Origin of the sequence: Oceanobacillus caeni (genome assembly GCF_042678465.1) — a bacterium.
Lineage (GTDB): Bacteria > Bacillota > Bacilli > Bacillales > Amphibacillaceae > Oceanobacillus > Oceanobacillus caeni.
The window spans coordinates 57,672-173,014 of record NZ_JBHTKV010000003.1 but is presented as its reverse complement, the minus strand read 5'-3'; the positions used below and the strand labels follow the sequence as shown (position 1 = coordinate 173,014).

The 115,343-nt window shown below is 37.8% G+C and carries 100 protein-coding genes and 1 riboswitch (2 of these 101 cut by a window edge); of the genes, 22 read left to right on the top strand and 78 right to left on the bottom strand.

Annotated elements, in window-relative coordinates:
- Together mmgD and ACFQ18_RS04325 are read right to left on the bottom strand one after the other, a co-directional pair.
- A protein-coding gene (mmgD, locus tag ACFQ18_RS04330; RefSeq protein WP_145543032.1) for a citrate synthase crosses the window boundary here: on the bottom strand, window positions 1-1,053 show its 5' portion. The gene continues 51 nt to the left of window position 1, outside the view; 1,053 of the gene's 1,104 nt are visible here — the first part of the coding sequence; its start codon is at window positions 1,051-1,053; its stop codon lies beyond the left edge, outside the window.
- A complete protein-coding gene (locus ACFQ18_RS04325) occupies window positions 1,037-1,276 on the bottom strand; it encodes a hypothetical protein (RefSeq protein ID WP_146232143.1) in 240 nt (79 codons plus the stop codon). The genes mmgD and ACFQ18_RS04325 overlap by 17 nt, the downstream gene beginning before the upstream one ends.
- 168 nt (window positions 1,277-1,444) lie before the next feature.
- Window positions 1,445-1,655, bottom strand: a riboswitch (cobalamin riboswitch).
- 179 nt (window positions 1,656-1,834) lie between these two features.
- Here ACFQ18_RS04325 and nfsA point away from each other — a divergent pair.
- Together nfsA and ACFQ18_RS04315 are read left to right on the top strand one after the other, a co-directional pair.
- A complete protein-coding gene (gene nfsA, locus ACFQ18_RS04320) occupies window positions 1,835-2,587 on the top strand; it encodes an oxygen-insensitive NADPH nitroreductase (protein WP_047185981.1) in 753 nt (250 codons plus the stop codon).
- A gap of 152 nt (window positions 2,588-2,739) precedes the next feature.
- Complete coding sequence (locus ACFQ18_RS04315) at window positions 2,740-3,198, top strand: DinB family protein (RefSeq protein WP_145523602.1); 459 nt, start codon at window positions 2,740-2,742, stop codon at window positions 3,196-3,198.
- Between the two features lie 60 nt (window positions 3,199-3,258).
- On the opposite strand, the gene rbsB is transcribed toward ACFQ18_RS04315, so the two are convergent.
- The 6 genes from rbsB to ACFQ18_RS04285 form a co-directional block, all read right to left on the bottom strand.
- Window positions 3,259-4,167: a ribose ABC transporter substrate-binding protein RbsB gene (gene rbsB / locus ACFQ18_RS04310; protein ID WP_047185979.1), complete on the bottom strand. Its 909-nt coding sequence runs from the start codon at window positions 4,165-4,167 to the stop codon at window positions 3,259-3,261.
- 12 nt (window positions 4,168-4,179) lie between these two features.
- The gene (locus ACFQ18_RS04305) at window positions 4,180-5,118 is read right to left on the bottom strand and encodes an ABC transporter permease subunit (RefSeq protein ID WP_370447411.1); all 939 of its coding nucleotides are present in this window, start codon (window positions 5,116-5,118) and stop codon (window positions 4,180-4,182) included.
- Between the two features lies 1 nt (window position 5,119).
- Entirely contained in the window at window positions 5,120-6,601 is a 1,482-nt protein-coding gene (locus tag ACFQ18_RS04300; protein WP_204797710.1) for a sugar ABC transporter ATP-binding protein, read from the bottom strand.
- A 149-nt stretch (window positions 6,602-6,750) separates the two neighbouring features.
- The gene (gene rbsD / locus ACFQ18_RS04295) at window positions 6,751-7,161 is read right to left on the bottom strand and encodes a D-ribose pyranase (protein ID WP_047185977.1); all 411 of its coding nucleotides are present in this window, start codon (window positions 7,159-7,161) and stop codon (window positions 6,751-6,753) included.
- Window positions 7,162-7,164: 3 nt separating this feature from the next.
- Window positions 7,165-8,043 carry a ribokinase gene (gene rbsK / locus ACFQ18_RS04290; protein WP_047185976.1) on the bottom strand — a complete coding sequence of 293 codons (879 nt, stop codon included), beginning with the start codon at window positions 8,041-8,043 and terminating at the stop codon, window positions 7,165-7,167.
- A gap of 1 nt (window position 8,044) precedes the next feature.
- Window positions 8,045-9,028, bottom strand: coding sequence for a LacI family DNA-binding transcriptional regulator (locus tag ACFQ18_RS04285; protein ID WP_060667686.1), 984 nt, complete (start codon window positions 9,026-9,028; stop codon window positions 8,045-8,047).
- 218 nt (window positions 9,029-9,246) lie between these two features.
- Between ACFQ18_RS04285 and hpaB the strand changes: the two genes are divergently transcribed.
- The 3 genes from hpaB to ACFQ18_RS04270 all read left to right on the top strand — a co-directional run bounded on the left by hpaB (window position 9,247) and on the right by ACFQ18_RS04270 (window position 12,703).
- Window positions 9,247-10,689 (top strand): 4-hydroxyphenylacetate 3-monooxygenase, oxygenase component, encoded by a 1,443-nt coding sequence (gene hpaB / locus ACFQ18_RS04280; RefSeq protein WP_204797711.1) that lies wholly within the window; start codon window positions 9,247-9,249, stop codon window positions 10,687-10,689.
- Window positions 10,690-11,037: 348 nt separating this feature from the next.
- Window positions 11,038-11,712, top strand: a complete 675-nt coding sequence (locus ACFQ18_RS04275; RefSeq protein ID WP_204797712.1) for a phosphatase PAP2 family protein — start codon at window positions 11,038-11,040, stop codon at window positions 11,710-11,712.
- A 355-nt stretch (window positions 11,713-12,067) separates the two neighbouring features.
- Window positions 12,068-12,703, top strand: coding sequence for a pentapeptide repeat-containing protein (locus ACFQ18_RS04270; protein ID WP_047185972.1), 636 nt, complete (start codon window positions 12,068-12,070; stop codon window positions 12,701-12,703).
- A 353-nt stretch (window positions 12,704-13,056) separates the two neighbouring features.
- On the opposite strand, the gene ACFQ18_RS04265 is transcribed toward ACFQ18_RS04270, so the two are convergent.
- Genes ACFQ18_RS04265 through ACFQ18_RS04250 form a run of 4 tightly spaced genes read right to left on the bottom strand, consistent with a single transcriptional unit; the run spans window position 13,057 to window position 15,810 of the window.
- On the bottom strand, window positions 13,057-13,275 hold the full coding sequence (locus ACFQ18_RS04265) for a hypothetical protein (RefSeq protein ID WP_047185971.1): 219 nt from the start codon (window positions 13,273-13,275) through the stop codon (window positions 13,057-13,059).
- Between the two features lie 59 nt (window positions 13,276-13,334).
- Window positions 13,335-13,448, bottom strand: coding sequence for a cytochrome bd oxidase small subunit CydS (cydS, locus tag ACFQ18_RS04260; RefSeq protein ID WP_371690282.1), 114 nt, complete (start codon window positions 13,446-13,448; stop codon window positions 13,335-13,337).
- Window positions 13,449-13,462: 14 nt separating this feature from the next.
- Entirely contained in the window at window positions 13,463-14,482 is a 1,020-nt protein-coding gene (locus ACFQ18_RS04255) for a cytochrome d ubiquinol oxidase subunit II (RefSeq protein ID WP_145523598.1), read from the bottom strand.
- Window positions 14,479-15,810 (bottom strand): cytochrome ubiquinol oxidase subunit I, encoded by a 1,332-nt coding sequence (locus ACFQ18_RS04250; protein WP_204797713.1) that lies wholly within the window; start codon window positions 15,808-15,810, stop codon window positions 14,479-14,481. The genes ACFQ18_RS04255 and ACFQ18_RS04250 overlap by 4 nt, the downstream gene beginning before the upstream one ends.
- Window positions 15,811-16,066: 256 nt before the next feature.
- Between ACFQ18_RS04250 and ACFQ18_RS04245 the strand changes: the two genes are divergently transcribed.
- Complete coding sequence (locus tag ACFQ18_RS04245; protein ID WP_204797714.1) at window positions 16,067-16,579, top strand: DUF3231 family protein; 513 nt, start codon at window positions 16,067-16,069, stop codon at window positions 16,577-16,579.
- Window positions 16,580-16,805: 226 nt separating this feature from the next.
- Here ACFQ18_RS04245 and ACFQ18_RS04240 read toward each other — a convergent pair whose 3' ends face one another.
- Complete coding sequence (locus ACFQ18_RS04240; protein ID WP_047185967.1) at window positions 16,806-18,521, bottom strand: GMC family oxidoreductase; 1,716 nt, start codon at window positions 18,519-18,521, stop codon at window positions 16,806-16,808.
- A gap of 63 nt (window positions 18,522-18,584) precedes the next feature.
- Window positions 18,585-19,334: a gluconate 2-dehydrogenase subunit 3 family protein gene (locus ACFQ18_RS04235; protein ID WP_047185966.1), complete on the bottom strand. Its 750-nt coding sequence runs from the start codon at window positions 19,332-19,334 to the stop codon at window positions 18,585-18,587.
- 121 nt (window positions 19,335-19,455) lie between these two features.
- On the opposite strand from ACFQ18_RS04235, the gene ACFQ18_RS04230 reads away from it, so the two are divergent.
- Window positions 19,456-20,142: a hypothetical protein gene (locus ACFQ18_RS04230; RefSeq protein ID WP_204797715.1), complete on the top strand. Its 687-nt coding sequence runs from the start codon at window positions 19,456-19,458 to the stop codon at window positions 20,140-20,142.
- A gap of 521 nt (window positions 20,143-20,663) precedes the next feature.
- On the opposite strand, the gene ACFQ18_RS04225 is transcribed toward ACFQ18_RS04230, so the two are convergent.
- From ACFQ18_RS04225 to betB, 3 genes are all read right to left on the bottom strand, one after another.
- Entirely contained in the window at window positions 20,664-20,849 is a 186-nt protein-coding gene (locus ACFQ18_RS04225; RefSeq protein WP_145523593.1) for a type Z 30S ribosomal protein S14, read from the bottom strand.
- Window positions 20,850-21,473: 624 nt separating this feature from the next.
- On the bottom strand, window positions 21,474-22,682 hold the full coding sequence (locus ACFQ18_RS04220) for an iron-containing alcohol dehydrogenase (protein ID WP_047185964.1): 1,209 nt from the start codon (window positions 22,680-22,682) through the stop codon (window positions 21,474-21,476).
- A gap of 144 nt (window positions 22,683-22,826) precedes the next feature.
- Window positions 22,827-24,296, bottom strand: a complete 1,470-nt coding sequence (betB, locus tag ACFQ18_RS04215) for a betaine-aldehyde dehydrogenase (RefSeq protein WP_204797716.1) — start codon at window positions 24,294-24,296, stop codon at window positions 22,827-22,829.
- Window positions 24,297-24,528: 232 nt separating this feature from the next.
- On the opposite strand from betB, the gene cudC reads away from it, so the two are divergent.
- The gene (gene cudC, locus ACFQ18_RS04210) at window positions 24,529-25,074 is read left to right on the top strand and encodes a choline uptake/conversion transcriptional regulator CudC (protein WP_204797717.1); all 546 of its coding nucleotides are present in this window, start codon (window positions 24,529-24,531) and stop codon (window positions 25,072-25,074) included.
- Window positions 25,075-25,103: 29 nt separating this feature from the next.
- Window positions 25,104-26,003, top strand: a complete 900-nt coding sequence (locus tag ACFQ18_RS04205) for a glycine betaine ABC transporter substrate-binding protein (RefSeq protein WP_204797718.1) — start codon at window positions 25,104-25,106, stop codon at window positions 26,001-26,003.
- A 416-nt stretch (window positions 26,004-26,419) separates the two neighbouring features.
- Here the strand turns inward: ACFQ18_RS04205 and ACFQ18_RS04200 are convergent, their stop codons facing one another.
- From ACFQ18_RS04200 to ACFQ18_RS04180, 5 genes are all read right to left on the bottom strand, one after another.
- Window positions 26,420-27,466, bottom strand: coding sequence for an aldose epimerase family protein (locus tag ACFQ18_RS04200; RefSeq protein WP_047185960.1), 1,047 nt, complete (start codon window positions 27,464-27,466; stop codon window positions 26,420-26,422).
- A gap of 73 nt (window positions 27,467-27,539) precedes the next feature.
- Window positions 27,540-28,934 (bottom strand): sugar porter family MFS transporter, encoded by a 1,395-nt coding sequence (locus tag ACFQ18_RS04195; RefSeq protein ID WP_047185959.1) that lies wholly within the window; start codon window positions 28,932-28,934, stop codon window positions 27,540-27,542.
- A 315-nt stretch (window positions 28,935-29,249) separates the two neighbouring features.
- A complete protein-coding gene (gene araA / locus ACFQ18_RS04190; protein WP_204797719.1) occupies window positions 29,250-30,674 on the bottom strand; it encodes an L-arabinose isomerase in 1,425 nt (474 codons plus the stop codon).
- 33 nt (window positions 30,675-30,707) lie between these two features.
- Complete coding sequence (locus tag ACFQ18_RS04185; RefSeq protein ID WP_047185957.1) at window positions 30,708-31,406, bottom strand: L-ribulose-5-phosphate 4-epimerase; 699 nt, start codon at window positions 31,404-31,406, stop codon at window positions 30,708-30,710.
- Between the two features lie 21 nt (window positions 31,407-31,427).
- Window positions 31,428-33,035: a xylulokinase gene (locus ACFQ18_RS04180; protein WP_204797720.1), complete on the bottom strand. Its 1,608-nt coding sequence runs from the start codon at window positions 33,033-33,035 to the stop codon at window positions 31,428-31,430.
- A gap of 359 nt (window positions 33,036-33,394) precedes the next feature.
- On the opposite strand from ACFQ18_RS04180, the gene ACFQ18_RS04175 reads away from it, so the two are divergent.
- Window positions 33,395-34,492, top strand: a complete 1,098-nt coding sequence (locus tag ACFQ18_RS04175) for a GntR family transcriptional regulator (protein ID WP_204797721.1) — start codon at window positions 33,395-33,397, stop codon at window positions 34,490-34,492.
- A gap of 260 nt (window positions 34,493-34,752) precedes the next feature.
- Here the strand turns inward: ACFQ18_RS04175 and ACFQ18_RS04170 are convergent, their stop codons facing one another.
- Window positions 34,753-35,028, bottom strand: a complete 276-nt coding sequence (locus ACFQ18_RS04170) for a hypothetical protein (RefSeq protein WP_204797722.1) — start codon at window positions 35,026-35,028, stop codon at window positions 34,753-34,755.
- A gap of 146 nt (window positions 35,029-35,174) precedes the next feature.
- On the opposite strand from ACFQ18_RS04170, the gene ACFQ18_RS04165 reads away from it, so the two are divergent.
- Entirely contained in the window at window positions 35,175-36,173 is a 999-nt protein-coding gene (locus ACFQ18_RS04165; RefSeq protein ID WP_145523590.1) for an LLM class flavin-dependent oxidoreductase, read from the top strand.
- A gap of 90 nt (window positions 36,174-36,263) precedes the next feature.
- Here the strand turns inward: ACFQ18_RS04165 and ACFQ18_RS04160 are convergent, their stop codons facing one another.
- Complete coding sequence (locus ACFQ18_RS04160; RefSeq protein ID WP_047185952.1) at window positions 36,264-36,530, bottom strand: type II toxin-antitoxin system Phd/YefM family antitoxin; 267 nt, start codon at window positions 36,528-36,530, stop codon at window positions 36,264-36,266.
- A gap of 332 nt (window positions 36,531-36,862) precedes the next feature.
- Between ACFQ18_RS04160 and ACFQ18_RS04155 the strand changes: the two genes are divergently transcribed.
- Entirely contained in the window at window positions 36,863-38,221 is a 1,359-nt protein-coding gene (locus ACFQ18_RS04155) for an Nramp family divalent metal transporter (protein WP_204797723.1), read from the top strand.
- A gap of 117 nt (window positions 38,222-38,338) precedes the next feature.
- On the opposite strand, the gene ACFQ18_RS04150 is transcribed toward ACFQ18_RS04155, so the two are convergent.
- The 17 genes from ACFQ18_RS04150 to cysK all read right to left on the bottom strand — a co-directional run bounded on the left by ACFQ18_RS04150 (window position 38,339) and on the right by cysK (window position 59,840).
- Complete coding sequence (locus tag ACFQ18_RS04150; protein ID WP_047185950.1) at window positions 38,339-39,133, bottom strand: IclR family transcriptional regulator; 795 nt, start codon at window positions 39,131-39,133, stop codon at window positions 38,339-38,341.
- An 89-nt stretch (window positions 39,134-39,222) separates the two neighbouring features.
- A complete protein-coding gene (locus tag ACFQ18_RS04145) occupies window positions 39,223-40,197 on the bottom strand; it encodes a hydroxyacid dehydrogenase (RefSeq protein WP_204797724.1) in 975 nt (324 codons plus the stop codon).
- 172 nt (window positions 40,198-40,369) lie between these two features.
- Window positions 40,370-41,557, bottom strand: coding sequence for a thiolase family protein (locus ACFQ18_RS04140; RefSeq protein WP_204797792.1), 1,188 nt, complete (start codon window positions 41,555-41,557; stop codon window positions 40,370-40,372).
- Window positions 41,557-42,723 (bottom strand): acyl-CoA dehydrogenase family protein, encoded by a 1,167-nt coding sequence (locus ACFQ18_RS04135; protein WP_145542928.1) that lies wholly within the window; start codon window positions 42,721-42,723, stop codon window positions 41,557-41,559. The genes ACFQ18_RS04140 and ACFQ18_RS04135 overlap by 1 nt, the downstream gene beginning before the upstream one ends.
- 15 nt (window positions 42,724-42,738) lie before the next feature.
- The gene (locus ACFQ18_RS04130; protein ID WP_145542926.1) at window positions 42,739-43,518 is read right to left on the bottom strand and encodes an enoyl-CoA hydratase/isomerase family protein; all 780 of its coding nucleotides are present in this window, start codon (window positions 43,516-43,518) and stop codon (window positions 42,739-42,741) included.
- An 11-nt stretch (window positions 43,519-43,529) separates the two neighbouring features.
- The gene (locus tag ACFQ18_RS04125; RefSeq protein ID WP_047185946.1) at window positions 43,530-44,375 is read right to left on the bottom strand and encodes a 3-hydroxyacyl-CoA dehydrogenase; all 846 of its coding nucleotides are present in this window, start codon (window positions 44,373-44,375) and stop codon (window positions 43,530-43,532) included.
- On the bottom strand, window positions 44,375-46,357 hold the full coding sequence (locus ACFQ18_RS04120) for a TRAP transporter fused permease subunit (protein WP_204797725.1): 1,983 nt from the start codon (window positions 46,355-46,357) through the stop codon (window positions 44,375-44,377). The genes ACFQ18_RS04125 and ACFQ18_RS04120 overlap by 1 nt, the downstream gene beginning before the upstream one ends.
- 31 nt (window positions 46,358-46,388) lie before the next feature.
- Window positions 46,389-47,384, bottom strand: a complete 996-nt coding sequence (locus tag ACFQ18_RS04115; RefSeq protein ID WP_204797726.1) for a TAXI family TRAP transporter solute-binding subunit — start codon at window positions 47,382-47,384, stop codon at window positions 46,389-46,391.
- A 54-nt stretch (window positions 47,385-47,438) separates the two neighbouring features.
- Complete coding sequence (locus ACFQ18_RS04110; RefSeq protein ID WP_204797727.1) at window positions 47,439-48,107, bottom strand: 3-oxoacid CoA-transferase subunit B; 669 nt, start codon at window positions 48,105-48,107, stop codon at window positions 47,439-47,441.
- Window positions 48,091-48,777 (bottom strand): CoA transferase subunit A, encoded by a 687-nt coding sequence (locus tag ACFQ18_RS04105; protein WP_060667711.1) that lies wholly within the window; start codon window positions 48,775-48,777, stop codon window positions 48,091-48,093. The genes ACFQ18_RS04110 and ACFQ18_RS04105 overlap by 17 nt, the downstream gene beginning before the upstream one ends.
- Window positions 48,778-49,661: 884 nt before the next feature.
- The gene (locus tag ACFQ18_RS04100) at window positions 49,662-52,865 is read right to left on the bottom strand and encodes an AAA family ATPase (protein WP_204797728.1); all 3,204 of its coding nucleotides are present in this window, start codon (window positions 52,863-52,865) and stop codon (window positions 49,662-49,664) included.
- On the bottom strand, window positions 52,846-53,556 hold the full coding sequence (locus ACFQ18_RS04095) for a hypothetical protein (RefSeq protein ID WP_047185940.1): 711 nt from the start codon (window positions 53,554-53,556) through the stop codon (window positions 52,846-52,848). The genes ACFQ18_RS04100 and ACFQ18_RS04095 overlap by 20 nt, the downstream gene beginning before the upstream one ends.
- On the bottom strand, window positions 53,501-54,925 hold the full coding sequence (locus ACFQ18_RS04090) for a hypothetical protein (protein WP_047185939.1): 1,425 nt from the start codon (window positions 54,923-54,925) through the stop codon (window positions 53,501-53,503). Before ACFQ18_RS04090 ends, ACFQ18_RS04095 begins: the two co-directional genes overlap by 56 nt.
- Window positions 54,901-56,211: a DUF2399 domain-containing protein gene (locus ACFQ18_RS04085; protein WP_204797729.1), complete on the bottom strand. Its 1,311-nt coding sequence runs from the start codon at window positions 56,209-56,211 to the stop codon at window positions 54,901-54,903. The genes ACFQ18_RS04090 and ACFQ18_RS04085 overlap by 25 nt, the downstream gene beginning before the upstream one ends.
- Window positions 56,212-56,537: 326 nt before the next feature.
- Entirely contained in the window at window positions 56,538-56,897 is a 360-nt protein-coding gene (locus tag ACFQ18_RS04080; protein WP_060667714.1) for a DUF779 domain-containing protein, read from the bottom strand.
- 237 nt (window positions 56,898-57,134) lie between these two features.
- Window positions 57,135-58,655, bottom strand: coding sequence for an acetaldehyde dehydrogenase ExaC (gene exaC, locus ACFQ18_RS04075; RefSeq protein ID WP_047186619.1), 1,521 nt, complete (start codon window positions 58,653-58,655; stop codon window positions 57,135-57,137).
- Window positions 58,656-58,916: 261 nt separating this feature from the next.
- Complete coding sequence (gene cysK / locus ACFQ18_RS04070) at window positions 58,917-59,840, bottom strand: cysteine synthase A (RefSeq protein WP_060667715.1); 924 nt, start codon at window positions 59,838-59,840, stop codon at window positions 58,917-58,919.
- 232 nt (window positions 59,841-60,072) lie between these two features.
- Between cysK and ACFQ18_RS04065 the strand changes: the two genes are divergently transcribed.
- The 4 genes from ACFQ18_RS04065 to ACFQ18_RS04050 all read left to right on the top strand — a co-directional run bounded on the left by ACFQ18_RS04065 (window position 60,073) and on the right by ACFQ18_RS04050 (window position 63,184).
- Window positions 60,073-60,858: an ABC transporter ATP-binding protein gene (locus tag ACFQ18_RS04065; RefSeq protein ID WP_204797730.1), complete on the top strand. Its 786-nt coding sequence runs from the start codon at window positions 60,073-60,075 to the stop codon at window positions 60,856-60,858.
- Window positions 60,842-61,609: an ABC transporter permease gene (locus ACFQ18_RS04060; protein ID WP_204797731.1), complete on the top strand. Its 768-nt coding sequence runs from the start codon at window positions 60,842-60,844 to the stop codon at window positions 61,607-61,609. Before ACFQ18_RS04065 ends, ACFQ18_RS04060 begins: the two co-directional genes overlap by 17 nt.
- 19 nt (window positions 61,610-61,628) lie before the next feature.
- Complete coding sequence (locus ACFQ18_RS04055) at window positions 61,629-62,627, top strand: ABC transporter substrate-binding protein (RefSeq protein WP_047186615.1); 999 nt, start codon at window positions 61,629-61,631, stop codon at window positions 62,625-62,627.
- Window positions 62,628-62,860: 233 nt separating this feature from the next.
- Window positions 62,861-63,184, top strand: a complete 324-nt coding sequence (locus tag ACFQ18_RS04050) for a YolD-like family protein (RefSeq protein ID WP_047186614.1) — start codon at window positions 62,861-62,863, stop codon at window positions 63,182-63,184.
- A gap of 646 nt (window positions 63,185-63,830) precedes the next feature.
- On the opposite strand, the gene ACFQ18_RS04045 is transcribed toward ACFQ18_RS04050, so the two are convergent.
- From ACFQ18_RS04045 to ACFQ18_RS04010, 8 genes are all read right to left on the bottom strand, one after another.
- Window positions 63,831-65,564 (bottom strand): GMC family oxidoreductase, encoded by a 1,734-nt coding sequence (locus ACFQ18_RS04045; protein ID WP_204797732.1) that lies wholly within the window; start codon window positions 65,562-65,564, stop codon window positions 63,831-63,833.
- A 23-nt stretch (window positions 65,565-65,587) separates the two neighbouring features.
- Window positions 65,588-66,340, bottom strand: coding sequence for a gluconate 2-dehydrogenase subunit 3 family protein (locus ACFQ18_RS04040; protein WP_047186612.1), 753 nt, complete (start codon window positions 66,338-66,340; stop codon window positions 65,588-65,590).
- Between the two features lie 264 nt (window positions 66,341-66,604).
- A complete protein-coding gene (gene tatA, locus ACFQ18_RS04035) occupies window positions 66,605-66,814 on the bottom strand; it encodes a twin-arginine translocase TatA/TatE family subunit (RefSeq protein WP_047186611.1) in 210 nt (69 codons plus the stop codon).
- A 623-nt stretch (window positions 66,815-67,437) separates the two neighbouring features.
- Window positions 67,438-68,835 carry an argininosuccinate lyase gene (gene argH / locus ACFQ18_RS04030; RefSeq protein ID WP_204797733.1) on the bottom strand — a complete coding sequence of 466 codons (1,398 nt, stop codon included), beginning with the start codon at window positions 68,833-68,835 and terminating at the stop codon, window positions 67,438-67,440.
- Between the two features lie 22 nt (window positions 68,836-68,857).
- A complete protein-coding gene (locus ACFQ18_RS04025) occupies window positions 68,858-70,543 on the bottom strand; it encodes an ABC transporter permease (RefSeq protein WP_204797734.1) in 1,686 nt (561 codons plus the stop codon).
- A gap of 7 nt (window positions 70,544-70,550) precedes the next feature.
- Window positions 70,551-71,648 carry an ABC transporter ATP-binding protein gene (locus tag ACFQ18_RS04020; protein WP_204797735.1) on the bottom strand — a complete coding sequence of 366 codons (1,098 nt, stop codon included), beginning with the start codon at window positions 71,646-71,648 and terminating at the stop codon, window positions 70,551-70,553.
- 105 nt (window positions 71,649-71,753) lie between these two features.
- Window positions 71,754-72,860 carry an extracellular solute-binding protein gene (locus ACFQ18_RS04015; protein WP_244987020.1) on the bottom strand — a complete coding sequence of 369 codons (1,107 nt, stop codon included), beginning with the start codon at window positions 72,858-72,860 and terminating at the stop codon, window positions 71,754-71,756.
- A gap of 28 nt (window positions 72,861-72,888) precedes the next feature.
- Window positions 72,889-74,061 carry an ROK family transcriptional regulator gene (locus tag ACFQ18_RS04010; RefSeq protein ID WP_204797736.1) on the bottom strand — a complete coding sequence of 391 codons (1,173 nt, stop codon included), beginning with the start codon at window positions 74,059-74,061 and terminating at the stop codon, window positions 72,889-72,891.
- A 295-nt stretch (window positions 74,062-74,356) separates the two neighbouring features.
- Here ACFQ18_RS04010 and ACFQ18_RS04005 point away from each other — a divergent pair, with 295 nt between their 5' ends.
- On the top strand, window positions 74,357-76,855 hold the full coding sequence (locus tag ACFQ18_RS04005; RefSeq protein WP_204797737.1) for an NEW3 domain-containing protein: 2,499 nt from the start codon (window positions 74,357-74,359) through the stop codon (window positions 76,853-76,855).
- A gap of 180 nt (window positions 76,856-77,035) precedes the next feature.
- Here the strand turns inward: ACFQ18_RS04005 and ACFQ18_RS04000 are convergent, their stop codons facing one another.
- The 4 genes from ACFQ18_RS04000 to ACFQ18_RS03985 all read right to left on the bottom strand — a co-directional run bounded on the left by ACFQ18_RS04000 (window position 77,036) and on the right by ACFQ18_RS03985 (window position 82,310).
- Window positions 77,036-78,328 (bottom strand): four-carbon acid sugar kinase family protein, encoded by a 1,293-nt coding sequence (locus ACFQ18_RS04000; RefSeq protein WP_204797738.1) that lies wholly within the window; start codon window positions 78,326-78,328, stop codon window positions 77,036-77,038.
- Between the two features lie 29 nt (window positions 78,329-78,357).
- Entirely contained in the window at window positions 78,358-79,344 is a 987-nt protein-coding gene (locus ACFQ18_RS03995) for a 2-keto-3-deoxygluconate permease (protein ID WP_047186608.1), read from the bottom strand.
- 211 nt (window positions 79,345-79,555) lie between these two features.
- Window positions 79,556-81,286: a sigma-54-dependent Fis family transcriptional regulator gene (locus tag ACFQ18_RS03990; protein WP_204797739.1), complete on the bottom strand. Its 1,731-nt coding sequence runs from the start codon at window positions 81,284-81,286 to the stop codon at window positions 79,556-79,558.
- Window positions 81,287-81,737: 451 nt separating this feature from the next.
- A complete protein-coding gene (locus ACFQ18_RS03985) occupies window positions 81,738-82,310 on the bottom strand; it encodes a helix-turn-helix domain-containing protein (RefSeq protein WP_204797740.1) in 573 nt (190 codons plus the stop codon).
- A 262-nt stretch (window positions 82,311-82,572) separates the two neighbouring features.
- Here ACFQ18_RS03985 and ACFQ18_RS03980 point away from each other — a divergent pair, with 262 nt between their 5' ends.
- On the top strand, window positions 82,573-84,252 hold the full coding sequence (locus ACFQ18_RS03980; RefSeq protein ID WP_204797741.1) for a DUF2207 domain-containing protein: 1,680 nt from the start codon (window positions 82,573-82,575) through the stop codon (window positions 84,250-84,252).
- Between the two features lie 238 nt (window positions 84,253-84,490).
- On the opposite strand, the gene ACFQ18_RS03975 is transcribed toward ACFQ18_RS03980, so the two are convergent.
- The 3 genes from ACFQ18_RS03975 to ACFQ18_RS03965 all read right to left on the bottom strand — a co-directional run bounded on the left by ACFQ18_RS03975 (window position 84,491) and on the right by ACFQ18_RS03965 (window position 85,978).
- Complete coding sequence (locus tag ACFQ18_RS03975; protein ID WP_060668891.1) at window positions 84,491-84,673, bottom strand: hypothetical protein; 183 nt, start codon at window positions 84,671-84,673, stop codon at window positions 84,491-84,493.
- A 64-nt stretch (window positions 84,674-84,737) separates the two neighbouring features.
- Window positions 84,738-84,989 (bottom strand): hypothetical protein, encoded by a 252-nt coding sequence (locus tag ACFQ18_RS03970; RefSeq protein WP_047186602.1) that lies wholly within the window; start codon window positions 84,987-84,989, stop codon window positions 84,738-84,740.
- A 32-nt stretch (window positions 84,990-85,021) separates the two neighbouring features.
- Window positions 85,022-85,978, bottom strand: a complete 957-nt coding sequence (locus ACFQ18_RS03965) for a hypothetical protein (RefSeq protein WP_047186601.1) — start codon at window positions 85,976-85,978, stop codon at window positions 85,022-85,024.
- Between the two features lie 589 nt (window positions 85,979-86,567).
- On the opposite strand from ACFQ18_RS03965, the gene ACFQ18_RS03960 reads away from it, so the two are divergent.
- On the top strand, window positions 86,568-86,798 hold the full coding sequence (locus ACFQ18_RS03960) for a hypothetical protein (RefSeq protein ID WP_047186599.1): 231 nt from the start codon (window positions 86,568-86,570) through the stop codon (window positions 86,796-86,798).
- Window positions 86,799-86,854: 56 nt separating this feature from the next.
- Window positions 86,855-86,980: a hypothetical protein gene (locus ACFQ18_RS03955; protein WP_255449110.1), complete on the top strand. Its 126-nt coding sequence runs from the start codon at window positions 86,855-86,857 to the stop codon at window positions 86,978-86,980.
- 650 nt (window positions 86,981-87,630) lie between these two features.
- On the opposite strand, the gene hxlA is transcribed toward ACFQ18_RS03955, so the two are convergent.
- The 15 genes from hxlA to gabT form a co-directional block, all read right to left on the bottom strand.
- Complete coding sequence (gene hxlA, locus ACFQ18_RS03950; protein ID WP_204797742.1) at window positions 87,631-88,248, bottom strand: 3-hexulose-6-phosphate synthase; 618 nt, start codon at window positions 88,246-88,248, stop codon at window positions 87,631-87,633.
- Window positions 88,249-88,263: 15 nt separating this feature from the next.
- Window positions 88,264-89,214 carry a sugar kinase gene (locus tag ACFQ18_RS03945; RefSeq protein ID WP_204797743.1) on the bottom strand — a complete coding sequence of 317 codons (951 nt, stop codon included), beginning with the start codon at window positions 89,212-89,214 and terminating at the stop codon, window positions 88,264-88,266.
- A 1-nt stretch (window position 89,215) separates the two neighbouring features.
- On the bottom strand, window positions 89,216-89,917 hold the full coding sequence (gene rpiA / locus ACFQ18_RS03940) for a ribose-5-phosphate isomerase RpiA (RefSeq protein ID WP_204797744.1): 702 nt from the start codon (window positions 89,915-89,917) through the stop codon (window positions 89,216-89,218).
- A 17-nt stretch (window positions 89,918-89,934) separates the two neighbouring features.
- Window positions 89,935-91,224 (bottom strand): TRAP transporter large permease, encoded by a 1,290-nt coding sequence (locus ACFQ18_RS03935; protein WP_204797745.1) that lies wholly within the window; start codon window positions 91,222-91,224, stop codon window positions 89,935-89,937.
- Window positions 91,224-91,709 carry a TRAP transporter small permease gene (locus ACFQ18_RS03930; protein WP_379565768.1) on the bottom strand — a complete coding sequence of 162 codons (486 nt, stop codon included), beginning with the start codon at window positions 91,707-91,709 and terminating at the stop codon, window positions 91,224-91,226. Before ACFQ18_RS03930 ends, ACFQ18_RS03935 begins: the two co-directional genes overlap by 1 nt.
- Window positions 91,710-91,734: 25 nt before the next feature.
- The gene (locus ACFQ18_RS03925) at window positions 91,735-92,760 is read right to left on the bottom strand and encodes a TRAP transporter substrate-binding protein (RefSeq protein ID WP_145523781.1); all 1,026 of its coding nucleotides are present in this window, start codon (window positions 92,758-92,760) and stop codon (window positions 91,735-91,737) included.
- 26 nt (window positions 92,761-92,786) lie between these two features.
- Window positions 92,787-93,425: a bifunctional 4-hydroxy-2-oxoglutarate aldolase/2-dehydro-3-deoxy-phosphogluconate aldolase gene (locus ACFQ18_RS03920; protein ID WP_047186591.1), complete on the bottom strand. Its 639-nt coding sequence runs from the start codon at window positions 93,423-93,425 to the stop codon at window positions 92,787-92,789.
- Window positions 93,426-93,442: 17 nt separating this feature from the next.
- The gene (gene hxlB / locus ACFQ18_RS03915; RefSeq protein ID WP_047186590.1) at window positions 93,443-93,994 is read right to left on the bottom strand and encodes a 6-phospho-3-hexuloisomerase; all 552 of its coding nucleotides are present in this window, start codon (window positions 93,992-93,994) and stop codon (window positions 93,443-93,445) included.
- A 19-nt stretch (window positions 93,995-94,013) separates the two neighbouring features.
- Window positions 94,014-95,018 carry a LacI family DNA-binding transcriptional regulator gene (locus ACFQ18_RS03910; RefSeq protein ID WP_204797746.1) on the bottom strand — a complete coding sequence of 335 codons (1,005 nt, stop codon included), beginning with the start codon at window positions 95,016-95,018 and terminating at the stop codon, window positions 94,014-94,016.
- Between the two features lie 231 nt (window positions 95,019-95,249).
- The gene (locus ACFQ18_RS03905; RefSeq protein WP_047186588.1) at window positions 95,250-96,920 is read right to left on the bottom strand and encodes a glycoside hydrolase family 13 protein; all 1,671 of its coding nucleotides are present in this window, start codon (window positions 96,918-96,920) and stop codon (window positions 95,250-95,252) included.
- Between the two features lies 1 nt (window position 96,921).
- Window positions 96,922-97,995 carry a LacI family DNA-binding transcriptional regulator gene (locus tag ACFQ18_RS03900; protein ID WP_047186587.1) on the bottom strand — a complete coding sequence of 358 codons (1,074 nt, stop codon included), beginning with the start codon at window positions 97,993-97,995 and terminating at the stop codon, window positions 96,922-96,924.
- Window positions 97,996-98,097: 102 nt separating this feature from the next.
- On the bottom strand, window positions 98,098-99,459 hold the full coding sequence (locus tag ACFQ18_RS03895) for an SLC45 family MFS transporter (RefSeq protein ID WP_047186586.1): 1,362 nt from the start codon (window positions 99,457-99,459) through the stop codon (window positions 98,098-98,100).
- Between the two features lie 445 nt (window positions 99,460-99,904).
- Complete coding sequence (locus ACFQ18_RS03890) at window positions 99,905-101,299, bottom strand: APC family permease (protein WP_204797747.1); 1,395 nt, start codon at window positions 101,297-101,299, stop codon at window positions 99,905-99,907.
- A 157-nt stretch (window positions 101,300-101,456) separates the two neighbouring features.
- The gene (locus ACFQ18_RS03885; protein ID WP_047186583.1) at window positions 101,457-102,845 is read right to left on the bottom strand and encodes an NAD-dependent succinate-semialdehyde dehydrogenase; all 1,389 of its coding nucleotides are present in this window, start codon (window positions 102,843-102,845) and stop codon (window positions 101,457-101,459) included.
- Between the two features lie 13 nt (window positions 102,846-102,858).
- Window positions 102,859-104,166 carry a 4-aminobutyrate--2-oxoglutarate transaminase gene (gene gabT / locus ACFQ18_RS03880; RefSeq protein ID WP_060668885.1) on the bottom strand — a complete coding sequence of 436 codons (1,308 nt, stop codon included), beginning with the start codon at window positions 104,164-104,166 and terminating at the stop codon, window positions 102,859-102,861.
- Between the two features lie 103 nt (window positions 104,167-104,269).
- Between gabT and gabR the strand changes: the two genes are divergently transcribed.
- The gene (gene gabR, locus ACFQ18_RS03875) at window positions 104,270-105,688 is read left to right on the top strand and encodes a MocR-like transcriptional regulator GabR (protein ID WP_204797748.1); all 1,419 of its coding nucleotides are present in this window, start codon (window positions 104,270-104,272) and stop codon (window positions 105,686-105,688) included.
- Window positions 105,689-105,891: 203 nt separating this feature from the next.
- Here gabR and ACFQ18_RS03870 read toward each other — a convergent pair whose 3' ends face one another.
- The 3 genes from ACFQ18_RS03870 to ACFQ18_RS03860 all read right to left on the bottom strand — a co-directional run bounded on the left by ACFQ18_RS03870 (window position 105,892) and on the right by ACFQ18_RS03860 (window position 109,949).
- Window positions 105,892-107,301 carry a sodium:solute symporter gene (locus tag ACFQ18_RS03870; RefSeq protein ID WP_204797749.1) on the bottom strand — a complete coding sequence of 470 codons (1,410 nt, stop codon included), beginning with the start codon at window positions 107,299-107,301 and terminating at the stop codon, window positions 105,892-105,894.
- Window positions 107,302-107,458: 157 nt separating this feature from the next.
- Window positions 107,459-108,415, bottom strand: a complete 957-nt coding sequence (gene speB, locus ACFQ18_RS03865; RefSeq protein WP_047186580.1) for an agmatinase — start codon at window positions 108,413-108,415, stop codon at window positions 107,459-107,461.
- Between the two features lie 151 nt (window positions 108,416-108,566).
- Window positions 108,567-109,949, bottom strand: a complete 1,383-nt coding sequence (locus ACFQ18_RS03860) for a sigma-54 interaction domain-containing protein (protein ID WP_204797795.1) — start codon at window positions 109,947-109,949, stop codon at window positions 108,567-108,569.
- Between the two features lie 571 nt (window positions 109,950-110,520).
- Here ACFQ18_RS03860 and glpT point away from each other — a divergent pair.
- The gene (glpT, locus tag ACFQ18_RS03855; RefSeq protein ID WP_047186578.1) at window positions 110,521-111,885 is read left to right on the top strand and encodes a glycerol-3-phosphate transporter; all 1,365 of its coding nucleotides are present in this window, start codon (window positions 110,521-110,523) and stop codon (window positions 111,883-111,885) included.
- Between the two features lie 109 nt (window positions 111,886-111,994).
- Here glpT and ybaK read toward each other — a convergent pair whose 3' ends face one another.
- From ybaK to ACFQ18_RS03835, 4 genes are all read right to left on the bottom strand, one after another.
- On the bottom strand, window positions 111,995-112,480 hold the full coding sequence (gene ybaK / locus ACFQ18_RS03850) for a Cys-tRNA(Pro) deacylase (RefSeq protein WP_060669236.1): 486 nt from the start codon (window positions 112,478-112,480) through the stop codon (window positions 111,995-111,997).
- Between the two features lie 270 nt (window positions 112,481-112,750).
- A complete protein-coding gene (locus tag ACFQ18_RS03845) occupies window positions 112,751-113,530 on the bottom strand; it encodes an acetoin reductase (RefSeq protein ID WP_047186576.1) in 780 nt (259 codons plus the stop codon).
- Between the two features lie 376 nt (window positions 113,531-113,906).
- Window positions 113,907-114,134 carry a hypothetical protein gene (locus ACFQ18_RS03840; protein WP_060669237.1) on the bottom strand — a complete coding sequence of 76 codons (228 nt, stop codon included), beginning with the start codon at window positions 114,132-114,134 and terminating at the stop codon, window positions 113,907-113,909.
- A gap of 385 nt (window positions 114,135-114,519) precedes the next feature.
- Window positions 114,520-115,343 carry the 3' portion of a sodium/proline symporter gene (locus tag ACFQ18_RS03835; protein ID WP_047186574.1) on the bottom strand. 640 nt of this gene lie beyond the right edge of the window, so the window shows 824 of its 1,464 coding nt (coding positions 641-1,464); its start codon lies beyond the right edge, outside the window — the gene reads right to left on this strand; the stop codon is at window positions 114,520-114,522.

The window sequence follows — 115,343 nt, the reverse complement described above, 5'->3', positions numbered from 1 at the left end:
ATGTTGTTCGATTACATGAGCACATAATCCAACTGTCCGTGCGCTAAAGAAGATTGGGGTATACAATGCAATTGGAATTCCAAGCATCCAATATACTGGAGCAGCATAATAATCAAGATTAGGGTATAGGCCTTTTTCTTCCTCCATTATCTTTTCTCCAGCTTCACACATTTCTAACAATAAAAAATCAACTTTTTTCTCACAGAGTTGCTTTAAAGATTCCTTCATAATAGATGCCCTTGGATCCATTTTCTTCATATATACACGATGTCCAAACCCCATAATCTTTTCCTTCCGTTCCAACTTATCCATTAGCATTTTTTCAAATCCAGCGACTGTTTTAGCTTCTAGCAACATATGCATCACAGCCTCATTCGCGCCCCCGTGCAAATTCCCTTTTAGTGATGCAACTGCACCAGTTAAGGATCCGTATAAGTCGGATTGTGTGGAAGCTATGACTCTCGCTGTAAATGTTGAATTTGGCATTTCGTGCTCACTATATAAAAGTAGGGATCGGTCAAAAATTTCCATTTCTTGTTCTGATGGCACTTTTCCTGTTATCATATATAAAAAATTTGCACTATACGGTAGGTCTTTACGTGGGGAAATGGGCTCATCGTTAGTTAGAATTCTATAGCTATTTACGGTAATGGTCGGAAGCTTTGCTAATAGTTCATAGGCCCGGTTTTTATTCACTTCTATAGAACGATCATCCATGTTCTTATCAATGCCGGCTAAAATAGATAAACCAGTCCTCAATCCATCCATCGGGTGTAACCGCTTAGGCAATAAAGAAAAAACATCGTTTACAAAAGTAGGAACATGGTATTCAGCCTTCAGCTTTTCTTCCATTTCACTTTTTTCTTCTGAATTAGGTAATTTACCTTCTAAAAGCAGATGCGCAACATCCAAATAATCATATTGCTGCGACAATTCAATAAGATCATAGCCTCTTAAGATGATTTTTTCTTGTTCTGTATCAAGCAAAGAAATCGCTGTTTCTGCTGCAATAACCCCTTCAAGGCCTGGAACAAAGTCAATATTTGTTTTCATCAAACTCCTCCTCTTGTCCTAGTAAATCTTTTCGCACATTGTCGAAAGCCCTTTCAAAGTTAAGTAAATAAGCCTCCTCTTTCTCTTTATTTTCTGCGTAAGCACGAATCTCTTGTTTTATTTGTGAATAACACACTTGCAATGTAGATGCTTGATCAACAACTAAATTATTCATCATGATTTCCTTTAACCTTTTAATAAAATAACTAACGGTCCCATACATTGGGTTTTCCTCCATGTGTTCCGATTTTATTTCAGAAAACAAAAAAACAACTCCCTATAGAAGTTGTTAGCATGCATAAACACATAAAAAGCAGATTAAGATGAAGCATGATAACAATGGCTATCATGTCAACCCAGTCGCATCTAACACCTCCTATCCTCGTAGGTTGGGATGTTGCTAGAATAGGCAGGTCTCCTGGCTCATGGTCATCACTTTTCGAACCTTCCCATTTTCATACGAATGAAAACAGTGGTATGTAGTCGAATCGCTCCCATATACAGTTGCGGGACAGCATCGGAGTTTAACCGATTTCCCTTTTAAGCAATAAAAAAGGTTGTTCAAAAGAATATTTTATTGCACCTATTCCTAAACCTATTAAATTAGTCCAAGTATAACATCTCCGCTTTAATATTTCAATAATTACATAAATTTTGTATATTCCAAGGGGCCAGAATAACGGACTCCTCTTGTTATTATCTGTTTCGGGTATTTTGTAATACTAGCACCTCTATACTATAATTGCCTTAAATTAATTAATAGATAAGGAGCGATGTCGAAATGAACCCTAAAGATGCATTAACGGAAACGATGAACACAATGAATAGTCACGTCTCTGTTCGCCAATATACTTCAGCACCTATACCAAAGCAACATTTGTTAGAAATGATCCGCGCGGGACAAAGCGCTTCTTCCTCTAACTTTGTTCAAGCATATTCCATCATTCGTATTACAGACCTAGAAAAAAGGGAGAAAATTGCCGAATACTCAAGGAATCAGCATGTGAAAGAAGCTTCGGAATTTCTTTTATTTTGTGGTGATTTAAAACGATTGGAACATGCTTGTATGAAACATGGAGTAGCAATGGAGCATGATAATCTTGAAAACTTTCTTGTCACTACCATTGACACAGCTTTAATGGCACAAAATATTATCGTTGCTGCAGAATCACTTGGTTATGGTGGTTGTTATATTGGCGGCGTGCGAAATAATCCGAAGCAAATCGGGGAAATTGTCGGATTACCGGATAAAGTATTCCCTTTATTTGGATTATGTTTAGGCACACCCTCCATCATCAACGACGTAAAACCTCGACTCCCTGTAGATGCTATTCTTCATGAGAATACATACCATGAGGAAAAATATGAAGATATACTGGAGGAATACGATCAAACAATAAGCGATTATTATCAGTCTAGAGCTAGTAATAATAAAAATATAGGCTGGACTGAAACGATGGCCGATTTCATGAGAAATAAAAGAAGAACCCATATGCGAGAATATATGAAAAGCAAAGGCTTTAATTTGCCATAATTAGGGGTAAATCTCTTGTCCCAATCACCACTACTTTGACTATCATAACTTTCGGCACTTGCAACCTGTCCCCCTGACTCCATATGATTAGACTTATATCTGAAAATTCGATACATTATATATAAGCCACTTAATTATTTGGAGGTTATTATATGAGCGAACTAGTTAAAGGTCAATTTGCTAGAACAAGAAAAGCTTTATCACAAGCGTTAGAAGGTATTTCGTCCGAAGTTTTAGAAATTGTTCCAGAAGGATTCAACAACAATATTCATTGGCAAGTCGGTCATATCCTGGTCGTAACCGAGCACTTTTTCTTCAAAGGTCAGGAAAAGATTCCAGCAAATTATAACGAAATTTTTGGACCTAGTACAAAACCAGATGACTGGACAGGTGATATTCCTAAAGTAGAAACCTTAATCGAGCAATTAAACGAGCAACTGGTACGTATTAAAGAGATTCCTAGCGAAGCATTTAATCAAAAACTCCCAAAGAGATTCCTAGGTAATGAGACTTATGGAGAATTGGCTGCAACGGGGGCTTTCCATGAGGCAATGCATTTAGGTCAAATTCAATCATTGAAGCGAGTTGTTGAAGCTACTAAAGTAAAGTAAGGATGTATGAAAATAACCGCCAATGCCTTGGCGGTTATTCGTCCTATCCCCACGTCTCCCCTATTTCGTTTTCAATTCCAAAGGTACTTTTATCACTTCTTCTAATTCTTCTCCATTAAGCACTTTTTCCACTGTAGAAACTGCTTCTTGTCCCATAAGGTTAGGTTGTTGTGCAATCGTCGCGGTAAGTTCACCAGCTTGAACAGAAGCTAATGCATCTTCTACTCCATCAAAACCAATGACAACGATATCTTTACCTGCCGCTTTAATTGCTTCTATAGCTCCAAGGGCCATCTCATCATTATGTGCAAACACCGCTTGAATATCGCCTTTTCCTTGCAACGTGTTTTCCATGACGGTTAATCCTTTCGTCCGATCAAAGTCTGCTGGTTGACTTGCCACAATATCAAGCTGTTTATCCGCAATATGATGGAATCCTTCTCCACGTTCTCTTGTTGCAGATGCACCTGCAATACCTTGAATTTCTGCTACTTTTGCACCTTCACCAAGTTGTTCCAAAATAAAGTCAGCTGCCATTTCTCCACCAGCTACGTTATCTGAAGTAATGAGTGTTTCTACTTCCCCGTTATCTGCGGAGCGATCAATCGTGATAACAGGAATACCCGCATTATTTGCTGATTGTACGGCAGAAGAAACTGCTGCAGAATCGGTCGGGTTAATTAAAAGAACATCCACGTTTTGTTGAATTAAATCTTCAATCCCACTAATCTCTGTTGCAGCGTCATCTTGAGCATTAACAACGATAATCTCATATCCTTTTTCCTCCGCATCCGCAACAATGGCGTCACGAAGCGAAACAAAGAACGGGTTATTCAATGTTGAAATACTTAATCCGATTTTTACATTTTCATCTTCACCTAAACCATCCTTGACAAACGGACTTTCCATGGAACATGCTGTTAAAAAGACCATCATCAAAACCATCGCAATTGTGACTAGCTTTTTCATTCTTTTCACCTCTTATGATCTCTTTCTGTCTATTAATACTGCAATTAAGATAACGACACCTTTTACCACTTGTTGATAGAAAGATGAAATACCGAGTAAGTTCATCGCATTATTCAAAATACCGATAATTAAAACCCCGATAAACGTACCTGCAATACGTCCTTTACCACCTGCAAGACTTGTACCACCAATAACAACTGCGGCAATAGCATCCATTTCATACGCTTGGCCTGCTGTTGGCTGTGCTGAGTTCAAACGTGAAGTTAGAATCATACCAGCTAATCCTGCCATCATTCCACTAATGGAATAAATCAGAACTTTCACTCGATCTACTTTAATACCGGAAATAAGTGCAGCTTTTTCATTTCCACCAAGAGCATACGTTTTACGTCCAAATGCCATTTTATGAAGCATGAACCATAATACAATAAACGCAAGAATCATCGTTACCGCTGGAACAGGAATACCTAGAAAATATCCTTTACCGAACAATTGAAATGCATAGGAATCTCCAAGTCCAGTAATTGGTTTACCTCCTGTGTAGACAAGAGTTAATCCCCGGAAAATAGTCATCGTTGCAAGGGTTACAATAAATGGAGCCAATTTTCCTTTTGCAATTAACACACCATTAAGCGCTCCAAACACCGCCCCAAGTATTGTACCAATAATAATGGCAAGAATCGGATCTATTCCAGCTACCATCATTCCAGCTGAAAGAGCACTCGTTAAAGCGAGGATTGACCCTACGGATAAATCAATTCCACCAGTCAAAATAACAAAAGTCATACCGAACGCAATCAAACCATTGATAGATATTTGTCGTAATAGATTCATAATGTTGGCCGGATCCATAAATGATGGATTTAATATCGTAACAACGACGATCAGACCGACTAACGCCAATAGAGGAAGAAATTTATTCCAAATCGTTGATAGCTTTGCTGTTTTCACTTTAATTACCCCCTGTAGCAAACGTCATAATTTTTTCTTGTGTTGCTTCTTCTCTAGCTAATTCACCAGAGATCTTCCCCTCATGAATAACTAGAATTCTATCACTCATCCCCAACACTTCAGGAAGATCTGAAGAAACCATGATGATTGCGAGTCCTCGTTCGGTTAACTCATTCATTAAATTATAAATTTCACGTTTCGCACCAACATCGATTCCTCTGGTAGGCTCGTCCATAATTAAAACTTTAGGAGAAGTACCAACCCACTTAGCTATTACTACCTTTTGTTGATTTCCCCCTGATAGATTACCAGCCTTCGTTTCTTGGGACTCCATTTTTACTTTTAATCGTTCCACCATCATTTTTACAAACTGTTTCTCACCCTTTGCTTTCACAACGCCATTTGGGGCAAAACTTTCTAAATTCGTTAAAGCTATATTTTCACGTATGGAGAAATCTAGAACTAGCCCCTCATCTTTTCTATCCTCTGTAATAAAAGCTAAGCCTTGTTTTGCAGCACTTGATGGATTTTTAATAGAAATGGGGTTTCCATTCATGATTATTTCTCCACGATCGTAAGGGTCAATCCCGAATAATGCACGCATAATCTCGGTTCGTCCTGCACCCATCAAACCAGATATCCCGAGTATTTCTCCTTCCTTTATGGAAAAATGAATATCTTCAAAAACGCCTTCTCTTGTTAACCCGTTTACTTCCATAACCGTTTCCCCGTATTTAGGGTTTCGTTCTGGATATCTATCTTCTAACTCACGCCCAACCATTTGCTTCACAATTTCATCAAAGGAAGTATCTTTAATGAACGAGGTTGCCACAGATACACCATCACGCATGACCGTAATACGATCACATATTTCAAAGATTTCTTCCATTCGATGAGAAATATAGACAAGGGAAACACCAGTTGCAGTAAGCTCCTTCATAATTTGGAACAACAATCTAATTTCTCTATCCGTTAAAGCAGCAGTTGGTTCATCCATGATAATTACTTCTGCATCAAGCATCAGTGCTTTTGCTATTTCGATCATTTGTTGCTCACCGACAGAACATGTTCCAGCTTCTTTATTTAACGGAATAGAAATATTCAACCGTTTAAAAACGCCTTCTGCTAACGTTTTCATTTCCTTCTCTTTTAAAACACCTAGTGCATTTCGTTTCTCTTTTCCAATAAATAAATTTTCCAAAACAGTCATTTGTGGCCAAATATTTAATTCTTGTCTAATAAAAGCAAGTCCAGCTTCTTCTGCTTGTTTTGAATCACTAAACACGGTTTCCTTTCCATCAATCGTAATCTTTCCTTGATCCTGATGGAAAAGCCCCGTTAAAATATTCATTAACGTTGACTTTCCTGCTCCATTTTCACCCATTAGCGCATGAATTTCCCCAGGCTCTAATTCAAAATCTACTCCTTCGAGAACCTTATTAGCTCCAAAAGCTTTGTGAATATTTTCCATCAAAATTCGCATATCAATCACCCCTCTTTTTATAAAAAAGACTTCGTCAGCGGGGGTTTTCCTTCATCCCCCACTGATGTTAGTCGCACTTATCGGAACTTTACGGGCATTAAGACTCCCGCCTACCTCCTTTGTTTCTCCAGAAGCCTGAGGTAGAAGTCTTACTGTCCGTTTAGGTGGGAGAAAAAGACACCAGCATGTAATATACAATTAGAATATGCAGTGATTTCTCCTGTTCGAATGATAGCCTTCGCATTTGCTGTCAGTTGTTTAAACTGCTCATGTTTCACATATTCCATATCGTGACCAAAAAACATTTTCATAAATTCATGTTGATTTGGATTAGTATCTTTCATTTCTTCTGCGATTGTCACCTTTTCAATAACCATGTCATCCACGACTGCTTTTACTACCTCCTGAAAAGAAGGCGTACCAGGTGTAAGTGCTAAATCTATTTTTAATACTCCATCTGGAACGGGTAGACCCGCATCGCCAATAACGATGGTATCGGTATGACCCAGATCGACTAATACTTTTGCTATATTGCTATTTAAAATGCCATTCTTTTTCATTGTTTAAAAATTCCCTTCCACTTCTTCTCTAGTTGGCATACCACCTTGTGCTCCAAACTTCGTAATCGAAATGGATGCTGCACGATTCGCGAATCGCAGTGCCTCCTTTATTGTTTTCCCTTCCGCAACAGCAACTGCAAAAGCTGCATTAAATGTATCCCCAGCTCCCGTAGTATCCACTGCTTCTACAACAAAGGACGGAACAACTTCCTCGCATTCTCCATTAAAATAACGAACTCCATTTTTTCCTTCTGTAATTAATAGCTTATTTGGATAACGAGCGAGTACCTCGGAACGATTCTCCTCCCCAAACATAACAGTAAACTCATGTTCATTCGGTGTAAGATATGTTGCAGATTCAATAACGTTATCGCTTATCTTCCGTGCGGGAGCGGGATTCAGTAACCATTTTTTATTAAATTGATTGCAAAAATCTGCAATGTATTCAACCGTTTCCTCTGGAATTTCTTGTTGTACCATGATCATATCTGCTTCCTTTAGAATAGAATCAGCTTTTTCCAAATAGGATGGTGTGACCTCATCATTTGCACCTTTTACAAAGATAATGCTGTTATCTCCTTCAGCAAGCGTGATATGTGCTGTACCAGAAGATAAATGTGGAACGGGTTCCACATGGTTTACAGAAACACCATTTTTCTTTAAATTATCAAGTATTTCCTTACCAAATGCATCCTTTCCAACTCGGCCAATCATGGATACATTAGCACCCAGTCTTGCTGCAGCTACGGCTTGATTGGCTCCCTTCCCTCCAGGAACAGTCTGAAACGATTCTCCAATTAGTGTTTCTCCAGCTTTTGGCCTTTTATCAGCTGTAACGACTAAATCCATAGAGGAACTTCCAACAACTACAATATTTACCATCTTAATCTCCTACCTTTCTTGTGGACTCTCTTTCCACAAATTGAACGGGTAACTTACAATGTATATTCGGTAAAACTTCCTGTTTTACTTTTTTAATAATGATTTCCGCAGCTTTAGCGCCCATTTCATACGCAGGCTGACGAATCGTTGATAATCCCGGATAAACGATTTCACATATAGAAATATCATCGAATCCAATGATTTGTACATCCTCTGGAATCCTTCGACCAGTACGCTGTGCTTCATTCATGACGGCAACTGCAACGATATCATTACAGGCAAGAATTCCATTTGTGTTCGGGTATTTGTCAAACAATGTTTTCACTGAATTGCTTGCCCCTTGGAACGAAAGCTTGGAATCGAATACATTTATCTTCACACCAGCCTGCCTTAACGTTTGAAACGAAGAAACAAACCGCTCATAAACAGGCTTCACTTCTACCGGGCCTCTTATAATGGTGATTTCCTTACAGCCAAGCTCTACTATCTTCCGAGCAGCTAACTTGCCTCCTTCAAACTGGTCTGCATACACAGCAGGCAAACTCTCTATCGTTCGATCTAGCAAAACTACTGGTATATTTAGGTTTTTCAACATATCACTGTGAGCCTCATTAACAGAAGCAATAATACCCACAACATTATGTTGGATAAACGTATCAAGGTAGTCAATTTCCTGCTCTAAATGCTCATCGCTATTACCAATAATCAATCGATAGCCTTCTTCCCGAAGTTGATCTTCCACTCCCCTAGCCAACGCTGGAAAAAATGGATTCGTTATATCTGGAAGTATTAATCCTATCAATTTTGACTTTTGCTTAAATAATGACCTAGCCACTTCATTCGGTTTATAATTTAATTTATGAATCGCATCTAATACCGCTTTTCTCGTATCTTCATGCGCATAACCACTATTATTCAGTACCCGTGATACCGTAGCAGCTGAAACTCCAGCTTCTTTCGCCACATCACGAATCGTTATCGCCATATCCATCCTTCTCCTATCCGGAACCGGTTACATATTTATTTTAACATGTTTATTTTTAAATGTCGAGATGGATCCTTGGGAACCTGTTTCTATGATCTTTAAGCAATTAAAATCAATCACATGTAGCTGCTTCCAAAATTGTAACCATCTCCATAAATTCTAATAAAATATTTTAATCTTGTTGACATCTGATTATGAATTTTTAAGGAGTGTGTGTTATGCCAGCCATTATTGGAAGTGAATATATCAATCGAATCGACCGCCTTCAAACGGAAGTATGGGTAGATGATCACTCTGTCACTGGAAAAATTTCTGAGCATCCAGCATTTAAAGGGGTTATGAGAAGTCAAGCAGAGTTATATGACCTGCAACATGAAAAGGCATTACAAGATAGGATGACATACCCTTCTCCGTTAACGGAACATCGGGTAGGAATGTCTTATTTGCAACCTAAAACGAAAGAGGATCTAATGAAAAGACGCAACATGATTCAACAATGGGCCCAATCCACTAATGGCATGATGGGAAGAAGTCCGGATTATATGAATACCGTGGTGACGGCACTTGCATCTTCTGCAAACTTTTTAAAAGGAAAAGAAAACTGTTTTCCCGAACATCTAGTATCTTTTTATGAATATGCCCGCGAAAAAGATTTATCCATGACACATACATTTGTAAATCCTCAAGTCAATCGTGGACAGTTTTACTTTGAAGATTTAGACGATGGGCCAATTGCCGCAAAAGTCGTGGATGAAAACGATGAAGGCATTATCATCAAGGGAGCACGGCTATTGGCAACACAGGGTGGGATAACAGACGAAATCGTGGTGTTATCAAATGGCGGAGTACAAGATAAGGCCAATGGTTTTGCATTTGCTATCCCAAATAATACAAAGGGACTGAGATTTATCTGTAGAGAGTCATTTGTTGGTGGGGATTCTACATTTAACTATCCATTAAGTTCCCGTTATGAAGAAATGGATACCCTTGTAGTCTTTGATAACGTGCTTGTTCCGTGGGAGCGTGTGTTTTATTATAACAATATAGAAGTCTCCAATACTTTCATTACTGCTAGTTCATTTCTTCCGCTTACATTGCACCAATCCGTATCCAGACAGATTGTGAAAATCGAATTTGTCCTAGGTGTGGTTCAATCCATCATTGATACAATCCATATTGGTGAATACCAGCACGTTCAGGAAAAGGCGTCTGAAATCATTGTTGCATTGGAAACGATGAAGGCATTGGTTATCAAATCGGAAGTGGAAGCTGAACTGGATGAATGGGGATTTATAAGACCCGATCGAAAAACGTTACAAGTAGCTAGTGTTGTATTCCCACGTGTCTATGCAAGATTCAGTGAAATTATCCAGCAACTTGGGGCTAGTGGATTAATGTCCATCCCAACAGAACAAGCATTTCAATCATCACTTAGGGGAGATTTGGATCAATATTTGCAATCGAAAGCCGATGATGCTGAATCACGTGTTAAGATTTTCCGCCTAGCTTGGGATATGACAATGAGCGCTTTCGGCACACGCGAGATCCAGTATGAACGCTTTTTCTTTGGTGATCCAATTCGGTTAACCAGTATGTTGTATTTTTCATATGATAAGGAACCTTATGTGAAGCGGGTGAAGGATTTGTTGGAAATGGATTAATTTTGAATCTGGCTATCGTGCCAGATTCTTTATTTTTAGCTAGGGGAACCATGTGGATAGGTCTATTCCTCCAATCAAAGCTTTCTAAAAACAAAGAGTAGTGTTTTACAATGCGAAAAACACTGCTACATTAATTGGGACGGGGAAAGATAAGTCCTCTGATACATTTTCCAAATGCTGTTTTTACACAAATTAGTTTAATTTCGTAAAGAAGACTTCCATCAGTAGGGGTTTTCCTTCATCCCCCCATAACAGAGACAGAACCCTTAACGCCATAACCATTGACTTAACAAATCCTTAAAATATATGATAGGGTACGTTCAATTAATAAAGCGTAAGGAGTATTTCATGAAAAACAAGTCGATACTTATCATCATGTTCATTTCTATCATTGTGTTTTTTTCCATTACATTTATTTTTACAGGAGAAAAGGGAACTAACTACGATCAGAATATTGTAAATTGGGTTTATGATATCTCGACAACGACAATCGTTAAAATAATGAATGTTATTTCCCTAATAGGGGCTAGTGAAGTAATTTTATTCATTACATTGGTCATTGCCGCTCTCTTTGTATTAAAAAAAGATTGGTATCACACGATATTCTTTTTATCATTATCAGTTGGTGGAGTGGTTTTAAACTTTCTTCTAAAAATATTATTTCACAGGGAGCGTCCGGGTAACGATGTTAGTAACATCGAAGTATTCAACTTTTCACTGGAAATCCCATCCTATAGTTTCCCTAGTGGTCATACGATGAGAAGCACCATTTTACTTTTGTTTCTATTATATCTCGTATTTCGTTTAATAAAAGGTAATTTACTAAAAACGGTTTTATCCATAATCGGTGTATTTCTAATTATAGGCGTAGCGTTAAGCCGCTTGTTCCTAGAAGCACATTATTTATCTGATACAATCGGTGCCGTTAGTATTTCAGTTGCTTGGTTTTGTTTAGTATATCTAATCGTGAAAAAATACGACCATCAGGAAAAAATAAGTCCCTTTTACTATCGTTCGCGGTAAATAGAACCAGAGGGGCAGGACCCTTCCCAATCTCAATAAATGGTAAATTCAAATATAACTATCCGGATTTCAGTATGAGTCTGGGTAGTTATTTTATTGAAAAAGGTTGAGAATGAGTTGTCGTTTAAACGGAATGTAGATCCGGTGAGTACTTGTCGGGAGAATGAGTTACCTTTTAAAGTTAAAAAATTTTTCAAAAAAAATTAACCGTGCTATCAGGGAAGCACCGAAAGTAAATCTTACTAGCAATACAATGGGTTTTTGTCATTTCTCTAAAAGCAACTACAAAGTCACCTCTATTAACTAGGGTATGATATACTTCCAAAAGACATCTCCCCCGAAAGAAGGTATCGAAATGAAAATAGATGCACCTAAAATAGCTCATGATTTAATACCTAGAAATTTTGCGGATATTTATAATGAGATAGATCCAGAATTTGAAATGAGTCTTATCACGGATTCTGAGTTTTCCAATGAAACCCTTGAACGAGTACGATTATACAATTGTGTAATTAAAAACTGCAAATTCATGAATACCGACTTCAGCAGAATCGATATTACCGATGTGCGCTTTGAAAATTGCGATCTTTCCAATACAAATCTAGGCAATGCTTTTATGAATAGAGTCGAATTCCATAATTGCAAACTTCTTGGGAGCAATCTAACCGAGTCGTACATTGGCAATGTTAAGTTTAAAGATTCCATTTTAAATATGGCGATGTTTGGGAATTCAAAGTTAGAGAAATTAATATTTGAAGATGTATCATTAGAAAGTGCCGACTTTTATGATTGTAAACTAAAAAAAGTTGAATTCCTTTCTTGTAATTTGAATAGGGCAAGTTTTGAGGATACATCATTAAAAGGAATCGATATAAGCTCATCATATTTTGAGACTTTAATTGTTTCTATTGATAATTTGAGAGGGTGCCAAGTATCTTCCCTTCAAGCCATCCAGTTTGCATCGTTATTGGGATTGAAGATTAAAGATTGATGATGGGCACATGAAGTCAATCGGCGGATTATGGTAAAAGGAGCTGTGCATCAACAGCTCCTCCTTTCATCATCAATAATCCTTTTGCTTAGGAGCTGGATATCAGCAGACATGTGCTTGACATCAGTAGTCAGCACTAGTTTATCAGCAGGTCGGACGATTGATATCGGTAATCGGCACCCGGATATCAGCAGTCGGACGCTTTTTATCAGCATTCAGCTCTCGGATATCAGTAGTCATGCGCTTGATATCGGTAATTGGCACTGAGATATCAGCAGACATACGCTTGATATCAGTATTCGGCGCAAACCGCAAATCGAGTGGCGGGGTCTAGACATTCCTGTGGATCTACGTCAATATTCCTCCTGCTCCCCTTCTTTAACAGAAGCTGTCGCGGAAATATCTTCTTCTTCCACTCTTTGGAATCCTTTATCTAATTGTCCAGCGTTTTCAATATCTCCAGAAGTTTTGTATCCAGCAACTTCAGCATTGGATGTTGTTCCATAAAGCTCCATGCCGCCAAGTTTTACGTTAATCTTTTCATTTAATTTCTCTTTGTTGTTATTTGTCATTGTGAGCACCTCCTATTGGTAATGTATCCTAATGGGTAAAAATTATTGATCATGATAGATTAATTTTTTTCCTCCAATTCAGGCGAATCAGCTGAAGCAACCAAGAAGGATAGAATGATGGAAACGATGACCACAAGAAATGGTGCAATAAAAATTAAAAAATCCTCGAACATAAGGGGTGTCACTCCTATTTTTTATACTTTCCCTGTACATATTCCTTATTAAATAAAAACAATTTAAATACGAGATACAACGACGGGAGGAGCAATGCAAATCCCAGAATAAAAACGACAACTAGAGAAATAGCCATGGCACGGTTGGTAAATCCTTCATGGATGGTCAAAATCGGATAGAGTATATATGGATAATGGGATATGCCGTATGCATAAAAAGCAAACATAAATTGCCCAATCAAAAGCCAAACCGCTGTTCCATAGTTTTTTCGATTCCAAATGAACCAAACGGTTAAGATCCATAAAAGGAAGGATACCGCAAACATCCACCACAGGTTAACGATTCGCTCATAATGCTCCGGGTTATGAAAACTCAACTCATAGACAATTCCACCAGCGGTAATGATGAGTGGCAATGCCCAAATTAACGCATACTTTCGCATTAGATTGGTTGCTTCTACATCCCCCGTTTGATTGGCATACCACGTAAGAAAAACAGCCGAAATATACAATACTGCTACAATACTTAACACAACAATGGACCATGATAACGGGCTAGTAAAAAGCGCCGCGTAATCTAACACTGGACTCCCATTAGTTAGATAAACGAATCCTCCTTCTGATATCGCCAGAACAGTCGATAAGGAGGCCGGAATTAATAACCCTGTTAATCCATACATAAATGCATAACCTTTATGCCCCCTAGAGCTATATGTCTCAAACGCATAATAAGATCCCCTAATGGCCAAAAGGATTAATCCGATACTCCCCGGAACAAGAAAAATCGTTCCAATGTAATAAGCAGTCTGTGGGAAGAAGCCAACGATACCGACGAAAAAGAAAACAAAGAACACATTGGTAATTTCCCAAACTGGAGATAAATACTGTTGAATAATTCTTGATAAAATATGTTGCTTCCCTGTGATAATACTATACGCATTAAAAAATCCCGCACCATAATCAATGGATCCGATAATGACATAACCGAAGAGAAATGTCCAAAGCACTGTTATTCCTAAAATTTCTAAACTCATGGTGAATCATTCCCTTTTAGTTCTACTTCAATTGGATTATTTTTAAAGATTCGGCGTAACACTACAACGGTTCCGACCCCTAAAACGATATACAAAAGAGCAAATAAAACAATCATGACATTGACATAATCACTGGATGTTGCCGCTTCTTCTACCGTCATAATCCCCCGTAATATCCATGGCTGCCTTCCCATTTCAGCTAACCACCAGCCAAATTCCATTGCAAGAAAGGCTAATGGTCCACTTAATACAATCAGCCAGCGAAAGAATGTAGATTTTACAAAGGCCCAGTGACGTCTAATCCCCATCCAATAAATAAGGGAAAGAACCAAAAGAAACACACCAATTGTCACCATGGAATCAAAGAAGTAATGGATAATCAGAGGTGGGGTTTCTTCTGGGTCAAATTCATTCAATCCTATCACATCCGCTGTCGGGTTACTATGCGCGAGAATACTTAGCATATAGGGAACCTTAATAGCATAGTGAACTTCTTGATTTTCATCCAAGAAACCATACATGAGTAAAGGTGCTTCTCCCTCGGTTTCAAAGTGCCATTCAGCTGCAGCTAATTTTTCTGGTTGGTATTCAGCAAGAAGTTTCCCGGAAAAATCACCAATAACAGCAGATGCAATAGAAAAAATCAGTCCAATTTTCATCGTTAAGTATAGAGCTTTTTTATAATAGACATGTCTAGAACCTTTTAATAACTTAAATGCGGTAATCGATGCTAATAAAAATGCGGCAGTCATATAGGCGGTTGCCACGACATGAGATACTTTCGTTGGCATGGCCGGATTAAACATGGCCGCAACCGGATTCGCGTGAACAAGTGCGCCATTCACCATCTCAAATCCTGTCGGTGTGTTCATAAACGAATTGACAATCGTAATAAAAAAAGCAGACATTCCACCACCAATGGCAACTGGAATTAATAATAAAAAGTGTTTTCTCTGATCATCAAAGCGATCCCACGTATAGGCATAGATTCCTAAGAAAATCGCTTCAAAGAAAAAGGCAAAGGTCTCCATAAATAGCGGTAAGGCGATAATCTGTCCCGCTATTTCCATGAAATTTGGCCAAAGTAGTGAAAGTTGAAGTCCAATAATCGTACCGGTCACAACCCCAACCGCTACTGTCACCATGTAACCACGCGACCAGCGCCTCGCCATGATGATATAATGTTCATCTTTTTTTCGAATTCCAATCCAGTGTGCAATCATAATAAACAAGGGCACGCCAACCCCAATGGTTGCATAGATGATGTGAAAAGTAAGAGTCATTAATGTTAAAAATCTGCTAGCCAACACTGGATCTTCAAATAGCATGTTCGTGAATCCTCCTTTAACCTACACGCATAACTTTCGAGTATATTTCTCCATAGATGTAGTTTGTACGAGTATTCATTAATTATCCATGGGGACTTAAGTCACTTATCGGCGGACATTTGAACATATTTTTAAAAACTTGGACTGGAGCGAGGAACTTCCCTTTTGGTGTATGAAATAAGCCATTTTGTGAAACATAACAATTGGTGCATAAAAGAAAGGTGGCACTATCATGAATTTATTTAGGAGGATGAAGATGGGAATTTTAAGTGGCAATCCCCAAGATGAACCAATGCACTATGGGGAAGTATTTGGTACATGGTCCTTTTTATTAACGGCAAAAGGAGCAATTGCAGGTTATCAAACTCACCTAAATCATGCTGGTGATGAAGATTTGTTAAAGTTGCTTGAGGAAACTATTAACAATGGCCAGCAAGAAATCCAACAAATTGAAACGTTATTAAAAGAAAATGGAGTTGGATTACCTCCAAGTCCACCCGAACGACCTAAAGCCCACTTAGAAGACATTCCAGCTGGCGCACGTTTTACTGACCCAGAAATTGCCGCGATGTTATCAGAAAATATTGCAGCAGGATTGGTCGCATGCAGTACGATTATAGGGCAATCCATTAGAGAAGACATTGCCGCGATGTTTGGACAGTTTCATGTTCAAAAAGCAGCACTCGGAGTTAAAGCACTCCGATTAAATAAAGAAAAGGGATGGCTAATTCCCCCACCATTACACCATTATAAAGCTGATGATTGTTAAAAGTCGAAAGGAGTTGCCATGAACGGTAACTCCTTCGTTTGTTTTAGTGAGATTCGCGGTAAAGTAGAGGCTCGAACAAACCCCAGTAAAGTAAATGAAGAACGGACCCGTGGAAATTTTCGGACCCGTTCTATTATGTTTTAAAAATGGGAAAAAATATCCGTGGACTTTTTGCTTGAAACAGGCAGACTTGCTTATCATCAGCGGATGATTTTATTATAGTTTGTTATACTAGTTGACCGCCTTTTTTGGAATACGTCATAATTCCTTCCGCCGCTCGATAAGCTAATGCCCCAACCGTTCCCGTTGGATTGTAACCACTATTATGTGGAAAAGAGGATGCACCTACAACAAATAGATTATCCATATCCCACATTTGTGAATAGTTATTGACGGCCGACGTATCTGGATTGTCTCCCATTATTACTCCGCCTGTATTATGAGTTGATTGATAAACAGTAATATCATATGGTCCAAGTTCTTCCATAGCATCCACATGATCAGCACCCATCTCTTCAAGAATCCTTTTGGCCTTTTTAGCTGTAAACTTGGCCAGTTCCCGATCTTGATCCTCAAAATCAAATGTCATGCGAAGGAGTGGGTCTCCGAACGTATCCTTATATGTTGGATCGAGATCCAAGTAATGATGGCGAAATGGCATACTTGCTCCCATTGCACCGACAGATAGTGAGCGATTAGCATACTTTAGTGATTTATCCTTAAACTCTGCTCCCCAAGAAGGTGTTCCTTTAGGAACTGGATTGTTTTGAATCGGCCTTGCACCAGTTTGAGTTAATGCTAAATAGCCGCCATGGATAAAATTAAGGTCGGAATGATCGAAATTATCACCGTTAAAATCGTCAATTACTACTCCCAACGCTCCCGCGCCAGCAAAATTATTAAACTCCATGTCATCGTAAAAACCAGTTGCCGCACCCTTAACGACTTGATAAGCATAATTTTTACCGATTACGCCAGTACCAGTAGCTGGATCATAAGGGCGTCCAATTTTGGATGTTAATAATAGCTTAGTGTTATTGAATACATAGCTCGTTATTACAACTACATCCGCTGGTTGTTCAATTTCCTCTCCGGTCGTCAAGTCGGTATATAGTACACCTGTTGCTTTTCCATCCTTATGTAGGATTCGACGTACCCATGAATGTGTGCGCAAGTCAAATTTTCCTGTTTTATTAGCAACAGGGATAACCGTTACAACAGGATCTGCTTTTGCTCCATACTCACAGCCAAATCGTTCGCAAAAGGAGCAATATTGACAAGCTGCTCTAGATATCCCATCTGGGTTTGTATATGGTTCAGATAAATTTGCTGATGGAACGGTATATGGGTGATAGCCGAGCTTTTTTGTTGCTTCTGTAAACATCTTCATTTGTGGGGAATGCTTCATTGGCCCAGTCGGATATTTATCGGAACGTTTTCCCCCTAGTGGGTTTTCTTCTCCTGAGATACCTGCCATTTTTTCAAACTTGTCGTAATAAGGCTCTAATTCATTATACGTTATGCCCCAATCTTGGATAGTCATCCCTTTAGGAATTTTCTTTTCCCCATAACGATCCACCGTTTGGCTACGAATTTCGAAATCATAAGGAAGGAAGCGATATGTCTGTCCATTCCAGTGTACCCCTGCTCCACCGACTCCTTCCCCCATTAAAAATGAACCATAATGTCTCATTGGCAAAGCGCGCTTTTTTTCATTACTTCTAAAGGTCAGTGTGGACTTAGATAAATCCTGGAACAATTCATAACGCAGTGCATACCTTAATTCATCATGCACCATATAATAATCCTCGGTACTTCGCTCTAATCCTTTCTCTAGACCAACTACAGAAAGTCCCTGCTTCGTTAATTCGGAGGCAATAATACCTCCTCCCCACCCAACACCAACAATTACAACATCCGTTTTTGGCATTTTTTTAACCATACGTTTTAAACCACCTTATTTACAAAATTATTTTTCATATATTCTTACAACAAATAATGATCATTACATATGATCACGTAAGCTTCGAGGCTCAATTTTTTTAAAGCCCTCTTCAATAACATCGAGATAATTCATTTGATCCCCCGGATAGTCACGCATTCTCCAACCGTCCATATCAATATTTCCACCGTAAAGCGGATCACTATACAACCCTTCCAAAGTTACACCACGAAGCATATTAAAAAATCCGCTAGCAGAAATAGTTGAAAGTTTTACCTTATCGGACTCAAAATCTTTTAAGATGTCATCTTGTTCCTCTGTCGACAGTTCACTAAATTCCTTCTTATATTTTTGGTGGGAATAATTTTGCAGTTCCCGCAATCCTACGCGGAAAATTTCCCGACGTTTTAACCGGCCTTGATAACCTTGCTCTTTTTCGCCATGAAAAAAAGGAGGTTCCATATAATCTCTTGAATTAAATCCATAAGATCCCGCTAATTGATGGTCAATATAAAACGGCACACCAAGGTCCTTTGCCCCCGGACCGTTATGATCCTTTGGAAAGATACGTTCGGTAGCTGCTTCCACAGTTTTAAATTCGGCCTGACTAAAAAACATTAAGGCTTGGTTATAGTTTTTGGTTTCATTTGCAGCTTGGCGCTGTTGCTTGTTATCTTCAGTACGCCAAGGAATCAAGCCTCCAATTACACCACCAACTGCTAGTCCACCAACTGCTACACCTGAACTTTTGATAAACCTTCGTCTGGATATTCTTTCTTCCTCAGATGTTTTATTTTCATTATCCTTTGTCACAGAATATTCCTCCTAACCTACTTACTTTAAATGTAGTATGGACCAAAAATAACCATTCATACATTAATAATTTTTGGGTAACCTAATGATTAACTACATTACAATTTGGAGGTAACAAACAATGAAGAAAATGAAAATAACAATTGCAATGGTGATAATCGTTATTAGCATGCTTTTAAGCGCATGCAACAACGATAACCAAGAACATGGTGATAACGATAACAGTAACAACAATACTGAAAATGTTAGTAACACAGCAAATCCTGATCATGGAAACAGAGATATATCAAATCCTGATATCATTCCAAGTGAAACCGATGCTAAAAGCAGGACAACAAACCTTCACGGAAATACATACAATGGAATAGGACAAAACATTTACAGTTCCATTGGTAGCTCTGGAATCCATGAGGGTGGCGTTTCTTCCTATTTTGAGTCCATTTTAAAAGGAGAAGGCATTACAGGTATTAAAGTTTTCGTAATTGACGATTCAATCGTTTTAGCTAGAAATAAAGCCGAAACTACCAATCATCAATACGATAATATGCAACGAAATTTACTTAGCGGAGACGAAGGTATGTCTGGAAAAGGAGAACCAGATGGAGTCAATCCTAAAAATGATGATCATGATAATTTATCCCAGGCAAAAGCTATGGTAAATGAGCTATTCAACGGCAATGTAAAAGTTCTGACAGTCACTAACCCGGATGCAACAACGATCATCGAGAACATAAAAGATGATATTCAAGGAGAAGATTACAAATCTGCCTCTGACAATTTATTACAATTGTTAAACATGGCAAAATAGAAATACTTCATATACAAAAAGACATTACATAGTTGATCAAAATAACATGTAATGTCCTTTTCTTTTACAGGCTAGCCTCGTTTTTTATACCAGACTTCAAGTTGAATGGGACGTTTTTGGAAGAAGTTTTTCTCCATGTTGAAGGAGTTCGAACACAATCATTTATACATTTAACAAAAGCGCAAGCGCCCGTTTAACGACGTACGGACTGGACTGAGCCGTAGGAGATAAAGGAAACACGACGAACGGGAGTGAGTCGATGTTGACTTATCGTACGGAGGTGAAGGAAGTCTCGCTACGGCTTTAGCGCTGGAGCTGGACGTGGCCTTCCTTATGATAAGATTTAATAAGCTAAATTTTTATACATTCTTATCTCTTAAAAAATACTCAAGGCTTGCCTTCATCACCTAATTAAAAAGGGGTGTTCTGTCAAGCATCTAAAAAAAGCCTTGAAGACATATCAAGGCTTAACGAAATGATTTATATAAACATCCCTTATAGGGAAAAATTAATTCATTAAATTACCAGCTTGCTTTTTTTAGGCCAGGAATTTGACCCTTATTTGCATATTCACGAAGGCAGATCCGACACAATTCGAATTTTTTCAACACACTATGTGGTCTGCCGCAATGCTTACAACGACTATATTCACGAACTGCAAATTTTTGTGGCTTTTCCTGTTTTACAACTAAAGACTTTTTCGCCATGCGGCATCCTCCTTCTTTTTATGAATAAAACGTTATTATACCATGTTTTTCAATTTTATCTAGCGGCCAAATTATGGAAGCAACGTATTCATGGGAGAAGTCCTGCATCTAGCATTTAGTCACCTATCTATTTGGGAAATGAGTGACCCAATCCGGAAAAAGATCTCACTTTTGGTCACTCATCATGCGAATGAGTGACCGAACTCAGATAAAAAGTACCCTCTTGGTCACTCATCATGCAAATGAGTGACCGAACTCAGATAAAAAGTACCCTCTTGGTCACTCATCATGCAAATGAGTGACCGAACCCAGGAAAAAGGTACCCCTTTGGTCACTCATCATGCGAATGAGTGACCCAATCCAGAAAAAAAGTACCCCTTTGGTCACTCATCATGCGAATGAGTGACCGAACCCAGATAAAAAGTACCCTCTTGGTCACTCATCATGCAAATGAGTGACCGTATCTAGAAAAAGATCTCTCATTCGGTAAGTCATCAAAGAATGAATCCCATACTTCCGATCCTTATGGAAAGCATAAAAAAAGAAAGTGCATTACTCTAGTTCTCACTAAAAGTATTGCACCATCTATTTGAAATTCAGAATAAGCCAGGCACTCCATGGCTCTTATAATGTTTTCGGTGTTAAATTAAAGCAACGTTTATAAATCCATTTGTAATTTTCTACGTTTAGGTCTCTTGGGTTCCCGATCGTTTGCGGATCCTTCATTGCTTCTTCTGCTAAACGATCAATCATCTCTGGTGATACACCTTGTTCTTCTAGTGTCGGAACTTCTAAATCTTCTACTAATTGATAAACCTCATTGACAGCTGCTTTTGCTGCTTCTTCGGTTGACATTCCAAATGTATTCACGCCTAAAGCTTGTGCAATACGGGCAAATTTAGCTGGATGACCTTTCCAGTTGTATTCCATAACTGGCCCCATCATTGCGGCAACACATTGCCCGTGAGCAACTGGGATAATTCCACCTAATGTCTGGGACATCGCATGTGCTGCACCTGCAGATTCACTGCCATAAGATAATCCTGCTAGCATTGCTGCCTGTGCCATTCCATAACGTGCTTCAATATCGCCACCATCCGCATAGGCACGGCGGATGTACTTTCCGACATATTCCATCGCTAGTAATGCAACAGCATCTGTTACTGGTTGTGCATAATGCATGGTGTAGCATTCAATTGCATGTGCCAGGGCATCAATACCAGTCATTGCCGTAACATGCGGCGGCATGGAAACATGCAATTCCGGATCAATAATCGTTAAATGAGCTGCGATTAATGGACCACCCGTATTGAATTTAAATTCGCGCTCTTCATCGGTGATAACTGCCCATTGCGTAACCTCTGAACCAGTTCCAGCAGTTGTTGGTATCGTTGTTAATGGTGGAATGCGGTTTTCTAATGGTTTTTTTCCATCCGCTGCTTCGTAATCCAGTACGGAGCCTTCATGTGTTGCTTCTACACCGATTGCCTTCGCTGTGTCCATAGAGCTTCCTCCACCAACCGCAACTAATCCATCACAATTTTCCCCTTTGTACAAATCAAATCCTTGTGCGATGAGACGTACAGGAGGGTTGGGTTCTACTTTATTGAAAAGTACCACTTCCACTCCAGCCTCTTTTAAGTGCTTTTCAATTGGTTTCGTTACGCCAGCATTATAAATTCCAGGGTCAGTTACGAGTAGTGCTTTTGTAACCCCAAGATTTTTAACCTCTTCCCCAACGTGCTTAATAGAACCAATTCCGTGCTTAATTGCAGTTGGTAATTCAAATTGATGAAACTTATGCATATGTTCTACTTTCATGTTTAAACTCATGTTTATTCCTCCTAAAATTTAACTTATAAAGAAGACTTCCTTCATCAGGGCAGTTGATCTTCCCCCTGCCTTCTTTGTTTCCTCAAAAGCTTGAAGTGGGATAAAATGTGAACTTCATTCATTTTCCTTTAAACTCGAACTCTATTAAAACCAATTATTCGGCTGTGGGTCTAGATTTTGAAAAATATGCTTGGTTTCTTGGTATTCTTCTAAACCGGTTTTTCCTAATTCGCGACCGATACCAGATTGTTTATAGCCTCCCCATGGTGCATGAGGGAAGTAAACATTAAATTCATTAATCCAAACGGTTCCCATGCGCATCTTAGAAACACAACGTTCCGCTTTGGCAATATCTTTTGTCCAAACTCCACCAGATAATCCGTAAATTGAATCATTTGCTAGTTTAATAGCTTCTTCTTCTGTTGAGAATTTTTCTACGGTAATAACTGGACCAAAGCCTTCGTTCTGTACGACATCCATGTCCGTTGTGCAGTCAGTTAGAACAGTAGGTAGATAGAAAAATCCCTTTTGCAATTCTGGGTCAGTCGGACGTCCTCCACCAACTGCTACTTTCGCGCCTTCTTTGATACCTTTTTCCACATAATTTATGACTTTATTTAAATGAGTCTCTGAAATAAGTGGTCCCATTTGGGTTGATTCATCAAAGCCGCTTCCAAGCTTGATGTTTTTCACGCGTTCCACAAGTGCCTCAACAAATTTGTCATGAATCGATTCTTCGACAATGACACGAGTACCAGCTGAGCAAATTTGACCGGCATGGAAAAATACGGCATTTAATGCTTGATCAACTGCGGTTTCAAAATCGGCATCCGCAAAAATGATATTCGGATTTTTTCCACCGAGCTCAAGTGCAATTTTTTTCATGTTGCCACTAGCCGCCCGCATAATCCCTTTTCCAGTTTGGATTCCGCCGGTAAAAGAAATAAGGTCTACATTGTCATTAGCAGAAAGTTCTGCACCAACTGTATTGCCGGCACCAAGTACGAGGTTCACAACCCCTTTTGGTACACCAGCCTCTTCCATTAATTCAAAAACTTTCACTGTAGTGAGTGGAGTAATCTCACTTGGTTTCATGATTAACGTGTTTCCCGCAGCTAATGCTGGTGCTAGTTTCCATGAGGCCTGTAATAATGGATAATTCCATGGAGTTATTTGTCCACAAACCCCAACAGGCTCTTTCACTATTTTACTGATGGTATTTGGAATGGGAGAATCAATGATTTCCCCTCCATCTTTATCAGCAATTTCTGCATAATAGCGGAAGACACCAGCAATATCATCCATGTCACCACGACTTTCCTCTACTGTTTTACCAGTATCAAGGGATTCCATCTCCGCTAATTCCTCTTTATCCCTTTCAATTAACTGTGCAATCTTAGCAACGATACGCCCACGTTCTGTAGCGGACGTATTCGACCATTCGCCTTGATCAAATGCCTCCCTTGCAGCAGAGATTGCTAGTTTTGTATCTTCTTCCTTACTTTCCGAAACAACAGCAATGACTTCTTGATTATATGGGTTAATAATTTCTCTTACTTCACCAGAGAGGGCAGAAACCCATTCGCCATTTATGTAGTTTTTCTTGATATCCAATCTATCCCCTCCTCATCCATATTAAAATGATTAATTTTGTTAAGAAAAAATTTAACGTTCCGAACAAATTTAATTTAACATAAGCCATTTTCCTTTGTCAAAGGGAAAAGTTAATTTTTTTCAGATAATTCCCCAGATATAGCATTTGACATATTTTTATTTTTGTTTAACATTAAGTTTGTTAAGAAAAAATTTAATTTAATGAACAACGTTTTTATTTGGAGGATTTATATTGGATAAAGCACATAATGAGAGGGCAAAAGAAAAGTTAGAATATGCGCAAGATCAAGTGATAGAAGCAATTTCCGAAACAATGGATTTATATGGAGTTACTCCCGCAGCAGGAAGAATTTATGCCACGATGTATTTTAAAGATCAAATGAATTTGGATGAAATGCGTGAAGAATTAGGTATGAGTAAACCAAGTATGAGTACCAATGTTCGTAAACTACAACAAATTGAAATGGTAAAGAAAAGATTTCAACGTGGCACAAGAAAACATACGTATGCAGCGGAAAAGGATTTTTTCCATTCCTTTATGGCCTATTTTTGCCAAATGTGGGAACGTGAAGTGAAATTAAACATGGAAGCTATAGCAAAGGCAGAGAAACTTTTACTAGAGATTTATGAAGATGAGTCTATCTCTAATGATATTCGTAACGAGGCAAAGAAAGATTATGATTTATTGAATCAATCAAAAGTATACTACCGTTGGCTTGAAAAATTGGTAGAAAGTATTCGAACAGAGGAAATTTATACATTTATACCAAAAGAATAGAAATAATTTAAAGGGAGAGATGCTTAAACATGTATTTTAAAAAGGGGAAAATATGGCTTATCACAATCGTACTTATGATGCTACTTAGTGCTTGTGGAGGGGGAGACGGCACAACATCAGCAAAACAAAAAGATACTGCGTCAAAAAAGACCATTAATATTGGGCAAATCAGCTGGGCAGAAAATATAGCTGTTACGAATATGTGGAAAGTTATTCTTGAAGAAAAAGGTTATGAGGTCAATTTTCACCTGCTTGATATGGGGACCCAAATGGCTGCATTGGAAAATGATGCATTAGATATTAATTTGGAAGTGTGGTTACCTGTTCAAGATAAAGAATATGTGGAACAGTATAAGGATAAGGTTAACTTCTCTGAAGAAACTTGGTATGATAATGCGAAAGTAGGATTAGTTGTTCCTAGTTATTTAGAGGAGATCAATAGTATAGAAGACTTGAAGAAAAATAGCGAATTATTCCAAGGAGAGATTACCGGATTTGACCCGGGTGCAGGTACCATGCTTGTTACTGAAGAAGTCATTGAGGAATATGATCTGGATTACGAGTTACTTTCCAGTTCAGAACCTGCAATGTTAACAGAAATAGAAGCTGCCACGGAAAATAAAGAACCCATTGTTGCACCACTATGGAATCCACATCGCGTCTTCTCCGAATTAGACTTAAAATATTTGGAAGATCCTAAAGAAGTCTATGGAGGAGTCGAAAAGATTTACCATGCAACCCGCCTTGGATTTGCTGAAGACTTTCCAGAAGTGAGTGAATGGATAAAAAACTGGAAAATGGATGATCAATCGGTCGGTGAGTTAATGAGCTATGTGAATGAAGCAGAAGAAAATGGAGAGGATCCAATGGTTGGTGCTGAAAAATGGATTGAGGATAACGAGGAATTGGTGAATGAGTGGGTGAAATAGAGCTAGGGTTCTTCGTGTCCTAGTTTTATCTGTAAAACTACATCACACTCAAACAGGTCGGTAACTATGACAACAAAATAGTGGCTAATAAACTATAAAGTGAAACTCAATCAGTGGGGGGTTTCTTGCATCACCCACTGATTGTTAGTTGAACTTATCAGGGCGCTACTGGCTGCCCGACCCCACTTAGATTTCTTGGTTAACTCGAATTCTTGACGTAGGGTCTTACAGCCAGTTAAGACGTGATGAATGTAAGTACTAAAAAGAAGTAATTACCCCGCATGGTGAAGGGTGATTACTTCTTTTTTTGGTAGTTGCTTTAATTGCCTAATCAATCCAGTTCAAATGAACAAATAGAATAATGCATCAGTTGCCTGGTAATTCACCAAACAGGACAAGGGATCTTTCCCCATTGCTCACTCAACACCGAATTTGTATTTTGTTACCGAGTTATATTTTTGTTCCTTATTAATAATTATTGATGGAAATGTAGGGTGATGAATAGCATCTGGAAGACCTTGTGTTTCAAGACAAATCCCAAGATGTTTCCTCGATGGAACATCTCGGATATAGCCTTTATCACTTATTGAATTACCAGAATAGACAACAACACCAACCTCGTCTGTTTCCACAATTAGTATTCTTCCGCTTTCAGGATCCTTCAGTATTATTTCTTCGTCATGATTTCTACTTAAAAGAAATGGATGGTCATAACCTTCCCCTACTAGAATATTTTGCGGATGATTGGAGACAGCACCTGATTTAATGGTCCTCTCCTCGGTAAAATCAAACGGGGTATTGCTTACATCTAACATGGTACCAGTTGGAATAAATTCTTGGTCCAGTTCTAAGAATTTATCACTCTTTAGTTTTAGTGTATGATTTAAAATATCCTGTTTAAGGTTGCCACTTAAATTAAAATAAGAATGGTTTGTCAGCGCAAGAGGTGTTTTTTTATCTGTAATAGCGTCATAAGTAATGACTAGTTCATTATCATTATTTAATGTATAGGTAACCTTTATTGCTACATTTCCTGGATACCCTTCCTCACCATCTGGGCTTAAATACTTGAAATGAACACCAGCTTCGTTTTCCTTTTTAAACACCTCGGCATCCCAGATAACACGACTGAATCCTTTTATACCACCATGAATGTGATTATTTTGTTCATTCTTCTCAAGTGTGTAAGAATGCCCATCCAATTCAAACCGCGCGCCTTTTATCCTCCCACTAACGCGACCAACAACAGCCCCAAGGTATAATGAATCATTCAAATATTCCTCAAATGTATCGTATCCAAGGACAACGTTTTCAAAATTACCCTGTTTGTCCGGTACTATCATTTTAGTAATAATGCATCCGTAATTGATGCAGGTTAGTTCGGCACCACTGTCATTTTTGATTGTAAAAGAATATACAGCCTGATTATTAAGTTCCCCAAAGTTTTCCTGTTTTACTTGCATGGTTTTCCCTTCTTTACATCAAAAGTAATATCTAACGGGGACACAGGACCCGTCCTCATGACTCATGGCCTATTCACGCACTTTTCCCCTTTGCTTTTCTACTTTCTCCGACTTTTTCAATTTCCTCAAGGGTGCGACCTCGAGTTTCAGGAACACGTATCCGGATAAATAAGACACCAAGTAAACAAATTGCCCCAAAGATTGCAAACACAGCTTCCTGTGCCATAGAAGCGGTCATGATTGGAAATAGCAATCCAACCATGAAGGAACCAATCCAGTTAAACGATGAAGCTAATCCTGAAGCGCGCCCACGAATGACCAGTGGGAAAATTTCTCCTACGATAACCCACGTTAAAGGTGCCCATGTGAAAGAATAAAATGCTACATAGATACTTAAAAAGAAAACGATCATCATCGGACTTGCATTAGGAATTAATAAATTCAGTATCGCTGGCAAAATAAAGGATAGCCCCATAACCGTTCCACCTACTGTTAATAAAGTACGGCGATTAAATTTATCAGCTATCAGTAGGAATAGTAATGAACCTAGTACAAGAATAACTCCTTGAATAATTGGCCACATCAAAGCGGAGCTGGCTTCATTTCCTGTTGCAGTTTCCACAATCAAAGGAATGTAATAAAAGATTGCGTTTGCTCCCTGGAATTGTTGAAAAGCGGCAACACCCACACCGGCAATTACTAAGTAGCGGTATTTACCACTTAAGAGTGTAGCCCATGATGCTTTTTGATTTACATTTGTTTCCTGTTTGGAAGTTTCTTGAATTTGCATTATTTCAGAATCAATTTGTTCTTTGTTAGGGCGAATAAAGCTTAATACCTTACGTGCTTCATCAATTTTGTTATTTTTAATTAAGAAACGTGGTGATTCAGGTAACCTTAACACTCCAATAAATAGGATCAAAGCAGGTACAGCAGCCAAACTAAGCATCAACCGCCATGCCATTGTTCCCGGTAAGTCTTTCAATAAAAAAGCAACGACGTACGATAGCAACATTCCAGAAACAATCATGGTTTGATTAATTCCTGACAGACGTCCACGTAAACGTGCGGGTGCCATTTCTGACATATAAGCTGGAACCAATGCAGAAGCAGCACCAACTGCTAATCCTAATAAAATTCGAGCAAAAATCATAAAAATGATCCCATTGTGAGGAGATATTCCTGCCAAAATGGATCCGATAGCAAAAATGATAGAGGATATTAAAATCATTTTCCGCCGTCCAAGACGATCAGAAAGTTGACCGGCCAAGGCACCTCCAAAAATAGCTCCTAACATCAACGAAGAGGTAATCCAGCCAACAGCACTAGGATTGTTTTGAAGATTCCAATCATGTTGTAGAAAAGGCAAAGCGCCTGTCATTACGCCGATATCATAACCAAAGAGAATGCCTCCAAAAGCTCCAAAGAAATAAATAAAGCCACTTGATATTTTCTTTTCATGAACCATAAAAATTCCCTCCCCAAGGGTAATATTTATTTAAATCTCTCCAATAAAAATTCGACTTTAAAAAACAATCAAAATATTTTCTTACTGTAAATACATGCTAGTATTTCATACTAGATTATTTATTAAGTTAAATCCGTATCTCCTTCGTTTCCTTCTTTGATATTAAGCGCGTTCATATTCCCTTAAGTTTAGCGATTGCGCTTACAAGTAGAAAGAGACTTATTAATATCTAATGGTTTCTATTTCTATTTTTAACCCTCGGAATACCTATTTTCATCCTCCAAGGAGGTAGTACCTCCTTGGAGAAAAAGGCCATTACTTAATCACTACGTATTCCAAGTCAACAAGTTTTGCATAGCTTACAATTTGGTCTGTTGTTAAATTAAGTGATACAACTGTATGGTGACCACCACCATTTTCAATCCACGCTTTAACCCCATCATGGAAGTTTGGTTTTACCTCCCAAAGCACACGAGCAACTGGAAGATTTGGTGCTGGAGTAGTTGGCTCAAAGGCAGAAACTTCATTGATTAAAAGTTTGAAATGAGTACCAAAATCAGCCATGGAAACAACGACACCATCCCCTGCTTTTCCATCAAATACTAAACGTGCAGGATCTTCACGATCACCAATCCCTAATGGAGATACAATAATTTTTGGTTTGTTACTTGCTAAAGTTGGGTCTACTTCAAGCATATGTGATTGAAGGATAGATTCTTGGCCTTTAGCTAATTCATATGTGTAGTCTTCCATAAAACCTGTTGATTGGTTATGACTCATTACTTTGAGTAAACGATCAAGTGCTGCCGTTTTCCAATCACCTTCACCAGCAAAGCCATATCCTTGTGCCATCAAACGTTGTACTGCAAGACCAGGAAGCTGTTTCATACCGTATAAATCTTCAAAGTTCGAAGTGAAGGCATTATAACCCCCATCATCAAGGAAACGTTTAATCGCAATTTCATAGCTTGCTTGTACTTTTACGCTGGCTTTCCAGTCTTCCTTACTGTATGTGCCATAATCAAATTCATAAAGATTTTCATATTCTGCAAATAAAGCATCAATTTCTTCTTCTTTAACAGCATTGACGTATTGAACTAAGTCTCCAATACCAAAGTAGTCTACAGTCCAACCAAATTGAATTTGTGCTTCAATCTTATCTCCATCCGTAACCGCAACATTACGCATGTTATCACCGAAACGAGCGACCTTAATGTTAAAACTTTCGTTATAGGCAACCGCAACATCCATCCATTCCGCGATTTGCTGTTTCACTTCAGGTCGTTCCCAATATCCGACAACAACTTTATTTTGTTTATTTAAACGGGCATTGATAAAACCATATTCACGGTCACCATGAGCTGCTTGGTTTAGATTCATAAAATCCATATCAATCGTTTGCCATGGAATACTTTCATTAAATTGTGTTGCTAAATGAAGCAACGGTTTTTGTAATAATTTTGTTCCACGAATCCACATTTTTGCAGGTGAAAAAGTATGCATCCAAGTAATAACACCTGCAACTTCATCACGATAGTTAATTTCTTTCATCGTGTTTGTGATTTGTTCCGCACTTACAGCTAAATCTTGCAATACAAGCGGATATGGTAAAGTACCGCTTTCATTTAAGGCATCCGTTATTTTTTGTGCATTTGCTTTAACCCCAGCCAATGCTTCCTCTCCATAAAGATGTTGCGAACCTACAACAAACCAAAATTCCTTTTTTTCCATTGTTGACATAATAATCCTCTTTTCGTAGTTTAATAGTTTCGTTTATTTCTTTTGTCCATAATAGGCATCTTTTCCGTGTTTCCGTAGATAATGTTTGTCTAAAATCCTTTGTGGTAACTCTTCAGCAAAACTGTTTAATTCACGTGCAAATAAATTCATCTTTGAAACTTCCTCTAGTACAACACTATTCATTACTGCTGATTGAACATCTTTCCCCCAAGTAAATGGAGCATGGCCGTGAAGTAAAACACCCGGAACTGCAAGAACATCTAACCCACGCTCTTCAAATGTTTCAATAATGACATGACCTGTTTCCGTTTCATATCCACGGTCAATCTCCTCTTGTGTCAAGTAGCGAGCACATGGTACAGCCCCATAGAATGTGTCTGCATGAGTGGTTCCCATCGCCGGAACATCAAGACCAGCTTGAGCCCAAATCGTTGCCCAAGTGGAATGAGTGTGAACAATACCACCGATTTCGGGAAAATGTTTATAAAGTACGGCGTGGGTTGGAGTATCTGATGATGGGTTCAACTCACCTTCCACAACTTTTCCCCCTAGATCAACAACTACCATATCGCTAGCTTTCATCGTTTTATAATCCACACCACTCGGTTTGATAACAAACAATCCGCTATCTCGATCAAAAGCACTTGCATTTCCCCATGTGTATTTTACGAGTCCGTGTTTTGGCAGGTCTAAATTGGCTTGAAATACTTCTTCCTTCAATTGTTCTAACACATTAATCCCTCCCGTTTCTTCTTATATCAAATTAGCTACAGCAACCTCTTCAATCACTAAACCTTTTTTGTATCGCTTGATAAATTCTTCAAATCCTTCAACGTCAATCCCATCAGGATAAATTCCCTTCCCTTCGACACCTTTAAAAACTTTTTCATCGAGGAAGTCCTCTAGACTTTCATTTATGTCCCTATTCAACATGTAAGAAGCAAGTAGCGCCATTCCCCACGCACCACCTTCCCCAGCTGTTTCCATTACAGAAACGGGAACATTCATTGCAGCTGCAACAATCTTTTGTCCGACTACAGGTGTTTTAAATAAACCACCATGAGCTAAAACACCATCAATGGCAACGTTTTCTTTCCTCGTCAAAATATCCATCCCAATTTTCAAGGCTCCAAATGCCGTAAAAAGATGTGTTCGCATAAAATTAGCTAAGTTAAAGTTACTTTCCGGAAAGCGAACAAACAATGGCCGTCCTTTTGCCAAACCTGTTATATTTTCACCCGATAAATAACCATAGCTAAGCAAACCACCACCATCTGGTTCCGCTTCCAAAGCTTTGTTCAACATCACCTCGAATAATTGATTAGATTCCACCTTTTGCCCCATTGCCTCAGAAAATTCACGGAACAATCCAAGCCAAGCATTAAGATCACTTGAACAGTTATTTGCATGAACCATTGCAACCGGGCTTCCATTTGGCGTCATAACCAAATCAATTTCAGGATAAACTTTTGATATTTCCTTCTCTAATACAATCATGGAAAAAACGGAAGTCCCTACTGAAACATTTCCTGTACGTTTCCTCACACTATTCGTAGCAACCATACCTGTTCCCGCATCACCTTCAGGAGGGCAGAGTGGAATACCTGGTTGTAAATTTTGTGATCTGTCTAGGATTTTTGCTCCAATTTCAGTTAATTTACCTGCCTGCTCTCCCCCGTTATAAACCTTAGGAAGAATATCTTTAAGCTTCCAAGGAAAATTTTTATGAGATATTTTTTCATCGAACTGCTTAATCATGGATTCATTGTAATCTTTCGTTGATTCATCAATTGGGAACATGCCAGAAGCATCTCCAATACCGATGACTTTTTCTCCAGTAAGTAACCAGTGAATAAATCCAGCTAAAGTAGTCATAAAGTCAATACGTGACAAATGTTTCTCTTCATTTAATATTGCTTGATAGAGATGAGCTATACTCCACCTTTCGGGTATATTGAATTGAAACAAATCAGTTAGTTCTTTTGCTGCAACGCTAGTTGTTGTATTACGCCAAGTACGAAACGGAACAAGTAGTTCACCAGTTTTGTCAAAGACCATATACCCATGCATCATTGCTGAAAACCCAATAGAACCAATTGTCCGAATGGTAACTCCATAATTCCGTTCAACTTCTTGCTTCATTTCACTATAGGCTGTTTGTAAACCAGTGATAATATCCACTAAGTTGTACGTCCAAAATCCATTTTCCAAACGATTCTCCCATTCATAACTTCCAGATGCAATTGTTTCAAAACGGTTATCTATTAATACTGCCTTTATACGTGTAGATCCAAATTCGATTCCAAGTGAGGTTTCTCCCTTAGTAATCGCTTTCTTGATGTTCACTTGATTTGTATTCACGTTAATCCCCTCTCTAACACAACTTTAAAACCACGGACAAAAGAAGGCGCTTTAATTTTTACTCAATTTATATTTTCTTTTACAATTTCAGTATGAATGTTGTACGTACATTTGTCAATATAATTATTTTATATACACACAAGTTTAGAGCCGGAATTTCTCTACTCCCCTCTTTAATTGTTAAAATTTAAGGTATTTTCCCTACAAGATTGATAAGATCACAGAAAAGTAAGATTGAGTATAAACTCTTTAATAATAAGTTTAATTCTTTTCATTACTTGAAAACTATGGCAAAATATGTACAGACAAGCACCTTGAATAATTCCATCGAAATGTGAACAATAAAGGAAGTGAGCAACATGAAACCCAAATATCAAGTCATTAAGGATGATTTAAAAAGTAAAATACTTTCAGGAGAATACAACGTATTAGAAAAAATTCCTACTGAATCATCCTTACAAGAAATATACGATGTAAGTCGACATACTGTTCGAAAGGCTATTTTAGAACTATCAAATGAAGGATTTCTAAGAAGTGAAAAAGGATCTGGTACGTATGTTAGTAATGAATATCAATCCAGAACTGGCGGAAATTCCAATAATAAAACAATTGGTGTAATAACGACCTATATTTCAGATTACATTTTCCCGTCCATTATTCGTGGAATTGAAGGAAGATTAAATGAGGATAATTTCTCATTGCTATTAGCTAGTACAAATAACGATGTAGAACAAGAAAAAAAAGCTTTAGAAATGATGCTATCCTTTGGAGTGGACGGTTTGATTGTCGAACCTACGAAAAGCAATTTATACAATCCTAATATCGCCTATTACCTATCATTTATGGAACAGAATATTCCGTTCATCATGATCAATGCTTACTATGAAGAACTAGATGTTCCTTTCTTATGTCTCGATGACGTACAGTCTGGCTATCTGGCAACAAAAGAATTAATATTAAAAGGTCATTCAAAAATTGGGTTAATTTCAAAAACGGATGATTTACAAGGAAAGTTTCGAATGAAAGGCTATATAAAAGCTCTCGGGGAAGCCAAGCTACAATTTCAACCTGAGCATGTTTTTTCGTACGATACAGAGACGAAGCCATGCTTATACGCGAACTTAAAGGAGTTTCTAAATAAAAATAGGGACGTCTTAACAGCAATCGTTTGCTATAACGATGAAGTAGGGTTTATAGTGGCAAATTTGTGCAGACAACTTGGTATATCTATCCCAGAAGAACTATCCATTATTGGTCAAGATAATTCCTATATCACCAAAAATGCTAATATCAAACTAACCACATTAACACACCCGCAAGAACAAATGGGACGTGATGCAGCAAATTGGGTCATTAAGAAATTACAAGGTAAGAAGGAATTACCAAACGAACACTATTATCAACCTGTACTAATTGAAGGAGAAACGGTAAAAGAGTTGGGGGTCAAATCGTTGTAGTACGTTCATTTACCCCGGTATATCCGTATATTATACAAACCCAAAAGTTACTTTAGGTACTTAGCTAAAGTGACTTTTTATTTAAGTAAGTTCGAATAAATCGTCCGTTATAGAATTAGGACAGTGCAGAAAATGTTTTAGAATGAATTGCTCATAATCTCCTAATAAATTCATTTCATGCTCCTTGCTCAAAGAAAAACTGTTGGATATTATCCAAACATCATTCGAATTCTTCCGTAAAAAGGACTTAATACTCCCTATTATCTTCTTTTCTCATAACGCTTTTGCCTGGGCTCACTACCAGTGTATCGTTTCATACCTGGATTATCTAAATACCTGGTCAATGATTCTTTTAGCTCCGGGTATTCCTCAATTTCTTGGGATAAATCTTCTTTCCCTAAATCATCTTGTGAACTCAAATCATTATTTTCAATCTCAATAGAAATTAACTTACCATCCACAACAAAAACTCCAGATTGTTTTCCATTAAGAGCATGAAATAATTCTTGCTTTGTATGTTCGCTTAAAGGATTCATCTTAACATCACCTCAAGATTTATTATATGTTCTGACCTAGGATCCTTTACTTCTATTGGAACAAGGAACCACGGCTCTTTTTCATTGTCCGCCCTCTTTCAATGCGTTAACATAGAATAAAGCTATGTAAAAAGGAGCACACAACCATGATTTCTTTAGGCATATTAGATTATTCACCAATTGATGAAGGCAACAACGCACATGATGCATTATGGGAAACGACAGAACTTGCAAAATATGCAGAAGCACTAGGATACAAACGATTTTGGGTATCCGAGCATCACTTTGTAGATTCTGTAGCGAATAGCAGTCCGGAAATGTTGATGATGCACTTGGCATCCTCAACGAATGACATACGCATTGGATCAGGTGGTGTCATGCTTCCACATTACAGTAGTTACAAAGTCGCGGAAAACTTTCGAATGATGGAAGCTCTTCATCCCAATCGAATGGACCTTGGAATTGGTAGATCACCAAGTTTTCGCATCGTAAACCAAGCATTGAATGAAGGGAAGACTAAGAAAACATCCTATGAACAACAAGTAATGGATTTGAAAAAATATTTTACCGATAATATAGAAGACGAACACCGTTTTCAATCCTTGATTGCCACTCCAAAAGTTCCTACAAAACCTGAAATGTGGATGCTCGGAACTGGTGAAAAAGGTGCGGAAGTTGCTGCGAAACTAGGCTTAGGATATGTGTTTGCACACTTCACAAAGCCTGGAATAAAAGGAACCCAAGTTGCAAAGAGCTACCGTGATCACTTTCAAGCTTCCACTTTTCTAAAACAACCAAAGACAATTGTTGCTGTCTTTGCAGTAGTTGGGGAAACAGAGAAGGAAGCGGAGGATCTAGCAAAAGCATTTGATCTATGGTTACATTTTATTGAATCAGATAACCAACCACCTTATTACCCATCTGTTCAAACAGCAAAGAAACGTGGCTTTAGCTCTATTGAAGCACAAAAAGTAAAAGGAAACCGAAAGCGAATGATCGTTGGAACAGCCAAACACGCAAAAGAAGAAATGATAAAAATTGCTGAAGCTTATGATGCCGATGAAATTATGGTGATACCGAATGTTTCTGGAATTAAAAATAGGAAGAATGTGGTGCGGTTGTTGGCTAAGGAGTTTGAACTTTAACAAAAGGACAGAAACAGTTCCTCCTTGTCAAAATCTAATCAATACAACTGTTAAAGAGCCAAACATGTTGATCGTGCTTGGCTTTTTCTCTTATTCTCCACCATGTTTTTTCTTCAAGTTCTTAAATACTGCTTCACCATTTAGAAGATTTTCCCCGTTTTCAATTTGTGCTTCTCCCTCAGCTAACTTTTGATATAATTCTAGCTTTCCTAACGAGTCTTCATAAGTTTCCATACTCATAATCACTAAATCACCATACCCATTCTTCGTAATGAAAACTGGTTCCTTGATTTGATGACACAGTTCAGATATTTCAGTTGTATTTCTTAATTCCTTTATCGGGCGAATTTCAGGCAAAAAAAGCATCTCCTCGGTTCATTTTTGTGCCTAAATTATAGCATCTTTATGTACAGTTAACAATATATGATCTACCCATACATATTTTTACGATAAGGTTATTATCATACGTTACCGTTGTCCTTACTCTTTCAATATTCCATCCTAAATCAAACGTTTTTTTGAATGATGACCGAAAAAAAGTATTTCGTAATAAAAATGATGTTGTGACTAATGCGGGATTTAATGGGTAAATTAAAGGGTATATATAATTTATAACTTTTAATTTTATAGTACTTTTGCCTTAAACAAACCTAATTAACATACTAGAACTTTTCTTAGAAGGGATAAATATGCGCAAGGATAAACAACAGCAAGAGAAAAAAGGCGGTTGGTTAAAACAAAGTTCAAATATTAGTCTGGAGGAAGTAAATAATAGCGTAAAGATTCCAGCAAATGCTGGATTTTGGCGTAAATTTTTTGCATTCGCGGGACCAGGTTCCCTTGTTGCCGTTGGGTATGTTGACCCCGGAAACTGGGCCACATCGATTGCCGGCGGTGCACGGTTTGGATATACTCTATTGTCCGTCATTTTGATTGCAAATTTAATGGCCATTCTGCTACAAACTTTATCAGCTAAACTGGGAATCGTGACAGGTCGTGACCTCGCCCAAGCAACAAGGGACGCGACAGGGAAAAAGACAGCCTTTGTGCTATGGATCTTAACGGAACTTGCTATTATTGCAACAGATCTAGCGGAAGTAATCGGTTCAGCTATCGCATTAAATTTGCTGTTTGGCATTCCTTTGACGGTCGGGATTCTCATTACAACGCTAGATGTACTCTTACTTTTACTTCTGCAAAAAAAGGGGTTCCGGATAATCGAATCCATTGTCATCGTCCTAATGGTAACCATTTTCGGTGTCTTTGTATTTGAAGTGATTGCGTCCAAACCAGTTATTGCCGATCTCCTGGAAGGCTATATCCCTAGCAAGGAAATTGTGACAAATCCGGGAATGCTCTTTATTGCATTAGGTATACTTGGAGCAACGGTTATGCCACATAATCTATACCTTCATTCTTCCATTGTACAAACTCGCCAATACAAGCGGGACGATAATGGCAAGAAAGAGGCAATAAAATTTTCAGTTATGGATTCTACTTTTTCCTTAACTGTAGCATTTTTAATCAATTCAGCAATCCTAATTCTCGGTGCTTCTGCATTTCACGGCTTAGGTAGTCAAGTCTCCGAAATTGAAGAGGCCTACAAACTCTTAAGCCCAACAATCGGCGTAGGAATAGCAAGTACACTGTTTGCAGTTGCCCTGCTTGCTTCGGGTCAAAACTCTACCATTACTGGAACGCTATCCGGACAAATTGTAATGGAAGGCTTTATTCATCTCCGCATCTCACCGTGGCTTCGTCGGATCATCACTCGATTGATTGCTGTTATTCCAGCATTTATCATTACATGGATTGCCGGTTCTCGTGGAACAGCTGACCTTCTGTTATGGAGTCAGGTTATTCTAAGCCTACAGCTGCCATTCGCCATTGTACCCCTTGTTCTCTTTACAAACAGCAAAGAGAAAATGGGGATTTTCGCCAACAGTAACTGGGTAAAGGTTCTAGCTTGGATTATCACAGGTGTCATTATCGTATTAAACATTTTTCTTGTCGGTTATATTATCGTGACAGGACATGATTTAGGATAAAGAAGACTTCCATTAGTGGGGGATTCCCTTCATCCCCCACTGAAGGTTAGTTGCACTTATCGAGTCTTTACGACCTACCTTCTTTGTTCCCCAGAAGCATGAGGTGGGGTAAAATCATTATCTATTTCCAAAAATTAGCTTAGAAGGACAAGAATCCGGGTCCCACCCCATATCTTTCCATATATTTCGTGCTGCTTTTCTCGTCTTTTCTATAATGACTTTTCCGCGTTCCTCTGAGTAGTCGTTTGATGAAATACTTACTCCGATTGCCGCAATTGTATTCCCATTCCGATCATAAATTGGAAAAGAGAATCCCATCGTATTTTTAAAATGCTCGGAACGACTAAAAGAATAACCTTGTTCTCTAATTTTGCGAATTTCCTCTTTTAATTCAGCTACATTACGAATCGTGTTTTTTGTAATTTGTTTTATCGTTACTTTTTCAAGATATGAATCAATGACTGCATCATCCATAGCCGCTAGTAATAATTTCGGTGCCGACCCAGCATAAAGAGGAGATCTTCTACCTTTTTCAATGACTAAACGAACCGGTTTGGTGCTATCTATTTTTTCTACATAGACAGCCTCTTCTTTTTCTACTACCGTCAAGTGAACAAGTTCATTTAATGTTTCATTTAGCTCCATCATGTGCGGTAAGGCTATTTTTCGATATTCAATTTGCTCATTTACGTAATTACCATATTCCAACAGTTTAAGACCTAAGCGAAATTTAACATCGTGACTAGTATTCTTCACCTTTACCACTAACCCTGTTTCTTCTAATGATGATAGGAGGCGAAACACGGTCGTTTTGGGTAAACCAGACAATTCTACTAACTCGATAAGGGATAATTCAGCTTTTGTAGAGAAACAATCTAATATTTTTATCGCTTTTACAAGGCTCTGGCTCATACGGATTACCTCATTTCTTTCCTCTCCCATTGTATAAGGTGATAAAGGAGACTTTCATCAGAAGTTTTTTCTTCATCCCAACTGATAAATTAGAAAGCATCCATCCCCTTCATGATCAATTGTTTTTCATTCGCAATCGTAGGCACCCTATCCCCATTCAATACCTTTAAGAGATTTTCCACAATTACTGTTGATGTAGTCTTGGCTGCCTCCTCGCTAATTCCACCTATATGTGGTGTTACAATCACTTCTTCTAATTCAAAAAATGGATGGTTAGGTGAGGGAGGTTCTATCGAAAAAACATCCATCCCCGCACGGAGAAACTGCTTTTTCTTTAGCGCGTCCGCTAGATCCTTTTCGTGAATAATTCCACCGCGTGACGTATTAATCAAAACGGCACTTTGCTTCATCAGATTGAAATATTTTCTATCGATTAACTCATACGTTTCATCGGTTAACGGGATATGTAAACTAATCACATCACTTTCACGAAAAACCTTTTCCATGCTTTTAGTAAGTTCTACCCCTATTGTATCTGCGTTCTCCTGTCTTTCGGGTTTTATCGTACGAACATAAGCAGTGACGTCCATATCAAAACCAAGCTTCATGATTTTCGCTACCTTTTGAGCAATCGTCCCAAACCCAATCAACCCAAGTTTCTTCTTATGAACTTCTAGCGTATATTTTCCGTCACGATAATTATAATTTCCTTGTTTCGTTTCTTGATGAAAGGCTACGAGATTCTTCATGGTTGCTAAAATTAAACTTACTGTATGTTCTGCTGTTGCTTGACTATTAAGTTTTGGTGCATGTAATACTTTAATTCCTTTTTCTGTTGCATAGGCTACATCTATGTTATCAAGACCAACACCCGCTCCGGATATTGCCTTTACATTTTTACATGCATCGAGAATAGCTGGCGTAATTTGGGCAGGTGCTCTTAATATAATGCCTTCAACAGAATGATTCTTTAAAAAATGAATAATTTCCTTTTCATTAAAGTCAGCAAATTTAGTCACATTCGCTAAGCGATTTAATAATTTTTCCCCATCTGGATGATACATCGGGAGAATCTGAACAATATGTCTTTTCAGTTCGTTTTCCTCCTTTGATTTACGTATTCTTATTCATGAAAATTCTTCCCCTTCTCATTAGAAATCCGTAAAGGTTGTAAATTCCTCTATTTACTACCTAATTCATAGGAAGCTGGCAAAAAAATGCCAGCTTCCTCCCTTTTTATGGAAGATACTCAACTATAGTAGATATTCCTTGCCCCCCACCAATACATAGGGTAACAAGACCGTATTTCTCACCTCTACGTTCCATTTCATGAAGTAATTTTGTCATTAAGATGGCTCCTGTTGCGCCAATTGGATGCCCGAGGGCGATTGCTCCACCATTGACATTCACACGATTTATATCCATTTCCGCTTCTTTAATAACGGATAATGCTTGCGCTGCAAATGCTTCATTTAACTCGATTAAACCAATATCATTTATGGATAAACCACATTGCTTTAAAGCCTTTTGAGTGGATTCTACAGGGCCAATCCCCATAATTTCAGGAGAAACACCGCTAACTGCTTGAGCGATAATTTTCGCTTTTGGTTTCAAACCATACGCCTTCATTTTCTCTTCGTTCATCATTAATACTGCTGCTGCACCATCATTTCTGCCACTGGAGTTCGCTGCGGTAACGGAACCATTTTCTTTAAAGACAGGTTTAAGTGTGCTTATCTTTTCAACCGAAGAAAGTCGTGGATGTTCATCTTTTTCAAAAGAAATCGTCTTTTTACGTTCTTTTACCTCAAACGGAACGATTTCTTCCTTAAATTTACCTCCATTAATCGCTTGATCCGCTAATTCCTGACTACGATGGGCAAATTCATCTTGCTCTATCCGGGAAATATTATATTTTTCCGCTAAATTCTCTGCCGTTAGTCCCATTGTCAAATTCCCATATTTCTCCACTGGCTGTGAACACGGTTGACTTTCCGTATTTGGATCGAGCAGTAGCCCATTTCCTGCCCCGTAACCATAGCGTGCATTGCGAATATAGTACGGTGCAGTACTCATACTTTCTGCTCCACCTGCAACAACTACATCGGATAACCCCATCCTTAGTTGCATTTCCGCATTATTAATTGCTTGCAACCCTGACCCACATTGACGATGAACAGTGTAACCTGTAACAGATACAGGTAAATCAGCACGTAAAGCAGCTAACCTTGCTAAGTTTGATGTGTCCGCGCTTTGTTTTGCTTGTCCAAGAATGACCTCATCAACTGCAACCTCTGGACCATATCTTTGGAGCACTTCACGAATAACCTTTTCCGCCAAGTGATCGACGGGAACGTTTTTTAACGTCCCTCCCATTTTTCCAATTGCCGTTCGGACAGAGCCAATAATATAGGAATTCTTCATCATGATTTAACCTCTTTCTTCTTTAGACTTCGGATTAATTCACTTGCGATAATATTCCGTTGTATCTCAGAGGTACCTTCATAAATTTTCGTAATTCTTGCATCACGATAATATCTTTCAATCGGATAATCTTTCATATAGCCAATTCCCCCATGAATTTGTACCGCGAGATCTGCAACTTTATTGTAAACCTCTGAACCAAATAGTTTGGCAATTGCTGCCTCTTTCACGACACGTTGGTTCTGGTCTGTCATCCAAGCAACCCGGTAAGTCATGGAACGTAATACTTCAATTTGCATGCTAATTTCAGCTAACATATTTTGCACGCTTTGGATTTCTAGTATTGGTTTTCCAAACTGTTCTCGTTCGCTAGCATAGGACAAACAATGCTCTAGCAATCTTTCACATGAACCAAGGTTGCGTGCTGCTAAACCCGCACGACCATTTGCAAGAATCTTCAAGGCATTAATATATCCATTTCCTTCTTCCCCTAAGACATTCTCAGCTGGAACTTCCATATCTTCAAAAAATAGCTCTGCAGAATGGGAACCCCTTAGGCCCATTTTTTGTTCCACACTACCGAGTTTAAATCCTGGAAAGTCCTTTTCAACAATAAAAGATGTAATTCCTTTTGCTCCTTTTGAAGGATCTGTTACGGCCATCACGGTGAAAACATGACCATCTACGGCGTTCGTGATATAGTGTTTCGAGCCATTTAGAATGTATTTATCCCCTTTTCGAACTGCAGTAGTTTTCAGATTAGCAGCATTAGAGCCCGCACTTGGTTCGGTTAGGGCAAATGCTCCAATCCATTCTCCTGATGCCATTTTAGGCAAATATTTTTGTTTTTGCTCTTCTGTACCAAGTTCCACAATTCCGACAGAACCTATCCCAGTATGTGCTCCGATTAGTGTTGTATACCCGTTATGTGTCTTACCAAGTTCTTCATAGATAGCACATTTTCCGACCATATCAAGGCCAAGTCCGCCATACTCTTCTGGTATACTTAAGCTGAATAGCCCCATTTCTTTCGATTGTTCAACGATATGTTCCGGAATATGATCTTTTTCCTCGATTTCCATTGCTACTGGTTCCACAACTTCTCGCACAAATTTCCTTACATTCTCCTTTAAAAATTTAATATCCTCAGCAAATTCAAAATTCATATCCTGCATCTCCCCTTATTTATTTTGAAATTCAGCTTGCCTTTTTTCGATAAAAGCTGTTGTCCCTTCTTGCTTATCCTCTGTTCCAAAAGCTATCGACTGGGATAGTTTCTCTATCCATAATGCCGTTTCCATATCGAGGTCATAGCCTTTATGGACTGCATGCTTCGCTAATTGGATGGCGACTGGACCCTTCCTCATAATCTGACTAGCAACTTCTTCTATTTTTTCTTTCAATTCCTCACGCTCGACATAATAGGTAACTAGACCAATTCTTTCTGCTTCTTCACCATCAATCATTTTCCCTGTTAATATCATGTCCAGCGCCCGGCCTTTTCCAATGACTCTGGCAAGCCGTTGTGTCCCACCAGCTCCAGGAATAATTCCCAGATTCAATTCCGGTAAGCCAAACTTGGCATTTTTCGTTGCGATTCGTATGTCACAAGCTAATGCAAGCTCACATCCCCCGCCTAATGTATATCCATCAACGGCGGCAATCGTTACCTTGCTACAGTTCTCGATTTTCTGGTAAAGTCCTTGCATCCCCGGAACAAGTGCCTCTAGCGGTTTTCTGGCTTGCAACTGTTTAATATCCGCACCTGCAGCAAATGACTTCCCACCTGCACCTTGAACAACTATTACCTTCACATCTTGGCTTTTCTCCGCCTCATCTAATGCGCCTTCAATTTCGGCTAACATCTTAGCATCAAGCGCATTTCGTGCTTCAATTCGATTTAAAGTAAGAAAATAAATACCTTGTTGAATTTCCACGTCGACATAACTGACAGGTTCCATCCGTTTCCCTCCTAGCTATATTCATAGAATCCTTTTCCACTTTTCTTACCTAATCTACCTGCTTTGACATACTTCACTAAAAGTGGGCAAGGTCGATATTTCTCACCTAATGTTTCATATAAATACTCCATATTCCGTAATCGCGTATCAAGGCCTACTAGATCAGCTAGTTCCAGCGGTCCCATTGGATGGTTCAACCCTAGTTTCAGTGCTTTATCAATATCCCCTGCACTAGCCACGCCTTCCATCAACATGTTCATCGCTTCATTCCCAATTAAACAATTCATTCTTGATGTTACAAAGCCCGGAAATTCATTTACTTCCACCGATTCTTTATTTAATTTGGAAGCAACTTCTTTTACATAGGCGACCGTTTCATCCGATGTCTCCAAACCACGAATGATTTCCACTAATTTCATTTTGTGTACCGGGTTAAAAAAATGCATCGCGACAACTTTATCTGGTCGTGACGTTTGCGCACCAATTTCCGTTGGACTCATCGTGGAAGTATTAGTTGCCAAAATCGTATCTGGCTTACAAATTTGATCCAATTTCTTAAAGACATCAATCTTTAATTCTATTTTTTCTAATACAGCCTCAATGACTAGGATAGAATCTTTCGCTACTGTTTCAAGATCCGCTTCATAATGAATATTGCCTAAAGCATGTTGATAGACTTCCTCACGTACATATCCTTTTTCAAAACTAGTTTCTAACAAATGCGTAATATCCTTCTTAGCCCTTTGAAGGATCTCTTCACTAATATCATTTAGGAAAACGGTATACCCGGCAATTGCACAACTATATGCAATTCCTTTTCCCATTACGCCTGATCCGACTACGGTTACTTGATTCATTAATACATCTCCTTTGCATCTTCATATGTTTCTGTAATTAGTAGATCTTTTCGGAAGTTACGTTGGAATAGATATATAGCGACCATAATAATCACCCCAGCGACATCTGTATAAATTCCAGGAATGACCATTAGTAGTGAACCGATAAATAAGATGACTCTCTCATACCAAAACGAATGACGTAACAACCACCCTTCTATTGCGCATGCAATTCCAATAATCCCTATCGTTGCAGTGATGACCGATAGCAAAATTGCTGGTGCCGAACCAACTAATAAGAGTTCTTCCCCATACACGAATAGAAAAGGGACAATAAACGCTGCAAGCCCTAATCTTACTGCTGTTAACCCCGTCTTCATCGGATCAGAACCTGCAATCCCTGCTGCTGCGAAGGCCGCCAATGCCACCGGTGGAGTAATAGCTGATAATGCAGAAAAATAGAATACAAACATATGGGCAGCTAATGGGGATACTCCTAGTTCAATCAATGCCGGAATCGTCAATGGTACTTGAACTAGATATGCGGCAACCGTCGGAAGACCCATTCCTAAAATAATACTAGTAACCATCGTGAAAATAAGAGTTAAAATTAAAATCCCGCCCGATAGATCAATGATAATACTACTAAATTTCAAACCGATACCAGTTAAACTAATCATTCCAATAATTAGCCCTGCCGCTGCACAGGCTACTGCTGTTTCAAGGGATGCCTTAGCACCTAAATCTAACGCTTTAATAATCGTCTTAAATGAAAGTCTGCTAGCCTTACTAATCGCAGCAATTAAAACTGTTGCAATAATGGCATACAATCCTGCTTTCATCGGAGAACTACCAGCAACTAGCAAAACAACAATCAGTACAAGAGGAACAAAAAACATAAACCCCTTTTTGAATACTCCCCAAGTACTTGGTAACTTCTCTTTGTCCAAACCTACTAGACCATTCCGTTTCGCCCGTAAATCAACTTGAACATATAAGCATAAATAATAAAGTAGTGCTGGAATAATGGCCGCAATCGCAATATCCATATAAGGGACACCTAAATAGGCAGCGATAATAAAGGCGGATGCTCCCATGATTGGTGGCATAATTTGCCCACCAGTGGATGCCACCGATTCAACGGCCCCGGCAAAATCCTTCTTATATCCCGTTTTCTTCATTAGAGGAATCGTAAAAGTCCCAGTTGTTACCGTATTCGCCACGGCACTTCCAGAAATGGTTCCTAGAATAGAACTAGCAATAATTGCAGTCTTTGCAGGACCACCACGATATTTCCCCATTCCAGCAACAGACAGATCAATAAAGAACTGCCCTGCACCAGATACTTCTAGGAACTTCCCAAATAGTATAAATAAGAAGATAAACGTTGCGGATACGCCAAGTGGGGTACTAAAAACCCCTGTCACTGTATAGTACAAGTGATCAATGATCCACATCGTTGTAAATTCACGATGGGATAACGCACCAGGTAATAGATGCCCCCAGAAGCCATAAGCCAAGAAGAGTAATGCAAGAATGACTAGTGTATTTCCTATCACGCGCCTTGTTGCCTCAATCAGGACTAGACCGGCTATAATACCAAGTGCAATCTCGAATGGTGTCAGTGCTTCAATATAACTCATACGAGATTGAATCTCTTGGGCATTAAAGATAAAGTAGGAGTAAGATACGATGGTCAATAAAATTAAAATCCAATCATACCAAGGAACTCTTTCCCCTGATGAAGCTTTTTTACTAGGTTTATAGATAGCAAATACTAGAATCAAAGCAAATCCAATATGTGCGGATCGTTGCAAAATCGATTCGAATACACCAAATAATGCCGTGTAAAGATGAAAAATGGACATTCCAATGGCAACAATCGAAATAGCGGTACTAAAGGAGCCTTTTAAGTTTCTTACCTTTGCGTTGGGGATACCATCATCATCAAATTCTGAAGATGCTTGAGTCTCCGTGTTTTCAATTAAATCCTTTTCACTCATTTTTTCACTCTCCTTTCTTCGTTATATTTGTTTACTTCATGGCTCCAACTTCCTTGTAATATCTCTCCGCACCTGGGTGTAACTTACCAACATTATTTTCAACCGAATATTCTGGTGTAAAATCACTCATAATGGAAGAAATCGTTTCCCATGTATCACGATTCTCGAACATCATTTTTGTTAAATCATAAACTGCTTCTTCGCTCATTAAATCATCATTAACAAGTAATACCGTATAACCAGCAACGGTTCTCACATCTTCTTTTTGCTTCGGATAGGTTCCAGCTTCAACTGTATAATCTAGATATCCTTCATTTTTTTCATGTAAACCCGCAACAACTTCCTCATCAAGTGGGATTAAGCGAAGACCAAGTGTTGTATCTAATTCTTGAAAAGTAGAAACTGGTGCTGAAATCATCCCTGTTATTGCATCAATATGACCATCTCGTAATAAGTCCGCTGCTTCAGATGTTCCGACATATTCCACACCACCTAAATCATCGTAAGTCATATCGTGAAGCTCTAACACATCCAGAAAGGCAAGCTCCCCGCTATATCCTTTAATTCCCGGACTTACTATTTTCCCTTTTAAATCTTCAACCGTGTAAATATCCGAATCTGCACGGACAGCGATATGAAATACATTCGGATAGAGTGTTGCAACTGTACTGACATTATCAATTGGCTCTTCAAAAGCTGCAATACCATTTAATGCTTCTGGAACCGTTTGACCATTACTAAATCCTATATGGTAGACCCCTTGACCAAGCCCAAGTAAGTTAGAAACGGAGCCGCCTTCAACAATCGTAGTAGATGAATCCGGAAAAACTTCTGTCATGACATCCGCCATTGCGCCAGATAATGTATACCAAAATCCACCAACCGTCGCTGAGCCAAAAGTTATTTCGTTCGGCACTCCACTTTCTGTAGCTGCGGCATCCTTTCCAGCTCCATCAGACGACGAACAACCGATTAACATGAGCGACATAGCAGCCATACCTATAAACAAACCAAGTAACTTTTTCATCCTTTTCCTCCTTGTAATCTTATTTTTTAAGGGCTTTTAAAACTTTAAATTAACTTATTTGGTTATTTTTGAGGATGATATTTTCACATTGTCACATCCAAATTCAACTCCGGTTATTTCCTTTAGTTTCTCCATGCTAATATCCGATAAAATTTCAATTAATTCTGTTCCGGTATTGGTGAATTTAAATACTGCATGTTCAGTAACGAGTAAATCTGCTCTTCTTGTGCCACTACTAGGAAAAGTTAATTTATCGACAAGTTTTGATTTTCCATCCTTTGCTTGCAACGTGCATGCAATAATAATTCGTTTTGCGCCAGCCACAAGATCAATTGCCCCACCTACACCTAAAATGCTTTTTCCTGGGACTGCCCAATTTGCTATTTCACCATATTGGTCTACTTGTAAAGCTCCTAATACAGCTACATCAATATGACCACCACGTATCATTACAAACGAATCTGAACTGTCAAATAAAGAAGCCCCCTTCTCCATCGTAATCGGCTTCTTACTTGCACTAATTAAATCCATGTTTACATTTTCATCATCCGGAGTTGGTCCCATCCCTAATAATCCATTTTCGGATTGAAGGAATACTTTCTTCTCCCCAAGAAAATCCGGTATTAACGTTGGTATTCCTACACCAAGGTTTACAATTTGCCCCTCCGATAACTCCTCTGCTACACGCTTTGCAATTTTAATTCGTTCAGATTGACTCAACATATACACCGCCCTTCTTCACATATTTATTTAATACAACATGATCGACATAAACATGTGGTGTAACAATTTCTAAAGGATGCAAATCCCCTACTTCTACGATTTCATCTACCTCTGCAATTACTATTTCCCCTGCCGTTGCCATCACCGCGTTAAAGTTTCGTGCTGTGTGATCATATATAAGATTCCCTAGTGTATCCGCTTTCAAAGCTTTGATAATAGATACATCCCCCTTGATAGCTTGCTCAAGAATATACGTTTCTCCATCAAACACTTTTTGCTCTTTCCCGTCAGCAAGCGTAGTACCGATACCCGTCTTTGTATAAAAACCACCAATTCCTGCTCCTCCACAGCGAATAGCTTCAGCTAGTGTACCTTGTGGAACAAGTTCGATTTCAAGTTTTCCCTCTTTCCATGCCTCAACCGCATCTCTGTTCGTCGTAAAATAAGATCCTACCGCTTTCTTTAAATTACCAGATACTAACAACTTTCCTAGTCCTTTACCAACTTCCCCCAAATTATTGCTAACTACAGTTAGATCACGTATATTCGAATTTGCTAATTCATCTAGCAATGTAAGTGGTGTGCCAGATAAGCCAAATCCACCGACTAAAAGCGTGTCGCCATCCTTTATGTAGTTTAACGCATCCGAGCGATCAATTAATTTGTTCATAAGCCTTCTCCTCCCTGGAATGGTATACATTTAGCTTTTATCATCTTTCTACAACCAGAACTTTAATTAATGAGTTGGATTGTAGATATTCAATCCCCCTTCCACCTACTTTTTGGTCATTCCGTATTTCGGAATGAATATTCTGATTTATTATATTTAACATTCTAATTCAAATTTTCATAAAAATCAATAAAAATTTTTGGCGGATTTTGTAGGATTGATTTATTAAAGGAGGAATATGTGACCGCTAAAGCATTGCACACTGACAAAATGTTTGTATTAAAAAGTAAAAGCAGCCCCACTGTTACTAATAGTGAGAGCTGCCTTTTAAAACTTAAGGATCTTGAAGTTTTATTCTAGATTTATTGCAAAAGTAAACAAAATACATGTATAATATAAATACAATTATAATAAGCTAAAAATAGTCAGAGTGCTGCTAACACTCTGACTAGGCAACATACATGCCGCATGAAGAGCGGCTGACCTAAAGTATTGAAGTTTTATTTAAAAGTAGCCAATCTAACCTTTGGACTAGGGAGGACGGTTACTTTTTTCTTTGTAAGACTATCATCACAATAATTGTTACGGCTCCTATCAAAACAATGTTTGAAGTAAGTGCTATCATTATTGTGCTATGAACACCCTCTTTAGCAACATACATGCCGCAAAGAAGAGCGGCTGACCTTAGATATAAGTTTCAAAAAAGTAACTACCCATTTACCTTTGGTCGGGGCTGGGCAGTTACTTTTTTCTTTCTATGGTGATCACAAAGGATACTTTCTTTTCCAAATAAAACATACTCCATTTCCTTGTGAAAAGAAGGACTCCACTTTACGAACACCACCATGTATCTATTTGACATGAGTGGGACCTGTCCCTGCATCTCATTCATTAACTCGCATAACCTTAAATACTGTACTTTTTGGTATATTCGGGTTATGGTGCACCACATATGCTTTAGAAAAGCGATAAAGGTACTCCTCTTCATGTGACTTCGGTGTAAGAATAATCATTTTCCGCTTCAATTCCTGCTCATATAATTCAAACACTTTATCCTTTCTTCCCTCATCAAGTGCACTATCAAACTCGTCTAGAACAATATAGCCCGGAGATGCTTCGATTGTTTGTAGCAAGGCTAGAGCAAACAATAAGGAACTAAGAGATTCCTCTCCACCAGATACACCTTTTCCAACTTTTCCTCCTCGTGCTTTCACACTCACATCTTCTAATTTTCCACGGTGGCCTTCTTTCCGCGCTTTAATGAATAGGGTGTACCGAATTCGGCCACGTCGATCGGTGTTCATGTCCCACTCAATTTTCCCTTCAAATCCGAACATGGACATATAATGAACAAACTTTTGATTCACACCAATTATTTTCATGTTAATGGTATCTTCTAAATCTTCTTTAAGCCGTTCCATTCTATCCGTATATTCTTCCAATAAAAGTTTTGATTTTTTCACTTCATTTTCGGACCGATCGTATTCCTCTTTCATCTTCTTGTAATTCTCCGGTGCAGCTTCATCAATACCTGTTTCATTCACCGCGTTGTCATATTTCGTCTTTCCAAGGTCTCGCATTTCCTCTGCTTGTGGCTTTGTTGTTTCAGGTAACTGTTCCGCCTCTTCCTCAAACTTCTCGATTAGCCGTTGTGCAGTTTCCTGTAGCCTTATTACTTCTTTCCTTGTTCTAGAATAGGCCTCTTCACTCGTTACCCGCTCATCAGACTTATTCCTTATTTGTCTCTCTATTTGTTCAATCTCACGGTCTTGATAGATAACTTTATCTTCCAAGTCCTCCAAATCTCTTACTAACCGTCTCTCTTCACGTCTCTTCTCATCCAGTAAATCTTCCAATTCATTTAGCTGATCGTTTTTCTCTTTTTTATCTTGTTTTAGCTCAGCTACCAAACCTTTTAATTTTTGTACTTTAGTAATTTTTTCTTGTTCTTTTTGAAACTGAACATATGTTGCCTGAAATTCCTTATAGGTTGAAACCTTCTGCTTCCATTCAGCAAGCGACGTATTAAGCCTATTTATTTGAGACTGAATCGTATATTGCTCCTCTAGAACGGTACTCTTTTCACTATTTAACTTGTCAAATTGGTTTCTCCGCCATTCTCTTTCATTTTCTTTCGTTAAAAATGCTTCAGCATCCTTCAGTGACTCGCGCCGACTAAACAATATCGAATTTCTATTATTTAACTCATCAATTTCTTTCGTAAGTTGATCCATCTTATCCCCGATTGTGCCAAGCTCTTGTTCTAGCTTAACCTGATGGCTTTGCAACACTTTTTCACTTAAAATAATTTTATTTTCTTCTTGGGATCCTCTTATCCCCTGTTGATCCATTAACATCCCTTTTTCAATCACAGGCATTTCTTTGGTAAAAAAGGTTTGCGTCCACCATAGTGCTTTTACGGCAAATACATAAAGGTTATCACTTAAATTATCCTTAATCTTGATATGTTTGTCCGGAAGATGGGTAATTGTCTTTTTGGGAATTACGTTTGGCAATGGGACATGATACAAGTCATTTGGCGCTTGAAATACTTTTTTGTTAACAAATAATGTATATTTAATCGTATCAAATAACTGCTCATCACTTTGTTTTGCCGTCTCATCTAACTCCAGAAGCTCACGCAACGGATAGACTTTAATATTGTTTTCTTCAAAGTAATGAATCGACTCCTCCTGGCGAGGGCTGTATACCTGATTTTTTCGGAGGTACTCTAGTTCCTTAAATAACGCTTTTTCTTTCCCTACCAGTTCACGTAGCTCATCTTTATTAGAATCAAGCTTCCGTTCGTTCCTGTCCATTTCCGCTTGAACAGCACCGCTACTATGATACGTCTCAATTAGATCTCTCACTTGTTTTTGCTTCTCATTGTCTTGCTCGATTTCCACTTCCAATTTTGCCAATTGTGGTGTTAACTTGTCTAAAGTTTCCGCAAGGCTTTTACTCATTTCTTCCTTTTCACGAACAGAGACATCCAACTTAGCGTAGGTTTGTTCCGCTTCACTCAACGCCTCAGTAACTTCCTCTTCTGTCATGCCAATACGGTCTACTTTTTTAGTAATTTCTTCAATTTGATCAGAGATGGCATCTAGTTCTTCTTGCGTTGCTTTTAACTTTTGATTGGACTCCTCTAACTCATCCACCAATTCCTGTTTACGCACGTCAAGCAAGCCAAGCATTTCCGTAAACTCTGCATGCTGCTCTTTTTGCTCAACGTGATGGATGACTAGTGTTTTTTTCTCATCCATCTTTTCTTCCTTTGTATCAATCAATTCCTCAATCTGGCCTTTTAAGGAATCAATTTGCTTCAGATGATAATTTTCCAACCATTTCAAACCAAGATAATATTGCTTAAACCCTTCCTCAAGCCGACGGTTCCGATCGTGGTACCTATCGAGCTCCATCTTTTTTTGCTTCAGATGCATTTTGTTAAGCCCTTGTTTACTCTCTGCCTCTTGCAGGCTTTGTTCCGTTTCCTTCACAAGCTCCTTACTTTGCTCCCAATTTTTCTGGATCTTATCAATTCCATTCATTTCACTAAAAATCCGGAACCGCTCTTCGGGATGCATAACCGCAAATTGATTCACTTCTTTTTGATACCAAATCAAATAAAACTCATCAGGATCAACCGCATACTTATATAGCACTTGGTTTTTATATTCGGAAAAATTAAGATTTCCACCAGAAGAAAATTTCGTTGACCGCTCCCATTCGTCCATCACATCTCCCTCTTCAATGTAAAACTCCTTCTTAATTGGATCCCCTGGCTTTTGCTCAATATCTAACCGAAATTGAACGAACTGTGGGGCATCGACCTTAACCTTTCCTTCATTTTTGAAAAGCAGTTCAATTTTTGCCCGCCATGTTTGATCTGATGGAAGATTATTAGACTTTAATCCTTCTAAATCAACCTTACTAGAATAAAGTACCCCACCCATACAAAAAGTAATGGTTGACTTACCAGCACCATTTGGTCCAGAAATGAGAATGTGATCATCTTTATCTGAAAAATCCATAACCGTCGGGGTATAATCACGAATACCAGAAAATCTAAGTCTCCATGGAATCATCACCCACACCTCCGTTCATGTTGTATCGTTTAAAGAACCGTAACACGTCTTCCATATGAAGCTGATTCGACTGACTAAATTCCGCATACCGCCGCAAATACGAATCGGAGAACATATGTACACCAATAGCCGTAAGTTGATACGCCTCTTCATCAGAATTCGTATCATAAACTTCAATTGCACCAATTTTTTTCAAAGGATCTAAGTTTGCTTGAATTTTCCTTGTCACCTGCAGAGATTCATGACCAAAACTATGAATCAATTGTGAGAAAAGCGTGTATTCATTTTGCAACACCTCTTGGTGATAAAAAATAAACATGAGAATCGCAAGGCTCTCCTTGTTCAAGACATTTCTCGCTTGTTTTGCGGGTACTCGCATTAGCGCTACAACTTGGTTTCTACGCTCATCATAAATCACCTTAAAATAACGGCTAAGCCCTTGATTCACCCGTTTAATAAATGAAGCAAAAGCTTCCTCATCATTCGTAATACCAAGTAATTTCTCCACTTCCTTACGTGATAGACCAAAGTTCCCCGTTCGGATGGTAGCAGAAGAAGAAAACAAGATTTGCATAAAGACAAGCTCTTCTTCCTTTGTCAAAAACCCCTGTATCGACTGCAAGGCTGACAAGGGATTAATATTTTGAATCTCTTCTTCCTCGTTTTCTAATTCCATAGGTTCCTTGTTCATCCTCTATCCACCTCCAATCTCTCTCCGTCTTATTGTCATCTAATTTTCGATTTGCTTTCTCATCGATATCTGCCTTTTTATTAGCAATGAGTGCAGACACACCAATTAGACCATTTAAGACGTCACTCCATTTATCAGATCCAGCCTGAACTACTAATTCATCTAGTCCTGCTTCGTCTACGTTATCGAGGTATTTTTCAATCTGCTCGGTATGAATCATTTGTTTCGTCATTTGCCATCTTGAGTCTCCCATAAGCTCTTCTAGTTGATCCTCCATCACTTCTTCTAATTCTGGAAAATCCTCTTCCACCGTTTCTTCGATTTCCTCCGTGATTGGTTCATAGTTCTCCACATACTCGATCCCCTCATCAATTGCCACCGGCGGCAAGGGACTAGCAAATTTGACCGGTACCCACATACCATCCAATTCCTCATCCTCATATTGTCCCTGTTCCATAAAACTAAGGATTTGATGAGCATTAGGTATATCCGAACCTATTGGTGGATCAAATGACTTCACAATAAAATTCCGGAAGAGTTCAGGATGGATTGTCTTGATAAAATCTGTCTCTTGCAGATGGGCAAACTTAAGAATCTTGTTTATCGTCCCAAGACTTATCTTTGTTCCTTCACTTATCGCTGTTGTTCCCCTTTGCTTCACAGTAGCAAAAACAAGTTCCTGGTCTAGCGTTTCAAATTTAGCAAGCCTTTCAACCATTTTTACTTCCAATTCTTTCATCAATTGATGGATAACCTCTACCTGGTTCAATGCGTTGCGATCGGACAAATACTCTAACTCTCTTTCGGTTAATAGCGAGACCGCTTCCTCCACATTTTTAATCATACTCATTAGTTTGTTCCCACCAGAAATGCCCTTATCATCATAAGCCTCACTTAGCTCCGCATCTCTTTTTGCTTGGAAAAGCGATCGTTGAACATCATCATTCAAATAATACGCAAGGGAATCATTAGCAAGCCGAATCAAGACATCCATCATTCGCTTACCAACATCACGCATCTTGATTCGCTTCCCCGTTTTTGCAATCCAGTTGTATTTTCCCAACACAAACGTCAAGTGTTTTATGAAGCCGATTGTCATCTCTTCGTCATAACCGAACGTATGACGGTAACGATAAAAAAGTGTTTCCTCATTCTCGATTGGATCCGTAATCCCAAGCGCCTCTTGATTAATAATATTTAACACTCGCAAAAAACGTAGGACGTGAATCGGCGATTGAAAATATTCCTTATCACTTAGTTCACTCAACACGCCAGATAATGCCGCAATATCACGCATGGACTGAAGAAGCTCTGGCTTATCTCCATCTGTATCAAAAATGGAAATTAAGGCTTTATCCAATTCTTCCAATACCTCACTCCTCCAATCTCTTGTTCCTGTTCTTCCTTCCCAGCTTGAATCGACTGTTTATACCGTATTTCAAACTCCTCTATATCAGTTACGATCTCTAACGGTGGAACCACCCACTTTGTAAGGACTTGCTCATTTTCAGTCAGCTGGAAAATTTCCTTAGCAATCGTTAAACCCGCTTCATCGACATCCGTCCAGATAATTACTTGTTTCACAAAGGGAACGAGATTTCCAATCAATTGTCGGTGTGCTGATCGCAACTGCCCATCAATTCCTAACACAAAGCTCTTGGAATCTAGTAAAAATTCTTCTTCATAGGCCATCCGCGTTAACACGCCTCTATTCTCCACCAACCACAACACTTCCGCACTCGTTTGAAAGTTGTCGGTAAAAACCGCTAAATCGGTTGTAGCGTGAACACTCCCATAGCTGTACGTTACTTTTTTCCCACTCATTGGTCCGGAAAAAAATATCGGCGTAATCGTACCCAAACTAGCAAGACCTAACAAATGTAACGGACGTTCGAGAAATCGTTCTGCCTCTTCAATGAAATCTTTTTTATAGGAGTCAAATTCCTTTGACCCTCCTATTTTCCGATAATAACGAGCGCCAATTTGCTTCCAGTCATAATGATGTTCAATAGCAGCAATCTGGTACAAAGCTACTAAGAAATGTAAGAATAGGACTTGCTTTCTAAACCTCCAAGAAGGATTTACTGTTTCCATTTTATCAACTTGGCCTTCTAAAAACCGTTGTCCCTCATTGGCAATCAGTTGTAATCTATTTTCTAATAAGTCTAGTAATTCTAAGCGGAGCCCATCCTCCACTTTACCAGTGCCCCTCGTTTCTTCCCAGCGTGTTTTCCATTCATGGATAAGCTGCTTTTTTTCTTCTTCCTTTTGTTTTTGAATGAACTGTTGATATTGAAAAAGACCATAACCCATTCGATATTGCTCACTCTTCAAGGTCCGCTCATCTTTTTCAAAGCGATATTCCCTGATCAACCAACCATTACGAATCCAATCATACGTTTCATCTGATAGAGTCAAATGCTTCTTGACCTTTGAACTACTAAAAGCTTTTACTAGTTTTTCAGGTGGTGAGACCGTATGATCAGTAACGATTCCGATGGTTAACCTAGCAACTGTTCTTCTTGTTCTAGCAGTTCTCCTGATAACAGGGATATCCACGTTTCCGTTGTTTTCATTTATATCTATTAAATGAAGTTCTTCATTTTTTAATAAAATGTGCTCTTCTAAATACTCTTTCCATTCACTTGGAATCAAGCATTCTCCCCCCTCTACTTCCTAGTATATTTTATCACAGAGACGGGGGCTATCCTCCATCGTGTGAACTGACAAATTTATGTAATTGAGTTTTTACAACTACGACTTTCGAAATGGATTATCTCTTGTTAAATAAAATAAGACGGGTGCTATGAACACCCGCCTAAGTTAACATACATGCCGCAAGAAGAGCGGCTGACGTAAGAGATATAAGTTTCGTTTTAAAGAAGTAATTACCCTACACTTTGACCTAGCGGGGGCGATTACTTCTTTTTTCTATTGGTGACTAGTGCGATAATCGCAACAATTGCTGTCAGTCCTGTTCTTCATTGATTAAACAGTACTTTCCTCTCCTCCCCCGTAAACACCCGCGACCTCGTTAAAAATCGTTTGCCTTCAGGACCCTCCAGAGAAAACATTCCCCCGCGTCCATCGACAACATCAATAATAAGCTGCGTATGCTTCCAATACTCATATTGATCTTTAGCTATGAAAAATGGTGTGCCGCTAATTTCCCCTAAAAGGATGTCTGAATCTCCTGTACGAAACTCATCCCTTGGATAACACATCGGGGAACTCCCATCACAACATCCTCCTGATTGATGAAACATTAATGGCCCATGAAGATCTTTTAATTTGTCAATCAATTTCAAAGCCTCTTCCGTCGCAATGACACGTTTAACCATGTGATACCTCCTTTTTAATGAAAAAAGGAGCAACCCTTCACGATGGAATGAATGCTCCTTTGACAAAATCCGTTACTTACTACTGCTTAATACTGATATTTCTTTATTCATTACTGATATTCCGTTAATCTTTACTGATATCCGCTATTCTTTACTGATATTCCGGTACTGATTGCTGATATCCGTTACTCTCACTACCACCCAAGCTACAAATCTAATAAAATTTCCCGCAACCCATTAAAATAAACCAGTTGCCGTCTCACTATAATTTATCAATAAATTCTTCGTTTGTTGATAATGGCTTAGCATCATTAAATGATTTTCTCTTCCAATACCAGATTTCTTATATCCGCCAAATGCAGCATGTGCTGGGTATTGGTGATAGCAATTTGTCCAGACACGACCGGCTTCAATCTCCCTACCGAAACGATATGCCGTGTTAATATCTCGCGTCCAAACCCCCGCTCCTAATCCATATAACGTATCATTGGCGATTTCTAGTGCTTCCTCTTTATCCTTGAAGGTCGTTACAGAAAGAACCGGTCCAAAAATTTCTTCTTGGAAAATTCTCATTTTGTTATCGCCCTTAAAAATAGTTGGTTCTACATAATATCCGCCTGCCAGTTCTCCTTCTAATTTATTAACATTTCCGCCAACTAAGACTTCCGCACCTTCTTGTTTTCCAATACTTAAGTAGGAGCTTATTTTTTCCAATTGTTCATTTGATGCTTGTGCTCCCATCATCGTTTCTGTATCAAGTGGGTGACCAATTTTAATTTGGTTTACCCGTTCGATTGCTCTTTCGATAAATGCGTCATAAATAGATTCATGAACAAGCGCACGGGATGGACAAGTACAAACTTCCCCTTGGTTCAAGGCAAACATGACCATTCCTTCAATAGCTTTATCTAAGAAACCATCATCCTTATCCATCACATCTTCAAAGAAAATATTCGGCGATTTCCCACCTAATTCTAGAGTTACTGGAATAATATTTTCCGAAGCATATTGCATGATTAATCTTCCAGTAGTTGTCTCCCCTGTGAAGGCAACTTTGGAAATACCAGGATTCGTTGCAAGTGGTTTTCCGGCCTCTACCCCAAAGCCATTCACCACATTAACCACTCCCGCCGGCAATAAATCTTTCACAATGTCTAGAAGAACGTGAATCGATGCCGGAGTTTGTTCAGCTGGTTTTAAAACAACACAATTCCCAGCTGCTAATGCAGGTGCTAGTTTCCAAGTTGCCATTAGCAATGGAAAATTCCACGGAATAATCTGCCCAACTACTCCTAATGGTTCATGGAAATGATAGGCAACCGTATCATTATCCACTTGACTGATGCCACCTTCTTGCGCGCGGATAGCACCAGCAAAATAGCGGAAATGATCAACTGCAAGCGGGATATCTGCGGCAAGTGTTTCCCGAACGGCTTTTCCATTATCCCAAGTTTCAGCCACTGCTAAAACTTCCCTATTTTCTTCTATTCGATCAGCAATTTTATTTAGTATATTTGCTCTTTCTGCAACTGACGTCTTTGCCCATGCATCCTTCGCCGCGTGTGCCGCATCAACTGCTAATTGAACATCTTCTTTCGTGGAACGAGCAATTTCACAAAACACTTCACCAGTTACTGGAGTGACATTGTCAAAGTATTGCCCCTTCACGGGTGCACGGTATTCACCACCAATAAAATTATCATAACGTTTTTTAAATGAAAGGATAGAACCTTCTGTGTTTGGATTGTTGTACCTCAAGAATATTTCCCCCTTAATAATAGTAGAAATTGAGATGTTATGTATGATCCTGAAGAACCTCTCTAATAAACTTATTCTTGTTTTTCGGAAATATTCCAATGAATGATTGTTATTTCATTTAAAACGTATAGGTTAATTTCCCTTTGATTAACCAAAATGAATGTTGGATGAAAAAAAGAAATAATTACCCTACACTTTGGTCGCGGGAGGGCAATTACTTCTTTTTTCTAAAAACCAGAGGGATAGACCTGTCCTCCTGGCTCATTCTGGAAATAAATCTGATGATAAGTAACGTTCACCAGTATCTGGAGCAATGCATAAAACATTTGCAGAAGATGGGAGTGTTTTCGCTACTTGAATCGCAGAAAAGGCCGATGCTGCACTAGAAGCTCCCACAAAAATTCCTTCTTTTGCAGCAAGACTTCTAGCCATATTTTGTGCATCGTCATCATCGACATGAAGAATTTCATCATAAATTTCTTGATTTAAAATACTTGGAATAAATCCTGGCCCTGTTCCTGGAATCTTATGCGGACCCGGTTTACCGCCTGAGAGAACAGGTGATCCTTTTGGTTCCACAACGTAAATTTTCAAATGAGAAATTTGCTTTTTTAATTCTTCTCCAGTCCCTGTAACAGTTCCACCTGTACCTGCTGTTAACACGAATGCATCCAATTTCCCATCAAAGGCTTCCATAATTTCTACAGCAGTTGTTTCTCGATGTGCATCTGCATTTGCTTTGTTTTCAAACTGCATTGGAATGAAACTATTTGGTGTCTTTTTGGCTATTCTATCCGCTTCGTCAATAGCGCCTTGCATTCGCTGGCTTGATGGAGTTAAAACAACTTCCGCTCCATAAGCTTTCATAATTTTGATCCGCTCTTTCGTCGCATTGTCAGGCATCGTAACAATACAACGATAACCTTTTACGGCACTAACCATGCAAAGTCCGATTCCGGTATTACCGGATGTTGGTTCAATGATTGTGCTTTTTCCTGGAATCAACTTTCCTTCCTTTTCCGCTTCTTCAATCATATTAAATGCCGCTCGATCTTTGACACTTCCGCCGGGATTAAAAGATTCCAATTTCATAAAAACATTAGCACCGTTTGGATCAGGCAGTCTGTTTAATTGTACGATTGGTGTCTTACCGATAAGGTCGAGAATAGTTGAATATAATTTCATCCTGAGTACCACCTTTTGATTTTATTCTATCTGAAAGTACCAATTCCAACTAAAGTAGTATGTATACTAAATTTTAACGCATTTAGAGGTTATTAACAATGGAAAACCGAGATTTTTTGCCTAATTTTCTAAAAACTAATTGACTTTCCCTATTATCGTCATATAATCTAATTATAAATATTCCTATTATTATGATGTGAATTATAAGGTTATTAAAAGGTGGGAAAAACGCATGTTCCTAACGATAAAAAATGTACAGAAATGTTTTACGAACTACGGGAAAACGGAACTAGTTTTAAAAGACATTAATTTAAACATAAAAGAAGGAGAATTCGTTTCTCTTCTAGGGCCTTCTGGATGTGGTAAATCAACACTCCTTAATATTGTTGCAGGTCTTCTGACGCCAAGCGAAGGAGAGTTACACTTGGACGATTGCTTAATTACAAAACCAGGAAAAGACAGGGGAATGGTGTTTCAGCAAGCAGCCCTTTTTCCATGGCTGTCTGTTGAAGAAAATATCATGTTCGCTTTAAAGAAAGAAATGAAAAAGAAAGAAGCAAGAGTCATTGTACAGAAATATTTACAGTTGGTGCAGTTAAGTTCCTATGCCAAACATTCCCCACATGAACTTTCAGGCGGGATGCAGCAAAGAGTTTCCATTGCTAGAGCCCTAGCCATGAATCCACGCGTTCTTCTAATGGATGAACCGTTCGGTGCATTAGATGAGCAAACAAGAAGAAGACTCCAAGATGAACTAGAAAGAATTTGGTCCGAAACGAAAAAGACAATTCTTTTTGTTACACATAGTATCCAAGAGGCTATTAAATTATCAGATCGAATTATTGTATTAGGCACAAACCCCGGTAGAGTTTTAAAAGAGATTCCCATAAATATGGAACGACCACGAGAACAACATATACAGGAAATCGCTCATTACGAGGAATTGATTTCGAAATTACTAAAGAATGAGATAGATAATGTCGTAGAAGAGGCGTTATACGATGCAGTTAGCTATTAAACGAATCCTCTTTTTTGCGGCTTTAGGCGGACTCTGGGAGTTAGCAATTAGAATCTTTCATATTCCAGCTGTCATTTTGCCATCACCGGTAGATGTGCTGTTAAGCCTTCAGGAAAGTTTAGCTGACGGTTCCTTATTAGAGGACTTAGGAGCTAGTTTTACTCGATTAATCATTGGTTTATCCATTGCACTTATTATTGGTGTTTTATTAGGCGTATTCCTAGCCAATGTGAAAACCGCGGATGAAACGTTGGGATCACTGATACTGGCACTACAAAGTATTCCTAGTATTGTTTGGCTTCCACTAGCGATCATGTGGTTTGGACTCAATGAAAAATCAGTCATTTTCATTATCGTACTTGGTGCCGCTATTGTTATGACGATTAATATGCGGACAGGGATTAAAAATGTTCAACCACTTTATATTAAAGCAGCCCAAACCATGGGATCTACTGGAATTGATTTATTCATCCGCGTTATGTTACCAGCGGCGGTTCCATATGCTGTCACAGGAACCCGCTTAGCATGGGCTTTTGCATGGCGCGCCTTAATGGCAGGAGAGTTACTAAGTACAGGGCCAGGACTCGGTTATACCTTGAAATATGCATCTGACTTTGGACGGATGGATATGGTGATTGCAATCATGTTCGTTATTGGTGTTATTGGGGTAACCGTTGATATTCTTATTTTTCAACGGATAGAAAAAAGAGTCTTGGTGAAATGGGGACTTGAACAAAAAGAAGCAGCATAATACACGAGGAGGAAGAAGGATGAAAAAATGGTTATTAATGACTATATTCGTGCTCATCATAGGAGTATTAGCAGCATGTGGTGGGGGGAATGAAACTTCCGGCGGAAAAGAAGGAAAGGAAAAAGTTGTTATTGGCTATTTCCCCAATATTGATCACGCACCAGCAATGATTGCACGTGAAAAAGGATACTATGAAGAAGCGTTGGGAGAAAATGTTGAAATTGAATATCGTACATTTCCTGATGGTGGAACCTTTATGACTGCATTAAAATCTGGTGAAATTGACACTGGGTTAGTTGGACCAGGGCCGGTTTTAAACAACTATTCAAATGGAGCTAATGTCAAAATCATCGGTGGCGCGTCAACAGGTGGCACAGTGGTTGTTGCCAGTGAACAAAGTGGAATCGAAAGCTTGGAGGACATGAAAGGAAAAACATTCATCACACCAGGAATTGGCTGTACACATGATGTTCAATTTGAAACCTTTTTAATGGAAAAAGACCTAGATGATTTAGCATCTGCACGTATTGGGGGTTCTTTAAAACATGTTACTGGTAATCCAGCAACATATCAAGGAATGTTTGAAACAGGTCAAGTAGACTTAGCGGCGGTTCCAGAACCATGGGCAACTATTTTAATTGAAAACGGTGCGAATGTAGTTGTAAGCACAGAAGAAATTGCATATGGAGAAAACCTTCCGAACGTAGTTTTAGTGGCCTCGGGTAACCTAATAGAAGAAAATAAAGAAACGGTTCAAGGCCTAGTGAAAGCACAACAAAAAGCTATAGATTTTATTCATAACAACCAAGAGGAAACGCAAGATATAGTGATTAAGGCGATTAAAGATTTAACGAAACAGGAAATGGACAAAGAAATCGTAGCAAAAGCAATGGACCGCATGACGTATACAACTGAAATTGATGAGGAAGTGCTGAAAGAGTTTGGTCAATCCTCTTTTGATTTAGAATTCCTTAAAGAAACCCCTAATTTCGACGGCTTGGTATTAAAATCTAATTAATTCATAACATTAAACTCATCCTAAAGAGTAGGCTTTTTAAATGGCTACTCTTTGGGTATCAATTATCCAGATACCTTATTTGCAAGAGCCTATTTACATTTTTTCCACCATTCCATATGGCCCCATACACTTTTCTGCATCTTCCACCAAGTCCCTTCTAAAACATATGTTTCATATGATAATATTTTTGTGTTATAATAGGAACAAACGTTCTAAGGGTAGGTGGTTTTATTATGTCAGAAGTAAATGATCGTGGATCGATTAAATGGACAGCTATGATGCTACCAGAGCATATTCAGATGCTAAATAAGATGTGGAAAGACAAGGAAAGGAAAGCTAAGCCAATGTTAGACGAGCAAGAATTAGAAGAAATAAACATGAAACTGCAACTCGCTATTCATCATCATTTACCCGTTCAAATTAAATATTATTCCGATTATGATTACAAAGTGATTAAAGGCAAAATAAAAAAGATTGATCTCGCCGATAAATATATACAGTTAGATGATTATACGAAAATAGGATTAATGGATATTTTAGATGTTGTTACGGAATAGCCCTAGCCGATAAGGTTAGTGGCTTTTCGCCTTTCTCGGGTATTTCATAACATATCAAAATTAGACGAATCTTTTCGTTGCTGTTCTTATTCTATGTATTCATCACAAATCAAACGTTTGTTTGAATATGGATCGGTTGTTACTCAGCAAGGTTTCTAGCCATATTAAAACCCCTAATTAAGGAACTCCCTATTATCATATTTATAAGTCCCCTTATTGATTCATTGTTTTTTGTTGACAATAGTGTTCAGAAGCTATATTTTAAATATAAATTGCTTATTAAAATATTTTTTCTCTCCCCACTACCGTTCTTACAGGGCTGGAAACAATTGTTTGACAGGATAACTTTTCCCCGCTGCCGTTCTTGCAGGGCTGAGTTATCCTTTTATTCTTCAATTAATCTAATTATACTAGTCTTGTTTATAAAGCAATTTCGCCCTGTGTGCAAATACACATTACACCGCCCACATCTGCGGACGATGTAAAAATAAAGTTGTTTTTGGTGCAATTGCCGAGCTACACTTGTAGTTGTAATAATAAAGTCGTTTATTCAACAATCGCGAATGTCGCAAAATATTTTTATTAAACTGATCTTACCTATAATCTTCGGTACAAGGCTAATAGTCTGACCCCCCATAGCCTCTCCCTACGCTCTACTACTATCCTTCGCTTTAACAAGTTGTCCATCTCTGTCCCTAAACTTTAAAATCCCCTCGGCTGCACGATATGCTAATGCTCCTACTGTGCCTGTAGGGTTATAACCTCCATTATGAGGAAAAGCAGAGGCGCCAATGACGAATACATTATCCATATCCCACATTTGGAGATAATTATTAAGTGCAGATGTCTCGGGATTTTCTCCCATAATGACACCGCCAGTAATATGATCATTATGAGCGGGAACAATGTCGAAGTGTTCGGTTAACTCCCTCGTTTCCACCTTTTCTGCACCCATTTCATGCAAGATTTCTGCGCATCTTTCCGAAATAAAATCATGCAGTTTATGATCATGCTCGGTAAAATCATACGTCAATCGCATCAATGGGTTTCCATAAGCATCTTTATAGGTAGGGTCAAGACTTAAGTAATTATTACGATGAGGTAAAGAAGTACCTTGAGAAGTAACAGGTATCGAGCGATTAAAGTATTCGATTGATTTTTGTTTAAATTCTTTCCCCCATGTTGGCGTACCTTTTGGAGCTGCATTTTCATTAATCGGTCTTTTACCTAATTGCTTCATCGTGATGGAGCCGCCATGAATAAAATCCAAATCGGAATGATCAAAGTTATCATTGTTAAAGTCGTCCAAGGTCGTTCCAAGTGAACCGGCTCCCATTGCCGAATTAAACTTTTCCTTAAAGAATCCAGTGACAACTGGGGTAATGTGGTAACAATAATTTTTCCCGATTACACCAGTTCCTGTTTTTGGATCATAGGGCTTTCCAATATCAGATAATAATAAAAGGCGAGCATTACTCACTGTATAACTCGTTAACACTACAACATCCGCTGGCTGATCAAATTCTTCTCCTGTTTGAACGTCAACATATCGAACACCTGTCGCCCGTTTACCATCATGATGGATTGCCACGACATTGGCATGTGTCCGTAATTCAAAGTTATTTGTTTCTAATGCTGTTGGAACTACTGTTACATTTGGTGTCGATTTTGCACCATATTCGCAACCAAATGTTTCACAAAAGCCACAATACTGACATTGGTTTAATGTTTTTCCATCGGGATTGGTATAAGATTCAGATATATTTCCAGATGGCAAACGAAAAGGATGCAACCCTAGGTTTTTTGCTGCCTTCTCAAAACGATCAAGCATTGGAGTACTTTTCATCGGTGGAGTTGGATACTCCCTCTTTCTTTCAGGTCTTAAAGGATTTGGTTCCCCACTTGTTCCGGCCATCTTCTCAAACTTTTCATAATATGGCTCTAGTTCATCGTATGTGATGCCCCAATCTTGAATCAGATATTCTTTAGGGAGTTTATTCTTACCGTATTTCTTTTCCGTCATGGTTTTTATCTGAAAATCATAAGGTGAAAAAAACCACGTATCCCCGTTCCAGTGAGACCCTGCACCGCCCACCCCGGTTCCAATCAGAAATGCACCAAATTGTCGCATAGGTAATGCGACTTCATCAGGGTTATTCCGAAAAGTAATCGTTTCCTTGGATAAATCTTGCATCAGGTCATGCCGTATCGCATATCGATATTCATCGTGTATCATTTGAAAATCTTCGGTTGTCCGATTCTCACCTCGTTCAAGACCAACAACCTTTACTCCAGCTTTCCCGAGTTCTGAAGCAATGATGCCTCCAGCCCAACCTATTCCCACCGTAACTACGTCTACTTTATCTAGTGTTTTAACCATACGAAACCTCCATATTCTAGAATTTATAAATGATCCTTCAAAGAACTCGGTTCATATTCGATAAATTCCTCTTTCTCAATCTCCTGTATATAACTCATTTGATTGCCAGGGAATTCCTTCATTCTCCATCCATCCATATTGGCATTTCCACCATACAATGGATCTGCGTATACACCTGAGAGAGTTGCTGTACGAAGTTGATCAAAAAAATACGCCGAGCTAACATGCTTCATCTTTACCTTCTTTTCCTCGAATTTCCGTAGAATCTCATCCTGTTGTTCCCCTTCTAGTTCTGCAAAGGAAGTGCCATAGTTTTCTTGACTTTCTCTTTCCATAGCTTGGATCCCAGCTGTAAAAATTTCATGCCGTTTTAATGGAGATTGATAACCTTGGTAATCTGTCCCTTCTGAAAAAGGCCCTAACGTATACTCTTTTTCATTATTTCCATAGCCTCCAGCTAATTGGTGATCGATAAAATAAGGTACACCCAACGCGATTGCTCCTGGGCCATTTTCATCTTCTGGAAAAATCCTTTCCGTCGCTGCGCTAAGAATTTCGAAATCTTTCCTTCTCCTAAAATACATTAGTGCGCGATTATATGAATCTGCCTCATTCGTTGTAGTCTTCGGTGCTGTTTTTTGATTCCCTCCCCAAATAGTTGTACCGATTAGAGAGGTAAGAATACCACCGCCAATTGCTCCTCCAGCTACATAACCGGAGTTTTTAATAAATTTACGGCGGGATAAATCCGGTGCCTTCTTTTCTTCATCTGACAACTTTATTCCTCCTCGTCTTTATGTATGATAGTTGTTATTCAGTGTATCCAATTGGTTGATTAGTAAACTTGTCCATTAAAAATAGATTCACTCCTTGGTATTTTCAAAGTTTTACTGAGTAGAGTCAGCTTCACTTAAAGTAGGAAAAGCCGCACATCAAACGCTATGTGCGGCTTTACGTGAAATTTGCTATAAATAATATATGCCTTACCATGTCTTTGACGCGTCTAATGGTGCGAGCCAATGCGCATCCGCGTCTCATTCTTAATCATCTAATGCTTTGTTGTTATTCTTATCTTTTTTATCAATTTTATCGTCGTCATCGCTAATTAAATCATTTGTTGTGCTCTTAAATTCCCGTAATGTTTGTCCAGCCGCCTTCCCTATTTCCGGAAGTCTTCTAGGGCCAAAAATGATTAATGCTAAAAAGATGATGAGAATCAAACCTGGAATACCAATTTGTGCTAAACCCAATAAAACCCCTCCTATCCACTATATTTTTTCTTATAGTATTTCCATTTTTAATATGGTTTACACGAGGAATTCATTGGAAATCTAACATTTTAAAAGATGATAATTGATTTAACTGATATCTTGATATATACGCTGTCCGGTAAGCGGGTGCTGATATCTTGATATGAATACTGATATACCGTATGCGAGTGCTGATATATTGATATGAATACTGATATTCCGTATGCGAGTGCTGATATATTGATATGAATGCTGATATACCGTAAGCGAATGCTGATATATTGATATGAATACTGATATCCCGTAAGTGTGTGCTGATATCTTAATATGAATACTGATATTCCGTAAGTGTGTGCTGATATCTTGGTATATATGCAGATATTCCGTAATCGAGCTTAGGATATCGGTACTGGAGCTTTTTTATCAGTAGCTCGCACTCCATTTATCAGTAATCTCCTTCCATTTATCAGCACTCAACCTCATATATCAGCAATCATCTTCCATTTATCAGCACTCAATCTCATATATCAGTAATCACCTTCCATTTATCAGCATTCGCGCCACAGAACAAATAAAACAGCTACCCATCCCACTCTACAGTCAAGATAGATAGCTTTCTTCATCTATTTCCTCGCCCTAATCATTGCCCTTACTACTTCCGGATTAGGGCCGCCTGTTATTTTTCTTCTTTCAACAAAGCACATAGGGTCTACGATTGCTGCCCAATCTTCATTCGTTAATTGGATATCTTCTAACCACTCATTCACTTGGCGAACAGATAGATCATATAATTGCTTTCCTTCCGCATTCGTCCTCTTTGCAATGACACTAGCCTTTGAATGGGCTTTTCGAAAAGGGACCCCATAATCTCTTGTAAGAACATCTGCAAGTTCCGTGATGGTAATCATATTTTCCCTAGCTTGTTGATAAGCCCGATCCGTATGAATTTCCATCGTTAGAATTACCGCTCTCATTAAACACAAGACTCGATTTGCCTTTTTATAGCCAGTATAAAGGTGTGGCTGTAGATCATCTTCCGTATCATTGATATCCCCGTATGGCGTATTATGAATCATATGAATCACTGCCATTCCTTCCGCTGCTGCACTACTACTAATTGCTCGTGAGTGTTCGATGGAAACAGGATTTCTTTTTTGTGGCATGATACTACTAATTTGTACATAAGCATCAGAAACCTGGATTAAACCAACTTCTTTTGATGCCATTCGCAATAATTCTTGAATCCACCGACCCGTGTTTGTCATTAAACTTACTAATACCTGTGCAGCTTCAATTAGATAATCTCCAGTAGCAATAGCATCGTAAGAATTTTCTACCAGTCCATCAAAACCTAGGAGCTCAGCAACCCGCATTCGATTAATGGGAAAACCAGTAGTCGTAATAGCCACCGCCCCCATTGGGGATTGATTCACTGTTTTATATGCTTCCTTTAACCTTTGGATATCTCTTTGCAGATTATCATGAATTGCGACAAAATAATGTCCAAACGTTGTGGGCTGTGCTGGTTGAGTATGTGTATGCGCGGGCATAACGGAATCAACATGTTGCTCTGCCTGATAAAGAATTGTCTCTGCTAATTTTTCCGCATTGTCAATGGTTTGCTTTAAATAATCACGAATAACAATTCGATACATAGCTTCGCCCATATCATTTCTACTTTTTGCGATATGCATTTTCCCCGCTAAATCATCACCAATCCATTCCCCTATACGAGACTCTACGAAGAAAAATAAATCTTCGTATTCGGGTGAATACCCTATTTCTTCACGATCCATTAATTCTACATGTTTCACACCATCTAGAATCTTTTTCGCTTCCTCTTCTGTTAAAATCCCTTGCTCTTTAAGCATGGTCGTATGGGCTTTATGAATCAAAAACATGGAATCAAATAGATGTTCTTTTTGATCATAGAATACGGGTTTTAATAATGCTTCTACGTAAGTCTTTCCGGGAAATATTTTTCCATCAACTGATTCAAACTGTTTCTTTGTCATAACCATGAACTATGCACCTCAATCTAAGTTATAAAGCATTATCCGCCTTTACTTTAAAGAACTTACTCGAAATAATCATGACAATAGCAATTAGTCCAACCTGAATCATTCCATATGCTGCTGCCTGCCCCATATTAAACATTCTCAGCTGATTCATGATTTCAATAGATATCGGTCGATTTCCTAATGTATAAAGAAGGACAGAGGTTGGAAATTCCCCAACTGCTTGCACAAATGCTAACAATGTTCCACTTAATACCCCCGGCATAATAATGGGGATAACTACCCTTCTAAAGGTATAAAACCATTTGGCACCCAAATTCTGTGCTGCCTCCTCAATCGAATCATCCATTTGTTCAAGGACAGCAGTTGTGGAACGGACGACTAATGGAATAAATCGAACAAAATAAGCAAGTGGTAATATCCAAAATGTACCGACTAAAATATGACCAAAAGAAAATATTGAGGCTTTGTTGAATGCCAATATCATGTTCATCCCTACTACTGTTGCCGGTAACACCCACGGAATCATCACAAGTATATCTAATAAATTTTTACCAATAAACTTACGCTTTACTAAAGCATAAGAAGTAATAATGCCAAAAACAAATACACCTATACAAGCAATAAAAGACATGATTAAACTATTTCTAACAGGATCCCAAATATTTGGATCATCAAACAATAATCGGTAATTTTCTAGATTAAAGCTTTGAGGATACGTTTGCCAAGTCCATCCGCCTTCAGGAACAAGAGATAGAATAAGTAAAGTAGCATGCGGTAACAGCAGAATAATCATGGCTAATATTCCAAGTGTTACCATACACCCTTTTAAAAATGGATTATTGACCTCACTACGATGCGCTCCAATCCCTTTACTTGCCATCCTGTAATCTCGTCTGTTTTGATACCATCGCATAAACAGTAGGAAGGATATAGACACAACAGTTAGAATGATAGACTGAGTTGCCGCCATTTCTAAATCGCCATTCATTTTAGAAAAGTAGATTTGTAAACTTAGTACTCGGAATCCACCAGCTAATAAAAACGGTGCACTGAATGATGCCATGGAAACCATAAAAACAAGTAAGGAAGCTGCTACCAAACCAGGGGTTAATAAAGGAAACGTAATTTTCCAGAATACTTCAAAGCGGTTTGCGCCAAGATTATAGGCGGACTCCTCCAAAGAAGGATCAATATTATTTAGTGCAGATGAAGTCGTCATATAAAAATATGGATACATCGTATAGGCGTGGACAATGAGGATACCGCTAATCCCACCAATACTAAAGGGAACTTCAGATAAACGAAATAAGTCCTTAATCATGTTAGGAATCAAACCTGCTTCTCCATATAAATACATAAATGCCATAACCCCTACAAGAGATGGTAAAACGATCGGCATAATTGCAATACTCGAGAAGAATTTCCTCCCTGGAAAATCATAGCGGTTAAAAATATAAGCTAACGGTATTCCGATTAACGCACTAAAAAACACAGATAATAAAGAAATCCAAACCGAATTCCATAAAGCCTCTAAATTGGCATTAGCCTTTTCACCAAAGAAATCTTGATAGTTTTCTAAAGAAAAGGTACCATTCCTTTTAAAACTTTCAATCATTGTTTCAATAGATGGATAAAGTACATAGCCAACTAATACGAGAATAATTGGTATCAATAAAAGAATCGTTTTTCTTTTTTGTGCATTTAACATGTGTTCTTCACATCCTTGCCTTTGGAATCACACGTATTTGATTAGCTGGTAATTGTACATTTACTTTCTTACCTTCCTGTAGATATATACTAGGGCCTTTATTCAAATCTGTTGTTCTAATGGTTACTCCATTTTCTAGTGTTACATAAGTATGAACAGAGGCACCTGTGAACTGTACTAAGGATACTTCCCCTCGAAGAATGTTTTCCCCTTCTTTCTCCTCTCCCACAATTTGAACCGCTTCCGGCCGAATGGACATGACAAGTTCATCCGAATCTTTATAATTGGCAATATGAGGTTTCTCATCTACTACATAAATCGAAACATCTAAATCTTGTGTTCGATATACTCTTTGCTTATCCGCTTGTTCTTCAAAAATGACTGGGAGTAGATTAGTCTCTCCAATAAATTCCGCTACGAAATCATTAACCGGCTCGTTATAAATCTCTATCGGACTACCAATTTGCTGACAGACCCCCATATTAAAAACAGCAATCCGGTCACTCATTGTCAACGCCTCTACCTGATCATGCGTAACATAAATGGTGGTTATCGCATAATCTCTCTGTAGACGTAAAATTTCATTTCGCATTTCATCTCGTAACCTAGCATCTAAGTTACTTAATGGTTCATCAAGCAAAAGAATATCTGGCTCAATTACCAAAGCCCGAGCCAATGCAACGCGTTGTTGTTGACCACCGCTTAGTTGACTTACTTGTCTATCCATATATTGCTCCAAACGAACTTTCTTTAGCACTTCTTCTACTCGCTTTTTCATTTCCGTTCTATTTAACTTTCTTACCTTTAGCCCAAAGGCGACATTTTCAAAAACAGTCATATGTGGAAATAAGGCATAGTTTTGAAAAACCATGCCTGTATTCCTTTTCTCCGGTGGTACGGCAGTCATATCCTTATCATTAAACAAAACTTTACCTTTCGTAGGATAGTAGAAACCTGCGATCATACGAAGAGTTGTTGTCTTACCACATCCACTCGGACCTAGAAAAGTAAAAAATTCACCTTCATTTATTAACAGATCTAGATTTTTCACAGCTGTTACACTACCAAATTGCTTTGTTATTTTAGATAAATTGACAGTTGACATACCAACAACTCCCTTTAATCTGTCATAAAGTAGACTTCATCAATGGGGGGTTTACCTTCATCCCCCTCTTCAAGTTTTTGTTAGTAAATTAAGTGGTGGAAGTATTTATTCTTCGCTTAAATCTTTCTCTGTATTTTTAATATTATTATCCCAGTATTCCATCCATTCGGATTGCTTCTCATCAAATAATTCCCAATCAATGTCCATTGGTTTAATTTCTGTTTCCGTAATCCATTCTGGAAGTTCTTCTATATCATCACGCGTCGGAATACGATAATATTTTTCTGCCAAGAGTTTTGCCGCTTCCTTTGTATTAACGAATTCATAGAAAGCCTCAGCCGCTTTAGGATGTGGCGCATCTTTTAAAATAGCAATTCCCTCCGTTAAAACTGGTGTACCGCTTTCAGGGATAACATAACCAAATGGATAGTCCTTCTCTTCTGCTAACATAACAGTATCTGGCATATTCCATACAGATAGACTACCTACCCCCTTGGCCACTTGGTTATACATTATTTCTGGGTTAGCCGAATATTCTTTGGTATTATGATCAAATTTCTCCAACCATTCATAACCTTTTTGTGGATCTTCCGTGTCTTTATAAGTTCTATAAATCATAGCTGAATAAATAGTGCGCATTGTTCCAGATGCTAATGGGTACCGAACGATAATTTCATCTTCCCATTTTGGATCAAGTAAATCATCCCAATCTTTCGGAACTTCATCTTCTGATATTTCATTTGTGTTATATAGAATTACTTCTGGTGTAATGGATGTTCCAGTCCACATAAAGTCCTCATCATAATACATTTCATCTAAAGTATCTGCATAAGATGGTTTATATTCCGCTAGTAAACCATCGGCCTTAGCCTGATCAAAATTTAATTGAGGTGCTCCCCACCAAACGTCTGCTTGAACATTATTAGCTTCCGAACGAACACGGTCCAAAATCTCTTGGGATCCCATATCTAAAAATTGCATATCAATCCCATACTCTTCCTCAAATAATTTTTCAAATTCACCAAGTATATCGCTTCCATGCGGAGAATAAACAACAACCGTATCCTCTAAATCACCGGACTTTTCCCCAGCTTTATCATTTGTTTCCGCTTCACCAGAATCACCACTTGTATGATCTGATTCTCCTGCCATACAACCGGCAAGGAATATAAATAGTCCAAGTACCATCAGATATAGCCAACTTTTTCTCATACTTCTCAAAAAAAGTCTCCCCCTTCAATCAAATGTTTAACACACTGTCATACTCCCGTAAAAACAAAGCGACAGCACCAATGACCCCTGCCTCCTCACCAAAAGTAGTTTGCACTACATCACATTTTCTTGGCGTGAATCGTTGTATGATGTCTTGCATCTTATTGCTTATGACATGGTACGATTCACTGACACCACCCCCTAAAATAATTAACTCAGGGTCTAACAAGGAAATATAATTAGCAATGCCTAATGACAAATTCTCAATCGCAATATCAATAACCTTCATAGCATCATGATCCTTTTTTAGGTAAAGCTCAAATGCCTCTTTTGCTTCTACCTTTCTCCCTAACCGTTTGGACAGCTGTTCTCCAATAGATAATCCACCAGAAACACTTTCTAAAAAGCCATATCCATCAAAAACAGGGTGATAATTTTTAGCTAATGTTCTATCGGTGACCATATAGCCGATTTCTCCAGCAGCATAAGATTTCCCACGATACAGATCACCATTAATCATGATGCCGCTGCCAATTCCAGTTCCAATAGCAATATAGATTAAATTGTCCTTTTTTCTACCAATTCCCTTCCAATGTTCCCCAAGAACACTAATATTGACATCATTGTCAACGAAAATAGGAAGGTTAAATCTACTTCTAAGCACGTCAAGTATGGGGTAATTGTTCCACTCAAGTGCAGGTGCTTCGATTACTGTCCCACTTTCTACATTAACAATTCCAGGAACACCTACCCCCATCCCCATCAATTTAGATTCGCTGATTTGTAGGCGCTCTCTAATTTGTTCCATTTCAGTTTTAATTTCATCAAATAACCGCTCCCCTTTTATTTTCTTTGTAGGGAACACCGTCATATCATAAACCTTCCCACTTAAATCAGTGATTCCAACCGCTACCTTCGTCCCACCAATATCTACACCAATAATGTAACCTTTTTGAGGATTGAATCTTAAGTTTACGGGGCGTCTACCTCCTTTTTTAGGAACCTCACCAACTCCTGTTTCATAAACCCATTCCTCCTCTAATAACTGGTCAACGATAGTAGACACAGTAGGTTTAGATATAGACAATTTTTTTGAAATAGATGCACGTGAAATAAGATCTTCTTCCATAATGCACTTTAAAATTAATTTTTTATTCATTTGCTGTATGTAAGTAGAATTAGCTGAGTTTCCCTTTAGCATTTCATAGGCCCCTTACTTATCATTTGGAATTAAGTAAGTAAAGTTTACTTACCTAATTCCATATCAACTTTTATATTAAGTGATTGGACAAACGTTTGTAAAGTACAAATTTTCGGAATTATTAGTAATAATTAGGACCTTCCTAATATTTACATTTCTGACTCATATGTTATTTTGTTTATGAAGCAGTAAATCGGCCTAGCATGTTAGTTAGTAAAACTTACTAACAACATCTAAGGAAAGGAGGAAATATTCATACAGGCCTACTTAATTAAGGATAGGAGGAGTAACAATTATGAAAAAGGGGTTCTATTTGCTTCTTTCTATTGTCCTCATCACAGCTTATTTTCCTATAACAGCATTTGCAAACAATAGCAAAGAACAAGACGTTGAACTTTGGAATGTAGTAAAACCTCTAGATACAACAATAACTTTCTTAAATACCGGAGCACATCCTGACGATGAAAGGAGTGATTTTCTCGCTTATCTTTCTAGAGGTCTTGGAGTAAAAACTGCAAGTATGATTGCAAACCGTGGAGAAGGTGGGCAAAATGAAATTGGTAGTGAATTAGGAAGTGCATTAGGTATCATTCGCTCCAATGAAATGATAGAAGCCGCAAAAATTACCGGCGTTAAAGCTTACCATTTAAGCGAAACAACAGATGATACCATTTATGACTTTGGTTTCTCGAAATCTCCAGAAGAAACCCTTGAAAAATGGGGAGAAGAAGTAACATATGAGCGGTTAATTAAATTTATTCGAACTTTTCAACCAGATATAGTGATGCCATCTTTCAGAAACGTAAATAGTCAACATGGTCACCACAGAACAATGACTATCTTAAGTGAACGTGCATTTACAGATGCCGCAGATCCAAATGTTTTCCCAGAACAGTTGGAAAATGGATTGTCTGTATGGCAAATAAAGAAACTTTACCTACCAGCTGAATCAGAAGAAACAGCTACTACATCCATAGAAATTGGTGACATGGACCCAATTTATCAGATGACCTACCCACAACTTGGGGAAGAATCTAGAATGATGCATAAGAGTCAGGGGATGGGAAAGGAAGTCCCAGCAGAACCTAGGCAATTTCATCTAGAACTTATGAACTCCTCATCTTCAGAGAAAAACACAGATCTATTCGCAGGTATTCCATATGATTTCAAAGAATGGTCAGAAGCTATTCAAAATAAGGAACTTCAAGGAAAACTAGCAAATTTACAAGAAAAGCTAGACCACATTATAGAACTTTATCCTAACCGAGAAGCCATTCTACCAGAGTCCCAACAAGCATTAAAACAAGTGCAAAAGATTTATCATTCAGTAGAGAAAGCAAAAATAGACGATGATGTAAAAAATGATCTTCTTCATAAATTAGAAATAAAAGAAGAACAACTGCAACAAGTAAGTTTTGTATCATCTAGCCTCAAGGTTGAAACGTCTATGGAAAGCTACACATTAACACGAGGAGAACAAGCAAATATTACGATGGAAATCACTAATAATGGAAAGGAGAAAATTCAACATATTAATTCATCATTAGTCACACCGGACAATTGGAAAGTGAGCGGAGATGGAAACATCAAGCACTTAAAACCGGGAGAATCGAAATCCGTAACATACACTGTCAACATTCCAGATGATGCAGAATACTTTAACCCCTATGAAGAACCCATTATTCAAACAAAAATTACATTCAAAGAAAATGGTGTAGAATCAACAAAAATACTAGATTTAGATAATACAGTTGCAGTACTGCCAGAAATTAGTATTAGTGCCGAACCTAAGAATCTGTTCGTAAATACCGATGAGATTCAGGATCAAATCCCTGTAAAGGTTAAAGTGAAAAACTATGTAAAAGGTGAAAATAAAGCCACTGTTTCATTAAATCTCCCTGAAGGCTGGAATAGTGAGCCTAAACAAAAGGAAATTAAATTTACGGAACGAATGGAGGAAAATGAGGTTTCCTTTACTTTAACACCACCTTCTAACATAGAAGAGGGAGAGATAAACATGGAAACAATCGCAGAAGCAAATGGAAAACAGTACAACACAACCATACAAGAAATTTCATATGATCACATTCGTAATTCTTACTATGCCTATAAATCCGTCATTGATGGAGAGGCATTTGAGCTATTAAAACCTGAAAAATTAAAAGTAGGATATATTGAAAGTGGTTTTGATGAAGTGAGTAATTACTTAAAAAACGCCGGATTTGATATTACCAATCTTCAAGAGGAAGACTTAGCCTCTGGTGACCTTTCTCAATACGATACAATTATAACTGGAATTAGAGCTAATCTATCACGAGAAGACCTTGTCCATCATAATGATCGCTTACTAGAATATGTTAAAAACGGCGGGCATTTGGTTGTGCAATACCACAAACCAGGAGATAACTGGGATATTGAAAAGTCAGCACCATACCCATTGGAGATAGGAAATCCATCTATAGAGTGGCGTGTAACAGATGAAAACGCCAAAGTTACCGTAACCAAACCAGATCATAAACTATTCCATTACCCGAACAAAATTACAGATAATGACTGGGATAACTGGGTACAGGAAAGAGGACTTTATTTTCCTATGAAATGGGATGATCACTACGAAACATTCGTAAAAATGAATGACCCTGGTGAGGAACCATTTGATAGTGGAATACTTTTAGCTGAATACGGTGAAGGAACCTATCTATACACCAACCTCGTATTCTATCGACAAATCGACAACCAAGTACCGGGTGCCTATAGAATCTTTACTAACCTTATTAGCTATGGTGTAGAGTAGGTTAGATAAAAAGACAGTAGACTAGCAAAACTGGTCTACTGTTTTATAGCATTATATAAAAATATACGTTGAATTTCATAGAACTATATTTATTATGAAAAAAACTTATGTACAAAAAGATTTATATCCAGAGTGACAGTCAAATGTCCCTCTTCTTCACCTTATCCAAACAATCGATTTTCACCGAACTCCCTTTAATTCTTGCATAGCACGATAAATAGAATCTTCTTTCCCAAATGCACCAGCTTTCGTTACCGCGAAATATTCCTTTTCAGTTCCAATTAAAGATCCTAATGGAATTCCCGCTTCTATCTGTTTCACCAACTGAAAACCGATACCACCCAATTGACGAGAAATATCTTTTGCCGTATCCCCACCTGTAAGTACAAAACCAGTGAGTTGCTCCGCTTCTTCCGCTACTCTAACAGTAAGTTCTCCTAATGCGTGAGATATCTTTTCCCCAATTTGGTTACCAGTTAGCTCTAAACTGTTTCCAACCTGTTTCACTACTTGTCGAATCGTTTCATTCGAAGGCACGAAAAGAACAATATCATTTCCTTGGCGTAATCCAGTTAGACATTCTTTTATATAGTGATTCTTATGTATATCCCATTCTTCAGTAAATATTTCTACCGTATTTACCTCAACAGCCGTGATATTAGATTGCTTCGCAGCATATTTGACTTGATTTTGTGTTACTTGCGACAGGCTACCACAAACGGTCATAACTTGTTGAGATATTGAAAATTCTTGCTTCCCAACCTGTTGACCGAATCCCAGTACTTCTGGAAGCACTTCTGCTAACCCAGCAGATCCTGCCCATATCACATTTTTGGATATGGAGGCGATACGTTTTGCAGCCATTCGTAAATCATCCTGTGTTTCCGCATCGCAAACAATATACGTTACGCCACGATCTTTCCAAGACTTTAGCTTTTCTTGAAATTTGGACGAGTCTTTCTCATAGTCCGCCCTTGTTAATTGACCAATTGGCTCTTTCGTTTCATTTTCAAGTAAAACTGGAATAAAAGAAGTTGTAACAGGGTGTTTTGGATCCTTGGAAAATTCCGTATCCACTATTTTCTCCCCATTTACATAATGTATTCCATCCTTTGTTGTTCGACCAAGCGCCGGAAACGCCGGACCAACAACAACATATTCAGGATCAAAAACTTCCCTAATTGCCTTTAACTCTAACCCTGTATGTCCTCTTAATGTAGAATCCATTTTTTTATAAATATGGTTATATCCAGCTTCTTTTAAAAACAAGGAAGCGTGTTTCGCAGCGGAAACAGCTTCTTCCTTTAATAACGCTCGAGAATTCGTGTCAATCACAATCCCACTTGATAAATGATGATGATGAGTTGGAATTTCAAAGTAAACCGATGTATGGATTCCCTTCATCGTTAATTGAATTCCACTATCATTTGCACCTGTCAAATCATCCGCAATAATTCCTATCGGTCTATCCATGTTGTTCCATCACCCTCAGCTTTTATGAATTACTTATCGACCACATAATCATCTGGCACTCGAATACCTTTTTTCTCCAGTCTTTTCACAAGAAATCCAAGATAAATAGGTAGTAAAATGGCCGTTGTCACTACAGATGCAGCAACTTGAACAGTTGCAAGTTCAACATTTGCAGCAAATGCAGAGCTAGCTGCAGCGATAGCAGCAGGTGTTGCTACAGCATTACCAGCTGTGGATCCTTCAGCAACGCCAGCAATCGGATTCCATTTCATAGCTTTAAATACAAAGTAACCCGCAGTACCAGTAACAAATACAGTTAATAAACCAACTATAATACCGGATAATCCACCTTCGATAATGCTCTCAAAATTAATTCCCATTCCTAACGCAAATGCAAAAAATGGAATTAATACAGAACTTCCTTGATTAAAGAAGTCACGCATATCCTCGTCTAGATTACCTAAAACCATACCGATAACGATTGGTAATAATACGGAAATAAAGGAAACAATAGAGAACATACCATCAACAAATCCCATTGCGCCAAAAATAGCTAATGCAACCATCGTTAAAAATGGACCGTCATTTAATGCCAATAAAGAATACGCCGCACGATCTGTCTTATCTCCGTACTGTCCAACTAACGCAACATATAAACCACCATTACTATTAGTCATCGCAGCAATAATGGCAATTGGTGCAAGTCCCAACCATAGTCCATCATCACCAGCAAACATAAACGCAATTAAACCAACAATTGCACCAACAACCCATTTCGTTAATAAGAGGGTTGCCCCTTTCCCAAGACTGACTCCTATGTTTTTTAGGTTAATTTGGGCACCTGTAAATAGTAAGAACAAAGCGATTAATGTACTTGCTCCATCCACAAATAACGCTTCTGTAAAGTTTCCTATCCTTAATAAATCCGGCGCAAACGTATTGATTGTTGCAGCAAGCAACAACGGAACAACCATCATACCTCCTGGAATCTTTTCTAATGTAGCTTTAATTTTCATAAATATCTCCCCTTTTATACGAATCGTTTAATTATGTAACGATTATTATTTTATCAAGCGTTTGCATAAGCAAATTCTATACTAAATATATATATATTGCAACACATTTTATAAAAAACGAACCTATTGAATGATCTCAATAAAGATATTTTCGTTACATTTTTAAACAAATAAAAAAGGAGACAGTCTCCCATCTCTTCTTTTTATTGCTCTATGAATTTAATTTTCTCCATAATGTCGTTCGATTAATCCCTAATCGTTTTGCTGCTTTGGTTTGATTATGATTCTCTTCTTCAAGCACTTTTCTAATAACCTCTTGTTCTATTTCCTCTAATGTTTGGTTACTTGGTACATCTTCTTCAACAGTATCCTCTGTTTCTAAATGTGACAGAACGTCTATTACATGATTCCGTTCTATATATAAATCTGAAGTCGTCATACTTAATTCATTAATCACATTTTTCAACTGGGTAAAGTTCCCTGGCCAATCAAATTGTTTCAAATAATCCATCGCTTCTTTTTTCATACCTAATGTTTCATTCCCACTTTCTGCATGAAAATCGGATAGAAAATAGCCTATAAATGTTGGGATATCCCCTTTCCTTTCTTTTAATGGAACTAAGTGCAAAGGAAGGTTAGATAGTTTTTCATATAATTCCTTAAGAAATTGTCCTTGTTGAACCTTGGAATCCAAGGAATAATTTACTAAAGAGATTACTTTTATTTTTCCTGGAATTTGATTTAAAAGATCCAATAATTTATACTGTGTTTGTTTGGAAAGTTCTTCTATATTCTTGATAAGAAGAGTCCCTTTCTGCATCTTGAACAATGTACGGTTGAGCTCTTCCCACTCCAAATCATTTAAACGATTCCCCCACACAAAAACAATGGGATAATCCTGTCCAAATCGTTCAAAATGTATCGCCTGAGCTATCGTGCTTTTCCCTGTTCCGGCTTCGCCCACAATCATAATAGGAACATCCTTCAATGCATATTTACTTAAATTACTCCGCAAATTTTCCGCCTGACGACTGTCACCAATAATTGGTAAACGGGCAGGACAGTGATTGATTTGATAACTTTTCTTAACTAATTTAAAGGAGGAGTGTACAATAATTCCTGCCATCAATTTCTCTTTAACAGGAAAAACCTGTACCACATATCCTTTAGACTCTCCTTCTATTTCAGCCCATTCATTCTGTCCACGTTCTAAAACACGCTTCACAACTTTCCAAACATCAGGAATCAACATATTATGTTGAAGGAGTTCATTATCAAATAAACTATTTTTATCCAAAATTTCTTTCTCATTATTAACTAAAACAAACGGGAATGGCAGGGATTGTAAGATATGATGATATTCATTTATTTGTCTTGTTACACCTTTAAATAAACGGTATAACCGCCTGGCCTCATCATACGCATCCATAACAGCTTCTTTTCCAGATGTAATTAGTATCCCTCGTAAACCTATTTTTTCTGCTTCCTGTATCGTAATCGTATCCCCTAGTACAACGGTAAATCCTTGGTTCTTTAACTTTTCCAATGTTGGGACCACGTCATTGCTATTTTTCACAGTAACCACTCGGACATCGTATTCCATTATATTACACAATGTCCCAGCACCGCGGGTAATGTTTTCAAACCCTACAAGAGCCACCCCTTCATTCATTTCCCGAATTAACGTAAAAACACGAAGCAAATCATACCCACTAATATCGACATGAATAACTGGAATGGATACGATTTCCTGAATCAGCGAGGCGGTACCACCACGACTTATGATTATGTCATACTTGTCCTTTTCGGCACGTTCAGCAATATCAAACGCATCTTCTAGGTTAGCAACCTCAACATCTATATCAAAATCATTAGGGACATTGGTCTTTTTAACCGTTTCCGCTAACCCTGTATAGGGAGCAATAAAAAGTGCTTTTATCATCAGAACACACCTCGTTTGTTGCATTTTTAAACAGTGGTTTTATTATCCCATAGAACGGGAGGAGACACAAGCATAGTACGCTCCCCCCAAAAGTTAGAGTAGACATCTAACTTTTGGGTGTACTACAGATTTACTTCTGTTCCAAAGTGACATGACCAACATGACAACACGCATGCAATAAACCATCATTTTATTGATTTAAACACCATTAGTTTTTGTGATTGTACTAACATCCATTTATTATTTTGGTGTTATAATCAATATTCTAATAAAGGATGTGTATGATGTGAGATGTGAATGATCACTGCACGATTAAATGGACAGCTATCGCACATTCAGGGGAATTACAGCTGCTTGTCGGCACATTTCCTAGATTTCAGCAATCAAAATATAATAGTGAAATTAAAGGTCAATTCCCTTTATACGGAATTGACCTCTTTAATCTTTCAACCTATTTTCCCAAAACCCTTTTATAACGCCGTTCAACACTAATGGCAGTCCTCCCCATTTGTTCCCCAATTTCTTTATAAGATAACCCCTTCTTACGTAATTCTATAAGTAAGGTTTCCTCTTTCGTTGTCCATTTTTGATAACGCCTTTTCTTCGTAGTACACTTATCCTTCCTTCTTTCGTTCTCTACCCATTCCGGTTCAGGGGGGATGCTGTGGGGATCAATATCGGAAAATTGAACTTTATCTTTATGTTGCTCTGCCCATTCCCAAAAATCAGACGGATCTACAAAATAGAAATATTTACGTGCTCTTGTGGCTTTTTTGAAGTATGGTAAGTTATGATTCTCCGCCCAGCCCTTGACAGTATTTCGATCTACCTTTAAAAGTGTAGCCAATTCGTGAAATGTGAGATAACCCGTCTGTGATTTTGTATTTGATAGATAAATTCTCGTCATCTTAACCCTCACAGATTCATAAGAACGATCTAGATTTTGGGCAATCGTTGTAAGTTTATATAAACCTACATTATCTTTTAAATATGTAATTTCATCCGAAGTCCAACTTCTTCTCACTCTTCTCACCAACACCTTTCTAAATAAATATTTTTTATATGAACTTTTACACCCTCCAACTGGAATTCCATGGAAAAAATTCATTCTAAAACACTATAACATAGGACAATGGGATTATGTAAGGGGATAAAATTAAAAACACAGGTATATAGACCTACAAACTTATCCGTTATTATCAAGACATGGAATCTGGCTCCGTGACTTTAATGAAACCTCTTCTTCTTTCAATCGTATGTATAGTAGGAAAACTAGGGGGAATTTTATGAAAAAAACATTTGGATTTCTTTTTATAGCCATGGCCACACTTCTTTTTCCATTACAAGTATTCGCAGTTGATTTTTCCATCAACCAATCCGATATTCATGCCTATCTAAAAGAGAATGGTAGTGTTCAAGTAAGGGAGACTCACACATATGAATTTGATGGGAAATTTAATGGAATCACACGTAGTCTTATTCCACAGGATGGAACTTCCATCACGAATTTTGAAGCCACAGAAAATGGATCACCTTTAAAGATGGAACAAGAAGGAGAAACATATAAGATTTACCGTACCGGGAAAAATGAAATGATAACGATTGAGCTTTCCTATTTGATTGAGAATGGGATCGAAGTATATTCTGATATGGCTCAATTTTATTGGCCCTTCTTTGATACGAGTAATGAGTCAGATTACGAAAATCTAACCATCTATGTTCACCCACCTCAAGAAACCGATGATGCCATTGCCATAGGTTATGACGAAGCAGAAGGCACGGAACATATGGAGGATAATGGAACGGTAATTTTTCAAATGGGAATGGTAGATAATGGCGAAAAAGGAGATATCCGTGTCGCCTATGATCAGGAATTATTTCCAACTGCCCCTGTACACAATAACGTTCCGATTCGTGAAAAACTATTATTAGAAAAACAAGCAATGATTGACAAACAAGTAGCCTTCGAAAATCGAAAAGAAGGGCTAAGTAGGATAGCTCCTTACCTATTCACGGCTTTCACACTCTATTTGTTGGTTTTATTATTCTCTGCTTGGAGGAAACGCCAACACATTGCTCTAGAAGCACAACGTAAAAATTCCTTTTATTCCTTTGTCCCTAAACAAGTAATGAGTATGCCAGCAACGGTTTACTTTTATCGAAATAATTCTATTCCATATGCAGAAATGCTAACAGTAGGGCTAATGGACCTTGTGAGAAAGGGAAATATACAAAAGAAAAAAGAGGATAATTATCATTTATTCAATCCAATGACAGACTACCATCATGAGGACCACCTTATCCACTTCTTATTTGATAAAGTGGGAAAAAACGGTGTATTTACATTCGAAAAATTGGATGAGTATGTTAATAAAGGTAAAAATCAACAAAGCCTCCAAAATCAAATACGGCATTGGCTAACGCTAGTAAAAGAAGAGATTCACTCTCACGGCTTAACTGAGAAAAAGTTAAAACTCCGTTGGTTGACAGGAATAGTTGGCTTCTTATGTATTTCAATAATGATTATCTTCATTATTCATGAATTATATATGTGGTTTTTCTTATTTGCTATATTAATGGGAGCGTTATTTATGTTTTCGATCACCTATCGCCCAATGACAGTAAAGGGATATACCATTAAAAATCAATGGAAACAGTTAAAGGAGAAATTTGAAACAACAACATCACACACTTGGGACACATGGCCAGATGATGACAAAGAGCGTGCGCTTATCTTTTGCACGGGATTAAATGATAATAAATTAATAGAAAAAAACAAATCGTTGATCTATGCGATGAATGACTCTTTGGCTAGTCCAACAAACATGTTCTTACTTTTGGCCATATCTAGTTCGGCTACCACAAGCTTTCATTCAGCAACCGAAATTTCTGCCCAATCGTCAACAGTTACACCGGGTACTGGTACAGGTGTTGGTGGAGGTGGTGGAGGTTCTGGCGCATTTTAACTTTGGACTACCGTGTTTGGTTTATGATTGATAACTTATGATTAATGAAAAGTAGAATAATTCTACTGGTTTTCGAAATGTTATTGTTCTATTTTTACATTTTAAAATAGCGTCTTCCTAAGCTACCTCTCCCATCCTCCTTTTGTTAAAGCCATTCGATGGCAATGACTTGACTGGTGATATGGCATTTTATGCCTATGGGATCTAACACCTTTTTCTAATTTTTTTATTCGCCTATTCATAATTTCGAAAGGAGACTATTCATAGCCTTAACTAAAGGGTCATTTTCTCTTTTATAACCTTTCTTATCCATCATTTCTTGAATACGTTGCTGATTCACATATGCTTGTTTGTTCGAACCTAAAATGAGCTTTTTTTCACTAGTTATAACTTTTCTTCTTGGGAAATTTAAAATAACCAAAACATCACACCCCCTTCGCTTATTGTATGATTATTTTGGTTATTTTATGATTTTCTATTTTTATTTATAATCTCATTCCATATTTTCTCATCAGCTTATACATATCTCGTACAAATGGGTCATTTTCGCGTCTGTAACCATTTTTTCTAATTTCTTCATCAACTAATCTGTCAATGTTTCTTCCAACCTCACTAGACAAATGATTTACTTGTTGATTATTGGAAGCAGAATTAACAATCCTTCTTATTCCTCGTCTTCTATTTTCTCTACCTTCTCTGTTCTTAGTGTCCAGTACTACAGATTGGGAATCAGACATAAAAATCGACCTCCTTAAAAAAATTATATCATTTAATATTCGGTAACTCCACTAGATTCAGTTGTTTCTCCGGCCTCATTTTCAACCTCTTTTCCGCTTCCTTTATACCATTCCAAATCCACAAAGTTTTCTATAATCTTTATAATAGAGTTTATAAAATCAATATCACTATCATTAAAGTAGATATGTGCAGAGTGCATACATAAAATATAATATGAATTCTGCGTTTCTTCCATATCAAATGGAGAGAATGGAATAGCTAAAGTAGCTTGCCACAAATAGGGTTGTCTCTTTCTCATCACTTCATTAAAAGCAATAGTCATTTCTTGTTGTAATTCTTTAACGGTTTCTTTTGAAGCCGCTAGATTATTATTATCAATTAATTGCAAATGATATTTGATTTTAATTTCCGACTGGCTTTTTTTATAGAAACTTTCAAAGGTTTTTAATACCCCATTAAATAACATATCCGTATTGATATTTCCATTTTGATCAATAGCAGGGCTTAATGTTTCTTCAAAGTACGCTTTGGAAGTAACAAGGTTTAGAATTGTTTCTCTCACATTAGCCATTTCGTTTATAATAGAGCGACTTTCAACAACCTCATTCAATTTTTCTCTAAATTCTGCCGTTACGCCAAAACCCGAGAATTTTTTTAATCCACTTGTAGCAAATGGGAACGTTGTGATTAACCAAACTACTGATAACAATATAAGTATACCAATATACAACAATAGGTGTAAGATTGCTTTATTGCTAATTAAATATCCCCCTAGAGTTTGATCACCTATTGGTTCTGGATAAATGATTGTATCCAAGTTTCCAATAATAATAACTACTGCAAAACCTATGCAGACAATCGGGATCATATATTTTAAAAAATCAGTGGTACTTTTTTTAAAGTATTTTTGATACACGTTATGAAGTATTAATAAAATGATTACAATAATAATTAAACCAATAGTGTAGCTTATCCAAAACTCTGACATATTATATTTCCTTTCTATAAAATTTGTAAATCTTTATAGTAAACCTTTTTTCTTTATAAGGTAGTGGAATTTGACCTATATCATCATCTTGTGACTTTCCTGTTGTAGGGTGGAAGAATCGAAGGAAATGTTTCAGAAAGCAAACTTTTTCACATCCGGGAGTATCAACTATTTGTACATTATGCCCTCCTGCAGCAGCTCTTTTTATTGCTCTTATTACTTGTTCGTAACCTAAACCGTTTCCAACCAATCCTTCTCTAACATCTAGATAAAAAATACTGAAGTATTAGGAATGTGTCAAAAAGCTAAATTATGAAAACGGATTTGTAATGAAAGGCTATTTTATTGTTTTGGTGTAGTTGGAATGTAAAATTTGGAGGGGTTGGATTGTAGATATAGAGTTTTTGCATAAAAGAGAGAGGAAAACTTTAAACAGGGGGGTAGCCTTAATCTGAATCTAATGGTTCTGTATCCGAAATCCCCCCCCAACCCTTTTACATTTTGGATTTCCTGGCTCTTCTCACCTTTCTTTTTTATTAAAACCATTTATAATTATAGTAATATTTTTTTTTAGGAGTGCTGAAGAAAAGTGAAACCTATAAAGATTGAACAAGAAGATCTTAAAGAGGCAATTAAAAATGGCCATTCTTATTTTCAAGTCGACAACAAAAAGTATGTACTGTTAGAAATTGAGGAAGTAAATAAAAATGATTATTATATTGTTTCAGACTCAGTTGAGGAAAAAAAGTTACAGGAAGGTTTGAATAAACATAATCCCATTCTTTCTGAAGAAGAAATAAATGAAATGTTAAGAAGATAGCTATGAATTTACTATAAAGAAAATCAGCAATTCAATCCTTATTAGAGTTAGACGATATGAGGAATACCTTTGAACTTCCACCTATAGCGGCTTACCTTAAAGATTCCATTCAAACGTATTTTAAGAAACAAGGCTTTTCTATTTATCCAGATAATAAATATGATTACTTTATTAAACATTAACAGCTATTTATATCGAAAAATGCGAGTAGTACTGTGCAAAGGAACAAGAATCCCCATATTCACCATCATTCCCCAAAAATCCATGAGGAAATATTTCATTTCCCGGGGAATATCGACAATCCATTCAATTGATTTGTAGAAATTCGGAAATATAAAACATGTTCAACACAAAATAATAATAATAAGCACAACAGTACGACTGTGTAAGGTGGTTAGTTAAGAATCTGTTACCATTGGCCAATATGTCTCCTTTAATTTCATTGGTGGGTAAATCGCTCCATTTCCGATTCAAGTTTAGTTTATAACCCGCTGTTTAAAATAATCCTGTTGTGCTTTCAACATATTTCCCAAACTTACTAGAATATTGTCTGAGACTAGTAACGTTATCTTTAGATAATCGTCGTTGACTGAATTTAATTTCTGTTAAATCCTTTTTTATTGGTCTAATTTTTCGTTCATAATTCCTACCTCCCTTATTTTTTAAATAAAGGTCCTTATTGTCTTCATTTTCAACCTTTAAATAAAGATTCCACATCAAAAAGTCTGCAGAAATATAATTCTGCAGACTGCCAATATATTAGGTAGTTTATAAAAGTAACATTCTCAAAATAAAACTCACCACAGCATATCATATTGAATTTCCAAGAATGTTAAACTAACATTTGTCGCATTTCTTTGGCTACTTTTGCTGGATCCTCTGCCTTAGTTATCGCACTTCCGACGATAATAATATCCGGCTTTTCCTTTACAATTTCTGGGATGGTATCTAAGTTAATTCCTCCAGCAACCGCAACTTCAAAATTAAATCCATTAACCAAAATAAATAGTTCTGTATTAAACGTTCCCTCTGTTTGCTTATCTTTCCCAACGTGTAAACTTACTAGATCAGTTCCAATATTCTCTAGCTCTCTTATTCTATCTTTGGAATGACATTCTAATAAATCAATCATGATTCGTTTGTCCATTTCCTTCGCTACATTCAACGTGTCTTTAATAGTAGGGATGGCGGAAAATGCCATGACCGTCGTAATATCTGCACCTGCATCAAATGCTTGTAAGGCTTCATGTTTTCCGGCATCACATGTTTTCATATCAGCCAAAATTTCTTTATTAGGAAATTGCTCCCTCATGTCTCGAACGATGGACATTCCGTATTCCTTAATGACACCTGTACCTATTTCAATAATATCAATACTTTCCTTTGTATCCGTTACGAGTTGAAAACATTGCTCTTTCGTTAATCTATCCAATGCTAACTGTAATTTCATGATTGCACCTCAATTTTACCTTTCAATGGTTTCAATTTCGCCTAATTTTTCCTGAACTTCTTCATAATATGGTAATCCCTCATTATCACCTAACACGCTCACCACCATTGATCCAATCGTATTAGCAAAATGTAGGTTTCTCTCTAGTGACCATCCATTTACAATGCCATATAAGAAACCCGCATTAAAACCATCACCAGCCCCTACTGTATCAGCAACTTTGCTTGCCTTAATAGCTGGGGAAAGAATCGTTTCCCCGTCGTGATATCCAACGGAGCCTTTATCCCCTTGTTTAATGGCAACATAGGAGATACCAAGTTCTTTAGCCTTTTCAATGATACGGTCAGGATCCTTTTCTCCAATAATGATATCCATTTCCTCAGCGCCGGCCAATAAAATATCAACATGTGGGAGAATTTCATATAAGACCTTACTAGCTTCTTCTTTACTCCACATGCGAAGTCGAATATTCGGATCAAAGGAGATCTTTAAGCTATGTTTCTTTGCTAAATCAATGGCTTTAAAAATAACCTGTTTATTAATTTCGCCGATTGCTGGATAGATACCAGTAAGATGTAAGATCTTTGCTTGCTTAAAAAATACTTCATCCAAATCAGTTGGACCTAATGTCAATGTTGGTGATTGGTTACGATAATAGAATGTCTTTCCACTTCCATCTTCTCTGATTTCTTTAAAGTTCAAGGAAGTTGGATACCCATTCACGTGTGCTACTTGTGATACATCAATTCCTTCGCCACGAGCAAAAGTTTTAATATATTTTCCAAATTCATCATTTCCTAATCGACTAATCCAACCAGCTTTCAGACCTAATCGGGAAACACCGATGGCTAAATTTAGCTCTGCTCCTCCTACCTTTTTTTCAAATCGATTAATAAATTTCAATGGACCAGTTGATTCGGGATTAAATGTAATCATTGCTTCCCCTATTGTAATTACGTCATTCAACCTAGCTACCTCCAAATCCCTTTTCATTTGTCAATATTTTTATATCACTATTAACAGAAACAATGACTTGATCTGCCATCGAAATAAATAGACCAGTTTCAACAACACCTACTGTTTCTTTCAATGATTCATGTAGTTCTTTTGGGTTGCTTATTTTTTCAAACTTACAATCTAGAATATAATTACCATTATCCGAGATAAAGATTTGATTTTTCCCTTTTCTTAATGTTGGGGCACATCCCAGTGCCTCAAGTTTTCTAGCGGTCACTTCCCAACCGAATGGTACAACTTCAACTGGTAGTGGAAAATCACCTAATGTAGATACTCTCTTTTTATCATTAACGATGATAATTAGCTTATCACTAGCGGCATCCACGATTTTTTCTCTTACAAGAGAACCTCCTCCGCCTTTTAGGAGATTTAGATTGCCATCCACTTCATCCGCACCATCAATTGCGATATCAACCTTGTTTACCTTAGAAAAGTCTGTTAAAGGGATGCCCAATTCCTTTGCTAGGCGCTCCGTCTTTCGTGAAGAAGGGATACCCTGAATAGATAGCCCATCTTTTACAAGTTCACCTAACTTTTTTAACATCCAATTAACCGTGGAACCTGAACCTAATCCAATAACCATTCCGTCTTCCACATACTCTAGTGATGCTTCCGCGGCTAACCTTTTATCAAGAATCTCTTTATCCATCATTTAGAGAACTCCTTTCCTTAACCAAATAAGCTCGGATTCAACCATTTTGGAATAGCAAATGCCAAGTCTGGGAGAAATGCTATTAGTAATAAGACAACTAATATAATCGCTAAATACGGAAGTACAGCAACAAATGACTTTTCTATAGACAAGTTTCCTATTTTAGCTGAAAGTAATAAGACAAGCCCATATGGCGGAGTAGCCAATCCAATTGCTAATGTAATAACGATAATTAAACCTAATTGAACTGGTTCAATTCCAAACTCAATAGCAGTTGGTAAAATCATTGGAACAAATAAAATCATTGCTGGTATCGCATCCATAAAAGTTCCAATAAATAAGAAGAAAAGAATAACAATCAGAATAAATATCCAAGATGAACCTACATTATTAGCAAAGAAATCTTGTGCAATCGTTCCCAATTGGTAATAACTCATTAATTCGCCAAGTGCACTTGCTGTTGCCAAAGCAAATAACGAAAGAGAACTTAGTGCAAGCGTATCCATTATTATTTTTGGAAGATCATTAAGTTTCAATGTCTTATAGTAAAACATACTAATTAATAATGTATAAACCGATGCAACAGCTGCAGCTTCTGTTGCTGTGAAAAATCCACTAATTATCCCGCCAATAATGATAATAGGTGTGAATAATGCAGGTAAAGACTCTAAAAACAATTTGGCAATTCTCTTGATCGGAACACGTTTTTCTTTTGGATAATTTCTTTTTATAGCAATAAAATAAACAAATAACATCATGCCGAGACCGATTAAGATTCCAGGAACGATTCCACCTAGGAATAAAGCACCAATAGATGCATTTGTTAATCCCGCGAAAATGATCATTGGTATACTTGGCGGAATTACTACTCCAATCGTAGAGGATGCAGCCGTTACCGCAACAGCTGTTTCCTTGTCATAGCCTTTCTTCACCATACTTGGTATAAGAATTTTACCCATACCTGCTGCGTCTGCCTGAGCTGCACCTGAAACCCCAGCAAACATCATGGATACCAAAATATTCGCATGTGCCAATGCCCCACGAATCGGTCCAACAATCGACATAGCAAAATCGATTAACTTCTCTGAGATTTTTCCAGAATTCATCAAGTTAGCAGCTAGAATAAATAACGGAATAGCTAGCAGTACAAATGAATCTAGACCATTCACCATTTTCATCGGTACGGTAGCTTCCGGTGTATACGGCATTCCGAAGATACCTAATAAGGCTACTATCCCAATTACAAAAGCAATTGGAACACCGATGAACATTAGAATAAGAAATAATCCTACTAATAATATAGCCATTAGCTACTTACCTCCCCCGACTTTAGCGCCTTCATATGATTCATTAAATGAGACAAGGAATAAACAATCATGGTTCCAGCCATTATTGGAATGGCAATCCAAATATAACCCATCTTCATTTCAGGGATCGTTGCCCATGTATAATTCCAGAATTCTGTTACGACTTGAATACCTAATAAAAAGATAACAATATTAAATGCAACAAGAATCAAATCGATTACTATATTCAATGTTGCACCTTTAGCCCCCGTTAATTTTCGTTGAATAAAGTCAAAATTAAAATGTTCTCTACGATTTACCATCACAGAAGATCCCATCAATATCGCCCAAATAAATGAATAGTTCGCCACTTCTTCTGTCCAAATAACGGAAATTCCCAAATGCCTTGTGACAATTTGCAAGATAATAACGAGGAAGAAAATACATAGAAATATAGAACCAACAATCATTTGTGCCTTATCAAGCGCTTGTACGAAACGTTTCACGGTATTACCTCCTTATGCTAACGCTTTATTTATCTAGTTCATAAATAGCTTTTAATAAATCTTCTACACCTATCTCTTTTGCAAAATCATTCAAGATTGGTCTAGCAATCTCAATAAATGGTTGTCTATCAATCTCATTTATAATCGCACCTTCATCTATTGCCTTTTGCTTATATTCTTCGTCTTGCGCAAGTGTTGCTTCTCTTTCTGCTTTAATAGATTCCTCTGCAGCTTTTAGAATGATTTCTTGCTGCTCTTTAGAGTACTGGTCAAACTTCTCACCATTTATTAAAAAGAATCTGGTTGTATAATCATGTGCCGTCTCCGTAATGTATTTACCGTTTGAAGTGGTGTGATGCGCTTGTTGCACAAAGAATGGATAAGCGTTTTCCGAAGAATCTACAACATCTTGTTGCAAACCTTGGTAAAGTTCTCCCCATGAAATAGAGGATGGGATTGCACCAGTTGAAGTCCAAAAATCGGAAACGACTCCAGATGTTTGGGTGCGAAGTGATACACCTTTAAGGTCATCCACTGATTCTATCGGTTTCTTACCATAATAATGTCTAACCCCGGCTGTCCAATAACCTAGTACTTTAAAGGAATTATTTGATTTTTCATTGATGATATCCGCTACTTTATTTCCTACTTCACCATCAACCGCCTGTAGCCAATGGTCATAACTATTAAATAAATATGGTGCTGAAAATAAATCTACTTCCCTAATCCCCGTTTGTGTCATAAAACCGGGTGAAGCAACGATGACATCAGCAGCGCCCAATTGAAGTTTCTCTACAAGCTGTGATTCTTCCGTACCAATTGTTCCAGCATGTACTTCTACTTCAATCGTCCCATTAGACTCCTGTTCGGCAACTTCCTTAAATTTTAATAAACCAGTCTGATATGGGTTATCAGGTGATGTTTGGTTATGAGCTGCAATAATCTTAATTTTCCCATCCCCATCGGCATCGACCTGATGAGTATTGCATCCTGCCAAAACCATAATACCTAAAATAATAGCCCCAATGAAAACGCTCTTAAATTTATTCATCTTTTTGCCTCCTTTTTCACTAAAAGCTATCGTTCAAGTTCTGTTAGCTTTCTAGTATATTGACTAGCTCTTTCCGTTAAATCCCTATAATCCTCTTTTGTTTTTAATTTGCTTGCATTTACTAGATTACTGCCAATTCCTACAGCGACACTTCCTTTTGCAAGATATTCATTCATGTTCTCAATCGTAATCCCACCCGTTACCATTGCTTGTACATGTGGAAGTGGTCCAAGAATATTTTTAATATAAGTTGGTCCTAAAACATCTGCTGGAAATACTTTGACCATTTGTGCCCCGTTTTCATAAGCAGTCAAGATTTCACTTGGTGTCATTACGCCGGGAATATTTAAAATGCCATAACGATTGGTCAGTTTTAACGTCTCCGTATTCAATGTTGGAGAGACAATAAACTTGGCACCAGCCATGATTACCGTTCTTGCCGTTTCCGGATCTAGTACAGTCCCTGCACCGATATGAACTTCTTCTCCAATTTGATTTACAGCGGTTTCAATTACACGCCCCACATTTGGTGTCTCTGCTGTAATTTCAACAGACTTGACACCACCGTCAGATAAGGCTTTAAGTATAGGGACGATATTTTCTTCATTTGATTTGCGGATTACAGCAACAATTTTATTCTTTTTAATTTCTTCTATAATTGACATAAATACATCTCCTATCTCTACTCTAAATTCGCATGTTTTTGATTTAAATTTTGACTTTCCTTTGGATAATGTTGTAGTAAATAAACAACAATCGCATCTAATAACAAATGGGCCGACTGATCAAATTGACTTCCTAACGGTTGAATGGTTTTTGGCTCTGTTTCCAAACGTTTCTTGGTTGCAGCAGGAATCCGTACAGATTGATCAGCAATTTGACCAATAGCAGAATCTTTATTGGTTGTTACCAGTGCTACCTTTGCATCCGCTTCTTTTGCCTTTTTTGCATACTGTACAAGTGAACCTGTGCTCCCGGACCCGGAAATGATTAGTAAAAGATCGTTTGGTTCTATACTAGGTGTAATAGTTTCACCTACAACATAGACAGGGAAATCACTGTGCATTAAGCGCATAGCAAATATTTTTCCAACTAATCCGGAACGACCTGTACCTGAGATAAAAATTCGCTTTGCCTTCTGAATCTCTTCTGCTAATCCTTTTGTTTCATCTGCGTCTATTTGCTGTACAACCTCATAAACTTCAGTTGCAACTGTTTTTATCATTTGTTCCATCGCTATTTCTCCTTCTGTTTTAGCATGATTCCCTTGAATTTAGCTTCGGTTCAAACCGGTAAATTTTAGGATCCATACAATTTTCTTTGTTTGTAATTCGATTAAGTAATAATTCTGCAGCCTTTTTTCCCATATCGAATGCAGGCTGTTGGATAGTGGTCAATGCCGGGCTATAAATGTTTGCATAGGATACCTCATCAATTCCAATGACCGCTAAATCTTCCGGTAAACGCATCCGATGTTTTTTTGTAAAGGCTAGTACTTCATGTAAAACTCTATCATTTAGTGCTAGGAGAGCATCTGGGGGGTTGTCCTGTTCTAACATTTCTTTCATAACCACCTGAATATTATTAATTTCTCCAACCATAAGATAGTTTTGGTTAAATGTAATTTGCTTATTGTCTAGTGCTTTTTTAAAACCATTTATTCGCTCCATTCTTGATGTAACATTTTCCCTAAGCGGGGGAGATAACATTCCTATTTCCCGATACCCTTTCCTTAGGAACTCTTCTACGGCAAGAAAGGAAGCCTTCTCATTATCCAATATGACCGTATCAATTTCTATCCCGGGAATAATTCTGTCCATAAACACCACAGGAAATTGGACCTCAATTAATGCTTTATAAAGCTCCACATTACCTCCCGTCGGAAATGCAATAATTCCATCCACCTGCTTAGATTGAAGCATTTCAATATATCGCTTCTCCTTTTCAGGATCATCATCGGCATTACAGATAATTACATGAAAGTCTTTCTCATTACAGAAATCCTCAATAGCGCGTATAACCTGTGTCGAAAAAACATGTAAAATATTTGCTACAATCACACCTATTGTCATTGTTGATTTCTGCTTTAAACTTCTTGCAATTATATTTGGACTATAGCCCAACTCCTTTACTGCTTGTTCAATACGTTCTTTGGTTTTTTGTCCCATATAATCGTATCGCTTATTCAAATACTGAGATACCGTGCTCTTAGATACACCTGCATGCTCAGCTACATCGGAAATTGTAATCCTTCTCATATATAATTCTCCCAAACCACTTGATATTCTAATTACTAAATCGGTTTAGTAAATCGATTTAGTCAAAGTATAATATAATTGTAACCGTTTTACAACCCTTATTTAGGAGACGAGGGGACAGGTTCATCGTCCCAACTTGTTGCAAAGGAAAAATGAGTAGCATCAACAGCTACTCGTTTTCCTATTTTTCATCCATTTAATTGTTACATGCAAAACAGGATTGAAATGCAGTTATTTTAGTAGATAAACCCTAGTTTCATAAGGCTTTAATGTGAATTCTTCCGTTAATTTATTCTCCATAACGTTATAGTTGTTTAGAACAAGTTGAGAGGTAGCATAGGTAACACTTGCTGGCATTCTGAAATTTGTTGCTTGATTTGCAAAGTTATTAATTACAAGTGCCTTTTGACTACCTAATGTACGCATATAGGCAAAGAGTTTAGGATGATCAGCTAATAGCAATTCATAGGTTCCATAAACAAATACTTGATTTTCTTTCCTTAAGCGAATTAATTTTTTATAAAAATTCAAAATAGAATCCGGGTCTGCCAATTGATCTGCAACATTAATTTCGGAATAATTCGCGTTCACTTTCAGCCATGATTCATTGGAAGTCGTAAATCCCGCCATACGGTCAGCACTCCATTGCATCGGCGTACGGGCATTATCGCGGCTTTGTTTCCAGATAACCTCCATCACTTCATCATGTGGGCGACCTTTTTCCGTTTCAATCCTATAATAATTAATCATCCCTACATCATCATAATCTTCAATGGACGAATATTGGACATTGGTCATTCCAATTTCCTGGCCCTGATAGATAAATGGAGTACCTTTCATCAAAAAGTATAAAGCACCAAGCATTTTAGCACTTTCTTTCCAGTACTTCTGTTCATCCCCCCAGCTAGACACTCGGCGTGGCTGGTCATGATTTTCGATAAATAACGCGTTCCATCCTCTTCCTTCTAAGCCAGTTTGCCATTTCGATAGATTTTCCTTTAACGCCTGTACATCAACAGTCCCATCCGTATCCTTTTCCCAAAGGCCTAAAAATTCAAACTGAAAAATCATATTGAAATAACCATTCTCTTCATTGACCCATTTATCCGCATTGTCTATCCCAACACCATTAGCTTCTCCAACCGTCATGATGTCATAGTTTTTGATCGTCCTTTGCGAAAATTCAGTTAGAAATTCGTCAATTCCCTCCACATTCATCATTTTGGGGAAACTTGGAACATACTCTAATTTTTTTGGATTGGGCATATCGGTTAATCCGGGTTCCTTTTTTATATGGGAAATGGCATCCACACGGAAACCGTCAATCCCCTTTTCAAGCCACCAGTTCACCATATCGTATAAGGCATTTCGCACATCTGGATTCTCCCAATTCAAGTCCGGCTGACGTTCAGAGAAAATGTGCATAAAATATTGCTTCGTCTCCTCATCATATTTCCAAGCCGAACCACTAAAAATGGACTCCCAGTTGTTTGGTTCCTTTCCATTTTTTCCGTCTCGCCAAATATACCAATCCCGTTTTGGACTATCTTTAGATGATTTAGATTCAATGAACCAAGGATGTTCATCACTTGTATGGTTAATGACTAAGTCCATAATCAATTTCATCCCACGTTGATGAACTTCTTCTAGCAGGTGATCAAAATCATCCATCGTCCCAAATTCGTCCATAATATCCTGGTAATCCGAAATATCATAACCGTTATCATCGTTAGGGGATTTATACATCGGACAAACCCAGATGACATCTATTCCTAGCTCTTTCAAGTAATCTAATTTCGAAATAATCCCTTTTATATCGCCAATACCGTCTCCATTGCTATCCATAAAACTTCTTGGATAGATCTGGTAGGCAACACTTTCTTTCCACCACTTTTTACTCATATTAAACCTCCACATTTTTCTCTACATCTGTATTAGGAATATGACCCAAATCCTTATTTGTTAACGAAAGCGCCGACTCTCTTTCCACAATATTAGTAGGAATGATAATGCTCTTCTTAAATAAAGATGGATCTTTTATTTCTTCTATAAGGCATCTCGCGGATTCATATCCTAACTGAAAAATTTGCGTATCGATGGATGTTAGTTTAGGGTTCGAAAAATTAGCGATTACCGTATTATTAAAGCTAATCACACTAACATCATCTGGTACCTTTATATCTTTTTCTCTCAATATTGTTAGTGCATTAAGCGCACTTAGATCATCTATTATTACAATCCCAGTAGGGGGCATATCTAAATCCATTAGTTCATTGACAGCATTTCTAATTAAGTCCGGGGATGCTGGATTCTTTATATACTCATCCGAAATATCCACCTGATTTAACAGAACCGCTTCTTTAAAACCTTGTAAACGATATTTAGCCATTTCAAATTCTAGTGACATGCCTATATAACCAATCTTGTCATGGCCTCTTTCTATCAAATATTCCGAAGCTTCTCTAGCAGCCTTTACGTTATCATTATCAATATAAGTAATTTCACTCATCCCGTCTAACGGCTTACCGATCACAACAAAAGGAATCCCGCACTCCATTAGATAAGGTACAACTTTATCATCTTGTTTGGAATAAGACACAATAATACCATCGACCTTTTTCCCCCGAACCATTTTAACTACATCCTGAAAAATAGCTTCTTCTGATTCACCTGTTGTCAGACTAATACTAAAATCCTGCTTGTGACACCAGGAACTGATTCCACGTAAAACTTCTGGAAAAAATGGATCGTGGAGTGATTCACTAGCCGAGCTCTTCATTACAATTCCAATGGTATTAGTAGATTGGCGAACTAAATTACGTGCATTTTCATTAATATGAAACCCCATATCATCCATTATTTGACGTACTTTTCGCTTGGTTCTTTCGCTAATCATCGGACTATCAGAAATAACCCGTGAGACTGTAGAGCTGGAGACACCTGCTTCTTTAGCAACATCCTTAATCGTAACCCCCATGTACCACACCACTTTCAACTTTAATGAACTAGTAAACTACCGAAGTAAGAGGGATTTTCCCCCTTTCTTAATATCTTAGCTCAATTAAACAGAAACCTTCAATCAATTTCTTGCATAAGTTTCTTTAATAACAGGAACACATAATGCACCGACCACAAGAAAAATACCAGATACCAAAATCATTGCTGGCATAGACGACCCAATTATTGGGAATAAAACAAAACTTAAACAAGAAGCGATAATTTGCGGTAAACAAATACTACCGTTAAAAAGTCCCAAGTACGTACCCATGTTTTTACCAGACAAAGCGTTAGTAAGCAGGGTAAATGGGAATGTCATCATAGCCGCCCAGGCAATACCAATTAGGATAAATGAAATAACCAGCGCTCCCTGATGATGAATAAAGAATACGGAACCAAATCCGATACCGCCTAATAACAAACTGATGGAATAAGCTAATTTATGCTTGTCGTTTGGTACACGTGACAAAGCAAGTGACCATACCACGGCCGCAATGGATTGTATAGCTGATAAAATACCAAACCAGTTCCCCGCCGCTTGAAATGCAGAACTCGATGAATCGGTTGTATTCCAAACATTTGCTGCGACTGCACCTGTACCATAAGTCCACAGATATTGAAAGCCCATCCAGCAGAATAATTGAACCAAAGTAACAGTCCAAAATACTTTTGGAGCGCTTTTTAGTAATCCAAAAACATTTACACGTTCTTTATTAGATTCCTCTAAAACACCATGGTAAGCAGCATATTCTTCTGGCGTATATTCTTTAACCTTGAATACCGTAAATAGACTGCAAATGATTAAAACAGCTGCACCAACATAAAATGAAATAACAACCGATTGTGGTACAACTCCCTTTGGTGCACTGTTTGACACACCTAACATAGTTAATATAAATGGAAAAACACTTGCTAAAACAGCACCACTATTGGATAAAAAGCTTTGAATGGAATAAGCAAAGCCCTTTTGTTCTTCGTTAACCATGTCACCAACCATCATTTTGAATGGCTGCATTGCCACATTCGATGATACATCCATAAACAAAATTGTAACCGCTCCAAATGCCAGTGCGAACACAGTGCTAAAACCAAAACTACCCGCATTTGGTAATAAACACATAACAATAACCGCAACAACGGCTCCAACAAGTAGATAAGGAATACGCCGACCAAGTCTTGGCATCCAAGTACGATCGGATAGATATCCAACGATAGGTTGAACAATTAAACCTGCCAGTGGCGGTAATATAAAGAAGAAGCCTAAGTTAGTAGGGTCGGCGCCAATCGTTTGGAAGATCCGCCCCATATTTGAACTTTGTAAAGAGAATGCCATTTGCACTCCCAAGAAACCAAAACTTATTAACCAAATCGTACTAATAGGAAGATTTGGCAAATGACCTTGAGGACTTTCTTCACTAGTCTGATTAATCTTCTCTGATAACATAATATCCTCCTAGAAATAAACTGTATTTTTTATAAAGTGAAACTCAATCAGTGGGGGTCTTACAGCCAGTTAACTTGCGTTAAACACCATTAGTAGTCTCAATTACACCGTTTTCATAAGTTGCATAAAATAACTCAAACGCTTGCATCACACTGGAAAATAATTTGACGTCTACTATCAAACCTTTTCTATATATGAATACTTGTAAACACCTTTTCCAAAACAATTATTAGTATACAACAGATTAAATAACAATGCAATCGTTTGCATAAAATTATAATCCTTTATCCAGATCATCCCAATTGGGATAAGGAACCTGTCCCTGTAGCTCTTGCCTATCGATCTTCGGGTTTTTAAGTAATAGATCTGTACAAAATCTTCATTTCCTTCCCCAAAACCAAACAACACCAAGGAAAATTCCCCAGTGTTGTTTTGTTCACCCTAATCAAACAGCGTCAGTATGTTCTTGTCTATTCTCTTGCTTTGAATTGTTACCAGACCCTATGAAATATAATACTAATCCGATTAGGTACCACCCTCCGACGATTAGCCATTCAATAGGCCATATTAAGGAAGATGGCATTCCAGGCATATAAAGCGTTATAAATAGTACACTTAAAATAATTGCTAGAATTCCAGTAGTTTTCCAGTACTTAATTTTATATGGACGTTCTAATTTTGGCTCTGTTTTTCGTAATTTCATAAAAGAAAGTGATACGATCAGGTATCCGATTACAATTCCAATTCCTCCTGCATTTACAAACCAATTCAAGGCGGAATGTCCTAATAAAGGAGCGAAAATTCCGAGCACTCCTAAGAAGATAATGCCGTGGGTTGGGGTATTATATTTGGGATGAATGTAAGCAAACCATCTAGGAATCATATCTCGTATTGCCATCGCATATAGGATACGGCTTCCACCGATAATAAATGCATTCCAACTCGTAATAATACCAGCAACCCCTGCGATAACGATGATGTTAGCAAATACCTGGCTATTAAATAGATTTCCCATTGCATCTGCAGTTGCTAGATTTGTAGTTGTTAGTTCTGCTGGTGATAAACCAACAGATACACCAAAGGCAATTAATACGTAGAAAGCAATAGATACAATAATAGAAATAATTAATATTCGTCCAATGAATTTTGGTGGTGCTTTTACTTCTGATGCAATCTGTGGTATGACGTCGAATCCAACAAATAAGAATGGAATCATAATTAATACGGTCATCATCCCCCCTATGCCATCCCCTTGTAATGATTGGATAATTGGTGTGTTACCGCTTCCAAACCCACCAACAACTAATACTAAACCAATGAGTACAACCGCTGCCGTTAAAATATTTTGCAAAATGGTTGCAGGTTTAACTCCAAAATAGTTAAGAGACGTGAGTATAATAGCACCTACAGAACCAATCAATGCCCAGGTGAGATAGATATCAAATCCTCCCATAGACCATAGATACCCAAGGTGATCAACTGGAATCACGTAATCGATAACAGTTGGTAATGCTACCGCCTCAAACGTGATAACGGATACATATCCAAACAGGACACTCCATGCAGCGAAATAACCTAATCGCTTATTAAAAGCACGTACAACGAATACTAATCCACCACCTGTTTCTGGTATTGCTGCTGCAAGTTCAGCATAGGTTAGACCGATAAAAATAACCAATAAACCACCCAAACCAAAGGCAATTGCTGTTCCTAAGAAACCAGCTTGACTAATCCAATCTCCAGATAGAACTACCCATCCCCAACCAAGCATTGCCCCCATCGAGAGAAATAGGACGTCCGTCATGGACATCGACTTTATTAACTTCTTTTCTTCTTTCATCCAAACACCCCTTGTCATATTATTCGTACAATCTTTTATCATTGCGATTATGCTTATCGAAAGGGTATGAAGGAAGGATCTATACATTAACGAAATGAAAATGTTTCAACCTTCTATAAGAATAAGGGAGAAAGATCCCCCTTTAAAAAGGAGACCTTTACAAATTCCCAATAGATAAATATTTCGTTTCCAAATATGGTTCAATGCCTTCTATTCCGCCTTCACGTCCAATTCCACTTTCTTTCACACCACCGAACGGTACATGTGCAGCGGAGGGAGCACCATCATTCCATCCAACGATTCCAAATTCTAAATTTTCATTTAGATACACACCTGTACGATAATCATTGGTAAAGAAGTAAGAAGCTAAGCCATAAGGTGTACCGTTAGCAATGTCTACTGCTTCTTCTAACGTTTCAAAAGTCGTGATAGGTAGAACAGGGCCAAACGTTTCTTCTTGCATAATGTTCATATCAAGATTCACATTTTTAAGAACAGTTGGGTACACGAAGAAAAAGCCTTTTTCTGCATCAGCATTATACTCGTTTCCACAAATTACTTCAGCACCTTTTGCAGTGGCATCTTCAACTTGGGAAACAATCTTGTTAAAGCCCTTTTCATTAATTACAGGTCCTACTTGTGTATCTTCATTTAATCCGTTCCCTACTTTTAATTCACTAACTTTAGCGGCTAATTTTTCAGAGAACTCATCAGCAATACTCTCGTGAACAAGTAAACGATTGGCACAAATACATGTTTGTCCAGCATTGCGGAATTTCGATGCGATTGTTTGGTCAACAGCTAAATCAAGATCGGCATCTTTTGCAACAATAACTGGGGCATGTCCGCCAAGTTCCATGGACACATGTTTGACCGTATCTGCACTGTTTTTTATTAACAGTTTTCCAACGGGAGTAGAACCAGTAAACGTAATTTTTCGGATATATTTACTGTCCGTAAACAATTTTCCTACTTCACTACCATATCCATTCACACATTGAACGACATTTTCTGGAATACCTGCTTCATGTGCAAGTTCAATTAACCTGATTGTAGTCAGTGGTGTATCTTCCGCTGGCTTCACAATAAAAGTACATCCAGCAGCAAGCGCTGGTGCCGCTTTTCTTGTCATCATAGCAGCAGGGAAGTTCCATGGTGTAATGGCTGCAACTAGACCTACTGGCTTACGCGTAATGACAATTCGCTTCGATTCCGTATTTGCAGGAATAGTCCGGCCATATAATCGTTTGGCTTCTTCTGCATACCAATCGATATAACTTGTCGCGTAATCCACTTCACCAAGGGATTCTTTAATGGGTTTTCCGCTCTCTAACGTCATAACCCTTGCAATGTCTTCTTTATTATTTTGAATAAGATCAGACCATTTTTTTAGGAGCTTTGAGCGTTCATGAGCATTTACATTGGACCATGTTTTAAAACTTTCATGGCCTCTTAGAATAGCTTCATTAATTTCTTCTTTCGTATTGACTTTTACTTCACCTATTCGTTCACCAGTTGCTGGATTTTTAACCTGAATCACAGTCATTTGTTTTCCCCCTTTACGCATTGTGGAAGGCATCTTCTAAAATATCCAACCCTTTATTTAATTCTACATCTGTCGTTACAAGTGGTGCAAGGAAACGAACGACATTACCCTTAATCCCTGCGGAAAGTAATAAGAGACCATTTTCATTAGCGTATGTTGTTATTGCTCCTGTTCTTGCTTTATCCGGGTTTTTGTCTATTTGGTTATCCACGATTTCCACCGCTACCATTGATCCTAAACGACGAATATCACCAACGAATTCATATTTTTTTCGAAGTTCTTGAAGTTTGTCTTCCAATTTTTGTCCAAGAAGTTCAGATTTGGTGAGTAAATCTTCTTCCTCGATTATATCGATAACCGCTAATGCAGCAGCACAAGCTACAGGGCTACCAGCATAAGTTCCACCGAGTTCTCCAGGGTTAGCTGCATCTAAAATTTCCTTTCTACCAACGACACCACTCAGCGGAAGTCCTGCAGCAAGCGACTTGGAAACCGTTACAAGATCAGGTATGACATCAAAGTGTTCCATTGCAAAAAGTTTTCCTGTACGCCCAAAACCAGTTTGAATTTCATCTGCTACAAAAACAATGCCATGTTCGGAACAGAAATCTCTTACCTCTTGAACAAATTTCTTCGGAGGAATAATAAATCCACCTTCACCTTGAACTGGTTCCATAACCACACATGCAACGTTTTCCGGTGCTACCGTTTCTACAAAGAAGTCTTTGAAATTTTGAATTGTTAGATCCACATATTCATCATCCGTTAATCCTGCTGGTTTCTGATATAAATATGGATATGGCGCTTGATACACTTCTGGTGCAAAAGGGCCGAATCCAAATTTATATGGTTTCACTTTACTTGTCATACTCATTGTCATGTTTGTTCTTCCATGAAACCCACGAACAAATGAAACAACAGCTTGCCTTCCTGTATATTTACGTGATACCTTTATTGCATTTTCAACAGCCTCTGCTCCTGAATTTAAGAGAAGTGCCTGCTTATCAAAATTTCCTGGTGTAATTTCACATAATTTTTCCGCCAAGTTAATGTATCCATCATACATCATGACATTGAAACCAGGATGCAAGAATTTATCCACTTGTTCTTTTACGGCAGCTGTTACTTTAGGATGAGTATGACCAACATTTAATGTTCCAATGGCCCCAGCAAAATCAATCCACTCTTTCCCGTCCATATCTGTAATGGTTGCACCCTTTGCGTAATTTGCCACATTCAAATTACCATTGCTTACACCTTTAGGTATATATTTTTTCCTTTTTTCTTGAAGTTCTTCCATTCCAACTGTTGTTGTCATCATTATTCGCCCCCTAAAATGTTAATATGTTATAATTTTACAATTTTCTGTTATAATGAAAAGTACCAGAATTCAAATTCCAAAGGTACCAGATTGGAGCGAGAGAATGATTTTTATTAAAATCAACACCAATAATCAAAAAAAATTCATCTATCAACAAATCTATACGGAAATTAGGAAATTGATTTTAAATAAAAAGCTTCTCACCGATGAAAAACTCCCTTCTAAAAGGAAATTAGCGGAGGAACTGGGGGTAAGCATCAATTCGGTTTCTAATGCATATGAACAGCTACTTGCTGAAGGATATATTTATACCATTGAAAGAAAAGGATACTATGTAGAAAAAATAACGAAATTTGAGAATCCAAATGAATGTTCCAAACAGATGGATTTCCCACTTGATTTAAGGGAAAAGCATACAGAGGATAAATCAGCTTGGCTTTCTTTATCCCATATGACGGCGGATATTACCATGTTTCCCTTCAAGGAATGGATGAAATGCGAAAAGACGGCAATTAAAAATCACGGAAAAGAGCTTTCGGAAATCGCCCATCCTCAAGGTCCTTATCTTGTTCGTCAAACGATCTCACGTTTAATTGCAAGGAGTCGCGGGGTAGTTTGTGAACCAGAACAAGTCATTATTGGACCTGGAACACAACCACTTATTCGTCAACTAATGAGTATGCAAAAGCAAAACACAAAAGTTGCTATGGAAAATCCCGGTTACTTTCGCTTCTACCAACTGTTAGAGAATATGAATTTTAGAGTCACACCGATTCCGTTAGATGAGCAAGGCATTAACGTAGAAAAAGTCGAAGCATTGAACCCCAATTTTCTTTTTATTACACCATCACATCAATTCCCAACAGGCAATATTATGCCTATATCAAGAAGAATTGAAATACTAAATTGGGTTGTTAACGCTCATGATGCCTATATTGTGGAGGATGATTATGACAGTGAATTTAAATATGGAACCGATAACATCCCTTCCTTACAAAGTCTCGACCGCAATCAACGTGTCATCTATGCTGGTACCTTTTCCAAAACTATGCTGCCAAGTTTTCGGATAAGTTATCTTGTCTTGCCTATAAAACTATTAAGAGAATATAAACGTCATTATTCTAGTTGGATACAAGGAAGCAATTCATTAAATTTGTTCACGCTCCATTATTTTATAGAAACAGGGGAGTATGCAAAGCACATCAAACGAATGAACCATCATTATGAAAATAAAAGAAAACAACTTATTCAAAAGCTTAGGTTTCGATTCAAACAAGACATTACCATCCAAGATATTCCAGCAGGTCTCCATTTTCTTGCCGAATTCAAAACGAACAAAACCTATGCAGAAGTAGAGGCAAAGGCTAAAGAGGAAAAACTAGAAATCTATTCCCTTACGCGATTTATGTTAAAAGAGATTCCAGCAAATGAAAATAAAATAACGTTAATCATTGGGTTTGCAACTATCCAAGAAAAGGATATTGAAGAAGCTGTGGAGCGGTTGTATCGGGTAATTTATTAAGGGAAATTGGGGATCACTGTCATATCCCTTTTTCAAGTTGGGAATCTCCATAGTCTCATTTTTAGAGGATAGTAGTGTTACTACCCTCTAAAATGGGGAAATTTTCATTCTACCTTTTTGAAGGCGCAAACAAAAATACTAATTTCTATAAAGTTAATTTCCTAATTAGAATTATTTAATTCTGAAACAACTAACAACGTTGATCACGCATCCATCGTTTCGTTTGTCTGCACTTCTTCTGGTTTTTCCGTTCGATCCATCATTGAAACAACAATCATCACAATAATATTGACAGCGATTCCATATAATATTGGGTTACTTGAAGAGAGCCCTTCAATAGCAAGGCCGGCTAAAACAACCACTGCGCTAATCACAATCGAATAAAATGCAGCTTTTGCAGTAGCTCTTTTCCAAAACAAACCAAACACTATCGGAATGAAAATGGATCCCGCTAACAGGGCATAGGCTACATCAATTGCAACAAGAAGCTCTTGAATCCATAATGCAATAACAATGGCAACGATACCAATAACCAACGTAGTTACACGTGATAGTAGCAAAAATTGCCTATCCGATATATCTTTAAAAAAATGATCCTTTAAAATATCTTTAGTTATTAAGGTTGAAGAAGCCAATAATGTACCAGATGCAGTTGACATAATAGCTGCTGCCACAGCAGCAAAAACGATGCCTAGGAGCCCCGTAGGTAATGTTTCAAAGGCCATACTTGTAAAGACATTTTGTGTGTTCTCGATACTTGGAAGGACAATAAGCGCACACATACCAATAATAACCATTGCTAAGGAATATAATAGACTATAGACTCCGACAAGTATTCCCCCAGTACGGGCTGTTTTAAGGTTCTTTGCAGTAAAATAGCGCTGCCAAATATCCTGCCCCACCATCATTCCAAGTGTAAAGGTCAAGAGATATTGGATGATTTCCTTAAACCCAATAGCTGAAAAATCAAAGTACGAGCTAGGCAATTGTGCTGTTAGTTCAGCAAAACCTCCTACTTTTGACAAGCTGGTTGGTAGCATGATTAAAAATATACCCGCCGTCATGATCAAAAACTGGATAATATCTGTCATGGACACAGACCACATACCACCAAGAATGGTATAGAAAAACACGACTCCCCCACCGATTAACATGGAGAAAACCAAATTCCAATCGAAAATAGCACTTAAAAGCGCACCAATAGCAATTACTTGGGTAACACTTACCATTAGGGCATAAATAGCGGCGATTACAGCTCCAATTAATTTTGATTCAACATTAAAGAGTTTACCAAGTAACTCACTAATAGTCATTAATTTATAACCAGTTACCTTTTTAAGCAAAAAAATACCAAAAAGGGTAATACCTAGTCCCATTGAAAAGACAAACCAAACTCCTGAAAATCCAATTTCATAACCGAGTTGGGCTGATCCTATTGTCGAAGAACCACCAAGAAAAACAGCAGTCAAACAACCAAAGAGCATGAAAACGCCAAGATTTCTTCCTGCTAAAATATAGATTTCTGATGTTTTCGCTTTTATGGTACCAATTATACCGACTACAACAAGGATAGCGAAATAAATAATAATAATCATCATATCAATCCATGTCATTTCCGTCTCACCTTCCTTGTAACTTTCTTAATATAGACTCACAATGGAATATTCAGAAAACCATATCCGTTATTTATAATAATTCTCTACCATTTGAATAAATATAATAGAAGAGGTAAAGAACCCTATAAGTAGAAGTTCTCACCTCATAATACCTTTATTTATTTTCTTCTTGCTGTGCACGTTTTTTCATGGCTATCAAACTGATCATCTCAAAAATGATTGAAGATGCTGCCACAGCTGTAATTTCACCACTGTCATATGTCGGTAAAACTTCAACAAGGTCAAAACCTTTAATATCAAGCCCGTGTAAACCTCTGACATATTCTAGCCCTTCATAACTAGTTGGACCGCCTACCTCAGGCGTACCCGTTCCTGGTGCATAGGCAGGATCAAGGAAGTCGATGTCATATGTAACAAATACTGGTCTATCTCCTGCGCGGGCATGAATTCGCTCAATCACCTTGTCATAACCGATTTCTCTTACTTCCTTCATCGGAATAACTTCGTATCCAAGCTCCCTCGCATCTTCAATATCTTCTGGACCATAAAGTGGCCCACGCATACCTACCTGAATGGAATGATCAACATCAATCAATCCTTCTTCTACAGCTCGACGGAATGGTGTTCCATGCATATACTTTTCGCCGAAATAATTGTCCCATGTATCGCCGTGTGAATCAAAGTGAACAAGTGCAATCGGTCCATATTTTTTTGCAAAAGCCCGTAAATGACCCAATGAAATAGAATGATCGCCACCCATTATAACTGGAATTATCTCTTTATCTAAGACTGGCTCAAGTGCATTTACAATGTTATCGTAAGTACGATGAATATTTCCTGGAATGACATCTACATCCCCGTAATCTACTCCAGAACAATAATCAAAAATATTAATATCCTGATCAGGGTTATAAGGACGAAGCAATACAGAAAAATCCCGAATATGTTGTGGGCCATATCTTTGTCCAGTTCGGTTAGATGCAGCTGTATCGAACGGTACCCCCATAACTACAAAATCTACATTGTCTGTTCGTTCAATATGTTCCAATCGCATAAATGTACGCGGTCCTGTAAAGCGCGGTGATTTTGATGAATCTTTTGGTTGATACATCGTTATTCCTCCCCAAATTATTATTTTTGTAAATATAGATTGCAAATTTCATGCCAATTATAAAAAGTTGTTTTATCAAACTACTTCTTTAAAAAGTCAATTCATTATTGAATCAAAACATAATCTATTAATTCAAAATGAATTATTTGATTCATTTTGAATTAATATTGTACTTTTTCAAACGGCGGACAACTGTCGGCTGGCTCAAACCAAGATAATCGGCCATTTCGTACGTAGTTTTATATTGTCTATAAGCACGTCTCAACCAACTTTTTTCAACTTCTTCCAATGCTTCCTGCAATGTCAATCCTCGTTGTTCAAAGGTTTCAAGCGGCCATTCTTCTCTAAATTGCTCAAACGTTTCCATCTCTTTGACAAGGGGTAGACTGGACGGATAAATTACGTTTGTATCGGAAGTTAATACTAAACGTTCGACAAGATTTTCAAGTTCTCGGACATTTCCAGGCCATTCATACTGCTGAAAAACATCTATTGTCGACGAATGAAAAAATTTTTTCATGTTATATTTCTTATTGAAAATAGACAAATAATTTTGAGCTAGATGATAAATATCGTCTTTCCTATTACGCAATGGAGGAATTGTAATCGGTATCACATTCAAGCGATAAAACAAGTCCTTTCTGAATTTCCCTTGATTAACCATTTCCTCCAAGTCCTGATTGGTTGCAACAATAAGCCTGAAATCAACATTCTTTGACTTAGAACCGCCAATACGGGTAACCTTCCTATCTTGTAGTACTTTTAATAATTTAACTTGAATCGCGAGTGGTAATTCAGCAATTTCATCAAGAAATAACGTTCCTTGATGGGCAAGCTCAATCATCCCTGCTTTACCATTTTTACTAGCACCAGTAAAAGACCCAGGTTCATAGCCGAATAATTCAGATTCGAAAAGCGTCTCCGGAATCGCTCCACAATTCACCTCAATAAACTTAGCCTTATGTCGATCACTTCCATCGTGTAAAGAACGGGCAAAGACATTTTTCCCAACTCCTGACTCCCCAAGTAAAACAACAGTTGCATCCGACTTTGCTACCCGATTCAATAATTCACGTATTTCCATCATCGCTTTACTTTTAATGACGACTTGATCAGGTTTTGATTCTTTTTCTCTTAATTCTTCTATCTCAGACTCATATTTCACCATTTTTGTACGTAATTGTTCATAGTCTTCTTTTAACTGTTGGATTTCCGTTAAATCATGGGAAAAACTAATAACCCGAACAATATCATGTTTCCAGTCAAATACAGGAATCCCAGTAGCCATAATAACCTTACCAGTCGGGGTCCTTTGCATGACCTGAACTTCCTTTTTCTCTTTTAAGACAAATGCCGTTACCGAGGGATAAAAAATGTGCTCCTTTTCCAACTGGAATATCGTTTTACCAACTAGATCATCCTGTTCCTTTCCATAAATGCTGGTACAATTGGAACTAACCCGTAGAACCCTTCCTTCTCCATCTGTTACAACAATATTATCGTTGGATGCATCAAGGATCCCATCCAATTCCATTTTTAGAAGCTCTAATTCATTCACCAACTTATCACCTATCTTTTTGACAAATTTCTAGATACTTAGCGTTTTAATTGTACCACTATTTATATTATTTTAAATAGATTAATAACGTCAGAAACCAAGTAACGGTGAATATACGGAATTTAATTAGAAAAAAGTTAAGGAATACTTCTTTTTACCATGGAACACAGTGACAGTTTTGAGACCATTCAATAGGCCCTTTTCAGCACCTAATTCCCGATCCAGACATAAATTTTGTGAAACTCAAATTTAACCTATGAATTTCAAAAAACTGACAATAAATTAAGTGGTTGGGGCTGATCCTAATCCCTACAAAATATATATTGACCTCATACAAAAGAGCGTTTATAATAACAGTACATGTTAATTGTGATGGAGATTTGGAGATTCAACTAATAATTGTACACCCAACAAGTGTGTAGATTTTAGTTGAATTTTTTTCGTTCTTTCTATTACAAAGGGGGTTAGAACTTAATTAGTTTCTTTTTTATTCCTCGCATTTAACAACATTTCATCTATTTGTATATTTCATCTTAGGAGGGTTAGTATGTTAAAACTATTTAAACCTGCTCCAGCAGTGAAAAGGTTACCTGAGGATCAAATTGATTCTGAGTATAAGAAGCTAAGGTTACAGGTATTTATTGGTATTTTTATCGGTTACGCAGCTTATTATTTAATTCGTAAAAACTTCTCTTTAGCAATGCCATATCTACAAGAAGAAGGATTTTCAAAAGGGGAATTAGGTCTGGCCTTATCAGCTATATCTATTGCATATGGAATTAGTAAATTTGTAATGGGTACTGTTTCGGACAGGAGCAACGCCAGAATATTCTTAGTAGCTGGTTTAATCTTATCTGCTATCATTAATTTATTAATGGGATTTGTTCCATTCTTTACATCGACAGTTACTATTATGTTTATTATGTTATTTATAAATGGTTGGTTTCAAGGTATGGGCTGGCCACCATCAGGTCGCGTGTTAGTGCACTGGTTCAGTGTTAATGAGAGAGGTAGTAAAACCGCAATATGGAATGTGGCACACAATGTTGGTGGAGGACTAATGGCTCCATTGGCTATTGCAGGTGTTTCCATAATCTCCACATATTTTGGTGCACACTTTATCGGATATGAAGGGGTATTCATTATACCTGCAATTGTTGCTATTTTAGTAGCCATTGTTGCATATATGCTTATTCGTGATACTCCACAATCAGTTGGTTTGCCGTCAATTGAAGAACATCGTAATGATTATCCAAGTAAATCGAAGAAAACATTTGAAACAGAGTTAACCACAAAAGAAATTTTATTTAAGTATGTATTAAATAACAAATGGGTTTGGGCAATTGCAATTGCGAACATTTTTGTTTATTTTGTTCGCTACGGTGTTCTAGACTGGGCTCCAACCTATTTAAGTGAGGAAAAAGGCTTCAATATGAATGAATCCGGTGTCGCTTATTTTTTATATGAGTGGGCTGGTATTCCAGGTACATTATTATGTGGCTGGATTTCTGACAAATTATTTAAAGGTCGCCGTGGACCAGCTGGTGTAGTTTTCATGCTAGGCGTATTAATTGCAGTTCTTGTTTATTGGTTAAATCCTGCTGGAAATCCATTGATTGACCATATTGCATTAATTGCTATTGGATTCTTAATTTATGGGCCAGTAATGTTAATCGGTTTACAAGCACTTGACTTTGTTCCTAAAAAAGCTGCAGGTACCGCTGCTGGATTAACCGGTTTATTCGGTTACCTAGGTGGTTCTGTTGCAGCAAACGCCATTATGGGGGCAGTAGTAGAGGGATCTGGTTGGAATGCAGGATTTATTCTTCTAACTATTTCTTGTGCCCTAGCTGTTGTTTTATTTGCTCTTACATGGAATGTCCGTGGACAAGAAGTCATTAAAAAATACTAATAATCCTTAAGGTAGCTGTCTAATATGTTATTAGGCAGCTTTGTTGTTTCATCCGTTTTGTAATTTTATCTGTAAATTAATCTCCTTCAAACCAAAATCTCACCTATTTTCAAGAAATAATATCCGCAAACTTTGCCCGACAAGCTTCGCCCAAATCTTGTGGTGCTATTTTTAACTGCATTCCAATTTTTCCTGCACTGACAATCATAAACTCCAACTTTTCTGCACTTACATTAATATAGGTTGGAAACAGTTTTTTCATACCGATTGGTGAGCAACCACCACGAATATAACCAGTAAGACTTAATAAATCCTTCATTGCAAGCATTTCAATTTTCTTCTCACCTATCGCCTTAGCTGCTTTTTTCAAATCCAATTCCTTTGCAACAGGCACAACAAAGACGTAGTAACGATTTGCACCAGCTGTAGTAACTAATGTTTTATAAACGTATTCATGAGGATAACCGATTTTTTCGGAAACAGAAATACCATCTACCGGTTTTCCGTCTTCAGTGTTATATTCTAATAATTCATAGGGAATCTTTTGCTGCTCAATCAAACGAACTGCATTTGTTTTGGTTACTTTTTTTGCCACATTCTTTTCTTCCTTTCCACAGGTTCACACCTTCTTATAGCTTATTTCAGACTTGTAAAATGGTTATGCATTTACTAGAAAGCCAATTGAACTAGCATACCTTTCAGCCGTTAGCGCTATGATGGATTAACGGTTCCCTCTTTGCAATGAGGATATGACTTAAGCGATATAATAAAAAACCCAAATTATTACGAAACTCTAAATAAGAATTTCACATGATAGTTCGGGTTTTTCATTGGCTGAAATACTTTGTCCCAGCTTTTCTTTATATTAATTAAATACCATACCGCCATCTGTTAAGATGTTTTGGCCTGTAATATAATCTGAAGCAGGTGACGCTAAGAACGAAACAAGATTAGCTACATCTTCTGGAGTTTGAGGACGTCCAAGCGCGATTCCTTCTGTGAACTTCGCAAACGCTTCTCCTTTTTTCGTTCCCATATGTTCCATCATTTTTTCATCTAATCTTTCCCACATTCCAGTGCCAACAATACCAGGACAATATGAATTTACGGTAATTTTATCTTTTGCTAATTCTTTTGCAGCAGTTTGTGTTAATCCCTTCACTGCGAATTTAGTTGCAGAATAAATGCCTAACATTTCCATGCCTTCTTGACCAGCAATTGAACAAGCGTTAATGATTTTACCACCTGTTTCTTGTTTTTTCATTTGATTTGCCGCTGCTTTAATGCCGTAGATAGTACCCTTAATATTAACATCAAGAGTAAAATCAACTGACTTCGGATCAACATGTGTAAGTGGTCCCACTTGTCCTTCCACACCTGCGTTATTAATAAATACATCGACACTGCCAAATGTATCAACTGCATGCTGAACAAGAGCTTCTTGATCTTCGGGTTTTGTCACATTACCAACAAATGATGTTACTTGAACCCCTTTTTCTTGAAATTGCTTCCTTGTTTCTTCTAAAACAGTTTCGTTTAAGTCACTCAATACAATGGAAAATCCATCTGCTGCCAACTTTTCTGCTAACCCTTTACCGATACCTTGTGCTGAACCAGTGATAACTGCTACCTTTGATTTACTCATAATGTCCTACCTCCGATGTATACTTTTTGGTTACATCTTTATTTTATTTTATATTTTTTTGGGAGTCAAATTATTGGTTTACAGCCAGGGAGCCTGTTCCTACAATTCTCTACATTCTTGCAAATATCCTTTGCTTTAACCAGTAGTCCGTTAGTTTCCCTAAACTTTAAAAATCCCCTGCTGCACGATAAGCCAATTGGTGCTACACCTAATAACCTCCAACCCCTCTTATAATATTTCCATTTTGGATGAGATTAACGAAGGTAAATATTTTAGAGGACAGAATAAAAATTACGCAGCAACTAGAAAACGAGTAGCCACTATTGCTACTCGCTTTCCTTTACGTCATCCATTTTAAAACCTTTCCCCTTCGAAATTACCAAGGAACCTGTGAAGGATGGCATTTAAACCAACCAAGCCATTCTGATAATGCACACCCCGCCTGGAATCCAATCTCACCATCTCTCCACTTACTTCCAAGGGAGGTAGATCCTATCGTTTTACTAGTTGACGCTGCTTCTACCGTATTTGCAGAGAAGTTAGTTCCAATAACTAAAGCTCCTGCTATTACTAAAACAGCTGTGATTCTACCTAATTTTTTCAAGTTTCCCATCCTCTCCAAGTATTTTTCACAAATTTCACCTAAAATATCATTTAGGCGACTTTTTAAAAGACAGATAATGTTAATCCACGCTTCCCTATCCATCATTATAGAAAAGGGAGCCATTCAGGAATAACGACCATCTAGGATGAGGGTAACACAAGCTGCGGAAGATTGACCATAGCCAGATTTTCCTAAATCACAACAAGTCATAGCTAGAGAAGACTTTAACATTTATGGTGATAATTACCATTTATTTAGAACTATTTACTACAATTTCATAGTAAATTAGACATATTAAACCAATGAACTCCTAATAAATCAAACGTTCGTTTTAATTATCAGTAATTTTAATATAAACATCCCTGTCCCTCGGATCGTACATTCCTCAAACAGTTGTTTCTCCTTTTGATTTACGATCTGGATATAATAGACTAAATACAATTCCAACTGCTAGGCACACAAAAAAGGTTCCAGCTCTGGCTGATACGATAGCTTCTAGCGGAGAAAGCGTCCAAATAATGGCACTAAAAAAGCCTGTAATGATGGTTGCTATGACACCAATTCCAGATGTCTTTTTCCAAAAGAACGTTAAAAGTACAACGACAGAAAATGTATTCCCTATTCCAGCCCAAGCAAAACCAACGACACCACCGACAAATGATTCGGATAACAACGAAATAACAATTCCAAGTATCCCACTTACAATAACCGTAATCCTTGATATTTTTAATATGTTGCGTTCGTTCGCTTTAATTCCAAATGTCTTATGAATAATATCTTCACTAACAGATGTCATCACAACTAATAATTGAGATGACGCCGTCGACATAATTGCAGCTAAAATAGCAGCAAAAATGATTCCTGCAATCCAAGGTGGCAATAGCTCAGAAACCATGTAAGGTAAAATCATTTCCGAATCTGCAATCGTGCCTTGTTTATATAGAACCGATCCAAAAATACCTACCAAGAAAGCGCCAATATACACGACAATAGTCCATAAATATGCCACCCATTTCGCAGTTTTTAGTTCTTTCTCGTTTTTAATTGCCATAAAGCGTGTACTCAATTGTGGCTGACCACCAAGAAAGCCAAAAAACCAAGAAAAGTTTGTTAATAACATCGCTCCAAGTGCTAATCCAGAAAGGCCACCTAACCACCTGTTTCCTCCATTACCCATCGAAGCTAGCGACTCGCTTATCGATAAACCGT

Coding starts and splice junctions, on each gene's coding strand:
- ACFQ18_RS04325 (WP_146232143.1), bottom strand. CDS start 1,276: ATGTATGGGACCGTTAGTTATTTTATTAAAAGGTTAAAGGAAATCATG.
- nfsA (WP_047185981.1), top strand. CDS start 1,835: ATGAACCCTAAAGATGCATTAACGGAAACGATGAACACAATGAATAGT.
- ACFQ18_RS04315 (WP_145523602.1), top strand. CDS start 2,740: ATGAGCGAACTAGTTAAAGGTCAATTTGCTAGAACAAGAAAAGCTTTA.
- rbsB (WP_047185979.1), bottom strand. CDS start 4,167: ATGAAAAAGCTAGTCACAATTGCGATGGTTTTGATGATGGTCTTTTTA.
- ACFQ18_RS04300 (WP_204797710.1), bottom strand. CDS start 6,601: ATGCGAATTTTGATGGAAAATATTCACAAAGCTTTTGGAGCTAATAAG.
- rbsD (WP_047185977.1), bottom strand. CDS start 7,161: ATGAAAAAGAATGGCATTTTAAATAGCAATATAGCAAAAGTATTAGTC.
- rbsK (WP_047185976.1), bottom strand. CDS start 8,043: ATGGTAAATATTGTAGTTGTTGGAAGTTCCTCTATGGATTTAGTCGTT.
- ACFQ18_RS04285 (WP_060667686.1), bottom strand. CDS start 9,028: ATGGCGATAACGATTCGTGATGTGGCGAAAGAAGCTGGAGTTTCAGCT.
- hpaB (WP_204797711.1), top strand. CDS start 9,247: ATGCCAGCCATTATTGGAAGTGAATATATCAATCGAATCGACCGCCTT.
- ACFQ18_RS04275 (WP_204797712.1), top strand. CDS start 11,038: ATGAAAAACAAGTCGATACTTATCATCATGTTCATTTCTATCATTGTG.
- ACFQ18_RS04270 (WP_047185972.1), top strand. CDS start 12,068: ATGAAAATAGATGCACCTAAAATAGCTCATGATTTAATACCTAGAAAT.
- ACFQ18_RS04265 (WP_047185971.1), bottom strand. CDS start 13,275: ATGACAAATAACAACAAAGAGAAATTAAATGAAAAGATTAACGTAAAA.
- cydS (WP_371690282.1), bottom strand. CDS start 13,448: ATGTTCGAGGATTTTTTAATTTTTATTGCACCATTTCTTGTGGTCATC.
- ACFQ18_RS04255 (WP_145523598.1), bottom strand. CDS start 14,482: ATGAGTTTAGAAATTTTAGGAATAACAGTGCTTTGGACATTTCTCTTC.
- ACFQ18_RS04250 (WP_204797713.1), bottom strand. CDS start 15,810: ATGCTATTTGAAGATCCAGTGTTGGCTAGCAGATTTTTAACATTAATG.
- ACFQ18_RS04245 (WP_204797714.1), top strand. CDS start 16,067: ATGGGAATTTTAAGTGGCAATCCCCAAGATGAACCAATGCACTATGGG.
- ACFQ18_RS04240 (WP_047185967.1), bottom strand. CDS start 18,521: ATGGTTAAAAAAATGCCAAAAACGGATGTTGTAATTGTTGGTGTTGGG.
- ACFQ18_RS04230 (WP_204797715.1), top strand. CDS start 19,456: ATGAAGAAAATGAAAATAACAATTGCAATGGTGATAATCGTTATTAGC.
- ACFQ18_RS04225 (WP_145523593.1), bottom strand. CDS start 20,849: ATGGCGAAAAAGTCTTTAGTTGTAAAACAGGAAAAGCCACAAAAATTT.
- ACFQ18_RS04220 (WP_047185964.1), bottom strand. CDS start 22,682: ATGAGTTTAAACATGAAAGTAGAACATATGCATAAGTTTCATCAATTT.
- ACFQ18_RS04205 (WP_204797718.1), top strand. CDS start 25,104: ATGTATTTTAAAAAGGGGAAAATATGGCTTATCACAATCGTACTTATG.
- ACFQ18_RS04200 (WP_047185960.1), bottom strand. CDS start 27,466: ATGCAAGTAAAACAGGAAAACTTTGGGGAACTTAATAATCAGGCTGTA.
- ACFQ18_RS04195 (WP_047185959.1), bottom strand. CDS start 28,934: ATGGTTCATGAAAAGAAAATATCAAGTGGCTTTATTTATTTCTTTGGA.
- araA (WP_204797719.1), bottom strand. CDS start 30,674: ATGTCAACAATGGAAAAAAAGGAATTTTGGTTTGTTGTAGGTTCGCAA.
- ACFQ18_RS04175 (WP_204797721.1), top strand. CDS start 33,395: ATGAAACCCAAATATCAAGTCATTAAGGATGATTTAAAAAGTAAAATA.
- ACFQ18_RS04170 (WP_204797722.1), bottom strand. CDS start 35,028: ATGAATCCTTTAAGCGAACATACAAAGCAAGAATTATTTCATGCTCTT.
- ACFQ18_RS04165 (WP_145523590.1), top strand. CDS start 35,175: ATGATTTCTTTAGGCATATTAGATTATTCACCAATTGATGAAGGCAAC.
- ACFQ18_RS04155 (WP_204797723.1), top strand. CDS start 36,863: ATGCGCAAGGATAAACAACAGCAAGAGAAAAAAGGCGGTTGGTTAAAA.
- ACFQ18_RS04150 (WP_047185950.1), bottom strand. CDS start 39,133: ATGAGCCAGAGCCTTGTAAAAGCGATAAAAATATTAGATTGTTTCTCT.
- ACFQ18_RS04145 (WP_204797724.1), bottom strand. CDS start 40,197: ATGTATCATCCAGATGGGGAAAAATTATTAAATCGCTTAGCGAATGTG.
- ACFQ18_RS04140 (WP_204797792.1), bottom strand. CDS start 41,557: ATGAAGAATTCCTATATTATTGGCTCTGTCCGAACGGCAATTGGAAAA.
- ACFQ18_RS04135 (WP_145542928.1), bottom strand. CDS start 42,723: ATGAATTTTGAATTTGCTGAGGATATTAAATTTTTAAAGGAGAATGTA.
- ACFQ18_RS04130 (WP_145542926.1), bottom strand. CDS start 43,518: ATGGAACCTGTCAGTTATGTCGACGTGGAAATTCAACAAGGTATTTAT.
- ACFQ18_RS04125 (WP_047185946.1), bottom strand. CDS start 44,375: ATGAATCAAGTAACCGTAGTCGGATCAGGCGTAATGGGAAAAGGAATT.
- ACFQ18_RS04120 (WP_204797725.1), bottom strand. CDS start 46,357: ATGAGTGAAAAGGATTTAATTGAAAACACGGAGACTCAAGCATCTTCA.
- ACFQ18_RS04115 (WP_204797726.1), bottom strand. CDS start 47,384: ATGAAAAAGTTACTTGGTTTGTTTATAGGTATGGCTGCTATGTCGCTC.
- ACFQ18_RS04110 (WP_204797727.1), bottom strand. CDS start 48,107: ATGTTGAGTCAATCTGAACGAATTAAAATTGCAAAGCGTGTAGCAGAG.
- ACFQ18_RS04105 (WP_060667711.1), bottom strand. CDS start 48,777: ATGAACAAATTAATTGATCGCTCGGATGCGTTAAACTACATAAAGGAT.
- ACFQ18_RS04100 (WP_204797728.1), bottom strand. CDS start 52,865: ATGATTCCATGGAGACTTAGATTTTCTGGTATTCGTGATTATACCCCG.
- ACFQ18_RS04095 (WP_047185940.1), bottom strand. CDS start 53,556: ATGAACAAGGAACCTATGGAATTAGAAAACGAGGAAGAAGAGATTCAA.
- ACFQ18_RS04080 (WP_060667714.1), bottom strand. CDS start 56,897: ATGGTTAAACGTGTCATTGCGACGGAAGAGGCTTTGAAATTGATTGAC.
- cysK (WP_060667715.1), bottom strand. CDS start 59,840: ATGAAATTATATTCAACTATTCTCGACCTTATCGGTAAGACACCAATC.
- ACFQ18_RS04065 (WP_204797730.1), top strand. CDS start 60,073: ATGTTCCTAACGATAAAAAATGTACAGAAATGTTTTACGAACTACGGG.
- ACFQ18_RS04060 (WP_204797731.1), top strand. CDS start 60,842: ATGCAGTTAGCTATTAAACGAATCCTCTTTTTTGCGGCTTTAGGCGGA.
- ACFQ18_RS04055 (WP_047186615.1), top strand. CDS start 61,629: ATGAAAAAATGGTTATTAATGACTATATTCGTGCTCATCATAGGAGTA.
- ACFQ18_RS04050 (WP_047186614.1), top strand. CDS start 62,861: ATGTCAGAAGTAAATGATCGTGGATCGATTAAATGGACAGCTATGATG.
- ACFQ18_RS04045 (WP_204797732.1), bottom strand. CDS start 65,564: ATGGTTAAAACACTAGATAAAGTAGACGTAGTTACGGTGGGAATAGGT.
- argH (WP_204797733.1), bottom strand. CDS start 68,835: ATGGTTATGACAAAGAAACAGTTTGAATCAGTTGATGGAAAAATATTT.
- ACFQ18_RS04025 (WP_204797734.1), bottom strand. CDS start 70,543: ATGTTAAATGCACAAAAAAGAAAAACGATTCTTTTATTGATACCAATT.
- ACFQ18_RS04020 (WP_204797735.1), bottom strand. CDS start 71,648: ATGTCAACTGTCAATTTATCTAAAATAACAAAGCAATTTGGTAGTGTA.
- ACFQ18_RS04015 (WP_244987020.1), bottom strand. CDS start 72,860: ATGAGAAAAAGTTGGCTATATCTGATGGTACTTGGACTATTTATATTC.
- ACFQ18_RS04010 (WP_204797736.1), bottom strand. CDS start 74,061: ATGCTAAAGGGAAACTCAGCTAATTCTACTTACATACAGCAAATGAAT.
- ACFQ18_RS04005 (WP_204797737.1), top strand. CDS start 74,357: ATGAAAAAGGGGTTCTATTTGCTTCTTTCTATTGTCCTCATCACAGCT.
- ACFQ18_RS04000 (WP_204797738.1), bottom strand. CDS start 78,328: ATGGATAGACCGATAGGAATTATTGCGGATGATTTGACAGGTGCAAAT.
- ACFQ18_RS03995 (WP_047186608.1), bottom strand. CDS start 79,344: ATGAAAATTAAAGCTACATTAGAAAAGATTCCAGGAGGTATGATGGTT.
- ACFQ18_RS03990 (WP_204797739.1), bottom strand. CDS start 81,286: ATGATAAAAGCACTTTTTATTGCTCCCTATACAGGGTTAGCGGAAACG.
- ACFQ18_RS03980 (WP_204797741.1), top strand. CDS start 82,573: ATGAAAAAAACATTTGGATTTCTTTTTATAGCCATGGCCACACTTCTT.
- ACFQ18_RS03970 (WP_047186602.1), bottom strand. CDS start 84,989: ATGTCTGATTCCCAATCTGTAGTACTGGACACTAAGAACAGAGAAGGT.
- ACFQ18_RS03965 (WP_047186601.1), bottom strand. CDS start 85,978: ATGTCAGAGTTTTGGATAAGCTACACTATTGGTTTAATTATTATTGTA.
- ACFQ18_RS03955 (WP_255449110.1), top strand. CDS start 86,855: ATGAGGAATACCTTTGAACTTCCACCTATAGCGGCTTACCTTAAAGAT.
- hxlA (WP_204797742.1), bottom strand. CDS start 88,248: ATGAAATTACAGTTAGCATTGGATAGATTAACGAAAGAGCAATGTTTT.
- rpiA (WP_204797744.1), bottom strand. CDS start 89,917: ATGATGGATAAAGAGATTCTTGATAAAAGGTTAGCCGCGGAAGCATCA.
- ACFQ18_RS03935 (WP_204797745.1), bottom strand. CDS start 91,224: ATGGCTATATTATTAGTAGGATTATTTCTTATTCTAATGTTCATCGGT.
- ACFQ18_RS03925 (WP_145523781.1), bottom strand. CDS start 92,760: ATGAATAAATTTAAGAGCGTTTTCATTGGGGCTATTATTTTAGGTATT.
- ACFQ18_RS03920 (WP_047186591.1), bottom strand. CDS start 93,425: ATGTCAATTATAGAAGAAATTAAAAAGAATAAAATTGTTGCTGTAATC.
- hxlB (WP_047186590.1), bottom strand. CDS start 93,994: ATGGAACAAATGATAAAAACAGTTGCAACTGAAGTTTATGAGGTTGTA.
- ACFQ18_RS03910 (WP_204797746.1), bottom strand. CDS start 95,018: ATGAGAAGGATTACAATTTCCGATGTAGCTGAGCATGCAGGTGTATCT.
- ACFQ18_RS03905 (WP_047186588.1), bottom strand. CDS start 96,920: ATGAGTAAAAAGTGGTGGAAAGAAAGTGTTGCCTACCAGATCTATCCA.
- ACFQ18_RS03900 (WP_047186587.1), bottom strand. CDS start 97,995: ATGGGGGTTACGATTAAGGATGTTGCTAAAGAAGCAGGTGTCTCCAGC.
- ACFQ18_RS03895 (WP_047186586.1), bottom strand. CDS start 99,459: ATGTTATCAGAGAAGATTAATCAGACTAGTGAAGAAAGTCCTCAAGGT.
- ACFQ18_RS03890 (WP_204797747.1), bottom strand. CDS start 101,299: ATGAAAGAAGAAAAGAAGTTAATAAAGTCGATGTCCATGACGGACGTC.
- ACFQ18_RS03885 (WP_047186583.1), bottom strand. CDS start 102,845: ATGACTGTGATTCAGGTTAAAAATCCAGCAACTGGTGAACGAATAGGT.
- gabT (WP_060668885.1), bottom strand. CDS start 104,166: ATGATGACAACAACAGTTGGAATGGAAGAACTTCAAGAAAAAAGGAAA.
- gabR (WP_204797748.1), top strand. CDS start 104,270: ATGATTTTTATTAAAATCAACACCAATAATCAAAAAAAATTCATCTAT.
- ACFQ18_RS03870 (WP_204797749.1), bottom strand. CDS start 107,301: ATGACATGGATTGATATGATGATTATTATTATTTATTTCGCTATCCTT.
- speB (WP_047186580.1), bottom strand. CDS start 108,415: ATGTATCAACCAAAAGATTCATCAAAATCACCGCGCTTTACAGGACCG.
- ACFQ18_RS03860 (WP_204797795.1), bottom strand. CDS start 109,949: ATGGAATTGGATGGGATCCTTGATGCATCCAACGATAATATTGTTGTA.
- glpT (WP_047186578.1), top strand. CDS start 110,521: ATGTTAAAACTATTTAAACCTGCTCCAGCAGTGAAAAGGTTACCTGAG.
- ACFQ18_RS03845 (WP_047186576.1), bottom strand. CDS start 113,530: ATGAGTAAATCAAAGGTAGCAGTTATCACTGGTTCAGCACAAGGTATC.